Genomic DNA, 111,605 nt, shown 5'->3' with positions numbered 1-111,605 from the left:
CTTGTCCAACCCGCCGATCGGTTCGCCATTGGCGCCGAGCGCTTCGGCGATGCGGCTGGCGCCGGGGGCGACGACCAGCACACCATTGCCCTGCTCGAGCGCCAGCGTCGCCTGCTGCAGCGCGCTTTGCGTATCGGGTCCGAGGCAGAGCACCACGCCGCGCGGCCAGGTATAGAGCGTGTTGGATTCGCCGGTCGGCCCGGGCAACAGCTCCTGCGCCGGCTCGATCCCCACCCGCTCGATGCCGATCTTCACCTGGTCGACCGCTGCGATGGCAAAGCCGATCGAGAGGCCGGAGAGCGGGTTGACCCCGGTGGAGGGTTCGAACGCTTCGGCCGGGCGCCAGAAGCGCTTCAGGTAATTCGGCCCGCCCGCCTTCGGCCCGGTGCCCGAAAGGCTCTCGCCACCGAAGGGCTGCGAGCCGACCACGGCGCCGATCTGGTTGCGGTTGACATAGATATTGCCGGCGCGGATGCGGTCGGAGAGCTCCTCCACCCGCCCGTCGATGCGGGTGTGGAGCCCGAAGGTCAGCCCGTAGCCCGAAGCATTGATGGCGTTGACCACCGCGTCGAGATCTTCGGCCTTGAAGGTCGCGACATGCAGCACCGGCCCGAAGATTTCTTCCTTCATCTCGGCAATGCCGGAGACTTTCAGCACCGTCGGCGCGACGAACGTCCCCTGCTCAGGCGCGGCCAGCTGGTGCAGCACCGCGTCGCGGGCGGCGAACTCGGCGATATAGGCGTCCATCTTCGCCTTGGCCTTGCTGTCGATCACCGGGCCGATATCGACCGACAGATCCCAGGGGTCGCCGAGCTTCAGCTCGTCCATGGCGCCATAGAGCATTTCGAGCGTCCGCTCGGCCGCGTCTTCCTGCACATAGAGGATGCGCAGCGCCGAGCAGCGCTGCCCGGCCGACTGGAAGGCGGAAGCGAGGATGTCGCGCACCGCCTGCTCGGGCAAGGCGGTCGAATCGACGATCATGGCGTTGAGCCCGCCGGTCTCGGCGATCAGCGCCGCGCCGGCGGCGAGATTGTCGGCCATCTTCACGTCGATCGCCTTGGCGGTGGCGAGCGAGCCGGTGAAGCACACCCCGTCGATACGCGGATCGGAGGTGAGCACCGAGCCGACCACCGGGCCGGAGCCCGGCACCAGCTGCACCACGTCCTCCGGGATGCCGGCCTGCACCATCAGCCGCACTGCCAGCGCCGCGATCAGTGGCGTGGTCTCGGCGGGCTTCGCCAGCACAGTATTGCCGGCAACCAAAGCCGCGGCGATCTGGCCGGTGAAAATGGCGAGCGGGAAATTCCACGGCGAAATGCAGGTGAACACCCCGAGCGGCTGGCGCGGCTCGCTCGCCTCCGCCTCGGCGGCGTAATAGCGAAGGAAATCCACGGCTTCGCGCACTTCGCTCACCGCATCGTTGAGGGTCTTGCCCGCCTCGCGGGCGCAAAGCGCGAAGAACTCGGCGGCATTGTCCTCGTAGAGATCAGCGACCTGCCGGAGCAGCAGGGCGCGCTCGGCCACCGGCCGCGCCGCCCAGCCGGGCGCGGCGTCGCGCGCCGTGGCAATGGCCAGCTCCAACGTCTCCGGCCCTGCCCCGATGGCGTCGCCCACCGGCTCGCCGGTGGCGGGGCTGATGATCGAAAACTGCTCGCCTTGACTACCGGCGACCAGCGACGCCGGCACGGCGTGCCAGCGCTTCTCGCTCGGCCGGAAGCGGTCGCGATCGGCGAGCAGATAGTTGACTGCCAACGGGTCGGTCAGGTCGTGCCCCCGCGAATTGCGGCGGCGCGGCGCGAACAGCTCTGCAGGCGCCCGCACCTTGGCGACAGCGCTTTCCACCGCCTCGAACGGATCCTGCACCACCGCCGCGGCCGGCACGTCGCGATCGGCGATCATGTTGACGAACGAGCCATTGGCCCCGTTCTCGAGCAGGCGCCGCACCAGGTAGGCGAGGAGATCGGCATGCCGGCCGACCGGCGCATAGATGCGGGTGCGCGTCTGCTGCTCGTCGTGGATGATCTCGTGCAGCCGCTCGCCCATGCCATGCAGGCGCTGGAACTCGAAGGCGTCGTTGCCGACGCCGAGCCGCTGCGCCAGCTCCAGCACCGCCGCGACGCTGTGGGCATTGTGAGTGGCGAACTGCGGGTAGATGCGGTGCGTCTTCGACAATAGCCGCTTGGCGTTGGCGATGTAGCTGACATCGGTCGCGGGCTTCCTGGTGAACACCGGGAAACCGCCGAGGCCCAACACCTGGGCGCGCTTGATCTCGCTGTCCCAATAGGCGCCCTTCACCAGCCGCACCATGATGCGACGGTCGAGTTGCTCGGCCAGCGCTTCGATCCAGTCGATGACATGGCTGGCGCGCTGGCCATAGGCCTGCACCACGATGCCGAACCCGTCCCAGCCGGCAAGCCGCTCATCGGCCAGCACGGCGGCGATCACGTCGAGGCTGAGGTCGAGCCGGTCGGCCTCCTCGGCATCGATGTTGAAGCCCATATTGGCGCCGCGCGCCATCATGGCGAGGGCGAGCGTGCGCTCGACCAGCTCATCCATCACCCGCTCGCGCTTCATGAACTCGTAGCGCGGATGCAGCGCCGAGAGCTTTACCGAGACGCCCGGGTTGTCGCGCACCGACCCGGCAGTGGAGCGGGTGGCAAGCACCGCGATGGCTTCGGCATAGGCGGCGCGATAGCGCTTGGCGTCGGCCTCGGTGCGGGCCGCCTCGCCCAGCATGTCGTAGGAATAGGTGAAGCCATCCTTCTCGGCCCGGCGGGCGATGCGGGTCGCTTCCTCGATGTCGCGGCCGAGCACGAACTGCGACCCCAGAATCTTCATCGCCTGCATCACGGCAGAGCGGATCACCGGCTCGCCGATGCGCTGCACGAAATTCTTGATGGTGCCGGCAATCCCTGCCCCGCCCTCGCGCAGCACCGAGCCGGTGAGGGTAAGCGCCAGGGTGGAGACATTGACCAGCGCCGAATTGGCGCGGTCGAGATGCTCGGCCCAGCGCGACGGCGCGATCTTGTCCTCGATCAAATCGTCGATGGTGCGGTTGTCGGGCACCCGCAGCAGCGCCTCGGCAAGGCACATCAGCGCGATGCCCTCGTCGGTGGAGAGCGAATATTCGGCGAGGAAGGATTCGAGCATGCCGCTCGATTGCGCGGCGCGCACCTTTTCCACCAGCTGCTGCGCCCGCTGCCCGATGGCGGCGCGGTCGGCCTCGCTCAATGCCGCGTCGGCCGTGAGCCGCGCGATGGTTTCGGCCTCGTCGGCCAGAAGTGCTGCCCGGATGCGGCCGCGGAGTTCGTTGAGATCGCCCATTTATGCCCCCGTGCCGTGAACTGTGGCACGCGTCGCTGATTTGTGTGGGGAAAATGTGATGGCGGCAACAGCAATTTTAGGTGGACTAAAGTCGCACTGATCTTGCCTGCCCAACGGGCCAGCTTGCCGCAGCGTCGGCATGCCATGCACCCTCCGGCCAACGAGGAGATCAAAGCTCATGACCGATTCAACAGCCGTTCCGACGCTCAGCACGTGGGCGGGCGGCGAGGAACGCATCGCCGCGCTGACGGCGCGGTTCTATCAACGGGTGCCGGCCGATCCGGTGATCGGCCCGGTATTCGCCAACATGGACCCTAGGCATGCCGCGCATGTCGCGAGCTTCATCGCCGAGGTGTTTGGCGGCGGCACGCCCTATACCGACCATGGCGGCTCCCATTCGGGCATGATTGCCCACCATCTGGGCCGCGCCCTGACCGAGGCGCAGCGGAAGCGCTGGATCGAGCTGATGCTGGAGACCGCCGACGAGGTCGGCCTGCCCAGCGACCCCGAGTTCCGGGCGGCGTTTGTCGGCTATCTCGAGTGGGGCACGCGCATCGCCGTCATCAACTCGCAGCCCGGCGTGTCGGCGCCAAAAGACAACCCGCCAATGCCGGTATGGGGCTGGGGACCGCCGGGCGGGCCGTATCGGGGCTGATGGCGGCGCGCGGCATTGCTGCCGTAGATCGTCCCACCGCTGCCCGCTTACTCCGTCTGCCAGTCCTGCACCTCGCCGACGATGGCGATGTGCTGGCCCTGGTTGACCCTGGCGCCCCAGGCTTGTGCGGCGAGCCGCCCGGAGACACCGGCCCTGACCGGCCAGGCCGGCAGTTCGAGCCGCTGGAAATCGTGCAGATAGCCGATCGTCGCTCCGGCCGTAACAGCCTCGCCGGGCTTGCGGAGCTGCTCGTAGTGGCCGTCGAACGGGGCGACGACGGTGCAGTTGCGGTTGACGATCGACAGTTTCACCTGGGTGCCGTCGGCATGGTGATCGATCGGCTTGATGGTGCCGCTCAGCTGCTCCCAATGGATGGCGGCGGCCCGGATGCCCTGCCGGCCATAGCGGACGCCATCGGGCTGGATCGAGCGGCCCCAGCCGAGCTCGGCGCCGATGGTGACCTTGCCCTGCCGTTCCGCTTCGCTGGTCAACAGTCCCGGGGTCTCGTTCTGGTACACCAGCACCACTGGCGAGCCGAACCAGCGGGCCGATTGTTCGATCCTGAAACTCTGCTCGCGGTCAGCGATCGGGTGGAAGCTCGGCCCCAGCGCGAACTGCGCCACCTCGCCCCCGGCATGCAGGTCCAGGACCACATGGACATGCGGCCAGATGCTGGTGCGGACGAAGTCGGCGATGCGGTGGGTGATGCGACCCAGGCTCGGCGTATGGCCGGCATCGGCGACGAAGGCACGGTTGAGGTTGACGCCATCGTCGTTGACCGAATCCCGCGTCCCGGCACGGAAGGCTGCGACATTGAGCACCGGCACCAGGATGACGCGGCCGCGCACATCCGCCATGTCGATCTCACCCAGGAGGTGCTTGATCGCTACCGGACCTTCATATTCGTTGCCGTGGGTCGAGCCGAAGGCGACGAGCCCCCTGCCCGGCTTCGCCCGAGGGCCGACAAAGACGGTGAGCGGGATCAGGTGATCGCCCCAGATGCCGTCATGCGGCAGCGCCACCAGGTAGTCGCGGCGACCGGGCGAGTCGAGATCGAGGTCTCGGGCGTTGACGATCTGGCGGTCCATATCCGGCTCCTCAGGCGACGCGGTGGGCCTCGACGAATTGGGTGTCGACATCGATGCCGATGCCGACGCCAGCGGGGATGGCGATGCAGCCCTCGGCATCCAGCATCAGCGAGGTCGGCGCGATGCCTGCCGTCAGCGGGCTCTGACTAACGTTGAACTCGACGAAATGCGCCCGCGGCAAAGTCGCGATGAGCTGCAGGCTGTAACCGGTCAACAGGTGGGTCAGCCAGGAATGCGGCACGAGGTCGATGCCTGCCCGGTTGGCCAGTTGCGCCACCTGTTTCGCCACGGTCAGGCCGCCGCAGCGCGTCAGGTCGGGCTGGATGACGTCGACACACCCGCTCTCGATGAAGCGGGCGAACTCCCACACCGTCGAGACCTGCTCGCCCGCCGCGACCGGCACCGGGCTCGCGGCCCGCACCGCGGCATACTCGTCGAAATTCTCGGGGTGGATGAAATCCTCGACCCAGCGCACGTCATAGTCGCCCAGCCACTGGCAGAGCGTCTCGTTATCGGCGCGACTGCGCGGTTGCATGCGGTTCGGCGTCACCGTCGGATACCAGCCGGGATCGACCATCAGGTAGCGATCGGGCCCGAGCGCCTGCCGGGCGGCCGCGACCAGTTCGCGGTCCCTGCCCGGATCCTGGCCGAACACCCCCCAGCCGAACTTCACGGCGCGGTAGCCCTTGTCGATATAGCCGTTGGCGGCTTCGATCATCCCCTCGGGCGTCGAGCGGAACAGCGTCGAGGCATAGGCCATCACCTTGTCGCGCCGCCGCCCGCCGAGCAGCTCGGCCAGCGGCATGCCAGCGGCCTGGGCCCGGATCGACCACAGGCAGTTGTCGAGGGCCGAGATGCAGTGCATGGCGATGCCGCGCCGGCCGTAATAGGCGCTGCCGACATAGAGCTTGTCCCACAGCCGCTCGACATCGAGCGGGTTCTCGCCGACGAGCAGGCTCCCCAGCGTCTGGAAGCCGACCGTCGCCATGCCCTCGCCGGCAATGATGCTGACCGCCGCGGGTGCCAGCGTTTCCACATCCGACCAGCCGGTGAGGCCTTCGTCGGTGGCGACCCGGATCAGCAATTGCCAGTCGCCATTGTCGGTAGCCTCGGCGCCGCTGGCCCCTGCGCCATAGGCGACACTGCCGCGCAACAGGATCGGTTCGACCTCGGTGATCTTCATCTTTGCCTCGCTGCAGCGCATGCCGAACCGCCGGGCGGTTCGGCATCGGTCGATCGTGAGCCGGCCGCTCAGGCGAGCGGGTTGTCGCCCTTCCACCAGGTCTTGAACGGGTTGGACCACAGGATCGACTGGATGGTCTCTTCGCTGACCCGCGGCAGGCTGGTGCCTTCGACCTGCTTGTTGATGTTGATCAGCCCGTCGGCCGATTCCGCCACGCCCGCGAAGGGGAAGTCGGTGCCGAAGAAGATCTTGTCGGCGGTGCGGTACTCCTCGGCGAGGATCAGCATGTTGTAATACTGCCAGGGCCGGTAGAAGAGCGCCGACTGCTCCAGCCAGACATTGGGTTGCTTGCGCGCCACGACGATCGCCTCGTCGTACCAGGGGTGGCCCATATGGGCGAGGATCATGGTCAGGTCGGGGTACTTCAGCGCCACCGGCTCGACGTGGATGGCGCGGCCCAGTTCCACCGGCGCATTACGGGCATAGGTGGTGCCCATGTGCATGGTCAGCGGGATGTTGTTCTTCTGCAGGTACTCGTAGACCGGTTCGAGCCGCGGATCGGAAAGGTGCACGCCGTTATAGATCGGCCCGAACTTCACGCCCTTCAAACCGAGATCCTCGATGGCGTGGTGCAGCATGTCCATGTAGTCGGGGCGGCGCGGATCGACATAGGCGAAGCCGACGAACTTGTCGGGATACTTCTTCACCGCCGCGGCCGTCAGTTCGTCATTGCCCTCGACCCCGATGGCGTCGGCATAGCGCAGGGTGAAGATGATCGCCTTCTCCACATCGGCCATCGCCTTGTAGAGCGAATCCGCATCGGACTGGTGGCTGAGCTCGCCCTTGCGCACCCGGCCATGCAGCGTCCAGTAGAGCGGCAGGATGTGCTCTTCGTTGTAGATGTTGACGTGGCAGTCGCAATACGCACGTGCAGTCATTCCGAGTATCCTCCAGATAATATGCGGGCGCCGCCGCTCAGCGGCTCACGGAGCGGCATCGGCAAATTCGATGGCCGCGCCCTTCAGAACGAGACTTTTGAAGGCGGCGTGCCGCTGCCGCCGACGAGGAAGTCGAAATCGACGCCCTGGTCGGCCTGCTGCACGTGATCGATGTAGAGCCGGCCATAGCCGCGCTCATAGGCTGGCGGCGGCGGCACGAAGGCCGCCCGGCGCCGCTCCAGTTCTTCGGCGGAGATCTCGAGCTCGAGCTTGCGCGCGGCGCAGTCGAGCACGATGAAATCACCCGTCCGGACCAGCGCCAGCGGCCCGCCCAACGCCGATTCCGGCGCCACGTGCAGCACCACGGTGCCGAACGCCGTGCCGCTCATCCGCGCATCCGAAACGCGCACCATGTCGGTGACGCCCTGCTCGAGCAGCTTCTTGGGCAAGGCCATGGTGCCGGCTTCCGGCATGCCGGGATAGCCGCGCGGCCCGGCATTCTTCAGCACCAGGATGCTGTCGGCATCGACATCGAGATCGGGGTCGTCGATACGGGCCCTGAGGTCCTCGGAGTTCTCGAACACCATGGCCCGGCCGCGATGCTGCATCAGCCGCGGCGAGGCCGCCGACGGCTTGATGATGGCGCCATTGGGGGCAAGGTTGCCCTTCAGCACCATCATGCCGCCCTGCGGCGTCAGCGGCTTGTCGAGCGGCCGGATCACCTCGTCGTTCCAGCTTTGCGCATCCGCGATGCGCTCGCCGATCGTGCCGCCCTCGACGGCGACGGCGTCGAGATTGAGTAAATGCGAGATGCGCTGCATCACCACCGGCAACCCGCCGGCATCGAAAAACTCTTCCATCAGGAAGCGGCCCGAGGGCTTGAGGTCGACGATGGTCGGCACGTCGCGCCCGAGCGCATCCCAATCCTCGAGCTTGAAATCGACTCCCAACCGCCCGGCCAGCGCCAGCAGGTGCACCACCGCATTGGTCGAGCCACCGATGGCGCCATTGACCTTCACGGCGTTCTCGAACGCCGCCCGGGTCAGGATCTTGGAGATGGTGATGTTCTGCCGCACCAGCTCGACAGCGCGCTTGCCCGATTCCTCGGCCAGCACGGCGCGCCGGCTGTCGGGCGCCGGGATCGAGCCGTTCATGGCAAAGCCGATGCCCATCGCCTCGCCGAGCGACGCCATGGTCGAGGCGGTGCCCATGGTCATGCACGAGCCGGCCGAGCGGCTCATCGCCGCCTCGGCCGCATCGAGCTCGGCCTTCGAGATCTTGCCCGTGCGGTACTCCTCATCGAGCTTGAAGATATCGGTGCCCGAACCCAGCACCCGGCCGCGGAAGCGGGCATTGAGCATCGGCCCGCCCGATACCAGCACGGCCGGCACATCGCAGCTCGCCGCCCCCATCAGCACCGCCGGCGTGGTCTTGTCGCAACCGGCCAGCAGCACCACCCCGTCGATCGGGTTGGCGCGGATGGTCTCTTCGACATCCATGGCGACGAGGTTACGGAACATCATGGTGGTCGGCCGCATCAGCGGCTCGCCCAGGCTCGTCACCGGAAACTCCAGTGGGAACCCGCCCGCCATCAGCACGCCCCGCTTCACATGCTCGGCCAACTCGCGCAGGTGCCGGTTGCAGTTGGTCAGTTCCGACCAGGTGTTGCAGATGCCGATCACCGGCCGGCCATCGAGCAGCTCGGGAGAGAACCCCTGGCTCTTCATCCAGCTGCGCGGCACGAAGCCATATTTGCCGGCGCGCGCGAACCACTCGGCGCTGCGATAGGCCCGCGGTTCGCCAGGCTTGGCGGCACTGGCTGGGGTGGTCTCGATGCTCATCTGAACGCGTATCCGTGCGGCTGTTGTTCGGGGTTCTTGCCGATGTGTAATGTAACGTTACATGCTTGAATGCCGTCAAGGGGCTTTCTGCGCTGTACGACGATTGGGGCAAAGCCGACCGCGCTGGCCTCTCGGTGATCCTCCCCCGCGTGGCGGGGGAGGGGGACCGCCCGAAGGGTGGTGGAGGGGGCGGCCAAACCCACAGTCGACTCTTGCTCCCCCCTCCACCAGCTTCGCTGGTCCCCCCGGGGTGAGGCCCCTGGCCTCATCCCCTCCCCCGCCCCGCGGGGGAGGATTACTGCACCGCCGGCGCCCCTCCCGCCCCTAACCCCGCGACACCTTCCGCACCAGATCACCCCGCTCGAACACCTCCGGCCTCAACTCAGTCCCCAGCCCCGGCCCCTCCATCGGATACACGTAGCCCCCTTCGATGCGCGGCGTTGCCGTCACCAGGTCCTTGTACCAGCCGTTGTAGTAAGCCCGGACGCTCTCCTGGATCAGCGTGTTGGGCTGGCTGAACGAGGCGTGCACGCCGGCGGCGAAGGCTACCGGGCCGACGCAGTCATGTGCGGCGAACGGCCGGTGGTAGGTGTCGGCCATGGCAGCGATCTTGCGCGCTTCGGTGAGGCCGCCGCACCAGCCGATATCGACCATCACGACGTGCGTCGCGTCGCGGTCGAGCAAGTCCTTATAGGGAAAGCGCGTCGCCAGCACCTCGCTGGCGCAGACCGAAATCGGCGTCGAGCGGGCGAACTCGGCCAGCGCCTGCGGCGAGTTCATGCGGATCGGATCCTCGAACCAGGTCGGCTGGAACGGCTCCAATGCCCGCGCGATCTGCTTGGCGGCCGGCAGGTTCCACAGGCTATGCAGCTCCACCATGATCTCGATGCGATCGCCCACCGTCCGGCGGATCTTCTCGAACGGCGCGAGCGCCAGCTTCAGCTGTTCGGTGGTGATGTAGCGCCCGTCATTCTCCATGGCCGGCGGATCGAACGGCCAGATCTTCATCGCCGTGATCCCCGACGCCAGCAGGTCCTCGGCCAGCTCGCCGGCGCGGTGCATGAAGCCGTCGAGATCGGCATAGCGGGCATCGCCCTGCCCCGAGGCCCAGTTATCCACCGGGCGGAAGTTGCGCGCCTGGGCGTAGCGGGGGTTGGCGCAGGTATTGTAGATGCGCAGCCGATCGTGGCTCAGGCCGCCCAGCATCTGGTGCACCGGCAGGTTGCAGACCTTGCCGAACAGGTCCCACAGCGCAACGTCGACCGCCGACGCGGCCCGCATTTCGGCGCCCGACGACGAGAACCCGAGCGCCGCATAGACCATCTCGCGGTTGATCGCCTCGATCGCCAGGGGGTCGCGGCCGAGCAGCTTGTGCGCCAGCACCTCGTGCACGTGGGCGGTGACCGACCCCGGCCCGAAGAACGTCTCGCCCAGCCCGATTATCCCGGCGTCGGTGTGCACCCGCACCCAGATGACGTTCGAGAACTCCTCGGTATAGAGCGTCTCGACCTCGGTTATCTTCATTCGCATTCCTCCCTCTGTCGCCGTGAGACCCGCGGGATTGGGGGCCGAGGCCGGCCCATCCCGACGAAAATTCCCGCACCCTCTTGACGATCCCTCGTGAAGCTGACTGAATACATTTAACGATACATGTGGCCACGATACAGGTCAGGATCGGAAACGCAAGTCGTTGGGGCGATAGGCGTTCCGCCCTTCGAGCAAGGGCCGGTCCTCGCGTCGACACACGTCTATTTTCAGGAGGGACTGATAATGGGTAACAGGAAGCATCTTCTCTTCAGCTCGGCACTGACGCTGGGCCTCTTCGCCAGTTTCGGCGCCATGGCTCAGGAGCGGTTCAGCTGCCCGCAGCAGGGCGGCGACCTGGTGGTCGGGCTCGAGGCCGCGGCCGGCACGCTCGACCAGCAGACGGCCACCTCGTCGGCGACGCGCAACATCGCCATGAACATCTTCGAAGCGCTGATCATCCGCGACGAGAACATGCGGCCGGTCCCCGATCTGGCGGATTCGATCGAGGCCGGCGCCGATGGGCTGACCTACACCTTCAAGCTGCGCCAGGGGGTGAAGTTCCACAACGGCAAGCCGATGACCTCGGCCGACGTGCTCGCCTCGTTCGAGCGCTACAAGACCGTCGGCGTCAGCCGCTCGATCCTCGAAGCCGTTGCCGGCTGGACCGCCCCCGATGACGCCACCTTCGTCATCACGCTCAAGGCGCCGCAGCCCAACTTCCTCGAAAACCTCTCGTCCTCGACGGCGCCCGTCGTCATCTTGCCTGCCGAGGAGGCAGGCAAGGCGGCCGGGCAGATCGACGTCATCGGCACCGGGCCGTTCAAGCTGGGCGAGTTCGTGCCCGATAGCCATGTGCGGCTCGACCGCTATGCCGATTACACCCCGGGCACCACGCTTTCCGGTCTCAGCGGCTTTGCCGGCTACAAGCAGGCCTGCGTCGATACCGTCACCTTCCGCATGCTCACCGAAACCGCCGCGCGCATGGCGGCGCTCGAAACCGGCGAAGTCCACATCGTCGAATCGGTGCCGGCCATCTCGATGGAGCGCCTCGCCGCAGTCGATGGCGTCGAGTTGCTGACGCTCGACGCCTACGGGCTCAATATCGGCTACCCGAACTGGTCGGCGCCGCCCACCGACAACCTCAAGGTGCGCCAGGCCATGCTAGCCGCGCTCAACATGGATGAGATCATGGAGGCGTCGACCGATGGCGTCTACAAGCTCAACCCCAGCCTGCAGTTCCCCGGCACCGCCTATTTCTCCGAAGCCGGCAGCGAGCTCTACAACCAGGCCAATGCCGAAAAGGCCAAGGCGCTGCTGGCCGAGGCCGGCTACAACAACGAGCCGATCGTGCTGCTGACCACCCAGCAGATCACCACCATGTACAACACTGCGCTGGTGATGCAGGCGCAGCTGCAGGCGGCCGGCTTCAACGCCGAACTCAAGGTGTTCGACTGGCCGACAGCGCTCGCCACCAGCGAGAAGGAGACCACCGGCTGGAACTTCTTCTTCACCCACTGGACCGGCTCGGCCGCCCAGGGTGGCGCGACGACGCTGCGCAACCTCGCGGCGCCCGCCAATATCTATAAGCCGCAGGACCCCGCCGGTGATCCCGACTACAACGCCGCCTTCCAGCGCGTGCAGGGTGGCGCCACCATCGAGGAGCGGGCGGCTGCCTTCGCCGATGCCCAGAAGGCGGTGTTCGAGCACGTTCTCGCCATCCCGTTCGGCGTGATGTCGAACGTCCAGGGCACGCGCTCGAACGTGAAGGGCTTTACGCCGTTCTACAACACGCGCGTCTCGAACGTCTGGCTCGAGCCCTGATCGGATGGGGGGATGGGCCGGTTGGCTTGTTCCCTGAACCACCGACCTCTCCGTGATCCTCCCCCGCGTCGCGGGGGAGGATCAAGAGAGCCGGTGGCTCACTCCCAGACGCCTCGCTACTCCTAGAGGGCCTGCACGATGTTCGGCTACATCATCTCCCGCCTGCTCCAGGCGATCCCCATCCTCATCCTCGTCAGCCTGATCGCCTTCGGCATCATCTACCTGATCCCGGGCGATGCGGCGGTGGTGATCGGCGGGCCGTCCGCGACGCCGGAAGAGCTGGCGCAGATCCGACAGAATCTCGGGCTCGACCAGCCGCTGCACATCCAAATCCTCACCTTTTATGCCCACCTGTTCCAGGGCGATCTCGGCCGCTCGCTGACCCTGGGCATCCCGGTCGTCGATGCCCTGCTCGCCCGCTCGCCGATCACCATCGGCATCGCCATCTATTCGCTCATCCTCACCATCCTGATCGGGCTCGGCACCGGCATGCTGGCGGCGCTCAACCACAATCGCTGGATCGACCAGGCCGCGACTCTGTTCGCGCTGCTCGGCGTGTCGCTGCCCAATTTCTGGCTGGCACTGGTGATGATCGTGCTGTTCTCGGTGCACCTGGGCTGGCTGCCAACCGGCGGCTACGTGCCCTTCACTACCGATCCCGTAGGCTGGCTGCGTTCGGCCACCCTGCCCGCCGTGGCGCTCGCCCTGATGCAGGCCGGGTTGCTGACCCGCATCACCCGCTCCACCATGCTCGAAGTCCTGAACCAGGACTATATCCGCACCGCCCGCGCCAAGGGACTGCCCGAGTGGGTCGTCGTCGGCCGGCACGCGCTCGCCAATGTCATGATGCCGATCGTCACCATGATCGGCCTGGTGCTCTCGGTGCTGCTTTCGGGCTCGATCGTCATCGAGACCATTTTCGGCGTGCCGGGCATCGGCTCGCTGCTCGGCAGCGCCATCTCCAACCGCGACTATCCCATGATCCAGGGCGGCCTGCTGTTCGTCACCACTGCCCTGCTGCTGCTCAACATCGTGATCGACCTGCTCTACACCAGCCTCGATCCCCGCATCCGGGTCAGGGGGCGCTGAGATGACCGACCTCGTCAACGAGCCGTCGCGGCTGTCGCTTGCCCTGGATTCGACCCGGCTCTGGGTCAAGCGGCTCAGCGCCAACCGGTCGTTCCTGCTCGGCGCCATCCTCTTCGGCGGCATCTGCCTCTTCACCCTCGCGGCGCCGCTGCTCACCAGCGTCGATCCCAATGCGCTGTCGGTCCGCAATCGCTTCAAGCCGCCGTCCGAGCTCTATCTGTTCGGCACCGACAATCTCGGCCGGGAAATGCTGTCACGCGTGCTCAACGGCGCCCGGCTGAGCCTCGGCATCGGCTTTGCCGTAGTGATCCTCAACGCGGTGTTCGGTGTGTTTCTCGGCGCCATCGCCGGCTATTATCGCCGCCTCGATGACCTGTTGATGCGGATCGCCGACGCGCTGATGGCCTTTCCGGCCGTGCTGCTCGCCATCGGCATCGCGGCGGCGCTCGGGCCTTCGGCGGCCACCGCCATCATTGCCCTTGCCGTCGTCTATATCCCGCGCACCGCGCGTGTCGTCCGCGCCTCGATCCTCGTCGCCCGGGAACTCGACTACGTTCAGGCAGCGCGGGCGGCCGGCGCCCGCGACGGGCGCATCCTCTGGCACCACATCATGCCCAACTGCATGGCGCCGCTGATCGTGCAACTGAGCTTCGTCTTCGCTTATGCCGTGCTGTCCGAGGCCGTGCTCAGCTTTCTCGGCCTCAGCGCGCCGCCCACCGTCCCCAGCTGGGGCGTCCTGATCGCCGAAGGTCGCACCTATCTGCGCGAGGCAGCCTGGCTGACCGTCATCCCCGGCATCGCCATCGCCATCACCGTGCTTGGCCTTAACCTCCTGGGTGACGGCCTGCGCGACGTGCTCGACCCGCGGATGAAAGTAGAACAATGACCGGCGCCCCCCTGCTCAGCGTCCGTGACCTCACGGTGTCGTTCAACACCCGCTTCACCGCGGTGCGCGAGGCGAGCTTCGACGTCCATCCCGGCGAGCTGGTCGGCGTGGTCGGGGAGAGCGGCTCGGGCAAGAGCGTCAGCGCGCTCGCGGTGATGGGCCTCCTTCCCCCCACCGCCAGGGTCACCGGCTCGATTCACTTCGAGGGCCGCGATCTGCTGACCCTGTCGCGCCGCGAGCTCAGAAAACTCCGCGGCCGCGACATCGGCATCATCTTCCAGGAGCCGATGACCTCGCTGAACCCGGTCTTCACCATCGGCGACCAGATTGCCGAGGCGATCCAGGTACATGACAGGATGAGCAAGAAGGCGGCGTGGGACCGCGCCACCGAGCTGCTCGAGAAGGTCGGGGTGCCGGCGCCGCGCCGCCGGCTGCAGGATTATCCGCATCAGCTCTCGGGCGGCCTCAGGCAGCGCGTCATGATCGCCATCGCCCTGTCGTCGTCGCCGAAACTGCTCATCGCCGATGAACCGACCACCGCCCTCGATGTGACCATTCAGGCGCAACTGCTCGACCTGCTCAACCAGCTGCGGCAGGATTTCGGCACCGCGATCCTCCTCATCACCCACAATATGGGCGTCATGGCCGAGGTCGCCGACCGTGTCGTGGTGATGTATGCGAGCCGCATCGTCGAACAGGCGAGCATTTTCGATCTCTTCGACCGGCCGCAGCACCCCTATACCAGTGGCCTGCTCGGCAGCACGCCCGAGCTCGATGGCGAGGCGCACCGGCTCCGCACCATCGCCGGCGCGATGCCGAACCCTGCCGAACTGCCGCCCGGTTGCCTGTTTGCGCCGCGCTGCCCCAAGGCGATCCCCGCCTGCCTCGAGGTACAGCCGCCGCTGCTCCCGATCTCACCGGCCCAGAGCGCCGCATGCATCCGCGCGCCCGGCCTCGTTGCGGAGGATGCGCGATGACCACTCCCCTGCTGTCGGTCGATGGCCTTTCCAAGCAGTTTCCGGTGGCCGGCGACAACTGGCTGGCCCCCAGACAGACTTTGCGGGCCGTGCAATCGGTATCGTTCGAACTCGGCAGCCGCCAGACCCTCGGCCTCGTCGGCGAGAGCGGCTGCGGCAAATCCACCACCGGCCGGCTGATCCTGCAACTGATCGAACCAACGGCCGGCACCGTGCGCTTCAACGGCCGCGATCTCGCCAAGATGCCCAGGGAAGAGCTGCGGCAGCTGCGCAGCTCCATGCAGATCATCTTCCAGGACCCGCAGGCTTCGCTCAACCCGCGCCACCGGGTGGAGGAGCTGATCCTCGAGCCGCTCTACGCCCAGGGTGAAAAGCCCAGCGCCAGACTGACCAACTATGCCGGCGAGCTGCTCGACAAGGTCGGCCTGTCGCGCCGGCACCTGACCCGCTTCCCGCACGAGTTTTCCGGCGGGCAGCGCCAGCGCATCGGCATCGCCCGCGCCATCGCCTCGAAGCCGCAACTGATCGTCTGCGACGAGGCGGTGTCGGCGCTCGATGTCTCGGTGCAGGCGCAGGTGATCAACCTCCTGCAGGACCTGCAGGACGAGCTGGGGCTGAGCTACCTGTTCATCGGGCACGACCTCGCCGTGGTGCGCCACATCGCCGACACCATGGCCATCATGTATCTGGGCCGCATCGTTGAAATGGCGCCCAAGCGCGAGTTCTACAGCCGGCCGATGCACCCCTATTCGCAGGCCCTGCTCGGCTCGGTGCCGGTCTCCCACCCGAGCAAGCGCCATACCCGCAAGCGCCTCGAGGGCGAGATCCCGAGCCCGCTGAACCCGCCAGCCGGCTGCCACTTCCACCCGCGCTGCAGGTTCGCCCGCGACATCTGCAAAGTGCAGGTGCCCGAGCTGCGCAGCATCAGTGCGACGCGGCAGGCGGCGTGTCATTTTGCGGAGGAGATCGCGGCTGGCGAAGGCTGAACTGTCGATATCCTCGTCCCATGCAGGCACCTTACGCAGGTGTTGCACTTGGTTTGAGAACTCGGGGCTGCAAGACGTTGCTGTGGCCACCGATTGACGTTCAACGATCGTCAGTGGCTGGCCGGCTTCGCGCAGCGCAACAGCCAGGGCCTCGACATCATCGCATCGACCGAGCCGATGGCGGCCATGGCCAGGTTGACGCTGGGCCCGAGAAAGCCAACCCACAGATCGGGCGTGATGGTACGCGGGTCTTCCGAACCCCAAACCAGGTTGTCGCCCCGTTCCTGCGCCAGGGTCCTCATGATCTCGGCGCCCTGCCGCACACGCAGCGCGGCGAGGTCGGAAGCCGGCCCGGCGCCGTCGACCACGCGCCATGTCTCCACGATGCTGGAAAGCCCGTGACAGTAGGTCATGTCACCCAGCGGAAAGGGCGAGCCGCCGAGGAGTTCGATGGCCCAGGCCCGCGCTTCGGCCAGTCCCGGATGGCCCGGGAAGGACTGTTGCATTGACCATAGATAGCCCGCGACGCCGTGGCACCAGCGGGTCAGCGGGCGGGCCTTGCCGGATGGGGCCGCGCCCTTCGACCGCGCGGCGTTCCCCGTCGCGAACAGCCCCGCGAAGGTGTCGAGCGCCAGCCTGGTGCTGCGGGCTTCGCCGCCGGCGTCTCCCCACGCCGCGAGCCCCAGCGCGATCCCGGCCGCGCCGTGCGCCGCGCCGAAATACGGCGTGCGGCTGGCGTCGTAGGATGAACTGGATGGCCATTGCACGTGGTCGGCCTTGCTCACCACGGCGCTGTTCATCAGGTCCTGGGCATGGCGCCGGGCGCCTTCAAGCGGCCACTCCGCTTCGAGGATGTCGGCTAGCACCGTTGCCGTCCAGACCACGCCGGCGCTTCCGGTGAAGAGGTCGTTCTCCTCGTGGCAGCCCGCGAGGGCCACCTCCATGCGGCGACGCGCCGCGACAATGAACTCTTCGTTGCCATAGCGCCGTCCCGCCGCGGCCAGCGCCAAAGCGACACCGGCATTGCCGGTGAACAGCCCATGCGCATTTGGATCAGGAGAGCGACGCGCCAGCCAGTTGCATGCGCCCAGCACATCTGCCGCGAACGCGTCGGAGCCGGCGGCCGCCTCGATCGACATCAGCCCCAGAACGATTCCTGCGGCTCCGATATTCAGCGGCTCGCAGAGATAGGCGGCATGGAAGTGGTTGTTCCGATAGGCATGGCCACCGGGCACGGAAACCTGGAAGTCTCGCGTCGCCCGACCGCCGCGCAGCGCCGCCTCGAGGGCCCAGTCCCGGTCCAGCTTCGGCCCCGTCTGCCAACTCCTCGCGAACTCCGATTTCAGCGTCGTCAGTTCGGCCCGGGCGACGGCGCCCAGCGCCGAGGCCGGCGGGCGGCGCTGCGGATCGGGCTGGCATGCCGCGCGGACCAGCCGCGCCGCGGCGGCCTGGCCGCTCAGCTCAAGCAGCCGAACTTGCCGCTCGGCATTCGGCGACGCCGGCAGATAGCCGGCACATACGCCGAGGCAGGCATGCGAGATCGCGCCGCCGATGGCGAAGACGTCCTGCGCCGCCGCGACGGGCGCGCTTCCGGCTTCCGGAGCCATGTAGCCGGGCGTGCCCAGCTGCTTGCGGCTGGCATCGGAGCCGAGCGGGGCCGCGCATTCGAAGTCGATGAGCCTGATGCCCGCGTTGGTGGCAACGATGTTGGCAAGCTTGATGTCGCGGTGCGCGTAGCCAAGCTGATGCAGACGCGCCACCACATCGGCGACATCGGGCAGCAGCCCGATCGCGTCTCCCGGCGGCATGACGGACAGCACCTCGCCGCCCAGATCCTGTTCGACGAGGATGGCGCGGGGCGCATCGTAGGACAGCACTTTCGGGCTCAGCCCGGCCGCCGCCACGCCGGCCAGCACGCTATGCTCCTGGGCCAGCCGATCGACGGCATCCTCCCCGAACGCGTCGGCACCTTCACCGGCAGTGGCGGATTTGATGATGACCGTCTCGCCGTCGGGAACCGACAGCCCCAGGGCGGTCAGCGTTCCGGACTTGCGCTGGATTGTCTTCATCCTGAGATAGGAACGTCCGGAAAACTCGAGCATCCGGGCTTCGTCTGCAGGCGGCCTCGTGGCGAGTGCGATGGGGGGCGGCGGCGCCCAGTCGATCTGCTTGCCGTTCGTCGCCTTGCGGTCGGCAACCAGCGTGCCGTCTGGCGCCAGCAGTGCCGGCGACAATCTCCCATGCGCGTCCGAGATGAGCTGACCATCGAAGGCGCCGTAGCGCATCCAAAGTCCCCTCCCCGGATCGACGCTCAGGTCCGAAGGCACAGCCGGGGGATGGGTGAGCGGCAGGTCGGCCGAGAGCGATGCGACGATCGCTGCCAGCACTGCATCCGATGCCGGATAGACGGTGACGATCTTGCCGATCTGCGTCGGCCCCGCCGCGCCCGAGTTCAACCGGATAATCTGGTCGATGGAGGGCGCGAACTTGAACCAGCAATCCATCTGCAGCAGGGTTCGCAACACGCGGTCCATCACCTCGGCCGCCGTCTTCGCCCCGACCGAGATATGGAGTTTCCAGCCTTGCCGCGGCAACTGGGTGCCGCTACGCGCCAGGCAGGTCCAGGGGCCGGCCTGCCCGCGCCACGCCTGCCACGGCGGTGGCGGCGGGTCGGTGAGCTCGCGAACGAGCGACGCATAATCGGTTTCGCTGTGCAGCAGATCCATTTTTCGGACTCGCTCGACAATAGCCGAAGGCCGGAGAACCAATTTCGGTCGGCGGCGTATCCGACCGAAATTGGCTGCCGGGTTTCGTTACAGGAAGATGGTGATCACGCAGCCGGTGACGATGCAGCTGACGTAGCAGGTCGGATCGAGGGCCTCTTCGAGGCCGCCGATCCCCGAGTCCTTGATGATCTCGCGCTGCAGATCCAGCGACACCCCCAGGTCGTTGAGGACCGAGCGCGGATCGGTGGCGAATTTCGCCTTGAGCGCGGGGTTGGCCTTCAGTTTTGCCCCGAGCTGCTTGGTGAATTCGCGCACGGAGTCGAGGTCCGGCACGAACGTCGTATCAACAACCTGCACCAGAAAACTTTTCGTTACTCATTCGATAGCTCCTATGGTCTTGATGGAGGCGGACGAAAGTCAGGACGGGACGTGAGTGTCCGCCGTTGCTCCGGTTATCGATGTCCCGTTTGACTTGGCTCCTGCCCCCAACCCGAACTTCGCTGCGGCCTGCCAGACGGCGGCCTTCCAGCGAGAGGCTTCGGACGGGGAGATCGTTTGGGCCGCGGCCCGGCGATCTATCTTGAGGAGCAAGTTGTCGCGACCCTCGATGAGGTTGGGATTGGCGAGCAATCCCTTCATCCCATCGAGGATCAAAGCCGGTGCGGTGCGCGGTCCCAGCTGCCGCGTGATCTCGCACAGCAGCGCGCACCAGAGCTCGCCGATCTGATAGACCGAGAGCGATGCCAGTATCCCGAAATTCGCCGCTGCGACGGGGAAGTTCCCGTCATAGGCAAAGCGGCGGAGACCGTTGGCGGGGTTGCCCGAAAGCCAGGCTCCGATGGTGGTCTGTCCGGTCAGCGCGCAGGCAAAATAATCGCTCCAGCCCTCGGCCATGCCGCGGCTCTGCGCTTCCACCAGCGGGGCATCGTCGAGACCGCCACCGATCAGCCGGTTGGAAACGCCGTGCGTATATTCGTGCGTCACCACCGTGGCATCGAGGGCCGTGTGGCGACCCGACGAGTGGGGCCCGAGCCGGATCGTTCCCTGCCACCAGTTCGCCGTGCTGAACACCGGCGCCGAACTGACGGCGACCCGCGTCGGTTTGCTGTCGAGGCCGCCGAACTGCGCACCCGCTTCGTAGCTGCCGTCCGCCGGACCAAAGCCGAGGAGCCCCATGAAGTCGTGCATCATAGCCGCGGCATAAAAGGCATTGAGTATCCGCTGATCCTGGCCGACCGGGTCGGCCGGCGCGAATGTCAGTCCGTCCGGCGAGGCGGAACCCTTGAGGGAGAGCTTGGTATCGGCGTCGAACGCCTCGACGCTGTAGCCGATGGTGCTGTCGCCGGCGGCCCAGGCCTTCAGCGGTGCGGCCTCGATCGAGACGGCATCGATCGGGTAGCTCGCCTGCGGCAGCGGAAACACCGTCTCAGCTCGGGCCGAGAGCGGGTTGAGCGCATAGACCTGCCCGCTCTGCACGAGGCCGCTATGCACCGTCGTGGCATAGAGGATTTCACCGTCGCCGGTGGCGATCAGCAGGCGATACGCCTCGCCCCGGCTCTCGAGGGCAATGTCGAGCTGCCATGCGAGGGTCAGTCCCTTGGCGGCCGGGAACCACACCAGGTGCGCGCGGATACGCTCCTCGATTGTGCCGATGACAAACACCGAGGGGTGCTCAGGCAAGGCCTCAAATGTTCCGACCAGCAGGAGCGCTGCGTCTGCTCCCGTCGCCGGGTTGCCGGCCGCCTCATCCACGATGGCGTGAAGCGCGATCCCGATCGCCCGTTCCGCCGTAACCTTGATCTCCGATGATGGCGTGGCGACCACCGGAGCCAGCCGCGCCTGCGTGCCGTCTGCCAGGTCGCCGGGGCCAAAGCCCACCAGCTGGCTGGCGCCGTAGATCGGGATTCCCTGGTGCGATTGACGCAGATAGACGGTACTGCCACCGGTAACGTCGCTGGAGGCCCGGGCATCGACCATCAGGTCGACGGCGCCGCCCTTGGCCGCCCCGTTGGCGGCCAGCAGCATCTTTGCCAGTTGCAGGGCGCGCTCCGCCTGGCTGCCCGCCTGCCGCACTGCGCCCATCGGCAGATCGCCGGCGTCGAGGCGAAAGCGAACGTAGGATCCGTCCCCTCGTGTATCGATCTCGCGCATTTCGTCCCTGCTCGCTCGTTGCTGAGTGAGGGGACGCTACATGGCGGCGGGGTCGGGCAAATCGGGGCGGGCACCCAAGCTGCGGATGCCGGCTACCCAATTTTTGAGGGGGGCGGGGATAGGTAGCTGGGCGCTTACCCCCATGCACACGGCGGACGGCCGTCGCGCTGCGCCCTAATGCGGCTGGATCTGTCCCACCACGATCACCACCACTTCGAGGCCGCCGAAACGCTCGGGCAAGGCCCCGGCCGCGGGTGGTTCCGCCACCAGTACGCTAATCGCGGGTCCATCGGCCGCAGCGTTGGCGCCCAGCCCGATCCCCACCACGTTGGGGTCGGCGGCGAACTGGGCTTCGAACTGCCGCTGGATGGCGGTGGCATCGGGTATGGCGCGTTCCGCCATGCTATAGAAAGCTCAGACCAAGCTGGGCCAGCACTGCCGCAATCGGACAGCCGCCGGTGGTGCCGAGGCCGCCCTCCCCGCCGGTCTCCGAGCCGGCAAACAGCAACGCCACCGGAGAGCCGCCGCTGCCGCAGATCAGCGAGCCGCTGTCGCCGCGGCGCGAAAACGGCGTCGCCGAACCGGCGCGGGCCGTGAACACGATCTGCCCATCGAAGCGCGCTACATTGCCCGGCGTCATCGTCACGGCATAGTTGTTGACGTTGACGGCCAGCACACGGCCCTCGGTGTGCCCGGTGGTCATGCCGGTCTTCAGCACCTCCAGCCCCAGTTCCGGCTCGCCGATGGCGGAAAAATCCACCGTGCCGACGCCGGTCGGCGGCTCGGCCGTGCCATAGATGGTGCTGTGGTCGAACGGCACGCCGTCGTCGAGTTCGGCGCAGGCGGCATCGACCGCGTTGGCGACGGCGCCGAACTGGATCGGAATGTAGTTGCTGAGCGTCCCCACCGCATCGGCCGGGTCGGTGCCACCGTCCTTGCTCGCCTGCTGCAGGATGCGCGTGCCGATCGGGAACTGGTTGACCCCTGCCAGCACGTGATTATTGGAAACTACCACCACCTTGCCCGCCGCATTGCGCGCGAAAAAGCCGGTGGTGCCGCGCTTGTCGTAGGGAGCTGGAGCGATGCTGGCGCCCATCTTCATCGGGCGCTGCCGCGCCTTGGTCCAGAACGGCTCCTGCCGCCCGATGAACACCACATCGCATTCATCGCTGGCGATGCGCCGGATCTGCTCCACCGCCGCGCTGGCCAGCACCTCCCGGCTCTGGACCAGCACCGCCAGCCTCACGTCGCCGCTGCCGCTGCCCGGCGCCATGCCGAGCGCCACATCCTGCTGCAGCCGTGCCGTCTCCGCCGACGGATGCGCCGTCAGCGGGTTGAGCAGCAGCGGATCAACGAAACGCGCCGCCGCCGAGGGCAAGCCGACACCGACATTGGCCGACGCGGCCAGGGCGAGGAACGGCAATTCCTCGAAACCGAGTACCTCTCGGAAGATGGTCGCCTGAACCTCGTCGATCGACTGCACACGCATGCTTCGCCCCCGAGATTGTCCGGTCAGCCAGCTTACGATGCCGCGCCGGCGCGGCCAATATTGCAATTAGCACAAACGTTTTGGCGAAAGTTTCCGGCGTTTGTACGAATCGCAAGCACCGGTGATTTGCTGGAGCCAGTCTTTATGTCACCAGATCGCAATGGTTTGAGCGCGCCGCGCCGCATTGACAACATAGTTCTGGTTCGCAACTTGGCAGTCGAACGGGGGTGCGGCGGCAAATGCAGAAACTGCTCGAACGCAGCGCGCCGTTGGATGTGCTGCACGCGGTTTGGGAACGTGCCTCATCCGGCCGCGGAGGAACGGTGCTGATCGAAGGCGAGGCGGGGATCGGCAAGACCGCTCTGCTGCAGCAATTCGCCATTGCCCACGATACCGACAGCGACATCGCCTGGGGCTGGTGCGAGGCGCTGTTTACGCCCCGCCCGCTCGGCCCGCTGCACGACATGAACCGGGCGCTCGGACCGGGGCTTGCCGTACTGCTCGAGCAGTCGGCGCCGCCCGACCGGCTGTTCCCCGCGCTGCTCAACCGGCTGCAGGACCAGGACGCGCCGCTGGTGCTGATCTTCGAGGATGTGCATTGGGCCGACAATGCCACGCTCGATCTGGTGCGCTATCTCGGCCGGCGCATCTCGCTGCTCAACACCCTGGTGGTGCTCAGCGCGCGCAGCGATGAGATCGGCCCCACCCATCCGCTGGCCTACGTACTGGGCGACCTGCCGGCCGCGGCGGTAACGCGCATAAAGCTGCCGCCGCTGTCGCCCGCTGCCGTGCAGGAGCTGGCCGAGGAAGCCGGCCGCGGCAGCGACGACCTCTACCGGGTCACCGCCGGCAATCCGTTTTTCGTCACCGAGCTGCTGGCCGCCGCCAGTGGCGATGCCGGCTCGGTGCCCGATTCCATCCGCGACGCCGTGTGGTCGCGGCTCGCCCGACTGACCCCCGGCGAGCGCGAGGTGCTCGAAATGATGAGCATCGTGCCTGGCAACATGGAGCTGCGGTTGATCAAGGCGCTGTTCGGGCCCGAAGCCGAGGATCTGGTCGACATGGCGGTGGCCCGCGGCCTCCTGCGGCGCGAAGTCGGCGGCGACATCTCGTTCCGCCACGAACTGGCGCGGCAGGCGACGCTCGACCGGCTTTCGACCAGCCTGCAGCGCTCCATGCACCGCAAGGTCGAGGCGGCGCTCGCCAGCCTGCCCGGCCAGGACGGCATGGCGCAACTGGCGCGCCGGGTGCACCATGCTGCCGGCGCCGAGAACGGCGCCAAGGTGCTCGAACTTGCCCCGAGCGCCGCCCGGCAGGCCTCGCGGCTGGGCGCGCACCAGCAGGCCGCCTCCTACCTTTCCACTGCGCTCGCCTATGTCGGCAACGCCGACCCGGCGGTGGCGGCGCAGCTGCATGAGAGTTGGGCCTATGAAGCCAGCCTCGGCCTGTTCGACTATGACGCGATCATCGCCAGCCACCATCGCGCCATCGCCATCTGGCGCGACCTGGGCAACCGCGCCAAGGTCAGCCTCAACTACCGGCTGCTGTCGCGCCTCCACTGGCGCCGCGGCGAGGGCAAGGAGGCACGGACCTATTCCGAGCTGGCGGTGAACGAAGTCGAGGGCACCGGCGCCACCCCCGAACTTGCCATGGCCTATTCAAGCCGTTCGCAGCTGCACATGCTGCATTACCGCTTCAACGAGGCTATCGAGTGGGGCAACCGCGCCATCAAGCTGGCCGACGAGCTGCACGTGGTGGAAACGCGCGTGCACGCGCTCAACAATGTCGGCACGGCGCTGCTGTTCAGCGCCCGGCCGGGTGGCCGCGAGGTGATGGAGGAAAGCCTGTCGCTGGCGCTGCAGCACGGCTTTCATGACCACGCCGCCCGGGCCTACACGAACTTTTCCGAGTATGCCGTGGTGAGTAAGCAGTTCGAACTGGCCGAGCGGCTGCTCTCCGAAGGCATCGCCTTTGCGGCCCGCTTCGATCTCGATGCGCCCAACCAGTATCTGCTCGGCCGCCTGGCGCACCTGCGGATGGAACAGGGCCGGCTACGCGAGGCCGAGACCATTGCCCGCGGCGTCATCGCCATGGAGCGCCTGCCGGTGGTCATGCATCTGCCGGCGCTGACGGTGCTGGGCCGCGTCAGCAGCCGCATGGGCCATGCCGGGGCTCGCGAAGCGCTCGACCAGGCGCTGGCCGAAGCCCTGCCCACCGGCGAGCCACAGCGCATCGTCCCGGTCCGCCTGGCGCTGGCCGAGGCGGAATGGCTGGCCGGAGACCTCGACGCCGCGCAGCGCCAGCTCAACGCCCTGCTGGACATCGATCTCGGCGGCCTCAGGCCGTGGGATGTGGGCGAGTTCGCCGCATGGTGGCAGCGCTGTCGCATGCCCGGCGATGTCCCGCTCGAGCTTGTCGACATTCCCCGCCCCTGGGCGCTGGAGTTGGCCGGCGACGCGGCAGCCGCGGCGGCAGAATGGTCCCGTATCGGCCTGCCCTATGAGGCGGGCGTGGCCCTGCTGCTGGTCACGGGCGATGGCGCCGGGATCGCCCTGGGCCAGGCGGTGACCGCGCTCGAAGACATCGAGGCGCGGGCCGCCGCAGCGCTCGGGCGCCGCATGGCGCAACGCCTCGGACTTGCCGGCTGGCTGCCCCGCGCCCGCCGTGGTCCCTACGCCGTGGCCCGCCAGCATCCGCTGGGGCTGACGCAGAGCGAGCTGCAGGTGCTGCGGCTGATTGCCGAGGGACGCAGCAACAAGGACATCGCCCGCCAGCTGTCGCGCTCGCCGCGCACCATCGAGCACCAGGTTTCCGCGGTACTCGGCAAGTTCAGCTCGGCCAACCGCATGGAAGTCATGCTTCGCCTGCGCAGCGAACCCTGGCTGCTGGAAACCACCGATAGCGCCGCCGCTTAGCCTCGGCACCCAAAACAAGCCCAGCCACGGTGTCAATCAGGGGTAGAGCCCCCTTCCCGCCGCCAAATCTGGGTAGCGGGCTTTCCAAACACCGGTGGCCGCCTCACGCCGCGCTGGGCGGGCACACCGATTTGTCCGGTCGGCGCCTGGCCTAGCCTCCTCTCGCTCCAATCCCGGAGCATGGAGGAGCAAATGACCACTACCCTCAATGCCGCGCCCGCCCGGCGCGATCCGGCGTCACGCCGCGTGACGGCGGAAATCCTGACCCGCCTCAATGGACCGGGCGGCTACTACAACGTCGGCAACCTCATCGGGCTTTGCAGCGGCCTTGCGCTGCAGTTTGCCGTAACCGCTGCATCGGGCCGATCGGGCGCCGATATTGTCGTCGCCTACTTCGTGGGCAGCCCCGCCACTTTGGCGCTGACCATTGCCACGCTCATCTTCCTCGTGTCAGGCGAAATGTACCACCGGGCGTGGCGCGGTGGCGGACCGCCGGATGCCCGCCTCAACCGGCTTGCCGACCTGCTTTCCGCCGCTGGCGCAGTCGCCCTGGCAATCAGCCTGCTCCTGCTCGGCCAACCCCTGCTGGCGCTGTTCTCCGGGCTGCTGACCGTCTTCGGCAAGCTCGGCAGCGCGGTGCTCGACCCCGCTTCCGTACCGCTCTGGCCAGCGGGTTGGCCCGATCCGTTTCGCACGACGGTGCTGGTCGGACGCTTCCCCGCCGTGGCCGCGGCAGTGCTTGGACTGTGGCGCGGGCTCGAGACCGGCAACTGGATCGGGCCAGCCGTGCTGGTGCTCTGCAACCTGCTCTGGATGCGGGCCGATTACCTGCTGTTCGCGGGCAGCGGAACCAGCTCCGGGTCCAACCGGCCACCGCGCCGTCGCCTGCCCCGCATGGCACGGCTGCGCTGACAGGAGCAACGATCATGCAGTTCGATTGGATCGAAGCCGTCGGCTACGCCGGCACCGCCTTCACCATTCTCACCTATGGCGCAAAACACCTGATCCCGCTGCGCAGCGCAGCCATCTTCAGCAGCCTCGCCTTCCTCGCCTATGGCCTGCTGACCCAGAGCTATCCGCTGGTGCTGATGGAGGCCGTCCTGCTGCCCATCAACCTGTTTCGCCTGCTCGAGCTACTTGCCGACCGGCGCCGCTCCGGCATCGTGGCGCCGCACCGGACCTGAGCCTGACCGGCGGCGCAGCCGCCGGGCTTCTGCTCACCCGAGCCACTGCAAATCAGCGATGACCGCGGCACTGACGCGCATCCGACGAGTGACTGGGGGCCCGGCAACAACCGGGCGCCATGCCCGCTACTTGTTGCAGTTCTGCGAGTTGCCCGGGTTGTGGTCGCTGTTGCCGGCGCAATCGCCACCGCTGCCCTCCGACATGGGCGGCGAACTGCTCGGCGCGGGCGTCGTCGGCGTCGGCGCCACCACCCCGTTCGGGGTAGGCGCGTCGGGGCCACCGGCCACCACCTGCGCCGGCTTGCCCGCCGGCGCCTGCTTGTCGAGGGCCTTGAAGAAGCCCGGGCTGAACGGCAGCGGCGAGAGCAGGCAACTCGCCGCCTGCTTCATGCGGAAGGCGCCGGCCAGCGGCTGCTGCGTGGCGCCATAGACGAACAGGCCGCGCAGCTCCTTGCGGGCGGCACGGTCGAGGGCGTTGGAAAGCCCCAGTGAGCCGGCGCCGTCGCGCGTCATCTCGCCCAGTTCGCAGGTCCCGGAAATCTCCGAGCAGGCGCCTGCCTTGGTGCAGAGCTCGGTGCTGCCCGAATACATCAGCACGCGCGTCGATTTCGGGCCATCGACCACCAGGTCGAACTCGGTGCCGCGGATGCCGATGGTGCCGCTCGGGGTCTTGATGCTGTAGCGATCCTTGGCGGCGTTGCCGGTGGCGAAGCGGAACGTACCGGCCAGCGCCCCGATCACCATCTTGCCGGCCGAACCATCGGCGCGCAGCAGGTAATCCTCGATCTTGAGGGTCGAGCCGGGCCCGACCACCAGCTTGGTGCCGTCTTCGAACAGGATCTGCGCCGAACCGCCCGTGCTGGTGCGGATCAGGTCGCCGAGGAACCCATCCTCGCCCACCACCAGGGTGCGCAGCCCGCCGGTCGAATTGATTTCGGCCGCCGGATCGACCCCCACCGCCGAGCCGGCCGGCGCCGCAAGGGCCGCGGCCGAGCCAGCCAGGACGGGGCCGAAGACAAACAGCATCGTCGCCAGGTGTTTGACCAGCCAGTTCATCGATGTCCCCGGGGTTAGCCCCAGCCGCGACAGCGCGGCAGCAATAGTGCCGAGCTAATCACTTCCCGATCAGGGTGAACACTGCAGAAATCGCGTCATACTCTAGGTAATGCAGGGCGCATTCGACTTACGCCCCTCAGAACTCCTCATGCGTGCGCGGATCGCCGTCGAACAGCCGGCCATCGGGACGGGCCAGCGCGTTGATTGCGGCCATGTCGGCATTGTCGAGCTCAAAACCGCTCAGCTCGAGGTTCTCGCGGCGGCGCGACGGAGTAGCCGATTTGGGGATCGGCAATACGCCGAGCTGCAGGTGCCAGCGCAACACCACCTGCGCCGGGGTGCGGCTGTGCTTGGTGGCAGCCGCGACCACCGCCGGCTCGGCGAGAAGGCCTGTGCCCTTGCCGATCGGCGTCCAGGCCTGGGTGAGGATGCCCCGCGCCTTGTCGGCGGCGCGCTGCTCGGGTTGGTTGAAATAGGGGTGCAGCTCGACCTGGTTGACGCTCGGGGTAACGCCGGTCTTTTGGATCAACTGGTCGAGATGCTCGGGCAGGAAGTTCGACACGCCGATCGAGCGGACCAGTCCGCGTTCGCGCGCTTCGATCATCCCCTCCCAGGCCTCGACGAACAACTGCTGGCTCGGGTTGGGCCAGTGGATCAGGTAGAGATCGAGATAGTCGAGGCCACTGCGCAGCACCGATTCCTCGATCGCCCAGGTGACGTTCGGCTTCTTGTGATGCCGGCCGGGGAGTTTTGAGGTCACGCGGATTTCCTCGCGCGGCACGCCGGACATCCGCACGGCTTTGCCGACGGCGCCCTCGTTCTCATAGTTCACGGCGGAATCGAGCAGCCGATAACCCTCGCGCAGTGCTTCCGCCATGCCCTCGGCCCCGGGAATGCCGCGCAGCGCATAGGTGCCGAGGCCGACCGCCGGAAGCGTGGTGCCGTCGTTGAGTTTGTGGTCGGGCAGCTGGGACATCGCGAATCTCCTCGAGTTTTTCGAGGCATAGGAACGGAGCGGGCGCGGTAACGCCATCCCCAAATAGACGTGTTGTGCTTGCGCGGCGCCCGTCACGCCGCAACAGTCCGCCGATGACCCCGCGTGATTCACTCCCCCTTGCCGCACTCGCCCTTGGCTGGCTGCTCGGCGCTCCGCTCGCTCACGCCGTCCCGGCCGAAGCGCGTTGCGCGCCCACCGAGTTCGAGGGCGCCCGCTACACCGTGTGCCGCGCCGCTCCCGCCGAGATCGAGCTCCACTGGCGCGATGCCGATAACCTCCCCTATCGGCGCTTCGATGCGCTGGCCACGGCGCTCGCGGCCGACGGCCGCACGCTGCAATTCGCCGTCAATGCCGGCATGTACGACACCGATTTCCGCCCCATCGGCCTCTATGTCGAGGGTGGCGAGAAGCTGGTGAAGCTGAACACCAGCGAGCCGGCGCCGGGGACGAAGCCGATCCCCAACTTCTACAAGAAGCCCAATGGCGTGTTCTTCATCACCGGCGAGACGGCGGCGATCGTCCCCACCGAAGACTACCTCGCCGCCGCGCCCGAGCCGCGGCTGGCGACACAGTCAGGGCCAATGCTGGTGATTGGAGGCGAACTCCACCCTGCCCTGATCCCCGGCTCCACCGACCGCACCCGGCGCAGCGGCGTCGGCGTCTGCAGCGGGGGCGAGGTGGTCGTCGCCGTCAGCGATGGCGGCGTGAACTTCCACGACTTCGCTCGCCTGTTCCGCGACAGCCTCGGCTGCGCCAACGCGCTGTTCCTCGATGGCGGACGCGGCGTAGGGTTGTACGACCCGGAGCTCGGCCGGAACGATATGTCCTGGCACGGCGGTTATGGGCCGATGCTGGTGGTGGTGGAGTAAGGTTCGGCACCCCCGCTATCACGCCTATGGCCCACCCCCTCCCGGCCTCCCCCATCAAGGGGGAGGTGTCAGGCCGGTGGAATTGGCTGGATCGTGCCCCAAGCGCTGAACGGCACCTCCCCCTTGATGGGGGAGGCTGGGAGGGGGTGGGGCCCCCAAACACCGCCCGATGTCAGGTCGCCTTCCCCACCCCGGCCGCGGCATTATCCTCCGCATTCTCCGGCAGGTCGTCGAAGCTCGAATAGTTCATGGTGTAGAGCCGCGAATAGAGCCCCTGCTTTTCCATCAGTTGCTCGTGGTTGCCGCTCTCCAGCAGCTCGCCGTTCTGCAGCACAATGATACGGTCGGCGCCGCGGATGGTGGCGAGGCGGTGGGCGATGACGAGGCCGGTGCGGCCTTCGAGCAGCCGCTTCAGCGCCTTCTGGATCAGCATTTCGGTATAGCTGTCGATATTGGCCGTCGCCTCGTCGAGCACGAGGATCTTGGCATCCGCCACCAGCGCCCGGGCAAAGCTGATCAGCTGCCGTTGCCCCAGCGACAGGTTGCCGCCGCGCTGCTCGAGCCGCGTGTCGTAGCCATCGGCCAGCGACATGATGAAATCATGCGCACCCACGGCCTTGGCCGCATCGATCACCTGCTCGCGGGTGGCGGTTTCCTTGTTGTAGCGGATGTTCTCGATTACCGAGCCGGTGAACAGGAACGGCTCCTGCAGCACCATCGCCACCTGCTCGCCGAGGGAATCCTGGGTGACGTCGCGCACGTCGTGCCCGCCCACCGTCACCGAGCCCTCCCACACATCGTAGAAGCGGTGCACCAGCGACATGCAGCTCGATTTGCCCGAGCCGGTGGGGCCGACAATGGCGACCGTCTCGCCCGGGTTGACCCGGAAGCTGACATGCTTCAGCACCGGCTGGCCCTTGCGGTAGCCGAAGGTGACATCCTTGAACTCGACCGAGCCATCCATCCCTGCGGTCAGCGGGAAGGCATCCGGCTTGTCCTCGATGCTGACCGGCACATCGAGCACTTCGACGATGCGGGTGCCCGACGACATGGCGCGCTGGAACACCGAATACTGCATGGTGAGCGAGCGGATCGGATCGAAGAAGCGCTGGATGTAGAACAGGAACGCCACCATGACGCCGATATCGAGCTCGCGGCCCAAGACCATCTGGCCGCCGACCACGATCACCGTGGCCATCGAAATGCCGGTGAGCGTATCGACGATCGGCACCATCACCTGGGCGAACTTGGCGGCGCGCAGGTGCGCCCGGAGGTTGGCGCGGGCCTTTTCCTCGTAGAGGTCGAAATTGACCTGCTGCCGATCGAGGCTCTGCACCGTGCGCACGCCGTTGATGCCCTCGGCGAGCGCGCCATTGGCGGCCGAGTTGGTGTGGTGCGCCGCCATGAAGCTGACCTTGGCCGGCGGCAGCCAGAACAGGCGCACGATGAACAGGATCGGCATGGTCGCCATGGTGATCAGCCCGAGCATCGGATCGAGCCACAGCAGCACGCCCACAATGCCGAACAACAGCACGATATCGCCGACCGAAAGCACTGACGTTTCAAGGAACTCCTGCATGGAGTTCACGTCGCCCATCAGGCGCGACATCAGCCGGCCGACTTCGGTCTTGTCCATCCAGCTGAGCGACACGCGCTGCAGATGCGCGAACATGGCGCGGCGCATGTCGAACAGCACGTTCTCGGCCGCCTTGCCGACCACCGTCTCCTGGATCCAGGACGAGGCGAAGTTGATGAGGATCAGCCCGGCAAAGGCGACGATGCACCAGAGCAGGATCGAGCGGCCGCCCCCGCCCTGCGCCATGCCGTTGTCGATGGCAAAGCGGATCACCAACGGGAAGGCCAGCTGGGTCAGGGTGAACACCAGCACGGCGGCGACCGACAGGTAGATCTGCCTGCGGTAGGGTTTGACGAAGGCCCAGATGCGGCGGACGATCTTCGGATCATAGGCCTTGCCGAACACCTCTTCCTCGCGGTCGAGGCTCGAGCCGACCACGGCGCGGGGCGGACGGCGGTTGCGGTCTTCGCTGTCGTCTTCGGTGTTGAGCGTTGCCTCGGTCATTCGGCAGCCTCCAGCTGGTCGTCGCCAGGCTTCACCTGGAGGTCGTAAAGGGCGCGGTAGCGGCCGCCGAGCGCCAAAAGCTCCTCATGCGTGCCGCGCTCGACGATCCGGCCCTCGTCGATGAACAGTATCTGGTCGGCATGCATCAGCGAACTGAGCCGGTGCGAGATGATCAGCGTCACCCGGTCCTTGGCGAAGCGCTTCATTGCCGTGCGGATGCGCTGTTCGGTGCCGGCATCGACTGCAGCGGTGCTGTCGTCGAACACCATCACGGCCGGCCTGAGCATCAGCGAGCGCGCGATGTTCAGCCGCTGGCGCTGGCCGCCCGACAGCGACACGCCGCGCTCGCCCACGATGGTCTCGTAGCCGGTCGGGAGCCCGATGATGTAGTTGTGGAGCTGCGCGTATTCCGAGGCGCTGGCGATGCGCGGTCCCTTCGCCCACGGATCGCCATAGGCGATGTTGTTCTCGATATTGGTGGTGAACAGGAACGAGTCCTGCTGCACCACGGCCACCGCCTGGCGGAGGCTTGCCAGGGTCAGCGCCCGGACATCCTGCCCATCGATGGTCACCCGCCCGCCGGTCACATCGTAAAAGCGCGGGATCAGGTGGGCGATGGTCGATTTGCCCGAGCCGGGCTTGCCGACGATGCCGATGGTCTCGCCCTTTTTGCCCTCGAACGAGATGCCCTGGAGCACCGGACGGAACGGCGCCGAGGGATAGGCGAAATCGACATTCTCGAACTTCAGCGTCCCTTCGGAAAGCTTCAGCGGCTTGGCGCCCGGCTCGTCCTTGATCTCGATTTCGAGGTCGAGGAAGGCGAACAGCCGGTTGCCGCAGGTCGAGGCGCGGGCCACCGAGTTGACGAGCAGGCCAAGCTGGCGCACCGGCATCTGCAGGATGGTCATGAAGGTGAGGAAGGCCGCCAGCGTGCCGACGGTCATTTCGCCGGAAATGACACGCTCGCCGCCATACCACAGCACCAGCGCCATCGAGACGAAGAAGCTGATGTTCATGATCGAGGTCGAATTGACGCGGATATCGACGCGCTTGTGCGTCAGCGTCAGCGCCCGGTCGGAGGCCTCGTTGTATTTCTTCATCTCGTGCCGCGCGCCGGCAAAGGCGCGGACCACGCGGATACCGCCGAGGTTCTCTTCCATGACGCGGGAAAGATCCTGCAGCCGCTCCTGCAGCGTCAGCCAGGTGGCGCGAAGCTTCAGCTGGGTGAGCGAGGAGTTGACCCCGACAAACGGCGCAAAGCTCAGCGCCAGGAGGCCAAGGATCCAATCGGTCGAGATCAGCATGTAGGCGCCGACGCCGATCAGCGTGCCGAGCAGCACGATGCGCAAGAGGCCCGTGGCAAAGAACATGCGCACGCCCTCGAGATCGAGCATGCCCACGGTAATCAGGTCACCGGTATGCACCCGGTCGTGGTAGGAAAAGCTCAGCCGCTGGATCTTCTCGTACACCGCGAGGCGCAGCTCATAGGCCGTGTGATGGCCCACCGCTTCGCCAAAATAGTTCATCGACATCGTGAACAGACCGCGCAGGATCGAGACCACCAGCAGGATCAGCGCGATGCTCCACAGCGCATCGGCAGCGCCCACCCCGCCATCCAGCACACCCTCGGCGCGATCGACCGCCTGTCCCAGCAGCACCGGCGTCCACAGCTGCAGCGCCGACGAGATGAAGCAGGAGAGGATGGTAATGATCACCATCCAGGGGTGGCGCCAGGTCAACACCATGATGCGCCACAGGGTGGTGAGCCCCTTACCCTGCTGTGCGGCGACGACGTGTGACATTGCATCGCCAGGCGAATAGGCGCTGCGCGGAGCATTCGAGCTCAATTTATGGGTCCAGACATAAAGCTTTTTGGGCCTGCCCTCGCCAGAGTATTGGCGGACAGACTCGGCCCGGTAGAACCAGAGGAAGGGCTCATCTGTTGCGCCGATTTGCGTTCTGTTCAAGGCAGATATGCCGGCGCGGCAGGGTACTTTCGTATCAACGCCGTAACGCTGCGCCATGATGTTGCACGAATGCAACCTCCCCCGCGGCGCGACGTTGAGGGCGAAATGAATCGTGAGCCCAAAATGACCGACGGCCGAGGCCTGCCGCCGTACGAAGACGACGCCTTCCGCGAGGCGGTACGCAAGACCGCCTACTTCCTGTGGGAGCAGGCTGGCCGCCCCGACGGCCGGCACGAGGAATACTACCTGCGCGCCCTCGACCAGCACCGCCGCGAACGCGAATACGACCAGTGGCTGGAGGACGGCCCGGACGAAGACTGACGCGCCGCCCGGGTGGCACCAAGCGAGCAAGCGTGCGCCCGGCAGGTCACAGCGCTGAACGCGGCAGCGGACCCCGCCGTGGGGCGGGGCCGCGACCTAGTCGATCAGAACTGGCGGTTTCGTGTGGCTGCCGGGGTCGGCATGGCGGCGGCGTCGATTTCCTCGTCGAGCGTGTTCATCGCCGCCTGGATGTCGTCGATCGTCACACTGATGCCGCGCACGCAACGAAGCGCCGGCGCGCCCGCGACCGCGTGGATATCCGAGCCCCAGTAGGCCAGCAGCCTCTTCTTGCGGCTCGGGGCCAGCGTCGGATCCTTCAGAATATCCCGGGGATGGTTGTAGCCGATGAGTTCCACATCGGTGACTTCGTCCTCGTCATCGTCAATTGCGGGCGCCGGCCGGGTGGCGACGAACACGGTGTTGGTGGCCACTCCGTCGACGTCCCAGCCGTGGGCCAGGAGTCCGGCACGCTGCGCGGCGTCGACCAGCGCGTTGCGGGCGGTTTCCGCCTCGACGAATCCGTCTACTGCCGACTGGCAGAGCGCTCGCGCCTGACGGTAGTGCGCCGTACGGGCTTGTGCCCAATGCAGGTCCAGATACTCGAGCGCCTCCCACGCGCTTCGCGCCTGGAAGTTGCCGGTACGGTGCAGCTTCAAGAATACAGGTTTGGAAAAGGGCCGGTGTCCCATCACTTCCTCCGATCGTCTGAAACAAGCAATGCGGTTTGACCGCAAACGCGAGGTAGGAAGCGGTTCTAGCCGGGTCAAGAGTCACTCGATTTTCTGCTTTTGCAGCCCTTGACACCTCGAGGTAGCTCCCTAAATCGATGCTGCCGGCCGCCGAAATGGGGCTGGCGCAGTGGGGTAGCCCGCTGTGGCGGGCATGTCCCTCGTACCTATGTTGCTCTGAGGAGAATGTGGTTATGAGAACCTTCGACTTCACACCGCTCTATCGTTCCACCGTCGGCTTCGACCGCCTGTTCGACATGCTCGACAGCGGCATCCGTTCCGACTGGCCTCCCTACGACATCGAGAAGCTCGGCGACGACGAATACCGCATCAGCATGGCGGTTGCCGGCTTTGCCGCCGACGAGATCGAGCTGACGCAGCAAGGCAACAGCCTGCTGGTGTCCGGCGCGAAAAAGCAGGACGAGGACCGGGCAGACGCCTTCCTGCACCGCGGCATCGCTAACCGGAGCTTCAAGCAGTCGTTCAGCCTGGCCGACCACGTGAAGGTGACCGGCGCATCGCTGGAGAATGGGCTGCTGTCGATCAACCTGATCCGCGAGGTTCCCGAGCAATTGAAGCCCCGGCGCATCGCTATCGGTGCGGCTGAGGCCAAGCCAGCCGGTGAGCCCAAGCAGATCGGTCAGGATCTCAAGTCCGCGGCTTGAGCCACAGCGCTCTGTTGAGCCTCCCGGTCGATGCCGGGAGGCGCTTTAGGGGAGGACCACGATGAGCAGCGCATTTTACCCATCAGACGAATACGACAGTTCCGAACTCGAACTCGAACTCGAACGCGAGCGGGCGCAGCGTCGCCGACCCTGGCTGCAGGCACCGGGGCGAGACGACGACGATGACCCGCCTGCAGCAGCACGGGCGCTGCGGCCCAAGGCCCCCGCGCTGGACCTCGCCAAGGCAGCTTGAGGAGGGGCAGATGCAGATCGATGTACGACCTCCTGCCGCACAGGCCTCGACCCAACTCTTCGATTGGCAGCTCGATGTCGAGCGGCTGGAGCGCGAGGCCAGGGCCGCCCGCCTGGCCGGCGCTCCCGACCCGTGGACCAAAGTCGAGGCGGAGTGCTCGCTGGATCTGATCGAGGCGGAACTCACCGCCCTGCGAGGCCGTGAGCGGGATGAAGCGGCCGACAGCGTCGTGCAGTTGCGCAGCTGGAAGGCGCGGATCGAGCGGGTCATCCGCATGCTTGGAACCGCCGATGAACTCTGAGGCGGAGCCATTGCCCGCGCGAGGAATGCGACGCCGGAGGCGTGGCGACTGCAGTATCGGCACGATGACAAGCCGGCGGCGAAGGGGGAGCGCTTCGGGGCTCCCCCTTCGCGGCCTCTTACCTTCCGCCCCCGCCGCGCTGGCGTTGCAGCGCCAGCGCCATGAGCGCCGCAACCACGTCGATGACGCGTTCCGGCGCCTCTGGGCGCTCGCCCGGCTCGAACGCCAGCCCGATGACGGCCTGCTGGCCGCCCCCCTGCCCGATCGGCCAGAAGTCGAAGCGTGACGCCAGTTCCGGATAGACGCCGGCGCGCGAGCCGGTTCCCCCGGTAGCCAGCGCGCGAACCGCCTCGAGGTCGGCGGCCTGGAGATCGACGGCGCCGACCTTGCTGGTCGAAACCACCTTGCCCCCGGCCAGCAGCAGAACGGCGGCGGGAGCTTCAAACAGCGCCGCCAGCGCCTTCGCTGTAGTCGAGGCGATGGCCTCGGAGCCGTCGGCCGCCATCACCTCGCGGCTATAGTCCCTGAGCACGCTCGCCTGGCTTCGCAGCAGCGTTGCGTTGGCGCCCCGGCGCTGCGACGTGAACGCCACCGCGCTGACGATGCCCCCGACCAACAGCAGCAGCCCGATGGCCCAGATGTTGGCGGGATCATCGACGGCGAGCGAGAAGCGTGGCTCGGTGAGAAAGAAATTGAAGGCGAGTGCGCCGAGCACCGCCGCGGCGAGCGAGGGGCCGAAGCCGAAACTCACGCCCGCAAGGACGACCGGCAGAACGAACACCAGCGACAGGTTGGGGATTGGCCCCACCTGCTCTACGCCAACCGCGAGGGCCGTCGCGACGGCGGTCATGGCGAGCGCGGCGAGGTAGCCGAGAATCGCCCTGCCGTAGGGGGAGGCCAAGGCCGGCCCGACGCTGGTGATGGAAGCGGCGTCCTCTGACGCCTTCGATGCAATGTGAGCCATCTTCGACTCCTCAGTTGAGTTCCAACCTGGTGCGCCTCACGCGGCGAGCAGAGGCAAAATCCCGCAGACCACGACGGCGAAGGCGGCCAGCGGCAGCAGCACTATGGCGAGCATGAGCAACAGCCCCTTGTCGCGCGGTGGCAGGCCGGCAAACCAGGCCTTCGACCTCGACAGACCGGTCATGGGCTGTCTCCGCGGGCTGCCGACAACGCACGCTGCGGCGACCAGGCAGCGCTCCCCTGCCCGGTCGAAATGGCCAGGTTGCCGGCCTGCCAGCGCCCACCCATGGCCAGCAGCAACGCGGCGACCGACGGTTCGGCGTCGGAGGCACTGATCCACTCGGCGCCGCGCGCCCGGGCGGCGTCGGCATAGCAATCGAGGAGCAGCCGGCCGATGCCGCGGCGACGGGCCGAGGGCGAGACCCCGATCCACAACAGCCGGGCTGTCGCCCGCGAGGGCTCGACGGCAGCCGCGATCACGCCGGTCAGAATGCTGCCCTCGAACGCGAGGATCACCTCGACGTGCGGGTCGCTGAGAGCGGCGGCCCAATCGAACTTGAACGCGGGTTGCCCGAGGCCGGCGGCAAAGCTCCGGATCTCAGGTAGTTCCGCACGGGAGGCGTGGTGGATCCGGGCAAAGGTCGAGTAATGCGCGTGGCAGACTGCGGATATCATGGCGCGCCTAAGCTTCCTGCCGGCGCCCAGCGTGCTTCACATCGCCGAGGCTGAACCCAGTTCCATACATCGTCCGAACTCCAATTCGTCGCTGACGCCGGTGGCTTCCGGCGTGCACGTGGCAAAATTGGCCCTGCTGGTATGAGGATTTCAATGTGGAGGGAGCGGCCTTGGCATAGGGAAGTCATATAGATCGGGAGGGAGAGCCGGCCGCCAGCCCACCCGAGAGGCCTCGGGATGCGCCCGGCCCGCGCCGGTGTGATGCCGTGGTGGGGGCGAGCTGTAACAGCCCCCGCTGGCGAGAAACCGGCGGTTGTGCTCCACATCGAGGGCGGCGGCACCGACCGCCGGAACATCAACAGCTGGAACACACCGGTCATGCCTCGTCCTTCTTACTCGCCCGCGAAGGTTTCTGACGAGCGGGCGATTGTCGTTGGCATCGATGGTGGTGGCAGCAAGACCCTTATCGCCAGCGCCGACCGCGGCGGACAGGTGATCAAGCTGGAACGGGGCCGCGGCACGAGCCCCCTCGAAAGCCCGAGATGGCGCGAGGCGCTGGCCGAGCTGGCCCGGCCGTTTGCCGGCGCTCCGGGTTTGGCCGGCGTCGCGGCGGCTTTGCCGGCCTATGGTGAAGTCGAGGCGGCTTCGGCGGCCCAGCAGCGGGCGATCGGCGAGCTGTTCGGCGCGATGCCACAGCGCCTGCTCAACGATGTCGATGCCGCCAATATCGGCGCTTTCGCCGGTGGGCCGGGCATCCTGATCCTCGCCGGCACCGGCTCGATGGCCTGGGCGCGTGACCGGGCGGGCCAGTCGCACCGCACCGGTGGCTGGGGCGATGTGATCGGCGACGAGGGCAGCGGCTACTGGATCGGCAGGCAGGTGCTGGGCGCGGTCAGCAAGGCCATAGACGAGCGCGCCGAGCCCACCGGGTTGGTTGCCGAGGTGTTTGACCTGCTCGGCTTCAGGCACGGCGACAAGCTGGATCACCTGGTGGGCTGGGCCGCGGGACTCGCCGAGCCGAGGATGCAGATTGCAGCGCTGGCGCCGCTCGCCCTCGCTCTCGCCGAGCACGGCGATCCGGCCGCCGGCGCCATCGTCGATGCCGCGGCCACGGAGCTTGCCCTGCACGTCCACACCCTCGAGCGACGGCTCGTTGCGCCGACGATGGCCTGGAGCTTTGCCGGCGGACTGTTCGCGAGCCCGGCGCTCCAGCGGGCCGTCACCGAACAGGTCGGTCGACCGCCATCGCTGCCGCGCCTTCCGCCGGTCGGCGGTGCGCTGCTCGCGGCGGCCGAGCACCTGGGCTGGCCGATCGACGAGGGTTGGATCGACACGCTTGCGAACTCGCTCGGGAGGCTGTTGGGGCGCTGAAGGCGCAGTCGGCCTCCCTCCCCCTTTCGGGCCCGCAGGCGGGAGAGGGCCGCCGACTGATAGACTTGTGCTCCCGCTACGCGATCCTCCGGCGGAATGCCGCCATGGCGAAGAAATACGCGACGACCAGGATGCCGACGCACCAGGCGAGCGCGATCCAGATCTCGGCGCCGACCGGCTGCTGGGTGAGCAAGTCGCGGATGGCATTGACGATCGAGGTGACCGGCTGGTGTTCGGCGAAGGCGCCCACCGGGCCGGGCATGGTCTCGGTAGGAACGAATGCCGAGCTGACGAAGGGCAGGAACAGCAGCGGATAGGAGAAGGCGCTGGCGCCGTCAGGGGTTTTGGCGGTGAGGCCGGGGATCACTGCGATCCAGGTCAAGGCCAGGGTGAACAGCATCAGGATGCCGCCCACCGCCAGCCAGTCCAGCACCCCTGCCCCCGAGCGAAACCCCATCAACAGGGCGACCAGCACCACCACGACGAGCGAAATCATGTTGGCGACCAGCGAGGTCAGGACATGCGCCCAGAGCACCGACGAGCGGGCGATCGGCATCGACTGGAAGCGCTCGAAAATGCCGCTCTTTATATCGAGGAACAGCCGGAACGCCGTGTAGGCGATGCCCGAGGCCACGGTGATCAGGAGGATGCCGGGCAAGAGGTAGCTCACATAGGAATCGGTACCGGTGTCGATGGCGCCGCCGAACACATAGACGAACAGCAGCATGAACATGATCGGCATGATCGTGGTGGTCATGATGGTGTCGAGGCTGCGGGTGATGTGGCGCAGCGAGCGGCCCAAGAGGATGACGGTATCGCCGACAAGGTGGGTGGTCATTGCAGTTGTCCTTCGCGGTTGGTGCCGGGGTGCTGGTGAGCGCCCGTTCCGACCAGGGCGAGGAAGACATCCTCGAGCGTGGGTTGCTTTTCCACGTACTCGATGGTGGCGGTCGGAAGCAGTTTCTTCAGCTGGGCCAGCGTGCCGTTCACGAGGATCCGGCCCTCGTGCAGGATGGCGATGCGGTCGGCGAGCTGCTCGGCCTCATCGAGATACTGGGTGGTGAGCAGCACCGTGGTGCCGTTGCGGGCGAGTTCCTTGATCGCCTGCCACACCTCGAGGCGCGCCTCGGGGTCGAGCCCGGTGGTCGGCTCGTCGAGGAAGATCACCGGCGGATTGCCGATCAGGCTCATGGCGATGTCGAGCCGCCGGCGCATACCGCCCGAATAGGTCGAGACCTTCCGGCCCGCCGCCTCGGCCAGCGAGAAGCGGCGGAGCAGGTTGTCGGCAACGCCGCCGGGATCCCTGAGGTGCCGCAGCCGGGCCACCAGCATGAGGTTCTCGCGGCCGCTGAGGATTTCGTCGACCGCCGCGAACTGCCCGGTGAGGCTGATGCAATCGCGCACCCGCGCCGCCCGCGTTGCCACATCGAAGCCGTTGACCGCGGCAGTGCCTCCGTCGGCCTTGAGCAGCGTCGAGAGTATCTTCACCAGCGTGGTCTTGCCGGCGCCGTTCGAGCCGAGCAGCGCAAAGATGCTGCCCCGCTCCACCTCGAGATCCACCCCACGCAGCACCTCGAGTTTTTGGTAAGACTTCGTCAGGCCCCGCACATGGATTGCGGGGCTCAGAACCTGATTGGTTCGCATTTTTGTCTTCCGTTCTGGCTGGTTACGACTTGTCGCCGGCGGCGCTGTCGATGGCGCTGATCAGCCGCTGCCGTTCCCGGGCGCGCCAGTCGCCTGCCGCATAGTTGCGGATGAAGGCTTCGATGAACTCGATCGGGTCTTGCCCGACGATGTCGCGGATCGGCGTCTGGTTGGCGGCGCTCTGTTCGAACAGGTCGGCGAGGTTTTCGAACAGCGAGGCTGCCGCGTCGGCCTCTACCACCCCGCCCGCCACCATCAGGTAGCGCTCGAACGCATCGACCGCACCGCGATACGGCTCGGGCAGTTTCTTGACGCGCGCCTTGTACTCGCGCCAACGCTTCTTTTCGCCGATCACTTTGGCGGCGAGCTTGGCAATGGACATCATTTGTCTCCTTGGTTGAGCTGGCTGAGACGATCCGAGAGGAAGCTCCAGGTCCTCCAGAACTCTTCGAGATATTCGCGGCCCTCGGCGTTCAGCGAGTACACCTTGCGCGGCGGCCCCTTCTCGGAAGGCACCTTCTCGACATCGACGAAGCCGCGCTGCTCGATGCGGACCAGCAACGCGTAAACGGTGCCTTCGGCGATGTCGGCAAAACCCTGATCCCGCAACCAGGCGGTGATCTCGTAGCCATAGGCGGCCCGCATCGAGAGGATGGCGAGGACGATCCCCTCCAGCGTTCCCTTCAGCATCTCCGTCATCTGTTTGCCCACGGGGCGACCTCATGCTAGTCTGCGTTACTGACTACTGGTAGATAGTATCACTAAGTAGCCGTGTCAAGCGTCGCCGATCGGCGTGGCTGAGGACATTCTGTGAGGTCGCCAGCAGCCGCGCCTCACAACGCGACTGGCTCTCCGGCGCAGGCGCATTAGCGCCAGGTTGGGGGATTCCTACTGATCCTGTGCAGCGCCCATCGGCGAACTTGCCACCCGGCAGCGCCCCAAACTCGGTGTCATCCCTGCGAAAGCAGGGACCCAACCCACAGCCCGCGCAGGTGGATGGATGGCGGACGAGGGCAAAAGCCCTCGCCGCGAGGTCCCTGCTTTCGCAGGGATGACAGCCGGTGGGTGGGCACGGTCGTAACCTGGCGCCTATGGACGAAGGCCGGGATGAAGTGGCGCGAACAGGGGCGCCGCGGCGATGACACCCGTCGGCGCTCCATGGCGCTTGCTACAGCCCCGCCCAGATCATGCTGACGACCATCCCTGCTGTCGCTCCGGTGACAAGCGCAAGGAACACGGTGGCGTAAAGCCACCACCGATCGCTCGGTTCTCGATCCATTTCCGCTGCGAGGCCCCCAAGCCCATTGCGGCCGGCGTCGATTGCCGACGACACCTGCCGGTCCCGTCCGCGACGCCAACGCGGCAGACGGGTTCGCATTCTAGCGGCCGGCGCCTTTAGTTTTGCTGACAGGTCGGGCGCTCACGCGCCTCTCTGCTGACGGTCACAATGGTGGAGGCATGGAGACGAGCAGCCCAAGCGTGACGCCGATGCTGGCCGCCATCACCATGAGGACAAAAAAGGCCGCAAGGACCGCCCACCATGAAAGCTTCGGTTCCATCCCTGCGCGATACCACAGCGCGGCTGACAACCGCCTGATCGGCGAACGGCCTGCCTGCGCCGGGTGACACGGGGCTGGGGGGGGGACCTGTGACAGCGCCCCCTCAGTTCGCGCTCGACAGCCCCGCCTGGGCCCGCAGGAGATATCTCTACGTCCCCGCACATCATAGTGAGGGCTGCCCTCACCGGAAATTGCATCGCAACCCATTGACGCGAATCCCGAACAGGCACACTACATCTAGTGTGTCGTGGTCGCCCGGTTCGCAAGGACGGGTGATAATAGGGAAGCCGGTGCGGGCAATTGCTCCAGTCCGGCGCTGCCCCCGCAACTGTGATAGCCGGTGCTGCCGGCCAGCCAGATACCTGCCACGACAGGTTAGTTCGTCCACGGGCGGGGTGCACCGGTTGGCCGCGAAAACGCCTGGGCGGAATGCGCCTGTGCGTCGTTTCGCGTCCTCGGAAAACCCCTGCTGCCACTCACGGGGTATTTGAGGCATATGTCCACTTCACAGATCGTCCATTCCGACACCGGCCGTCCGGTGGTCGTCACGTCACCCGAGCCGCACGCGGCCTACGCGCCGGGCTTCTCGCTCATCAAGCGCAACGGTGGCACGGTGCCGTTCGATCAGTCGAAGATCGCCGTGGCGTTGACCAAGGCGTTCCTCGCAGTGGAGGGCAACAAGGCCGCCGCCTCGCGCCGCGTGCATGAAATCGTCGAGCAACTGACCGGCGAAGTGGTGGCGGCGCTGGTCCGCCGCGCCAAGGACGGCCGGGTGTTCCATATCGAGGATGTGCAGGATCAGGTCGAGCTGGCGCTGATGCGCGGCGAGCACCAGAAGGTCGCCCGCGCCTATGTGCTGTACCGCGAGGAGCACGCCAAGGCCCGCGCCGACAAGGCGGATGCGCCTGTCGCGAGCGCCGCGATCCGCATGGCGGATGGCATGCCGCTCGACGAAGCCCGCCTCGCCACCGTCATCGCCGAGGCCTCTGCCGGTCTTGATGGCGTGGTGGCCGAGACCATTCTCACCGAGACCCGCCGCAACCTCTATGACGGCATCTCGACCGAGGAACTGGCGCTGGCGCCGATCCTCGCGACCCGTACCCTGGTCGAAACCGAACCCAATTACGCCTATGTCTCGGCGCGCCTGCTCAACGACAAGCTGCGCCGCGAAGCGCTGAGCTTTCTCGCCGGCCGCCCCGACCAGGCGACGCAAGCCGAGATGGCGAACCGCTACGCCGAGTATTTCCCCGCCTATCTCGAGCGCGGCATCGGGCTTGAGCTGATCGACCCGGAACTCGGCCGCTTCGATATCGCCCGCATCGCCGCGGCGCTCCGGCCCGAGCGCGACCGACAGTTCCAGTATCTGGGGCTGCAGACGCTCTATGACCGCTACTTCCTCCACTCCGCCGGCACGGTGTTCGAACTGCCGCAGGCCTTCTTCATGCGCGTCGCCATGGGCCTGGCGGTGCGCGAGATCGACCGCGAAGCCCGCGCCATCGAGTTCTACAATCTGCTGTCGAGCTTCGACTTCATGGCCTCGACCCCGACCCTGTTCAACTCGGGGACGCTGAGACCGCAGCTTTCGAGTTGCTTCCTCACTACCGTCGCCGACGACCTCGACGGCATCTTCAAGGCGATCAAGGACAACGCGCTGCTCGCCAAATATTCGGGCGGTCTCGGCAATGACTGGACCCCGGTGCGCGGGCTCGGCGCCCATATCAAGGGCACCAACGGCGAGAGCCAGGGCGTCGTGCCGTTCCTCAAGGTGGCCAACGACACCGCCATCGCGGTGAACCAGGGCGGCAAGCGCAAGGGCGCGGTCTGCGCCTATCTCGAGACCTGGCACGTCGACATCGAGGAGTTCCTCGATTTGCGCAAGAACACCGGCGACGACCGCCGCCGCACCCACGACATGAACACCGCCAACTGGGTGCCCGACCTGTTCATGGAGCGCGTCGAAGCCGGCGCCGACTGGACACTGTTCTCGCCCGACGAAACGCCGGACCTGCACGATCTCTATGGCCCCGCTTTCAAGGCCGCCTACGAAGCCTATGAAGCCAAGGCCGCCGCCGGCGGCATGACGGTGTTCAAGACCGTCCGGGCGCTCGATCTGTGGCGCAGGATGCTGACCATGCTGTTCGAGACCGGCCACCCCTGGGTGACCTTCAAGGACCCCTGCAACATCCGCTCGCCGCAGCAGCATGTCGGGGTGGTGCACTCCTCCAACCTCTGCACCGAGATCACGTTGAATACGTCGAAGGACGAGGTGGCGGTCTGCAATCTCGGCTCGATTAACCTCTTGGCCCACCTCACCGACAAAGGCCTCGACCTCGAGCGGCTCAAGCGCACCGTCGACACCGCCATGCGCATGCTCGACAATGTCGTCGACATCAACTTCTACACCATCCCGGAAGCCCGCCGCTCCAACCTCCGCCACCGCCCGGTCGGGCTCGGCATCATGGGCTTCGCCGATGCGCTGCAGGCGCAGGGCATCGCCTATGGCTCGGATGCGGCGGTTGAATTCGCCGACCGCTCGATGGAGGCGATCAGCTACTATGCCATCACCGCCTCGACCGATCTTGCCGAGGAGCGTGGCGCCTACGCCTCGTTTGCCGGCTCGCTCTGGTCAAAAGGCGTGCTGCCGATCGACAGCCTCGAAATGCTCGCCGCGACCCGCAGCGAGATCCATATCGACCGCACCCAGCGGCTCGACTGGGAGACGCTCCGCCAGCGCGTCAAATCAGTGGGGATGCGCAACTCCAACACCATGGCGATTGCGCCGACGGCCACCATCTCGAACATCTGCGGGGTGAGCCAGTCGATCGAGCCGGGCTACCAGAACCTCTACGTCAAATCCAACATGTCGGGGGATTTCACGGTGGTGAACGCCCTCCTCGTGCGCGACCTCAAGGCCCGTGGGCTGTGGGACGAGGTGATGATCTCGGATCTCAAATATTTCGACGGCTCGGTCGGCCAGATCGATCGGGTGCCCGATGACCTCAAGGCCATCTACGCCACCGCCTTCGAGCTCGACGCCAGCTGGCTGATCGCCGCCGCCTCGCGCCGGCAGAAATGGATCGACCAGGCGCAATCGCTCAACCTCTACCTCGCCAACCCCTCGGGCAAGGCGCTGGATACGCTCTATCGCAGCGCCTGGAAGGCGGGGCTGAAGACCACCTATTACCTGCGCTCTCGCTCGGCGACGCATGTCGAGAAGTCGACGCTGAAGGGCACGGACGGCAAGCTCAACGCCGTGGCGGTAACGCCGGCGCTGGTTGCTGCGCCGGTGGTCGAGACGCCGCCCGCGCCGAAGAAGCTGGCGCTCGAAATGGCGGTGCTCGATGGGCCGGCGTGCCTGATCGACGACCCCGACTGCGAAGCCTGCCAGTAACGAGACAAGACCCCTCATCCGGCGCTACGCGCCACCTTCTCCCCGACGGGGAGAAGAATCTGGAGAGCGCAGCGGCCACCACTTTTCCTCCCCGTGGATCGCGCGAAGCGCGAGACAGGTGAGGGGTAAACTACCAGCCTATAGGAAACCTACCATGTCCCTCGATTGGTCCTCAGACCTCAACACTCTCGCCCCTGCCCCGCTCGCCCCCAGCATCGACCGCGCCGGCGGCCGCGTTTCGGTCGACGACAAGGCGATGATCAACTGCCGCGCCGACGTGAACCAGCTGCTGCCGCTCAAGTACAACTGGGCCTGGGAGAAATACCTGAGCGGCTGCAACAACCACTGGATGCCGACCGAGGTGTCGATGCAGGCCGATATCGCATTGTGGAAGAGCAAGGACGGGCTCACCGACGACGAGCGCCATACGCTGAAGCGCAACCTCGGCTTCTTCGCCGCCTCGGAAAGCCTCGTCGCCAACAACATCGTCTTGGCGATCTACCGGCACCTGACCAACCCGGAATGCCGGCAGTATCTGCTGCGGCAGGCCTTCGAGGAGGCGGTGCACACCCACACCTTCCAGTACATCGTCGAGAGCCTCGGCCTCGATGAGGGCGAGCTGTTCAACATGTATCGCGAGGTGCCCTCGATCACCGACAAGGCGGCCTGGGCGCTGAACTTCACCCAGCACCTCGACGATCCCAGTTTCACCACCGGCACGCCCGAGACCGACCGGGCGTTCGTGCGCGACCTGATCGCCTTCTACGTGATCTTCGAGGGCATGTGGTTCTATACCGGCTTCGCGCAGATCCTGTCGCTGGGCCGTCGCAACAAGATGGTCGGCATCGCCGAGCAGTACCAGTACATCCTGCGCGATGAGAGCATCCACCTGAACTTCGGTATCGACGTCATCAACCAGATCAAGGCGGAAAACCCGCATGTCTGGACGCCGGAGTTCCAGAGCGAGGTGCGCGGCATGATCAAAAGGGCCGCCGAGCTCGAGGCCGCCTATGGCCGCGACACCATGCCAAGGGGCTTTCTCGGCCTCAACTCCGCGCTCTGCGAGCAGTATATGCATTTCATCGCCAACCGCCGCTGCGCCCAGCTCGGCCTTCACGAGGTGTTCGGCGAAACCGAGAACCCCTTCCCCTGGATGAGCGAGGCGATGGATCTGAAAAAGGAGAAGAACTTCTTCGAGACCCGCGTCATCGAATACCAGAACGGTGGCGCCCTGAGCTGGGATTGACAGAAGCGACGGACGCCCGGGCATCGGCTCGAGCGTCCGTTCCTGGCCCGGCGCGGGCGGCTGACGCTACTGACCTGCCGCTGCGTCCAGCAGGAAGACGCGCTCGAGGACGCGTCGGTACGGCCGCTCCCCTTCCAGTTCCATGATGTCCTTCATGTGCTCGCGCCAGCGGGTAATCGCCGGGGCCTCGGGCTGGGTGGCATCATGCGGCGCCGAGCGGATCGTGTGCGCAAACAACAGCCCCGAATCCGCGTGGAAGTAGATCTCGTAGTAGACGATCCCCTGTGCGAGCAGCGCCTCGCGCATCTCGGGCCAGAGCGCGTCGTGACGGCGACGGTATTCGTCGGCCATCCCCGGCTTCACGCGCAGCACGAAGGCACCGGTAGCGGTTGCGTCGATCGGCATTGTCTTCCCCTTTGGTCTGAGGCCCGCGTCGGCCCCTTGCCAAGCGCCGCCCCTCATGATTTGATCAAACATCAATAATCAATGATACGCATCTCAACAAGCGTTACCGGAGGGGAACCCATGACCAACAGATTGTCGCGCCGCGAGGCGCTGAAGCTCGGCGCATCCGCCATCGCCGTATCCGCCGTCGGGCTGCCGACCGCGGCCCTGGCGCAGCAGATCGTGCTCCGCATCGGCCACGTGCTGGCGCCCACGCACCAGTTCCAGCTCGGGCTCGAACTCGCGGGCAAATCGGTGGAGGCCGCGACGGCCGGCCGGGTGAAGATCGAGGTCTTCCCCTCGTCGCAACTGGGCACTGAGCGCGACATGAACGTCGCCATCCGCACCGGGGGCATCGAGGGCACGCTCGCCTCCCCCGGCGGGGCGTCGGTGCACCTCAAGGAACTGGCGATCCTCGATGCGCCCTACCTGTTCCGTGACAACGCCCATTGGCAGGCGGTGGTCGACGGACCGATCGGCGAGGCATGGAAGAACAAGATCGTCGAGCAGTCGGGCGTGCACATCATCGGCTGGTTCCACCGCGGCACGCGCCACGTGCTGAGCCGGGCTGCCGCCTACAACACCATCGCCGATATCCAGGGGCAGAAGGTGCGCGTGGCGGACCTGCCGCCCTACCCGCAGGTGTTCCAGGCATTCGGCGCCATCCCCACCCCCATCGCCTTTGCCGAGATGTACCAGGCGCTGGAGTCCGGCATCGTCGATGGCGCCGACGCGCCGCTCGACACAATGCTCAGCCAGAAGCTGTTCGAGGTGTCCAGGTTCGTGAACCTCATCGCCTGGAGCTTTGCCGCGCCCGGGCCGATCCTCCTGGCGGATTCCGCGTGGAGTTCGCTCAGTGCTGAGGACCAGGCGGCGCTCGTAGCGGCAATCCAGCAAGGTTCGCAGTTCGTCACCGATGCCTTCACCAACGGCGAGGAGGACGTGAAAGCCAAGCTCATCGAGGCCGGCATGATGCTCTCGACCCCGACGGACCTGCCCGCGTGGGAGGCAGCAGCAGCCAAGGCCATTCCTGGGCTGGCCGAAAGCTGGGGCGGAGACCTGGCGCTCTACGACAAGATCCGCAGCGTCCAGGGCTGAGGCAGGCTCGTGGCTCTTCGTTTCCTCAAGGCCGTCCAGGCCACGCTCGGGCGGGCCGAAGAGCTGCTCGCCATGGCGCTGGTGGCGGCATTGCTGGTGGTGGTGAACCTCCAGATCTTTGCGCGTTACCTGTTCCACGCGCCGTTCATCTGGCCCGAGGAGGTGTCCCGCCTCCTCCTCGTTTGGATGACCTTCATCGGCGGCGCCGCGCTGACGCGACGCGGCGCCGACCTCGCGGTCGATACCTTCATCGAGATGCTGCCGCGGCTACCCAAGCGCCTCGCGCTGATGCTGCGCGATGCCGTCATGGTGGTGGTGTTCTCCGTTGTCTGCCTGCAGGGCTTCGAGCTGGCGAAGGCGGTCAACGGCATGCCGCTGGTCGCCACCGGGCTGCCGACGGCCTTGCTGGCCTGGCCGGTGATCATCGGCGCCGCTCTGACGACGTTCCACTGTGCGCTGCGGCTGATCGTCGAGACTGCCGATCCGCGCGCCGATATCCCGCACACGCCCAAGGTGCTGACGTGAGCCTGCTCTATATCGTGGTCCTGCTCATCCTGCTGTTCGCCGGCATTCCGGTGGCGACAAGCCTGCTCATCGTCGGCATCGGCGGCATCGTCATTGCCGGCGTGCCGCTTTCCATCCTCGGCCAGCGCATCGCCTTCGGCATCGACAGCTTCACCCTCATCGCCATCCCGATGTTCCTCCTGATGGGCAACCTAATGAATGCGAGCGGCGTGACGCAGCGCATCTTCGATTTCTCCGTCGCCATGGTCGGGCACTGGCGAGCCGGGCTCGCCCAGGTCAACATCATCGGATCGCTGATCTTCTCGGGTATGTCCGGTTCGGCGCTGGCCGATGCCGCCGGGCTCGGCACGGTCGAGACCCGGGCCATGACGCTGAAGGGCTATTCGCCCGCCTTTGCCGCGGCGATCACCGCGGCATCGGCGACCATCGGGCCGGTGATCCCGCCATCGACCGTCGCGGTGCTCTACGCCTTCATCGCCGATGTATCGATCGGGCGGATGTTCCTCGCCGGGGTCATTCCCGGGCTGATGATGACCTTCGTGCTGATGGCCATCGTCCACTATCGCGGCAAGAAGCTGGACCTGCCGACATTCCCCAAAGCCAGCTGGCCGGAGCGGCGGATCGCGACATGGAAGGCGCTCCCCGCCCTGGTCGTCCCAGTCGGGCTGATCGGCGGCATGCGGACCGGCATCTTCACTGCCACCGAGGTGGCTGCCGTGGGGGCGCTCTATGCCTTGCTGCTCGCAGCGGTCTACTGGAAGACCACCGACCGCAAGGAGATGCTCAGCGCCTTCCGCGAAACCGCGCTGTCGACCGGCGGCATCATGGTGATCGTCGCCAGCGCCAACGTCTTTGCGTGGATCCTCGCCCGCGAACGCATACCGCAGGATGTGGCGCAGAGCGTCATCGCCATGGGCTTGTCGCCGATCGCGCTGCTGTTGCTGCTCAACGTCGTCATCCTGCTGCTCGGCATGATCCTCGACGCCTCGGCGATATTGATCCTCGTCACCCCCGTGATCGTTCCGGCGCTTGCCGCGGTCGGTATCGATCCGGTGCATTTCGGCATGGTGATGATCGTCAACATGATGATCGGCATGATCCACCCACCGGTGGGCATGGCGCTGTTCATCGTCTCCAACATCGCCAAGGCGCCGGTGATGCAGGTGGCGCTGGAGACCGTGCCCTACATTGTCGGCTTCCTCATCATCCTGCTGCTCATCACCCTCGTCCCACAGCTCGTGCTGTGGCTTCCCGACCTCGTCTACGGACCGGCTATCCAATGAGTACCGAAACTACCGAAACCATGCATGGCGGCGCCGAGCGGTTGGCGATCAATTGGGTCAATGCCGATCCGCCGCCGACCCGCATCGCGCGCTACCGCGTCATGCCCGGGAACTCGGTGTCGATGCACGTCCATACCGGCAAGGCCGAGCATTGGGTGATCGTCGCCGGCGAGGGCGTGGTGCGGGTGGGCGAGCAATCGTTCCCGGTCAGCGTCGGCGATGTGGTGCATACCCCGCCGACCGTGCCGCATGGGCTCACGGCCACGGGGGCGGAACCGCTGGTGTTCCTCAACATCGTGCAGCCGACGGGCGAGCCGATCACCTCGACCGAGATTGGAGGCTGAGCATGGCGCGCCTGCTTGTTACCGGCGGCGGCGGCATGGTGGCCCAGCATGTCGCCGAGGCCGCGCTCAACGATGGGCACGAGGTGGTGCTCGCCGATGTCAGCTGGCCCGAGGATCGCGTCTGGGCCGGGGCGACCGAGCAACTGGCATTCGATATCCGAGATGCCGAAGCCTGCCGCCGGCATGCGGCCGGGGCGGCGGCCATCATCCATTGTGCCGCAGTGGTCGGTCCGGTCCGGGCGAAAGTCGATCCGCAGCTGACGCTGGCGGTGAACGTCAACGGCACGGCCAACCTGCTCGAGGCGGCGCATGCCGGCGGCGCCCGGCTGATCAACGTCTCGACCGCGACGCTTTATGGCAACCGGCCGGATCTCCAGCCGCTGGCCGAAACCGATCCGACCGATCCGCTGACCATCTACGACGGCAGCAAGCTGATGAGCGAGAGCTGGTGCGCCGCGCACCGGCGGACCTTCGGCTCGGGCAGCGCCTCGTTCCGCACCGGCTTCGTCTACGGCCGGGGCAACCAGATCGGCGAGTATTTCCTGCCGCGGGTGCTGGCAGGCGAACGGGTGGAGGAAAAGGCCGGAGGCGACCACCCCTGCGACTTCACCTATGTCGTCGATCTCGCCGAAGCGCTGCTCGCCGCCGCCTTGGCCCCGAGCCTCGCGAACGCCGTCTATAACGTCACCGGCGGGGTGCTGCGCACGCGCGGCGAGTTTGCCGGCGCGGTGCGGGCGCTGCTGCCGGAGGCGAAGATCGTCCAGGCGCCGGGTATCGACCCTGCCCGGCACCTGCGCGGCGCCTGCCGGCTCGACCGGGCAAAGGCGGATTTCGGCTGGCAACCGCGCTTTTCGGTAGAAGCCGGGCTTGCCGACTGGCTCGGACGTCTGCGCTCGCTATGATGCGCGCTGCCAACCACACCTGGACCCAGCGATGAGCGAGCCGGCGACTTCCCCGATCCTGCACCGCAAGAAGGCGGATCTCGTCTACGAGTACCTGCGCGAGCAGATCATCAACGGCACCTATGCGCCCGGCCGGCGGATGACGCTGGCGGACCTCTCGGGTGAGCTGGGCCTGTCACACATGCCGGTGCGCGAGGCGCTGCTGAAGCTCGAGCGTGAGGGCCTGCTGGTCAGCGAGCCGCACAAGGGCATGCGCGTGGTCGAGCTGTCGCTGAAAGATGCGCAGGAGATCTTCGAGATCCGCTCCGAGCTCGAGGGGCTCTCGGCCTGGCGGGCGGCGCAGGCCGGCGATGCCGAGCTCGCCGACGACCTCATCGCCATCAATGCCGATTTCGCCGATGCCTACCAGCGCCAGGATTTCACCGCCATGGGCTCGGCCAACTGGATGCTGCATCGCCGCATCCTGCAGGCGGCCGACAGCGCCCAACTGACCCGGGTGCTGGAGGACCACTGGACCGCCTCGCAGCGCTACCGCTCGGGCTACCAGCTGATTCCCGGCCGGGCGCACCAGACCATCGCCGAGCACCAGGCGATCATCGATGCCATCCGCCGCGCCGATCCCGAGGCGGCTCGCGCCGCGGCGCGGGCCCATATCCAGAAGGCGGGCGCCGAGCTCGCACGCATCGTTTCGAAGCCGGCGGAGGATTGATGCCTGGAGCTACGCTTCAATTGCCGTCGCGTGTGCTGGTCAGCGGCGCGGCCGGCGGGATCGGCGACGCCGTCGCGACCAAGCTCGTCGCGGCAGGCTGCGCCGTATTCGGTACCGATCGCGGCGCGGCGCCAACCGGCTGGGCCGGCGGCTGGGCCGCCGCGGACCTGGCCGATGCTTCGGGCCACGCGGCGATCGCCGGCGGCGCAGGCGAGCTCGACGGGGTGGTGCTGGCGGCGGGTATTCTCGATCCGGCCGAGTGGGATGCGATCACCCCGGAGGCGGCGCTGCGGGTGCTGAACATCAACCTCGTAGCCCCCTACTTCCTCACCCGCGCGCTGCTGCCGCAGCTGCAGCCTGGCGCTTCGGTGCTCGTGCTGGGCTCGATCGCCGGCCTGCGCGGCTCACCGGCAACACCGTTCTACGCCGCGAGCAAGGCGGGGCTCAGGAACCTCGCAGCCTCGCTGGCGCTGCTGCTCGAGCCGCGCGGCATCAGGGTCAACGTCGTGGCGCCGGGGCTGATCGATACGCCGCTGACCGACGCCCTCAACGTGACGCTGGCGCAGCAGCGCGGGCTGAGCGTCGAGGCGATCGCCGCCGACCGGGCCACACCCATTCCCATGCGGCGAGCCGGCACCGCCGACGAAGTGGCCGACACCTGCCTCTACCTGCTCAGCCGGCAATCGTCCTATATAACCGGCTCGACGGTGTTCTCGGCCGGCGGGGTGCTCGCCGGCATCGTCTGAGCGAGCCCTGTCAGCGGCGCCGCTGCCGCCGGCAAAGCTCGCTCCAACTGCGACACCGAACTGACGAGCCGGGGCGTCGGGACCCGTCGGGGTTTCGAGCAGGGATGCGGAGGCGGCGCTTGCTGTGGATGCTGACCGTGCCAAGCACAGCGTACTCGACAAAGACGCGACCTCACGGAGTCGATGCGACGACGATACCCTCTCGGTAAGGCCTCGCCCCCCCGACCGGCCTCTCTGGACGCCTGTCAGACGTTGCGACGACCGAAGACGCGGGAAGCTCTGAGGTGGTCAGGTGCTTTCGGGGCATGGAGCTGCTGCGGTGACATCATCTCTTTCAGGGCAGTGTTGAGATCGAACCGGTCAGACGGATCGACGGTCGGATGCGGCGCAGCAAAAGGGTTGGGGTGGAGTTTGCCGAGCATGCCATCCTTGACAAAGAGATGCAGACGGAAAACTGCCATCTTGAGCTGTTCGCCCACCTGAGCTCGTGCCATTTCGCGAAGCTTCTGCAGCACGAATTCGCTCCGCCCCTGCCTGTTCCAGCCATGGACGACAAGACCGATCCCGCTCTGTCGCATCATTTCCTGGAGCCTTTCGTCGGCCGCATAGAGAGCGGCGACCGTGCGGGCATCGGTGAACAGCAATATCTTGTTGCCCTTCGACTCCGGCTGGATGCCGAGTTGCTGGAGGATGGATGCTATGCTTGGGTCCTCAAAGACCGCGGGTGGGAAGATGAGCTCAACTTGCGATTGGTAACTCAACGGCATGCAATAATCCTCATTCTGCAACGGCGCCATTTGCCCACGATCAGTAGAACAAAGAGTAAAATTGAGTTGCCGCTTTGCTGGGAAGTGAACGGAAGTGCTTCCAGAGCAACGTCGTCGCGGCTCACGTGGCACGTACACACCACTTGGTGCCAAGCCCAGGGAGTCAGTGCCTGCTCCCGCGCAAATTGCTGGGCTCGGTCCGCCGCTGACCGCACGCCCCCGGCCTCCTGCAGCGAGCCTAGAGCCCGCCGAGGATCAGGGTGTCTTCGGCTACCACTTCGACACCATCCCCGCGCACCACGGTGACCTGATAGGTTTCGCCGGGCTCGGGGATGTCGGGCACGGTGAAGCTGATTTCGGTATCGGTGAAGCCGACAGCATCTCCGCCACCGGCCAGTTTGGGTATCGCAAGGCGTTCTGAGGCTGGGGCGGTATGCCGGCGGCCCGGATCAGACCGTAGGACTGCGCGCCCTTCTCCCATCGATGCAGCTCAACCCCGCCGCATGCGCGCACAGCCAGCCCTCAACAGAGACTCTCAGATTATTGTTGGCGCGGCTCGGGCGAACTGTCCGCCGCAAGCCCGAACACCGGCTCGTAAGCCGTGACTTCGCCGCGCCAGTAGATTGAGAGCCCTTCGGGTAACACCCAGCCGACCTCGCCATAGCTCGGGATGCGGTAGCGGCCGAACCGCTTGTAGGCGCCATAGGTGCCCCGCCATGGCGTCGGCACCGTCGTGTTTCCGACCGTCATCGGTCGGTCGTCGGCCTCCATCGCGACGATGTCGCCGGCGGCATCGAAGATGAAGCGAACGCTGGCCGGGCGGCTGCCGGTGGGAGCGCTGACCTCGACGCTGGTCTCGCTCAGCTGTCGCCAGGCGAGCTCGGTATTGTTGAGGATGGCGTCGGGATGCACCGGCAGCTCGGAGAGATAGCGCTGCACTTCGCCGCGGTCGAATTCCGGGCCGCTGCCGCCGGCCATCTGCACGGCGCCCAGGAGGCGTGCATCCAGCCGCCCTGCCCCGTCGACGAAGCTGTCGAGCACCGAGACGGGCAAGCCGAACATGCTGCCGCCGGCCAGCCAGACGAAATTCGATTGCCCGGTCGCCAGCCATTGGTCGGCCTCGATCGGCATTGGCGGGCGCCCCGCGGCGGTCGCTAGCTGTGCGCGATGCCGAAGGTGGATCGCCGCCGGGCCACCGGGCGTGCCGCCGGCCCGCAGCGCATAGGCCCGCACGATGTCGGGCAACTGCGCGCCGCCGCTTCCGGCCGGCGTCGCGATGGTCTCGTGGCGCAGCGCATCGGTCGATGCCTCGAACCTCTGGTGCTGAAACCACAGGTAGCCGCCACCAGCGACGAGGGCCGTGAGCAGGATGGCGAACATTGGACGCCCCCAATGCATGTGCGTTGCCGCTTGCGGTCAGTCGACCATGGCGCTGAGCGCGGCGACATCCAGCAGTTCCACCTCGCTGATCGAGCGCAGCCGGATCAGGCCCTGATCCTTGAGCGTGCGCAGCACCCGCGACACCGTCTCGAAGGTCATGCCGAGATAGTCAGCGATGTCGTAGCGCTGCATCGGCAGGTAGACCGACTTGTCGTCGCCCTGGCGCTCGGCCAGATCGATGAGGAACGCCGCCATGCGCTCGTTGGCGCTGCAGCGGCCGAGCAGCATCAGGTGGTTCTGCGTCCGCGCCAGGCTCTTCAGCGCCAGCTTGAGGATGCGCCCGCTGGGTTGTTCGCCGCAGCTGGGGCGCAGCACGCGAATACCCGCGCCGTCGACGCTTTCCGCGAAGGAATCGTGCTGGCCGCCGGCCTCGAAGCCGAACACTTCGCCCGCCGAGTGGAAGGCACTGACCAGCCGCCGGCCATCGGCGCTCATCCGGCAGATCCGCACCATGCCGAACTCGACCAGGTAGAGCGGCCCGGCATCGTCGCCCTGGGCGTAGATGGTGGCGTCGGTCGGATAGAAGGTCACCACGGCAGGTTGCATCGCCGTCAGGAGGTCAGAAACGCCCGATGTCGCGTCGTTGTTGCGCGTTACCCTGAAGCTCGGCTGGATCTGCATTTTTCGCTGCCCCGTTGTTGGTGCGACGAACCTAGCTCTTGTGCAGGAAACCGAAATTCCGGTCGGAGTCTCAGGGGCGGCACCTAGTAGAATCCCGGAGGGGAGCAGGACCACGGCATATGGCGACAACGCCGCGCCGAACGCCCCCATCTGCGATTGCCCTGCCCGGGCGCGGGGTGCGGAGCGCTGCGCGTCCGGCGCTGCTCCCTACACCGCCGCCGAGTGCCGGCCGGCGCCCGAGCCGAGATAGGTGTCGAAGGCCGCCGCGACCGAGCGCACATAGGGGCGGCCGGTCTCGGTGATGGCGAAGGTCTGCCCGTCGAAATCGACGATCCCGTCGGCATCGCATTGCGCCGCATAGGCCATCTCGTTGAGCACCGCACCGGCGGCGCTGCCGAAGCGGCGGCGCAGCTCGGCGATCGAGATCTGGAGGTCGCACATCAGCCGCTCGATCACCCAGCCGCGCAGGCGGTCTTCGCTGTTGAGCGCGATGCCCCTGGCAATGGCGAGCCCGCGCGCCTTGATGGCGCGGATATATTCGCCGGTCGCCGCGATGTTCTGCACATAGCCCTGCGGCAGGCTGCCGATCGAGGAGGCGCCCAAGCCGATGAGCGCCGGGGCGGCGTCGGTGGTGTAGCCCTGGAAGTTGCGGCGCAACTGGCCCGACCCGGCCGCGATGGCAAGCCGATCCGCCGGCTTGGCGAAATGGTCGAGACCGATGGCGACATAGCCGGCGGCCGCTATGCGCGCTGCCGCCGCCGTCGATTGCCTGAGCCGCTCTTCGGCATCGGGAAGCCGGGTCTCATCGATCATCCGTTGATGCGTCTTCATCCACGGCACATGCGCGTAGCCGAACAGCGCCAGCCGATCCGGATTGAGCGCCAGGGCCTGGTCGATGGTGGCCTCGACCGAACCGACGGTCTGGTGCGGCAGCCCGTAGAGCACATCGAGGTTCACCGAGCCGACGCCGCGTTGGCGCATCCCCTCGACCACCGCGCGGGTCTGCTCGAAGCTCTGCAGCCGGTTGATCGCCTGCTGCACTTGTGGATCGAAATCCTGCACTCCCACGCTGATGCGGGTGACGCCGGCGGCCGCGAAGGCGTCGTAGCGAGCCTCGGTCATATCGTTGGGGTCGATCTCGATGCTGAACTCGAAATCGGTTCGCGGGTTGAACAGCTGGCGGGCCCGCTGCGCCAGCGCCTGGAGATCGTCGGGCCGCAGCATCGAAGGCGAGCCGCCGCCCAGGTGCAGGGCCGTCGCGCGGCCGCGCCCGTCGAGCAGCCGGGCCACCTGCTCCATCTCGAGATGCACTGCCGGCAGGTAGGCGGCAATCGGGTCGTAGCGCAGCACCTGCTTGGTGTGGCAGCCGCAGAACCAGCACAGCCGATCGCAGAACGGCACATGCACATACAGCGACAGGTCGGTTTCGACCGGCAGCGCGCCAAGCCAGCCGGCATAATCGGCATCGGTGATGCCGTCGTGGAAATGCGGCGCGGTCGGGTAGCTGGTGTAGCGGGGGACGGGCCGCGCGGCGCGCTTGAGCAGGGTATCGGACATCGGAACCTCCGCCAGCGTTCTGTCACCAGGCGGGCCCCGGGTTCTTGATCTCGATCAATCGGCCTGCCGCAGGGGCGTGCGAGTAAGTGGCGGAGCTTGCGGGATGCCCAGATGACCACAGATGCTGACGCCGACCAGGCGACCCCGACGCACTGCCGTACCTGCCAGGTCCGGCAGGGTGGGCTTTGCGAGGTGCTGGACCCGGCCGAGCTCATGCGTCTTGCGCACCAATCGCGCCGCACCCGGCACGGCCCGGGCGAGACGCTGGCGATCGAGAGCGGCGAGGTCGGCTATGCCAACGTCACCCGCGGCACCGTCAAGCTGTCGCGCGTCCTGCGCGACGGCCGCCAGCAGGTCGTCGGGCTGCAGTTCGCCCCCGATCTGATGGGGCGCCTGTTCTCGACCGAGAGCCCGCTATCGGCCGAAGCCGCCACCGATGTCGAGCTCTGCCGGATTCCGCGCAGCGTGCTGGAAAGCCTGGTGGCCGACAGCGACCGGATCAAGCTGCGCCTGCTCGCACAATCGCTGCGCGACCTCGACGAGGCGCGCGACTGGATGGTGACGCTGGGGCGGAAGACTGCTGCCGAGCGGGTGGCGAGCCTGTTGCTGCTGGTTGCCACGCGCACCGGTATCGCCGACGGCGCCGGCCGCCTGACGCTCGAGCTGCCGATCAGCCGGGCCGACATGGCGGATTTCCTCGGCCTCACGCTCGAGACGGTGTCGCGCCAGATCAGCCGGCTGCGGCATGACGGGGTAATCGAGGTGCGTGGACACCGCTCAGTGGTGATCCTCGGCCTTGTGGCGCTCGAAGCGCGCGCCGGCTGACGCTCGATCCTCCAGGTCCTCCTCGAAGATGCGCTCGCTGGCGCCTTCGAGGTCTTCATATTGCCCCGAGCGCAGCGCCCACAGGAACGCCGCGAGCGCCGCAAGCCCCATCAGCACTGCGATCGGGATGAGGACGGCGAGCCCGCTCATGCCGCGCGCTCCTCGGCCACGAGCCGGCCGGCGGCCTCCGGCCGCGCCCCACGCCGCTCGAAGCGCAGCCGCAGGGCGTTGGCAACCACGACCACCGACGACGACGACATCGCCACCGCCGCAACCAGCGGCGTCACCAGGCCGCAGATGGCGAGCGGCACCGCGATGGCGTTGTAGCCGATGGCAAGCGCGAGGTTCTGCGACACCAGCTTTGCGGCGCGCCGCGCCGTGCCGACCACGAAGGGCACGGCGCCCAGGTCGTCGCCGACAAAGACGAAATCGGCGGCGCTGCGCCCGATATCGGCCGCCGTGGTCGGCGCCATCGAGACATAGGCGGCGCGCAAAGCCGGAGCGTCATTGATGCCGTCGCCCACCATCATGGTGCGCCCCTCCGCCACCGCTTCGACCTTCTGTTCCGGCGTCAGGCCACCTTGCGCGACGGCGATGCCGACCGCGGCCGCGACCGCGTCGACTGGCCCCTGCCGGTCGCCGGAGACGAGGCGCGACGGCAGCCCCAGTTGCATCAGCTCGGCAACGCTGGCCCGGGCGCTGGGCCGCGGCAGGTCGCTGAAGCGGTAGCTGGCGCGCAGTTCGCCATCGGCGACCAGGCAGACCTCGGTGAGGCGCCCTTCCCCCGCCGCGGGCAAGCCGCACCAGTCGCGGCTGCCGAGCCGCCAGGTCACCCCGTCCACCACCCCTTCGACGCCGCGGCCGGCGCTTTCGCTGACCGTGCCGGCAAACGGCCGGCCGTGGCCGATATGGGCAGCAAGGGCGCGCGACAGCGGGTGGGTGCTGGCCGAAGCGAGGGCATATGCCACCTCGTCCGTCCCGGCGCTTTCAGCGTGGCTCTCGACCACCTGGGGTTGCCCCTCGGTCAGCGTGCCGGTCTTGTCGAAAGCCACCGAAGTGATCTCGGCGGCGCGCTCGAGCGCCGCGCCGTTCTTCATCAATACCCCGCGCTCGAACAGCCTTCCGGCCGCCACCACGTGGACGATCGGCACGGCAAGCGCGAGGGCGCAGGGGCAGGTGATGATCAGCACCGCCACGGCGTTGAGCAGCGCGGCGTGCCAGTCGCCGCTGACGAGCCACCAGCCGAGGAACGTCGTGATGGCGACGGTGTGCACGACCGGCGCATAGATGGCGGCGGCCCGGTCGGCAATGCGGCGCGGCCGGGTGCGGGCGCCTTCGGCGGCATCCATCATCGCCGCCATGCGGGCAAGGAACGAGTCGGTCGAGGCGCGCACGGCGCGCAGCTCCACCGGGCCACCCAGGTTGTTGGCGCCGGCCACCACCTCGTCGCCGCGCGCCACCACCTGCGGCACGGTCTCGCCGGTGATGATCGAATAGTCGAACGTGCCGCCGGCCGAGATGAGGGTCGCATCGACCGGCACGCGCTCGCCGGCCTTGAGCTCCAGCCGCATGCCCGGCCCGATCTCATCGAGCCGCACATACTCGCGCCGTCCGTCGTCGTGGATGCGGGTGGCGCCGCGCGGCTGCAGGCGGGCGAGCCCGGTAATGGCGCTGCGCGCCCGCTCGCGCATCAGGTGGTCGAGCGTGCGGCCGATGAGGAGGAAGAACAGCAGGCTCGTCGAGGCGTCGAAATAGGCGTGCTGGCCCGATTGCAGCGTTTCGAACAGGCTGAGCGCGGTAGCGAGGATGACGCCGATCGAGATCGGCACATCCATGTTGGTCTTGCCGACCCTGAGCGCGCGCCAGGCCGAGCGGAAGAAGATGCGGCCGGCATAGGCGATGGCCGGCAGCGCGATGATCGCCGAGATCCAGTGGAACAGGTCGCGGGTCGCATCATTGGCCCCCGACCAGACCGAGACGGAGAACAGCATGATGTTGCCGGCGGCAAAGCCGGCGACGCCCAGCGCCCGGATCAGCTCGCCCAGCACCGGGTCGCCGCCGGTCTCCTCGGCGGGGTCGAGCACATAGGTGTGGTAGCCGCTCTGGCGGATCGCCGGCGCCAGCTCGGCCGGGCTGCCCTTCATCGGATCGAACGCCACGCGGACGCGGCGCGCGGTGAGGTTGACGCGAGCGGCCGAGACCTGCGGCAGCGCGGCGAGCGCCGTCTCGATCGAGCGGATGCAGGCGGCGCAATGCGCGTCGGGCACAGCGAACTCGAGCTGGCGCCGGCCGTCGCCGAGCGGTCGGCTGAGCGCCAGCAGCGCCGGACCATCCGCCTCGATGGCGCTGGGGTCGTCGACAATGCTGTGGGCGCCGGGAACGCAGCAGGTCATGGTGCAACTCCCCCGATGCTGAAGCGCTCGTGCAGCTCGAACGGGCCGAGCGGCGTATCGGCCACGTTCACCCGCGCCTCCCAGACGCCGGGCCCGAGGGTTACCGGACCGGTATAGACGCCGTCGGGCCGGCGGCTGAACGCCACCTGCTGATCGTCATGGCCGCCCACCGGGCGATTGATCTGCAGCACCGGACTGCCCAGATCGATCGCCTTTCCGTCGGCGTCGACCACCGACAACAGCGCCGTGCCGTCGGCGTAGCTGAGGCTGGCGCGCCAGCCCGCCTGCTGCTGCGCCGTGTGGGCCAGGCGCTTCTCCTCGAACTCCTGGCTCGCGACATAGGAGTTCTGCACCACGAGGCCGGTCCAGCTGACCGAGGAGACGATGGCCATGCCGACATTGACCGAAATGATCACGCCGAAGAAGCCGATGATCGCCAGCAGCATGTGCCGGCCGGTGAATTCGCCGCGCGCGGCCTTGGGAGTGCTGGTCATTGGCGTTTCTCCGGTACGTCGAACGTCGTCTCGACGCGGCGGGTGAGGCCGGCCGCCTCGTCGACGACGACGATGTCGAAGGCGGCCTTGCCGGCAGGGAGCGCCTCGGGCGCGACCCGCACATAGAGCCGCACCGGCAGCACCTTGTCGGGCTCGAGCGTGAAGCTGAGGCTCTCGGCGGCTTCCGCCCCGCCTTCGGCCAGCGCCAGCGTGCTGCCCGGCAATCCCTCGAGCCTGAGCACCACTTCGCGCGGCTCGGGCGTCATGTTCAGCACCTTGACGTCGAAGCCGTTGCGCACCGAGCCGTCGCGCAGTTCCACATAGAGCGGGTTGCGGTCGTGCAGCACGTTGACCGACAGCGGCGAGCGCAGCGCCAGCGCCGTCACCATGGCAAGGCCGATGGCCGCCCAGCCGATGAAGTAGACGATGGTGCGCGGCCGCACGATCGAGCGCCAGTCGGTGCGCTTGATCGCCTCGACCAGCTTGCCGGTGCTGGCATCGCGGACGCGCGAGGGCTGCACCACCTGGCCGCTGCCGGTGGCGAGCGCCATGTTGCGGTTGTAGTCGCTGAGCGTTGCGTAGGAGATCAGCCCGCGTTCCTTGCCCAGCCGGGTCATCACGTCGTCGCAGGCATCGATGCACAGCGCACAGGTGATGCACTCGAGCTGCTGGCCATCGCGGATATCGATGCCCATCGGGCACACCACGACGCAGGCATTGCAATCGACGCAATCGCCGACCGGCTTGCCTTCGGCGATCGCCTTCTTGGCATGCCGGGTGCGCGGCTCGCCGCGCCAGTCATTATAGGTGACGGTCAGCGAATGCTCGTCGAGCATCGCCCCCTGGATGCGCGGCCAGGGGCACATATAGGTGCAGACCTGCTCGCGCAGCAGGCCGCCGAACGTGTAGGTGGTCGCCGTGAGGAGCGCGATGGTGGCATAGGCGACAAGCGGCGCCTGCAGGCTCACCACGTCGCCGAGCAGGGTGGGTGCATCGGCGAAGTAGAAGATCCAGGCGCCGCCCGTCAGCACGCCGATGATGAGCCAGATGGCGTGCTTGAAGGTGCGCTTGATGAGCTTGTTCGCCGACCACGGTGCGGCGTCGAGCTTGATGCGGGCGTTGCGATCGCCTTCGATCGCCCGCTCCACGGCAAGGAACAGATCGACCCACACCGTTTGCGGGCAGGCATAGCCGCACCAGGCGCGCCCCACTGTCGAGGTGACGAGGAAAAGCCCGATGCCGGCCATCACCAGCATGCCGGCCACGTAGTAGAATTCCTGCGGCCAGATCTCGATGAAGAAGAAGTAGAAGCGCTTGTTGGCGAGATCGACCAGCACCGCCTGGTCAGGGGCGAACGGTCCGCGATCCCAGCGCAGCCAGGGCGTCACATAGTAGATGCCGAGCGTGATCAGCATCACCAGCCACTTGAACTTGCGGAACTGCCCGCTGGCGCGCTTGGGGAAGATCTTCTTGCGCGCCGCATAGAGCGGCTGTCGGCGTCCGGCGGCGTTTACCGCTTCGACGTCGTAGGTCTGGGCTTCGGGAGTATCCGTTTGCATTCCGGTATCCGGGGTAGTGTCGGCTGGTTGTCGCACGGGGTCGGTCAGGCTGTTTGATTTGGGTCAAGCTGCCGCGGTGAGGGCCTTTGGCCCTCGTGCGCACTGGCCCACCTGCCGCCCCTACCCAACGGGAAAAAGGGGGGCGCTTGCGGCCGCCCCCCTTCCCCTCGGTGGCGGAGCAATGCCCCTATTGACCGCCACCCAGACCGTGCACGTAAACCGCAAGCTGCTTCACCGCGGTGTCGCCCAATCGTACGCCCCAGGCCGGCATGACGCCGTGGCGGGGCTGGCTGATCTGCGCCCGGATCGCTTCGATCGTGCCGCCATAGAGCCAGATCTGGTCGTTCAGCGACGGTCCTCCGACATCGACCAGGCCGGCACCATCGTCGCCGTGGCAGCTGGCGCAGTTGTCGGTAAACAGCTGCTTGCCTTCCGGGCTCGCCTCACCACCCTCGATGCCCGAGAGCGAGGCGACCTGTTTGGCCACCCGGTCGATATCCTCGGCGCCCAGAATGCCGTCGGCGCCGAAGTTCGGCATGATGTTGTAGTGGGTGTCGGCATCGGTCGGTGAGCGCGCGCCGTGCGTGATGGTGGCGTAGATCTGCTCGATCGTGCCGCCCCACACCCACTCGTCGTCGTTGAGGTTGGGGTAGCCGGCGCTGCCGGTGGCGCCGGTGCCATGGCACTGCGAGCAATAGACCTTGTAGAGCGATTGGCCGCCGGCCCGGGCAAAGCGCGCGAGGCCGTCGTCCTTGAGGATGTCGGCCACCGGGGTGGTCGTCACCGCCTCGAGCATGTCGCCCTGCGCGGCCTTGGCGGCCGCGAGATCGGCGTCGAGATCGGCGCGGCTCGAATAGCCGAGCAGCCCGGTGGTCGCCGAGGAGAGCATCGGCCAGGCCGGAAAGACGACGGTGTAGCCCAGCGCGAACACGATGCAGCCGTAGAAGGTCCACAGCCACCAGCGCGGCAGCGGATTGTTGAGCTCCTTGATGCCGTCCCACTCGTGCCCGGTGGTCTCGATGCCGCTGAGCTTGTCGATATCCTTGCCGCTCATCGCCCGGCCTCCCGGTCGTGCGGCAGGGTATCGTCGAGCGGGATGCGCGCCGCCGCCCTGGCGCTGGCCCTGGCGCCGGGGCGCACGAGGAAAAACACCACGGCGAGAAAGATCGCCATCATGTAGAGGAGGCCCCAGCTGTCGGCGAAGTGCCGGAGCATGTCGTAATGTTCGGTTGGCATGGGTTCGCTCGCTTAGCGGTAATTGGCCTCGGCGTCGTAGGTCGAAAAATCGACCAGCGTGCCGAGCATCTGGAGATAGGCGACCAGCGCATCCATCTCGGTGATCCGTTTCGGGTTGCCGTCGAAATCCTCGGCGCGCACGTTGCTGTAGCGCTCCAAAAGCCCCGAGGTGTCGGCATCCGGCGTCGCCTGGGCCACGAGGTCGCGTTCCGCGTTGGCGATGGCGTCCTCGCTGTAGGGCACCCCCACCGCCGCGTTGGCCTTGAGACTGGCGGCAGTGTTGCGGGTATCGAGCGGGGTGTCGGCGAGGAACCCGTATTTGGGCATGATCGACTCGGGCACCAGCGCCTGCGGGTTGCTCAGGTGCTCGACATGCCATTCATCCGAGTAGCGGCCGCCGACCCGGGCGAGATCGGGCCCGGTGCGTTTGCTGCCCCACTGGAACGGATGGTCGTACATCGACTCCGCCGCCAGCGAGTAATGGCCATAGCGCTCGGTCTCGTCGCGGAACGGCCGGATCATCTGGCTGTGGCAGGTGTAGCAGCCCTCGCGGATGTAGACGTCGCGCCCCGCCAGCTCGAGCGGGGTGTAGGGGCGCATCCCCTCCACCTTCTCGATGGTGTTCTGGAAGTAGAACAGGGGCGCCACTTCGACGATGCCGCCGATGCAGACGACGACTAGCGACAAGGTGAGAAGCAGCGTGGCGTTGCGTTCGATGACGCCGTGTTTGCCAAGAATATCCATGGTTCGCGCGCTCCTATTCGGCCGGCTGCAGCTGGGTGGTGGGGATCGGACGCTCGTTGCGGACGCGGCCGCGGATGGTCATCCAGATGTTGAAGGCCATCACCAGTCCGCCGGCGAGATAGAGCATGCCGCCGAAGGCCCGGGCGATGTAGTACGGGTGGAGCGCGGCGACGGTCTCGGCGAACGAGTAGACGAGGAAACCCTCCGCATCGTACTCGCGCCACATCAGGCCCTGCATGATGCCCGAGACCCACATCACCGCGGCGTAGATGACGATGCCGGTGGTCGCGAGCCAGAAGTGCCAGTTGACCATGCGCTGCGAGTAGAGTTGCTTCCGTCCCCATAGCCGCGGCACCATGAAATAGACCGCCGCGAACGAGATCATGCCGACCCAGCCGAGCGCCCCCGAGTGCACGTGGCCGATGGTCCAGTCGGTATAGTGGCTGAGCCCGTTCACCGATTTGATCGACATCACCGGACCTTCGAAGGTCGACATGCCGTAGAAGGCGATGGCGATCACCATCATGCGGATGATCGGGTCGGTGCGGACCTTGTCCCAGGCGCCGCGCAGCGTCATCAGCCCGTTGATCATGCCGCCCCAGCTGGGCATCCACAGCATGATCGAAAACACCATGCCGAGCGTCTGCGCCCAGTCGGGCAGCGCCGTGTAGTGCAGGTGATGCGGACCGGCCCAGATGTAGAGAAAGATCAGCGCCCAGAAGTGGATGATCGACAGCCGATAGCTGTAGACCGGGCGTCCGGCCTGCTTGGGCATGTAGTAGTACATCATGCCGAGGAACCCGGCGGTGAGGAAGAAGCCGACGGCATTGTGGCCGTACCACCACTGGGTCAGCGCATCCTGCACGCCCGAAAACAGCGAATAGCTTTTCGAACCGAGCAGGCTCACCGGTACGGCGAGATTGTTGACCACGTGCAGCATGGCAATGGTCACGATGAACGCCAGGTAGAACCAGTTGGCCACATAGATATGCGGCTCTTTGCGCTTGATGAGGGTGCCCAGGAACAGCACCAGGTATCCGACCCAGACGATGGTCAGCCACACGTCCACATACCATTCGGGCTCGGCATATTCGCGGCTCTGCGTGATGCCGAGCAGGTACCCGGTCGCCGCCATGACGATGAACAGCTGGTAGCCCCAGAACACGAACCAGGCGAGGTTGTCGCTGATCAGCCGGGCGCGCGAGGTGCGCTGCACCACGTAGAAGCTGGTGGTTATCAAGGCCGTGCCGCCGAACGCGAACACCACTGCCGAAGTGTGCAGCGGCCGCATGCGCCCGAAGTTGAACCACGGCCCGAAATTCAGCTCCGGCCAGGCCAGCTGCAGCGCGATGGCGACGCCGACCAGAAAGCCGACGCAGCCCCAGAACACGGTGAGGATCGAGCCGATCTTGATCGGCGCATCGAAATAGACCGGCGCATCGGGATCGGCCGCATTGGCCGTCACCGCGCCCCCCGCAGGCGCCGGCTGCGCCGGCCGGCGCATCAGGATGATGGTGCCAAGACCGAGCACCGCGGCGATGATGCCCCAATGCGCCGAGAAGGCCGCATCCTGTCCGAGCCCGGACAGGACGAGCGACAGGAATGTGCCCCCTCCCAGGATGATGATCCAAGGCAGATTCTGCAAAGCGGCCCCCGTGATGCTGCACAATGAGATGGCTGCACCCTACGAGCCCTGCCCCGGGAAATTTTGATCCAGATCAACACCCGCGACGCCGCCTGGGCATTTGCTTGCCGAAGCGACGCAGACGAGGAAGGGTCAGGCAAGATGCAGGTGCGGTTGAAACAGAGCCAACGGCTCGAGACAGACTTGCGCGACTCCTTCGCCCAGCAGCTGGCGCTGTGCGACGTGCTGGAGGAGATCGCCGACTCCCTGCCCTATGGCCTCAACCACCAGCGCTGCCTCAGGGCGGCGCAGTTGATCGGGCCGGTGCTCCGGAGCGCCCATGCCGCCGAGGAGGCGGTGCTGTTCCCGCGCATCCTCGCGACCCATGCCAGCGGCGCGACGGTGGTCGAGCAGTTGCGGCTCGAACACCTCGAGGACGAGTGCTTCGCCGAGGAAGTGCAGTACGAGCTGCAACTGCTCGGCTGCCGCCGGCCGGTGCTGGCTCCCGAGGCGACGGGCTATATGCTGCGCGGCTTCTTCGAATGCCTGCGCCGCCACGTCCGCCACGAGCACGAGCTGATGGCCAACCTGCCGGGGACGGTGAGCTGAGGGGACTGCCAGTCGGCGCAGCCTCTCCAGCTTGCGGGGGAAAATCCCGACGGCGAGTATGCAAGCCCCTACCCTGCCGTCACTATCGCCCGGTCGAGCGCACTGGTGACGGCGTTGCCGATCACCGGCATTTCGACGATGTCGGACACCCACTCCACCAGCCAGGAATGCGGGCGGATCGCCAGCAGCACCACCGGATGCGCCTTCACGCAGAAGGCGATGCTCTCGTACTCGGTGCCGGTCAGCGCGCTCTGGTCGAGCACCGTCGCGTCAAAAGCCTTCTCGGCGACCCAGCCGTGGTAGGGCAGCTCGCTGCGCGCCGTCACCTCATAGCCTTCGGCTTCGAGCGCGAAGGCGAGGGAACGACGGAGTTCATCGTTGGGTGCAACGACGAGGATGCGGCCTGCGGCCATGGCTGGTTCCTGTGGATCGGGCTGAAGGGAGACCCGTCCATCATGCCCGACGGGCCCAGCCGTCCTTTGAGCCAGATCAAACGCTCAGCCGTCGATCTCGACGTCCATCACCATGCGCACCAGTTCAGGCAGGCTCCGCGCTTGCATCTTGCCCATCAGGCCGGCCCGGTAGACCTCGACGGTGCGCGGGCTGATCCCGAGCTCGAGCGCGATGGTCTTGTTGGGCTGGCCGGCCACCACGCCCTTCAGCACCTGCCGCTCTCGCTCGCTGAGCGAGGCGACGCGCTGGCGCACCTGGGTCAGCGCCGCATCGGACTGCACGCGCTCCGCCGCCCGCCCGGCGGCCCGGGTGATCGATTCGATCAGCACATCGTCGCTGAACGGCTTCTCGATGAAATCGATGGCGCCGTTCTTCATCGCCTCCACCGCCATCTGCACATCGCCATGGCCGGTGATGACGATGGCCGGCAGCATCGCGTCAGCGGCCCGTAACCGCCGCAGCAGCTCCACCCCGTCCATGTCGGGCATGCGCAGGTCGGTGATGAGGCAGCCATTGCCGATCTCGCCGGCAATGACCAGGAACGCCGTCGCACTCTCGTGCACGCGCACCGCAAAGCCGGCGCTCGACAACAGGAAGGCCAGCGAGTTGCGCACCGCCTCCTCGTCGTCGACGATGTGAACGACAGTGTCAGTCGTGCTCAACCGGAGCCTCCGCGACGATGTGAACAACAGTGTCAGTGGTGCTCAACCGGAGCCCCCGCGACGATGTGAACAACGGTGTCAGTCTTGCTCAACCGGAGCCTCCGTGTAGGCGGGCAAGGTAAAAGCAAAGGTCGCGCCCCCTGCCCCGTTTCGACTGACGGTCAGCTCGCCGCCATGCGACTCGATGATGCGCCTCGAGATCGACAGGCCGATCCCCATGCCATTGGCCTTGGTGGTGACGAAGGGCTGGAACAGGCGCGGTGCGACTTCATCGGAGATCCCGGGGCCGGTATCGGCGACCTCGACCCGCAGCCAGTCCGGCGACACCTGCAGGGTGCGCACCACCAGTTCCTTGGTCTCGCTGTCGCGCATCGCCTCCATGGCGTTGCGCATCAGGTTGATCAGCACCTGCTGGATCTGCACCCGATCGGCGACCACGATGCTGCTCCGGGCGCCGAAATCGAACACCGACTTGATGCCGCGCTCGCGCGAGCCGACCAGCGCCAGCGCCCCGGCCTCCTCGAGCAGGTGGTTGATATCCTCCGGCCCCTTGTCGGTTTCGCCATGCGTCACGAACTCGCGCAGGTGCCGGATGATGTCGCCGGCGCGCAGGGCCTGCCGCGCGGTCTCGTCGAGCGCGCCGCGCATCCGTCCGGCCAGCTCGTCATCGAGCTTTTCCAGCATGCGCCGGCACCCCTGGACGTAGTTGGCGATCGCCGACAACGGCTGGTTGAGTTCATGCGCGAGGGTCGAGGCCATTTCGCCCAGCTCATTGAGGCGGGCGAGCCGCGCGATCTCGCCGCGCGCCTGGTCGAGCATGGCCTGCGATTCCTCGCGCTCGGTGAGGTCGCGGATGAAGCCGGTGAAATACACCCGGTCGCGCTGCCGCATTTGGCCCACCGCCAGCTTCATCGGGAAGGTCGAGCCGTCCTTGCGGCGCCCCACCACCACCCGGTCGACGCCGATGATGCGCTTCTCGCCGGTGGTAAGGTAGCGCGCGATGTAGCCGTCATGCTGCTCGCGATAGGGTCCGGGCATCAGCATGCTGACATTGCGGCCGATGACCTCGTCGGGCGCATAGCCGAACTGCCGCACCGCCGAAGCATTGAACGACAGCATGATGCCGGTGGCATCGATGACCACCGTGGCGTCGAGCACGGTATCGAGGATCGATTTGAGATGCGCCTCGCGCTCCTCGAGCGTCTCGGTGGCCTTGCCCACCGCGCTCCGCTCCGCCAGCAGCGCCCGCAGCAGCCACAGGATGCCGCCCAGCCCGATCAGGGCGAGGACAATCGAAAGGGTCGAGCGGACCGAGCTCGCAATCACCGGCTCGGGCGCCAACGCCAGGCCCGAGGCAAGAACCAGGCACAGCGCCGTGACGGCGGCGGCAAGCAGATCCTTGCGATCCGAATTACTGAAGCGCGGCTGGTGCATGGATGCTGTGTAGCCGCCACCCGGCCGCGACACAATAAGCGTAGACGGCAGGCTAGCGCCGGGAGGCGCTCAGCAGCATCGGCGCGTGTTCGGCGACGAACAGCCCGAAGGCGGCAAGCCACATCAGCCCGCTCAGCAGCAGCACCAGGTGGTACGCCTCGGGGACCGCCTCGGCGAGCGGGCGCAAGATGGCCGCCAGCAGCAGGCAGGCATAGGCCGCGGTGGTGGCAGCCGAGGCGGCGAGCGGCCGGCCGGTATGCCCGCGGCTCGCCCGCGCCATCACGGCGAAGGTGGTGAGCCCGATCACCCCGACGGTCAGCACATGCAGCGCCGAGGCCGGCGACACCAGCCCCAGGCTCGCCAGCGCCAGCATGGCGAAGCCGGCCGGCAGGAAGGCGTAGGACAGATGCAGCATCAGCAGCAGCGGCTCCCGCCACGTGGCGAGACCCTGCCAGCGGGCGAGGCGGACGACGTGGACCAACGCGGCCGCGGCGCAAAGCGCGGCGGTCGCAGCGGCATCCGGCCAGAGCGCCCAGGCGGCGCCGGCGAGCAGCGCCAACCCCACCGCCAGCTGGTCGAAACGGCCGACCGACGCGGGCAGCCGCTTCGCGCTGCGCTTGCTGAGATAGTTGCGGGTAAAGCTGGGGATGATGCGGCCGCCGATCAGCCCGACCAGCATCACGTAAAGCGCCACCGTCAGGCGCAGCACTGCCGATGGATCGGCGTCCCAGGCCAGCGTCAGGTGATAGCCGAGGTTCAGCAGCGCCAGCCCGGTGATGGCGGCCGCCACCCGCAGGTTCTTCCAGTTGCGGCCGCTCACCACTTCGCGGACGACGACGAAGGCCAGCGCCGGCAGGAACAGGCAATCGAGCCCGGCGCTCGGCAGCTCGCCGAGCAGTTGCGGGGCCAGGCCGGCAAGGCGCCCCACCAGCCACAGTCCGGCAAGCCCGGCCAGCGGCGCGCCCGAGACCGGCAGCCGGCCAGTCCAGTTGGGGACTGCGGTCAGCACGAAGCCGGCGAGCGCCGCCGTGCCGTAGCCGAACAGCATTTCGTGGGCATGCCAGGCAATCGGCCCCTCGCTGCCCCCGATGCTCCAGGCGCCGCCGAGAGCCCCGATCCAGAGCCCCATCGCGACGAGGGCGTGGAGGCCGGCGAGCAGAAAGAACGGCCGGAAGCCATAGGACAACAGCGCCGGCCCCGAGCGGGCGATGCCGCGCGGCATCGGTTTGTGCGGGGACGTGCGGGGCGCAATGATCAGCATCGGCAGGGACCTTCCGGGCGGCGATTGACGTCTGTGTGCCCGATCGGACGCTTTTCGTCTTTGCGCTGGCACAAGGTAACGGGCGCTGCCGCGGCCTAGCCTCTCCCCGGCGCAGCGGAGGTCAGCGGCGATGCAGAACGAGCTCGACGGCCTGTCGGTCCGGCAGGTCATGACACGGTGGCCGGAGACCACCAGGGTGTTCATCGCCTGGCGAATGCACTGCATCGGCTGCCCGATCGCCGACCTGCATCGGCTGGAGGATGCCGCCGCCGAACACGGCTACGCAGCCGAGGCGCTCGAGGCCGCCCTGCGCGCCGTCATCGCCGGCCGCGTCAGCCCAGCAGCCCCGGCTCGATCCCGTCGGCGATCAGCAGCAGGCGATGCGGATCCTTGACCATCAGCTTCTGCCGGCCGGTGTCGACAAGGCCGGCATGCTCCCAGGCGGTGAGTATGCGCGATACGGTGTGGAGCGTGGTACCGGCCATCTCGGCCAGATCCTGCTTGGAAATCGGGAAATCGATGCGGATGCCGTTGGCCTCGCGCACGCCTGACTGCTGCGCCAGCCGCAGGACGGTGTGGCCGACCCGCCGCTCGACCGCTTCGGTCGCCATCTCGCGGACGCGCGACTGCGCCTCGAGCAGCCGCTCCCCGATGACCCGAATGGCGCTCGCCGCAAAGCTCGGGTAGCGCTCGACCAGCGGCTCCCACTGTTCCATCGGCCAGTTGAGCGCGATGCTCTCGACCACCGCGGTGGCGGTGCCCGGATAGCTGCGGAGCCTGAGGGCGCGGGCGATGCCGAAGATATCGCCCGGGTTGACCATGCGCACCACCACCTGCTCGCCGGAGGCCGTCAACTGCGTGACGCGCAGGCGGCCGTGCAGCAGCACGCTGAAATGCGATGCGACACCGCCCTGCTCGAACACCACAGCGCCGACGCCGTAGCGGCGGCTCGCGGCGCTCTCCAGCACCTCGGCGATGTCGGCCTCGCTCAACCGCGCGAAGGGCGGCAGTTGCTTGAGGACGCTGTGATGAGGAACCAGCATGAGGCGGACCCGCTGAACAGTGTTACGCGCGCGGCCGGGGCCGCAATGACAGCATTGCTAGTGCCCCAATCACTGCACCTGCCGTTTGCGCCAGATCAAAGTGACGTGCGCGGTTCGCTCCTAAGAAGACCTCGTCATCGGCAAGCGGTGACCAAAACAGGCTTCGACAGGAGAAACGAAAATGAAACTTGCGGGTTTGGCAGTCGGCATCGCCCTCGTCTTGGCAGCCGTTCCTGCCCTTGCGGCCGATGTCGCGGTCGAGATGCTGAACAAGGGCGACAAGGGCGCCATGGTGTTCCAGCCCGACCTGGTGCGGATCGCCGTCGGCGATACCATCACCTTCACCTCGGTGGACAAGGGCCACAACGTCGCGGCGATCCCGGCGATGCTGCCGGCAGGCGCCGAGCCGTTCAAGAGCAAGCTCAGCGCGACCTTCACCCAGACCTTCACGGTGCCCGGCATCTACGCCGTCCGCTGCGACCCGCACTATGCCATGGGCATGGTGGCGCTGGTGGTGGTGGGCGACGACCTCTCGAACCTCGATGCCATCAAGGCCGCCAAGAACCCCAAGAAGCCGCAGGAGCACTTCGAGGCGCTCCTTGCCGAGCTCGGCGAGTAGGCCAATCCCGGGCTGGGGCGAGGCCTTCGGCCCCGGCCTGAGGCCTCCCCGTCCGGACACCCAGGAAAGCGGGCCGGCCGGAGGGCATGCAACCTCCAGCCGAGCCTGACGAACACTCCGACTGAACATCCACTCAACAAAGGCAGGACGACAATGACAAAGCGCAATGACACCACTGCTCACGACGAGGACCGGGTCGATCTTTCGCGCCGGCACCTGTTGGCCGGAACCGCCGGGCTGACGCTGGGCGCCATGGCGGCTCCCGCCCTGGTTGCGGCCGAGGACCACGCCGCGATGCCGGCGACCGGCGCAGTTCCCACCAATACGCTCAGCGGACGCCTCTACGACATCAACGTCCACAACGGCGTCGCCGACATCGCGCATGATCCGACCAACATCCCGCCGCCCATCACCCGGCGCACTCCCGAAACGGTGGTGGTCGAACTGGAGACCGTCGAGGTCGAGGCCCGGCTCGATGAGCGCACCACCTACCAGTTCTGGACCTTCAACGGCCGCGTGCCGGGCCCGTTCGTGCGCGTTCGGGTGGGCGACACCGTCGAGGTGCACCTCAAGAACCACGAGAACAGCATGATGATGCACAACGTGGACTTCCATGCGGTGAACGGCCCGGGCGGCGGCGCCGGGGCCACCATGTCGAACCCGGGTGAGGCCACCCACTTCACCTTCAAGGCGCTCAACCCCGGCCTTTACGTCTATCACTGCGCGGTAGCCCCGGTGGCCATGCACATCTCGAGCGGCATGTACGGGCTGATCCTTGTCGAGCCTGAGGAAGGGCTGCCGCCGGTCGATCGCGAGTTCTACGTGATGCAGGGCGAGATCTACACCGAAGAAAGCTTCGGCACCGCCGGCCTGCTGACCCAGAGCTACGACAAGCTGATCAACGAGAGGCCGGAATATTTCGTGTTCAACGGCCATGTCGGCGCCCTCACCGACCACTATCCGCTCAAGGCCAAGGTCGGCGAGACCGTGCGCCTGTTCTTCGGGGTCGGCGGGCCGAATTTCACCTCGTCGTTCCACGTCATCGGCGAGATCTTCGACAAGGCCTACCAGCTCGGCTCGGTCACCAGCCCGCCGATCGAGAACGTGCAGAGTATCTCGGTACCGCCCGGCTCGGCCAATATCGTCGAGTTCAAGCTCGAGGTCCCCGGCCGCTATGTGCTGGTCGACCACGCGCTGTCGCGCGCCGAGCGCGGGCTCGCCGGCTACCTGATCGTCGAAGGCGAGCCCAACCCCGAGGTGTTCGACGCGCCTCCGAACCCCAATGCGTCGGGCCACTAAGCCCGCAAGGAGATCGCGATGACATTGCCCAGGCCACTCCGCCTCGCCTATCTCGCCTGCGCCACCGCGGCGCTGGCGCTCGCCGCCGGCCCCGCCTTCGCCCATGCCAAGCTGTTGTCCGAGGTGCCTGCTGCGGCCGACGCCGCCGCCGTCACGGCGGCGGCTGCCGCCCCCGTCACCGAGCTGCGGCTCACCTTCTCGGAGGCGCTCAACGCCGCGTTCAGCAAGGTCGCTGTCGTCGACGCCGCGGGCACCGTGCACGAGGCGAGCATCGGCCTCGATGCCGCCGATGCCAAGGTGCTGGTGGTGAGCTTTGCCGTGCCGCTCGCCGCCGGCGAATACACCGTCAACTGGACGGCCGTTTCGGACGATGGACACAAGGTTGCCGGCAGCTACAAGCTGAACGTCACCTGAGGCTCTGGAGGGGCAATGGAGACAGCACTTTCGATTGCCCGCTTTCTCCATTACTCGGCGGCGATCCAGCTGTTCGGCACGGCAGTGTTCGAAACCTGGATCGCCCCCAAGCCGCTCAGCGACAGCCTGCTCTCCACCTCGCGGCGGATCGCCCTGTTCAATGCCTGGCTACTGCTCGCGAGCGCCATCGCCTGGCTGGGCCTCGCGGCAGGCAGCATGGGCGATGGCTGGGCCGATACCCTCAACCCCTCGGTGATCGCGCTGGTGCTGACCGGCACCAGCTTCGGCCACGCCTGGATCGTCAACTTGCTGTTGTCCGCGCTGGCGGTCGGCATCGCCCATGCACTTGGTCCGCGCCGCGGCGGCGCCCTCGCCCTCGGCGCCACCCTCAAGCTCGCAGCTTTGGCCTTTGTCGGGCATGCCATGACGGCATCGGGGATGCTGGGCCTGCTCAGCCAGGCGAGCCAGGTGGTGCACCTGCTCTCCTCCGGTTTCTGGTTCGGCTCGCTCCTGTCGGTCGTGCTGCTGCTGCGCCAGATCGGCGACCCGCGCTACACCGCGCACGCCGATCTGGCGCTACGGCGCTTTTCCGGCCTCGGCCACGCTGCCGTGGCGCTGGCGCTCGGCAGCGGCATCGCCAATAGCTGGTTCGTGCTGCACGATGTGGAGCTGAGCTTCGGCTCGACCTATCAGCTGCTTCTTGCCCTCAAGGTGGGGCTGGTCGGCAGCATGTGCCTCATCGCCATCGTCAATCGCTACGTCTTCATGCCCCGGATCCCCAAAGGCATCGAGGGGGCAAGGCAACTACGGGACGGCACGGCAGCCGAACTCGTCATCGGCACCATCATCATCGCCATCGTCAGCGCACTGGGCATCCTGCCGCCGGACTGAGAACCCCGGGCAAGCGGCACGTCGCGCTACGATGACCCGAGGGCCTGGTTGCCACCTGGCTGGGTCTCAGGCGCCTGCTGCTCGCCGATCGGCAGCCACAGGCGGAATGTCGATCCGCTCGCGTCGCTGGCCTCCAGCGAAAGATCGCCGCCGTGCTGCCGGGCGATCTCTCTCGAGACGTATAGCCCAAGGCCTGAGCCGCTCGCCCGCTGCCCGGCTGCACGGTAGTACTTCATGAAGATGAATTCGCGGTCGCCGGGAGCAATGCCCGGCCCCTCGTCCGTCACCGTCACCAACGCCTTGCCCTGCTCCCCCGACAGCCGGACCGTCACCAAGCCGGGCGCGGTCGAGTATTTCAGGCCGTTCTGAATCAGGTTCAGCACCACGATCTCGAGCAGGTTGCGGTCGCCCTTTACCGACGCCGGTTCGCCATAGGCGAAGCGCAGGCGAGCGGCGGCTTCGCCATCAAGGCCGGCCTCGACGGTCGCGAGCACTTCGTTGAGATCGAACGTCTCGACCGTGGTGAGCGGTGCATACCCGGCATCGAGGCGCTCGCCGGTCAGGACGTTTTCGATCAGCATCGACATTCGTTTGACCGTCTGGCGGATCTTGGCGGCGCGTTGTCCGACGTGATCGCCTCGTTCCGTCGCGGCCAGCGACAGATTGTCGGCAGCTGCGGCGATCACCGCGAGCGGCGCGCGGAACTCGTGCGAGACCAGGGCGACGAAGTTCCGCTGCTGCGCCAATGCATCGTTGACGGCGTCGAGCGATTGCTGGAGCTTCACTTCCAGCAACTGACGCCGCTCCACCTCCTCCTGCAGCGAGGCATTGCTTGCGGCAAGCGCCGCGGTCCTCTCGCTGACCTTGAGCGTCAGCTCCTGCTCGGCGGATCGAGACAGCGCGATCGTGCGGTCCTTCTCCTCACTCAGACTGCGTTCGGCAAGCTGCGTGCGCTTGGCAACGGCGGCGCTGAGCAGGATCAGGTGGATGACCGTTCCCCCGGCGAGGAACCGGGACAGCGAACCATCCAGCAGCAGCGGATTGGCTCCGGTATACATCGTCTGCATCACCAGCAGCACAGCGATCACGGAAAGAAAGGCGACGAACGACAGGATGTATCGATCCTTCCGGCGCACGATGAGCAGGTAGAGCACGAAGAGCGCTATGAAGATCAGCGAAAACTGCTGCAACCGCGACACGTAAGACGCGACGTCGCCGTAGCGCCCTGCAATCGAAAACCCCAACGCGACGACGTTCAGCGCAATCACGAGCTGGGAGAATCTGGCTGCCCAGATCCAGTTGCTGCGAAACTCGAACAACCGATCGAGGAACAGCATCATGGTGATGCTGTAGAGACAGACGATAATGCCCCAACTGAGATGTATGGTCTTAGCATCCCAGAACTGCAGGATCTCCGACGCGTACCCCATGTGAAACACGCTGATCAGGCAGGATGTCACCAACAGGGGAACGTAAATGGCGTACAGGGAGTCCTTCAGCCAGACTGCGTAGAGCAGGTTGGTGAGGATCATCACGAAGATGGATCCGACCACCATGGCCATGATCCAGTCGTCCAGTCTTCGATGCTCCGCGTACCCTTCGGCCTGCCAGATGTTCAGCGAGGTTGTCATCGAGGTCGAAGACTGTAGACGGACATAGTAGTCGGCCGCCGCGGGCGGCACCTCGATGGGAAAGATGGTCGGGTAGGCGTCTGCCCCCTTCCTCTCGCTCGGATGGATGCGGCCGGGAGCCGAACTCACGAAATGTCCCGCTCCATCGGGGACGTAGAGCGTGACACTCTCAAGCAGGGGGCGTTCGATCTGCAGCAGCCACTGCCCCTGGCCAGGGGGAGCCGACAGCGAGAACCGCACCCACAGGGCGCCCTTCCGGTAACCTTCCGTGAGCATCGCCGGGATCGGTTTGAACTGAAGATCCGGGCGCCCGCCGGCGACATCGTCAACGGTCAGGGTGCCGGTCGGATCGGCAAGAATGGCGAGAGAGCCGCCGAGCGAGCGTGGCGCCGCCAGACCATCGGTTGCCTGCAACGAAAGTGCATAGGCCGGCTGCTGCACTACGCATGCAAACAGAATGGACAACGCAACGAATAGGTGGAATCGAATATCAGGACGCTCGGCATGGGACTTTTTTAATGACAGGGCAAGAACTTAAGCAAGCTGCCTCGGCGGCCGGTCCCCTCGTCTATCTGGTCGATGACGATGGCGACCTGCGTGAGGAAATGGTGCTGGGTCTGTCGAGGCTCGGTCTCGAGGTGCAAGGATTTCACAACGCGGGCGCGCTCTACAGGGCATATGCTGCCAGGGCCCCCGACATCGTCATCCTCGACATTGGGCTCGATGGCGAAGACGGCCTGTCGGTCGCCACGCACCTGCGCGCCTCGCGCTCGGTCGGCATCATCATGGCGACAGCCCGCGGTTCCATCGACGATCGCGTCAATGGCCTCAGGACCGGCGCCGACGCCTACCTGGTCAAACCCGTCGATGTGCGTGAGCTCGCCGCGACGGTACTGTCGCTCAGTCAACGACTGGCCAAGCTTCCCGCGGCCGCCGTCCCGGCGGTCGCGAACTGGGCCCTCGAAGAGGGAGGCTGGGTTCTGTCCGACGGCATGGGGCATCGCCTTCGCCTGACCATCTCGGAGCAGCGCTTCCTGGGACGGCTGTTCAGCGAGCGCGGCAGGACGGTCGAACGACGCGCCATCGTCGAGGCGATGGGCGCCGATGTGTATGACTTCAACTATGCCCACCTCGACACCATCGCGAGCCGGCTGCGCAGGAGGGCCGAAAGGTCCGGCATGCAGCTTCCGCTGCATGCCATTCGCGGCCAGGGCTTCGCGTTTACCGAGTAGCATCCGCCGGCGCCGCGCTCCTGTGTGCACGGCAACCCCGGCATGGGCGCGATAACCTGCCTCACGAGCCGAGGCTACCCCAACATGTCCTGTCTGCATTTCGTGCCGAGCCCCTCTCGTCGAGCGTGGCCGTCGGCACTCGCGCCGTGGGCAATTTTGCAACACAATTACGACATCCTTTCTCCTTCAGTAAAGGCCCGCGCGCCATAGTACTGATAAGGTGACATGACGTGTCAGGAACTGACAGGAAACGACAGTTGCCGACATTGCTGTGAATCTACTGAGTTCATACTGATTGTGTTCAGATGGGGCTCGAAACGAAACCGATCACACAACGCACCATTACCGCCGCGGCGGGCAATGAGCATGATTCGGAACGTTATTAACTAAGGATACAAGTCAATGAGGCCAAAGACGCTCGTATTGGGTCTGAATGCAGCGCTGCTGCTTTCGACTGCTGTCATCGCGGCGGATCCTGCCGCACCTGCTCCCCTCGTGATCGAAGAAGAGCAGCCGCTGTTCACGCTGTCGATCCACGGCGGCGTCACCGCATTCGGCATCCCCGACACCGCCCCTGTGGGTGTGACCAACGATGGCGACGCGGGTACGCTCGGCGATGTCGATCTCTTCGAAGGCCTCGACAACCCGCTCTATGGCGGCACGATCGGCATCGACATGAGTGCGCCCATCAACGGTGACGGCACCTCGATCAACTTCTCGGGCTTTGGTTCGTTCGTGACGCGCGACGGCGGCCAGTCCCGCACGCTCAACGAGGAGCAGTATCTGGTGGTTCATGGTCCGAACATGCCCACCGGGCAGATCGACCTCGACACCATCGATCTCGACGTGGACAATGTCGGCACGACCACCAGCGATTGGGGCGATGCCACGGCAGGAGTCAACGCCGGCGGCGGCCTGGCAACCGGTACTGGCACACTTCTTGGGCCGGCCTACAACGTCGCCAGCAACGCCGATGGTTTCGTCCTCTCCGGTGCGCAGGGCGACTACGGCACTTACGCGTTTGGCGTCATTGCCACGACGGAGGGCGTCGTCTTCCTCGGCTCCGGTGAGCTGCAGGGGACCAAGATCGACACCGACGTCACCCAGGACCTGGCCTATGCCGGCGGCGACATCACCGTGTCGCAACGCACCACCCCCGACGATAGTGGCGTGGCCTTTACGGTCTATGGCGGCCCGAGCTTCCGCTACATGGGGACGGAAACGACCACCGACACGACCATCCAGGTCAACCAGGACTACTTGAATACCGACGTCTTCCAGTACCCGACGTTCAACATGAACACCGTCGAGAATATCGACACCTACTACGCAGGTGCGGTGTTTGGCGGCAACGTCGATCTCGACGTGTGGACCGGCGCAAAGCTGTCGCTCGGCCTCGGCGCTGGTGTGTACTACGCCTCCTCGTCGTATGACTCCACCACCGAAGCCTCGATCTTCGGCGGCCTCGGCGGCGTTGGCGGCACCGTCGACGAAAGCGTGACGAGCAACTTCGGCCTCGATCCGGAAGAAGGCTTTGCCTACACCCTGAAGGGCAGCAGCACGTTCTCGGCTGATATCAGCGACAACATGCAGATCAACTTCGGGCTCGGCGCGGAATATATGTCCCGCGTTGCCACTACCCGCTTCGTGGGCGAGGACGGAGCCGTTCTCACCGCCGACGGCAACGGTGTCGACGACGCCGATGGAGACTACAACGACGCCAACGCCACCGGCGGCACCGTGCTCGCCTTCGGCGATGCCTGGTCGTTCAAGGCGACTGCCGGCCTGACCGGTCAGTTCTGATCTACCCGTGTGGGGGTCGCGCCAGGCGACCCCCACACTTCCTCAGCAATAACGGAGGCGCATTTAACCGCACCATAGTTGACGTCACACGATGGGGGGCCATCCAGTGAGGAAAGAAACCATGCCTAAGCGCAGTCTACCTCTGTCTCTCTCGACCACCACGATTGTCATCCTGTTGGCCGGCGCCACCAGTCCGGCAATGGCGGCGTCAGTGGTGAAGTCACCGATCTTCGATCAGTACGTCCGTGAATGCATCCTGATCAAGGATGGGTCGGTCCGCGCCTATATTCCCAAGCTCGTCCGCTCCGGCAAGACCGGGCCGCTTGCCACACCGTGCGATCCGGCGACCGAGATCGAAATTGTCTTCCGTGACTACAACCTTCTGCACAGCAGTGGCGGCGGCGGCGGCGGTTCGCGGGGACCAGCTGGTCCCGCAGGCCCGCCGGGCAACGACGGTCCAGCTGGACCGCCGGGTAACAATGGTCCTGAAGGGCCAATCGGTCCGCCGGGCAACGCGGGGCCTCCGGGTCCTCCGGGTCCTCCGGGCGCGGATGGCTGATGGGGAGGACAATCATGCGAACGCTCCCCCTCTCCGCGACGACGATCGCCGTGCTTCTGACCGGCATCACGCCGGCTGCCATGGCCGCGGGTGTGCACCAGCACCAGGTGTTCGACGAGTACGTGCGCAAGTGCGTGCTGGTGGCGGACGGCTCGGTTCGAGCCTACCTCCCCATGCTGATCAAGCGAGGCGCCAAGGGGCCACTGGCCACGCCCTGCCGTCCGAAGCTCGAAGTCGAAGTCGTCGTCGGCAACGACAAGCGACCGCCGACGTCCGGCAGCGGCGGCAGCGGGAGCGGATCAGTCGGCCCAACCGGCCCGAAGGGTCTGGATGGCGCCCCAGGCCCGCAGGGCCCCGACGGCGCCTCCGGCCCCGAGGGGCCCTCCGGAGAGAATGGGCCCGCGGGACCGGAGGGCCCTCCAGGGCCGCCGGGCAACTCGCCATAAGCCAGGCCTGGGGCGGGAGACTGCCCAGGGTCATTTCGTTTCCACCTGGCCTGCCTGGACCGACATGACCACGAGACTGACCTGCTACCGCATTCATGACACCGCTCCCGAAATGGTGCCGGGCAGCCCCAACCGCTGGTGGATGGAGTTCACCGACCAGCGCTTTGCTTATCGCTGCACTCCGTTGACCGTCGCGAACACATCGGGCTGGGAACTTCTCAGCCCGCGCAGTTTCATGGCCACCTGGAACGGCGGCTTCCGCCGCGAGGATATTTCGCTGTCGCCGCTCGATGGCGGCGGCAGTCTCCAGAATTTCGTCTCGTCGCACTTCCAGCACGGCATCCTCACCTTTCACACCGGCTACCTGTTCCGGACCGATCCCGGCTGGGGCATCTTCTGTCGCGGCGCCCCCAACACGCCCAAGGACGGCATCGCACCGCTCGACGGGCTGATCGAGACCGACTGGCTGCCCTTTACCTTCACCATGAACTGGCAGTTCACCCGCCCGGGCAGCGTCACCTTCATGAAGGATGAGCCGTTCTGCTTCATCACGCCGATGCCGCACCTGGCGCTCGACGAGATCAAGCCGATAATCAAGCCGCTTGCTGCGAACCCCGAGCTCGCGGCCGAGTACAAGGCCTGGAACGAATCCCGCACGGCGTTCAACTCGCGCCTGGCCGCTTCTGACCCAGAGACCGTGAAGGAGGCGTGGCAGCGCTTTTACCTCCACGGCAGCATGAATGGTGGGCCCGCCCCCGCCACTCACAAGCACAAGCGCCGCCTCGCTAATCCCGTGAAGGAAGGTTGATGGACTCGACCGAACCAGGGATCCAGCCGCGATCGGAAGGTTTCCATCCCTTCAGTCGCCGATTGAAGCCCCTAAGTCGCAGGCCTCAAGGCAGATGACGTGAACAACCTGCCCGAAGGTAAAGGCTGGCTGTGGATTGTGGTCATTCTTGCTCTGATAACCGGACTCTCAATCGGTTTCCTGATCAATCCGGTGGGCCGGTAGCAAGGCGTGATGTGTTGATCGAGATCGTGCAGAAGTTGCTCTTTTGGATCCTTGTCGCGGGTGCGTTCGCGGCCGCTTTCAGCCTGGTCACGGGGATGCGTTAGGCGATCTGCAATCTGCGCCATAGCGTCAGGGCCGGCATCTTGATTGATGTCACCAGGCTCACCTTCCGCGAGCAGCAGGTGTTGCAACTTGTGGTCGCGGGAAGTTCGAACAAGCGAACCGCGGCCGAGTTCGAACTGTCGCCCCGCACCGTAGAGGCGCACCGGCGCCACATCCGGCGCGCAGTTCGGCGCCTGTAACACCGTCGAACTGGTCCGACGCGCGCTCGAGCCATAGCCGCTGCACCGGTGCCAACGCGCCGTCGCTACCGCAATGGTGACGAAGCGAGCCGTGTGGCCTTCATGGAGGCGGCGCGACGGGCCAACTGTCAGCCCGTTGTCAGCTGCACAATGGCACGCTCCCCCGGTGCTGGTGCGGAGCAGCCGGACCCCACCAGGGCCGGCGGTGGAATTGGGGGCATAGTTGACTATCAACGCTCGCGGGCAGCTCGAGCCGGCGCCCTCCCTGATCTATGTTGTCGATGACGATGCCGATTTGCGGGAGGAAATGATCCTTGGCCTGTCGCGCCTAGGACTGGATGCTCACGGCTTTCACAGCGCCGCGGCGCTCTACCGCGCGTTTGCCGCCAAAGCCCCCGATATTGTCGTGCTCGACATCGGTCTGGACGATGAGGATGGACTGTCGGTAGCAAGCCATCTGCGCGCCCTGTCGTCGCTCGGAATCATCATGGCCACCGGCCGGGGTTCGATAGAGGACAGAGTTCAGGGGCTGCAGGCAGGCGCGGATGCCTATCTGGTCAAGCCCGTCGACCTCAGGGAACTCGCCGCAATCGCGGTTGCACTCAACCAGCGCCTGAGCGATCGCCGAACATCGCCGTCACCCAAGCATCCACGTTGGACGCTCGAGCAAGGCGGCTGGGTGCTGAGCGACGGCATGGGACATCGCCTCCGGCTGACCACGTCTGAGCAGCGCCTGCTCGGATGCCTGTTCAGCGCACGCGGCGAGATCGTTGAGCGACGCGCCATCATCGAGGCAATGGGAGGGGACGTCTATGACTTCAACTACGCCCACCTCGACACCATAGCCAGCCGGTTGCGCCAACGCGCGAAAAAGCATGGCATGACACTACCCCTGCACGCAGTTCGCGGCCTGGGCTTCGCCTTCACCGACTAACTCGCAAGCAAGCGCCCCAGGTGGATCGATGGCATCGCCTTCAGCGTAAGGGACACCCATCCGGACGCATCGTCGCTGCCATCCGCCTGGACCTTACTGTCCGATCGACGGCATCGGGCAGGATACAGGCTCGTCTTCCCAACAGCAGGACGTCGTCTCGCAGCCCGGATCGATGTCATCAGGTGATAGCAGGTGAATGGATGTGCAGTTGTTGCAGTCGGAGCACCGGCGTATCTTCCAGTCTCGAGTCTGTAGCAGGGACAAAGGCACCGGATGGCAGCTGTTCTACTTACCTCTACTTTGGTCGTCGCCAACACGTCTGGCGCGGGCGCCGGAACGCTGGACGTCATCTCCCGCGTCGCCGTCGCAGGGATGGCGGGCATCCGGGTAGACGATGCCGGCAATGGTTCCGGTATCGAGGCGGCTGACGTAGCGGGGGAAGATTATGGGCTGCCTGTAGAGACGGCCGGCTCAGGGATTCTCGATATCGGTGTGATCGGCGCGACGACGCCGAGCCCAGGCGACGCGGTTTACCTCGCCGCGCGGAGCTGCCCGGCGAAAGCCATGCCAGTCACCAGCCTCGAGCATCCCGGCGAAGGCCATAGCCTGGGCGGTCGGGCCAGCCTGCGCATCACGTGGTAGATCGCCTCCGCGAAGCGGCGCGCTCGGATCACATTACTTCCACCGAGGGTATGGGAGGCCCGATAGATTTGCAGTTACGCAAAAGCCAGGCGATGTTTTTTGTAGTCGCACTCATTTCGATTGGATTGTTTGCCTTCGGCCTGATCGTCTTGGCCAACCTTCACTTGCCATCCAGGTACTATTGAGATGGATGGGCGCGATCTACTGTCTGACGCGCACGCCGCGACAAGACTTGTCGGCCTCAGTGTCGCAACAGTCGAGCGGCTGTTGATCATGGCAACGCTCGACGCCGTCGGCGGCAACCGGACACACGCGACCAGGATGCTCGGCGTCAGCGTTCGCACCCTGAGAAACAAGCTGGCCCTCTACGCTCGGGACCAGACGGAAGAGCATCGCGAGCTGGCCTCGCAATCGCACGACTGACCGAACTCGCGGTTACCACCCACCCACAGGTAGCCGCGCCGCCAGCGAGAGGTAGCGTCCACAACCGCCTCTCGCTGGCACTTGGCATGCAGCCCCCCCTGGGGCCATTCCGATGCACGATCGGCGTCAGCGGCGCGGGTCCGAAGCACGCTCGAGGTTCTGGCGGCACGCCGCCGCCCGGTGTCAAATTGCAGGGTCGACTATCGCGGAACGTCGGCGTATCAGGCGATATGACTTCGCCGCAGCCCGGCCCCGGGGCCCAGTCCTTGTCCGCAATCGCCATCAGTGTCGATGGACTGAGCGCCGCTTATGCGGGCAAGACCGTCCTCGACAACCTGACTTTGGAGATCCGGCGCGGCTCGAGCTTCGCCTTGCTGGGCCCCAATGGCGCCGGCAAGACCACGCTGCTCAACATCCTCTCGACGCTGCGCCGCCCCGATGGCGGCAGTGCGCGCGTCGCCGGGGCGGACGTGGTGCGCCAGCAGACCGAGGCGCGGCGTTCGCTAGGCGTCGTGTTCCAGGATTCGAGCCTCGACGATCGCCTGACCGCCTGGGAGAACCTCGAATTCCACGGCCTGGTCTACGGCATGGCGCCGAAGCGCCGGCGCGAGCGCAGCGCCGCGGTGCTGGCGCTGGTCGAACTCGAGGACTGGCGCGACGAGATCGTCCGCAGCTTTTCGGGCGGCATGCGGCGCCGGCTGGAGATCGCCCGCGCGCTGTTGCACGAGCCGCAGATCCTGTTTCTCGACGAGCCGACGGCGGGGCTCGACGCCCAGACCCGGGTGCGGATCTGGCGCTATCTCGATGAGCTTCGCCGGGCCCGCGACCTGACCGTGCTGACCACCACGCACTATATCGAGGAGGTCGAGGGCGCCGACACCATCTGCATCATCGACCATGGCAAGATCATCGCCGAGGGCTCTCCCGAAGCGCTGAAGGCCCGATACGGCAGCCGCTGGCTGCACCTCACCCCGCGCGACCAGGCGGCGCTCGAGGCGATCCAGGCGGCGCGCCCCGATGCCCAGCCGCTCGGCGCGCATGGCCTCGCGCTGCCCGCCGATGATGGCGCCATGACCGATGCTTTCCTCGCCGCCTTCCGCGACCGGCTGGTTGAGGTGCGGTTCCAGGATCCGACGCTCGAAAGCGTCTTCCTGTCGCTCACCGGCCGCCAGTTGCGCGACCGCGCCGACGACCAGCACAATGCCGACAAGGCCGCCGGCCGTCGCGGAGGGCGGCGATGAACCCGATCGTCATGGCGCTGCGGGGACTCTACGGCGTCTGGCTGCGCGAAATCACCCGCGCGACGCGCGACCGGGCGCAGCTCATCGGCGGCATCAGCCGGCCGTTGATCTGGCTGCTGATCCTCGGCGTCGGGCTCAACCCCTATTTCCGCGGCGAGGTCTATGGCGAGGTCCGCTTCGTCATTCCCTACACCTATCTGCAGTTCCTGTTCCCGGCGGTCATCGTCCTCAACATCATGTACACCTCGATCCAGTTCGCGGTGTCGGTGATCTGGGATCGCGAATTCGGGTTCCTGCGCGAAGTGCTGGTGTCGCCCATGCCGCGCTGGCTTATCCTGCTCGGCAAGGTGCTCGGCGGCGCCACGGTGGCAACGCTGCATGGCGCGCTGGTGCTGATCCTCGCCCGCTTCGCCGACGTCACGCTGAGCCTCGAGCAGACAGCGCTGGCGCTGGTGCTGATGTTCGTGCTCGCCTTCGGGCTCACCAGCTTCGGGGTGATCCTCGCCGCCCGGGTCCGCAGTTTCGAGGGGTTCGGCGTGTTCTCCAACACGGTGATCCTGCCGCTCTACTTCACCTCTTCGTCGATCTTTCCGCTCGATCCGGCGCTGACCCGCGCCCAGCAGGCCGTGACTTATCCCGAATGGCTGGTGTTCCTGGTGCAGATCAACCCGATCACCTATGCGGTCGATGCGCTGCGCGGCGTGCTGATCAATTTCAACCAGTTCGCTCCCTCCTGGGGTGTCGGGGTCATCGTCGGCATGGCGGTGGTCTTCTTTGTCGTCGCCACCATCGATTTCGCGAGGCAATGAGGCGCATCCGAAATCGCTGGATCCAGCCCGCGATCAACCTGTTGATCGTGGTGGTGCTGCTGACGGCGCTCAGCTACCTGCCGCCCGATACCTCGCTGGCCGATCGGCAGAGAACCGGCGTGCTGAAGCTCTGCGTGCCGCCGAGCTATCCGCCCCTCGTCACCGGCGATCCGCAGCAACCCGGCTTCGACATCGAGCTCGGGGCCAAGGTGGCAGAGCAGCTGGGGCTTCGGCTGGCGGTCAATACGCTGAGTTCGATCGGCACGGATTTCAATCCGCGCAACTGGTCGCTGACACGCGGGCAGTGCGACCTCATCGCCGGAGGGGTGGCCGACACGGTGCAGACCCGCAGCTTCCTCCAGACCATCCCCACGCCGATCGAGACCGGCTGGGTGGGGGTATCGACAAGCGGTCGCCTCCCCGCGGCCGGTGGTGCGGTCGTGGTGCTGCCCGGCACCAGCGGGCTCGACCGCCTGCAGCTGTCGGGCTGGCTCAGGCAGCAATCGCTGCAGGTGATTCTCGCCCGATCGCCGCAGCAGTTCGTCGACGCGCTGGCGAACGGGCGCGCCGAGGCCGGCATCACCGAGCGCTTCCTCACCGCTGCGATGGCTTTGCCGGCGGGCCAGCGGGCGTTCTGGCTGGGCGATACTCAGTTCCCGCGCTTCCGCATGGCGTTCGGCCTGTGGAAGGGCGATCAGACGCTCAAGCGGGCCGTCGCCGCGGCGTTGCAGGCGGTCGAGGCCTCCGGCGCCCTGGCGGCGCTGCAGGCCCGCTATCATATTGAAACCATTGAAGAAGCGCTGTGAACGCACGGCGCTGGTTCTGGTTCCATCACGAAGTTTTGCTTCACTATGACGAAAGTCGCATGGGCAGCCGAACCGATTATGCATTTTGTGAGGTTGAGAGATGGCCGCTGAAATGTCAGTTCCAATAGACGGCGTGCTGAATGGAACCCTCGTCCCGTTCAGTGCACCAGCCCATTCTCGGGAGTCGAAAATGCCCCTAAAAATCAAACACCTCGCGGCCGTCACGCTGGCTGCCGCGCTATCCGGTGGCGGTGCCCATGCCGCCGGTTTTACCGCCGAGCAGGCCACTGCCGGCGAAACTGCCTACAACTCCAACTGTGCCCAGTGTCACGGCAAGCAGCTCGAGGGCCCGGACGCTCCCGGTCTCGCCGGCTCGGACGTGATGCAGAACTGGGCCACGGCCGGCGGGTTGTACGATTTCATCCACGTTGCCATGCCGCCCTCGGCGCCGGGCCAGCTTGGCGATGAGACCTATCTCAACATCATTGCCTACATCATGAAGTTCAACGGCGCCCAGCCGGGGGACGAGCCGCTGACGGCCGATGCCGACAAGCTCGCCGCCATTTCGCTGCCGGCCGAAACCCAGGCGGGCGCCGCCGCGGCCGCGCCCGCAGCAGCGGCCACGCCCGACACCACCACTGCTGCCGCCGCGACTGCCGTTCCGCAGGCCTTCACCTGGGGCAAGCAGCTGCCCGGTGGCCCTGCCCCAACCGATGCCGCGGCGCCCGCCGCTGCAACTACTCCCGCAGTTCCGCAGGCCTTCACCTGGGGCAAAACGCTCCCGACGGTCGCCGCGCCCGCTGCCAACTGAGTTATCTGGCGCACTTGTGATGTGTGCCGCTTTTAGGAGGTCTCGATGAAAATCGAACTTTTGAAGTCCATGTTGGTCGCCACGACCGCGCTGGCGCTTTTTGCCGGCCCTGCCCTCGCACAGAACGCGGCGGCGCCCGCTGCGGCTGCACCCGCGCCGGCAGCCGATGCGGCGGCGGCAACGCCCGCTCCCGAGGCGACCAAGAACTACGTTCCGGTCACCGCCGACATGCTGGCCAACCCGCCCAAGGAAGAGTGGTTGATGTTCCGCGGGAACTACAGCAACCAGGGCTATAGCCAGCTCGACCTGATCAACAAGGATACCGTGGGCAAGCTGCAGCTCGCCTGGGCCTGGCCGATGGCCGAAGCCGGCATCCAGGAAACCGCGCCGCTCGTGCATGACGGCATCATGTTCCTGCAGACCAACAACAACATCGTCGAGGCGCTCAACGCCAAGACCGGTGACCTGGTCTGGCAGTATCGCCCGACCCTGGCCGAGCTGCCTGCGTCCTGGAGCTACCAGATCAACCAGGCGCGCCGGCAGAAGAACTCGATCGCGCTCTATGAGGACAAGGTCATCCTCACCACCGTCGACGCACGCATCGTCGTGCTCAATGCCAAGGACGGCAAGCCGGTGTGGGAGAAGCAGGTCCTCGATACCCAGAAGGGCTACAGCTACACCGTTGGCCCGCTGATCGCCGATGGCAAGATCGTCTCCGCCATTTCCGGCTGCTCGATCGCCGGCACTGCCGGTGGTTGCTACATCATGGCGCACGACATCAACACCGGTGAAGAACTCTGGCGCTTCAACACCATCGACGACCCGGAAAACCCCAAGCAGGGTGAGAGCTGGGGCGACGTGCCGCCGGAAAACCGCTGGGGCGGCACGCCCTGGACGACCGGCGCCTACGATCCGGCAACCAAGACCACGTTCTGGGGCATCGGTATGCCCGGCCCCTATTCCGAGCTGATCCGCGGCTCGGGTGAAGGCAGCGTGCTCTACACCAACTCGACGCTCGCCCTCGACGTCGAGACCGGCAAGCTCAAGTGGTACTACCAGCACCTGCCGCGCGATAACTGGGACCTCGACAGCCCGTTCGAGCGCATCCTGGTCGACCAGGAAGTCGACGGCAAGACGCAGCACCTCTTGATCACCGCCGCCGGCAAGAACGGCATCGTCTTCGCCCTCGATCGCGATACCGGCAAGTACCTGTGGCACAAGGATACCGTGAAGCAGAACGTCGTGACCGGCGTCGATGCTGACGGCACCGTGCAGATCAACACCGACCTCATCTCCAAGGCGGTCGGCGAAGAGCACCTGATCTGCGCCTCGGTTTCGGGTGGCAAGCTCTGGATGACCGGCTCCTACAGCCCGCTCACCCAGGCCTACTATGTGCCGCTGACCGAAGCCTGCAACACCGTGGCCCCGACCCAGGTCGAGTTCACCGCCGGCAACGCCGTCGGCGCCGTCAAGTTCGGGCCGCGCGTGCTGCCCGAAGGCATCACCGATGCGGGCCTGCTCGATGCGGTCGGCATCAACCCGACGCAGGGCGACCACAAGTGGCAGTATCGCAGCCGTCCGTCGATGACCTCGTCGGTGCTGGCCACGGCCGGCGGCCTGGTGTTCGGCGGCGACGCCGCCCGCAACATCAACGCCTGGGATCAGGAGACCGGTGAAGTCGTCTGGTCGCAGCGCCTGAACGCCCCGGTCGGCGGCTACCCGTCGACCTACGAGATCGACGGCGAGCAGTATCTCGTGGTGCCGACCGGCTACTCGAACGCCGCCAGCTCGATCTCCTCGGCCTTCCCGGAGATCCCGCTGCCGACCGGCTCGGGCAACTCGATCTTCGTCTTCAAGCTGCCCAAGTCGGCCAGCTGAGACGTCTGCCAGCAGAGTGCTTGCAACGAATGCGAAAGGGGCCGCCGGCCCCTTTCTTTATTGAGTTCGACTTGGCTTCCCCACCGGCGTCATCCCGCGCAGATCCCGTGGGATATCTCAGCCTCAGCGGGGGCCGAAGCATCCCACCAGGTTCCCGCCTGCGCGGGAATGACATCGGTGGGCGCTGAGACGCCATGCTTCGCCCTTATTGGTGAATGCGTTAGGAGACTATCATGCTGCTGAAACTGCTCGCTCCGGCGCTGCTGCTGCTCTCGACCGGCGCCGCCCTCGCCCAGACCTCGGGTGTGCCGCCGGAGGAGTTCGACAATACCCGCCGCCAGGCCGGTGACTCGATCCAGGTCTGTTTCGACCGGACCAGCATCGGCCGCCCGTTCGACGAGGCAGTGGCCAAGGCGCTGGGTGAGGCGCTGTTTCTCGAGGTCAAGGTGATGGAAGGCTTCGGTGGCTTTCCCGTCACCGGCGATGGCTTCATGGATGAGCTCAACCTCGCCATGAACAATGACTGCGACATGTTCATGGGCGTTTCGGTGTCACCCAATACGCCGCTCTCCGACAGCTTCTCGATCACCCGCCCCTACGTCACCATCCCCTTCGTGCTCGCCGTAAAGAACCCCGACTGGAAGAGCCTCGGCGACATCCCCAAGACCCTGCGGCTGGGCACGGCAATGGCCAGCGTGGGCGAAATGAACTACATCACCTGGGCGCAGCAGCGCAGCAAGCCGGAACGCTGGGTGCGGCTGCCCTACGCCGACCCCAACCTGATGGCGACGCGCGTCCTCGACGGCACCATCGCCGGGATGATCCTGTGGCAGCCGGTGCTGGCGCGCCTCCAGCAGGAACGGCCCGAGGCCGCCGCCCTGCACGTGATCGCCAACGCCCCGATCCCTGAATCCGAGACCCGGGTCGGCGCGCTGGTGTCGAGCCGCAACGGCTTTTTGAGGAGCCAGATCGACCAGGCCATCGACGCCCTTGTCGCCGACGGTACCATCGATGGGCTGCTCGAGCAGTTCGGCTACGCCGGCCGCGCTGGGGAGTAGGGCGGGGACGAAGCACTGCACTTGGGGATGGTCGCGAGTTCGGGGGTGACCCACCGCAATCGCCCTTTACTCGGTGTCATCCCAGCGAAAGCTGGGACCCATTTCGCCTCCCGTGCCAGCTGTGAGTTGGATCCCAGCTTTCGCTGGGATGACACCCGGTGGGTGGGTCAAAACCGGGCCCATCGAGGGGTCGATGCCGTCTTATCCTACGCCCTGCCCGTCAAACTCAGATACGGCAACACCGCCGCCCCCAGGCTCGGGATCAGCCCCGCCACCACCGCGGCCGTGACTACGGCCAACCCGAGCGACTGGTAGCGCGGCAGCCGGCGGCCCTGCTCCGGACGCACCGCCTGCCAGATGGCCCCGGCGGCAAGCCCCGGGATCGGCAAGAGGTTGAGCAGCACCGATCCGGCCGTCACGAGCTGGAACTGGCCAATCACATAGAGCACGACATAGGCGCCGCTCTGCGGCAGCAGCAGCGCCAGCGGCCGCAGCAGGTCGGCCGCCGGTACCAAGAGGGCCATGCCGATAAGTCCGCCCAGCACCACCACCGCGACGCCCCAGCCGCCAAGCCGGTTGCTTGCCGGCTCATAGCGCAGCGGGCGCACCCAGCTCATCGCGAACAGCACGCCGATGGCGAGGCCCCAGAGCGACAGCTGCGCGAACGGGTTGGCTGACAACCGGCCGTCGTACTGCGGCCGCCGGTCGCCAAGCAGGCGCGCCAGGCCCGCCAGCAGCAGGCCCTGCAGCCAGGCGTAGACCAGCACCGCGCCGATCCGCGATACGATGTCACTCATGCTCAGGTCGCGCAGCAGCGTCATGGCTTCTCTCTATCGCACTGTTCCGCCCGACGATGGCGCATTCGCCACCAACCGAACCGCTCCCCTCCCGCATGCCTTCTAGCAGAGCGGACTGTTGCGCCGATACGGTTCGCGTCCGGGCGATCGCTACCGGCGCGATGCTGGCGTGGGCAACAGGCAACACTCCCGTTCACCGCGCACCTAGGCGGACCTTCAACCGGTCGGCACCTCTGCTGGCGCCGGCTGGAGCCTTGAGGTAGATTTGAGAAACCACAGGATTGGCTTCAGATCTGATCAGCATGACAGATCATCCGCTCAACAATCACCTCTGGAACGCGTTGAACGGGCCGCTCGCGTCGCAGAGTCGAGCTGTTGGCCGCGTCAGGTTGCTCTCGCCCGATATCGGCAATGTGGCAGCCATGGAGGTGGTTTCGTCGGACAATACGCACGACCTTGCCTCCGCAATTCCATTGGGCTCCGAGATCCTGGTAATCGCGCCGATCCCGCTCGAAGTATCCGACGAACTCGACGTGCTGTCCGTCAAGCCGGTGTTACAGATGGTTGCAGAGCGGCCCACGCGGCTCGATGCAGCGGTACGAACCACCAGGCTTGGGGCTGCCGACTTTCCGCGGATGCTTGCGCTAGTAGACCTTGCACGCCCCGGGCCGCTCGGTCCGCGTGCAATGGAGCTCGGCGATTTTCGAGGGATCTATGACCAGGGCGAACTCGTCGCACTGGCAGGTGAACGCCTTCGATTGGAGGGGTACACGGAGGTTGCTACCGTCTGTACCCACCCCGATTACCGCGGAAGAGGCTACGCGAAGGCCGTGGTTTCAGCCACAATGCAGGGGATAGTCGAAGCTGGCTCGGTGCCATTTCTGGGCGTCGACGATGCCAACATCCCGGCTATCCGGCTCTACGAGCAGCTCGGATTTATCTATCGATCCACATTTTACCTGAGCCTGGTACGGCGTTCCTTGTGAGTTGGCACCGGCCGAGCGGACTTCGGTCGCGCCTCGTTTCAGTGCCCCTCGCTTCGACAATCCCGGCTAGTGCTTTAGGGTGGCGAGAGGCCATTGATGGGCACCGCGATGGATGAGTCAATTCGACGCTTCGACATCGGGCACTTCAAGTGCACTGCTATTGCCGACACCGATCAGGGTGCCCGCAACGTTCTCCTGCTGGAAGGCGCGCAGCGCATTTTGATCGACACCGGCGTAGGGTCAAACGATCCAGGCAATCCTGGCCGCCTATTCGCTCGTCTGGAACAAGCGGGCGTCGAGTCGGAATCCATAGACACCGTCATTCTTACGCACGCTGACTTCGACCATATCGGAGGAGCTACGGACGGGCGCCACCTTGCGTTTCCTCGTGCAGAGCACAGCATCATGCGCGTGGAGGTGGATTTCTGGAAGCAGCGACCTGAACGTCTGGCGCCCAGCCCCCTCTACGACGAGGCGTTTCGTCTACGGGTCAATGCCGTTCCACCCACCGCCCTCGAGGCGCTCGAGCACAAGCTAAGTCTGGTGGACGGTTTGCTCGCCGACGTTGCGAGCGGCGTCACGATGATTGCGGCTCCGGGCCACACTCCGGGGAACTCGGTTGTTCGAATCGAGAGTCAGGGCAACACCCTGCTGGTCGTCGCCGACCTTTTCTACCGACCCGAGGACCTCGCCACCAGGGATTGGGTATCCCAATATGACTATGACCCGAACCTGGTGCTAGAGACACGCAGGAGCTTGCTCGACGAAGCGGTCGCGAACCGCACCTTGTTGATGGCCTATCATATGCCCTTCCCCGGCCTCGGACGAGTTAAGCGCAGCGGGCACGCCTGGGAGTGGGTGGCAGCATAACGCAGCGGGGCTGGCTGCAATCGCAGCAGTTGGCCCGACACGGGACCAGGTGCGGTCAGCGACAACATCTCAAGACCCCGGCCCAATCGAGTCTGCTGCTTGCCCGGCTGGAGCGTTCCCGAACCGTGCGACAAGATCAGCTGCCAACTGCTGCAGTTTCGCCAGATCCTCGTCGCCGAACGGATGCTCCTCATAGTCCAGGATGACCAGCGAGCCCACTGTCAGCCCATTGTCCAGCGTGAGCGGCACCCCTGCGTAGAAGTCGACACCGTTGCCCTGCAGGTATGGATTGTCGGCAAGTTCCTCGCCCTCGATGCCGGGAGGGATCACCAGTGGTCTTCCACGTTCCGCGATCATCTCCGTCAGCTTGTAAGCTCCCTCTTCATCCCGGTGTCTTTCGTCAGCCAGGAGGTTGATGGTTGCCAATGGAACCCCCATTGCGTCGGCCACAGCCTCAAGGGCTCGGCCCAGATCGTCATCGCCGCGGCCAGCACCACGGAAGGGTTGGTGGCCCGCCAGTTTGGCCGTTGCGGTGACCACATCGAGATGGCTCTCGATCTCGGTCAAAGTGTCCTGCAGCCCATGCGTCACCGCATCCACACGCAGCGCTTCAGGCGACGCCGTCGATCCATCGCCGTCGAGATGGCATACGACAACCTTCAAGCCCGGTCGGATGAACTTGAGGCGCCGCGTGACGTAGCGGGTCTGAGCCTTGATGTCGGCGCCGAAGTAGAACAGGCAGACGACTTCGGCTCCTTCGATGTCGATGCGGCCGATGCTCTCCTGCCGGACCGCCATCGGTGGCAGGACCCGCGACGCCACCTGTTGCGCCGCCAACCGCTGCGCCACCACCCTCGCCGCACTCTCGTCGATTTCCGTCCGCCCCCCGATAAGAACGACGGCGTTTCCAGGCAGCGGTTCCACATGCCCCAGTTCATCGATAACCGCATCGATGCTGGTGGCAAGCACCCGTCGCTGCGCCAACGCTTCCGGCGTGTCGGCCAGTTCGATGCTGGCCAGCTTCAGCGCGGGGAGCAGCGTGTTCTCCTGGAAGGACTCGAGCCCAGCTTCCTCTACGTACTCTTCAGCAATCTCGATTGCCTCCTCGACGCTACCTTTCAACATGCGCTGGTAAAGACGCTCGGGAGGTTCGAGGACCGGCTCGCTGCCCAGCAGCGTTTCGAGCACCTGAAACTGCGGGATGTAGCGACCGATAACCACAAGGCAGACCGTCATCGGGGTTGCCAGGATGAGCCCGACCGGTCCCCATAGCGTGGCCCAGAACATCGCGGAGAGCAGGATGGCGATTGGCGAGACGCCGGTGCTCGAGCCGTAGATGCGCGGCTCCACCACGTTGGCGGTGGTAAGATCAATCACCACGAACAGCCCGACTGTCGCCAGCAGCATGCTCCAGCCTGAATCCACCGCGAAGGCGAGGAGGATGGGGATGCAGGCGACCAGCAGACCGCCCACAAAGGGGATGTAGCGGAAGAGCATGATCATCAGGCCCCACAGAATCGCGCCCGGCACCCCGATAACAAGCAGTCCGAGACCAAAAAGCACTCCGTAGCCAACGTTGATGAAGAACTGCAGCTGCAGATAGCGACCAACACGCCGGCTGGCGTCCCCCATCGCCAGGTTGGTCGTGCTGTAGCCGCCGCGGCTGACCAGGCGGATGAAGCGTTCCTGCAGCTCGCCTCGGCCCAGGAGCAGAAAGATCAGGAAGATCACGACGATCGCTGCCGTCGCCAGAGGGCCGGCCAGCGTACCCATCAAAGTGCTTACAACACCGAGCGGGTTGCCGACTTCGTTGGCGATGGTAACGGGGATAGGGGTTCCCGGCCTTTCCTGAAGGCCACCTTCGTTCGAGGAGAGTTGCTCGGTGAGTGACCCCACGGCGCCGGTCAACCCGTCGAGAAAGCCGCCACCCTCAAGCTGTTGCTGCAACTCGTGCAGCTTGCGGGCGATTGTGGTCTGATAGGCTGGTAGTTCAGCGCCGATTTGAATGAGCTGCGTTCCGGCCAAGTATGCGAACAAGGCCAGAAACAGCAACGCGGTCACGACGCTGACGATCACAGCCACCGCATCGGGCAGATGCAACCTGCGGCTCAACAGGTCGACCATCGGGCTGAGCGCAAAAGCGAGCAGGATCGCCAGCACCAGCGGTACCAGAATGCCGGCGCCCAGGTAGAGCATGGCCACGACCAAGGCGAAGGATGCCACCGTCTCGAAGATGCCGCGGCGCGTGAGAGGCGATCGCTCGGAGAAACGCACTGACGGCATAGTTTACCCCTCGGGCCTCGTGTCATAATGGTCAGGCAGCACAGAGGTTGCGCTGTCCTCGAAGGCTGAGGCACGCGGACTTATTTTTGAGCGCGTCCATCACGCGCGATTAACCCTGGCTGTGTCACCTTGCTGGTATGCGCGAGGCGGTCGACAGGGGAGAAGTCGCCGGCACGTTCCTGTTCGGCAGGAACGGCGCGATGCTGCGCAAGATCATCGATGGCGCCGCCATTGGCATGGCAGTGGCCGCAATGGATGGAAGCATCGTCTACGGCAATCGCGCCTTCCAGCGAGATTTCTCCACCAAGCAGGGGAGCGATGCTTCCCGTCTGCAGAACATCCTGGCGCCGGACGACAGCGAAGGGCAGCAGGCGCTGGCCGACGTGCTGGCGGGGCGCAAAAGCACCCATGAAGGCGAGCATCGTTGCCGCGATGCGGCAGGCCGGAACATCTGGGCCATGGTTGCGCTGTCGGTACTGGAGTCCGACGTCACCGGCCAACCGGTCTACATCATCGCCCAGTTGAACAGCATCGACCGACGCAAGGCCGCCGAGGCAGCTTTGGTTGAAAGCGAGAGCCGCTGGCATTTCGCCCTCGAGGCCGCCCGCCAGGGCGTGTGGGACCATGACAGCCGGACGGGCCGCATGTTCTACTCACCGATGTGGCGGACGATGCGTGGCATCCCCCAGGACGAGGCGATCGATGATCGCCAGGAATCCTGGATCGAGCGCATCCATCCCGAGGATCGCGATCGAATCCGCTCGACGGTCTCGCGGCAGAACCTGGGGGACGATGGCTACGACATCCTGGAGTATCGAGAACGCCACCGCGATGGCCGCTACATCTGGATCCTCAGCCGCGGCAAGCCGGTGGCCTGGGATCAGGAAGGCCGTGTGCTGCGCACCATCGGCACCGACACGGATATTACTCACCTCAAGGAAATCGAGGCGCGCCTGGCACATGCGGCTACGCATGACCCCCTGACCGGGCTCGCCAACCGCGCCTCCCTGGGCGGTGCCGTGGTTGCGGCAACGGCGTCCTTGCCGAGCTGCCTGTTGTTTATCGACCTCGACCAGTTCAAGCCGATCAACGATGCGCTGGGACACGCTGCCGGGGACAGAGTGCTCATCGAGGTGGGCCACCGGATTACGTCCGTGATCCGGAGCACGGACTATGTCGCGAGGATGGGCGGCGACGAGTTTGTGGTGGTGCTGCGCAACTGCGATCTGCACAGTGCCCATCGCCTTGCAGAAGCGGTCGCCGCCGCTGTGGCTTCCATCCCGCTGACGCTGAGGGGAGAGCCACATCAGCTGGGAACGAGTATCGGTCTGGTGCAACTTGAGGCCGGACTCACCGCAGACGCCGTACTCGCCCGAGCCGACGCCGCCTGCTACGCAGCCAAGAAGGCGGGCCGCGGGCGGATTGTTGTGGCCACGTGAGTGGGCTGAGCTGCAGGGATCGGGCCGGCGAGCCATTCAACCGCCACTCCATCACCCATTGGGTGATGGCCGCCGCTGCCTCGTAGACCAAATCACGTCCGGCCGAATGGCGCCTCCGCTCAAATGCTCCGAAGGCCGCTCAGAAGCACAGCGAGCTCGACCTGGCGGCTCGTGCCGGTCTTCATCATCAACGATTTGAGCTGGGAGCGGATGGTCTCGCGAGAGATGCCGTGCGAAGCCGCGAGTTGCTCGACCGATCGGCCGACCGAGATGCCGCGGGCGACTTTCGCTTCGGCGGGCGTCAGATCGAAGAGCCCGGTCAGCACCTCGGTGAGGGGCGCCGACGGGGCCGTCACCGGGGTGAGCAGCACCAGAACCTCGGCGCGAGCAAAGATGTCGCCGGCGGCTCGTCGGATAGGGACGACATGAGCGACGATCGCCGGCGCGTTTTCGGTCGCCGCCAGGGGGATCGATCGCACACTGTTGAAGCCGCGGCTGGACAGTGCCGCGGCAAGCAAGTCATCGGCCGCCTTGGCCTGCAAGTAGATCCGGTCGAAAGCGCCGATCTTCACGCGCGGTGCAAGCGCCTGCAATGACGCGTTAGCTGCGAGGACCGCACGGTTTCGCCCGACCACCGCCGCCGGCAGCCCCAGGATGTCGAGTGCTTCGGTCGCCGCCCTGGCCTGCTGCATCCGCAATCGATGCGCCAGCAGCGCAGCCCTTGCCAGGTGCGGGCGGAACGGATCGAGCCGCTCCATCGCTGCACGGGTGAAGGGACCTTTGCTGGTGGATTTGGCCACGTCGTAGACAATCAGGTCGCCGCTCGGCACGGGGACGACGGTGCCGGCAGTCCAGCCGAATCCGTACGGCCTGGCGAACCGGATGTAGATGGGGTCAGCATCCAGTTCGGCCTGCGAGCAGACCTCGAGATCATGGGCAAATGCCATGGGCATGCGCTCGAGGCCTCGTTGCGGTCGGATATTGGGCAGGCTCGCGCCGTTGGCGGCGTAGTCCGAGAACGCTGCCTCATAGCTCTTCGTGGTAACGTAGCGCAGGCCCGCATCGTGGCCGAAGGCAATCAGCGATGCAGCGTCCCCGTCAGCGAGACTACCGATCTGCTCCAGGATGCGCGGCCAGTATTCCGGAACGACCGCCGCCTCGTATATTCCGTCGACCAGCGCTTCCACGTCCATGGTACTGCGATCACGACCGTTTCGTGAGGGCTAGACTTGCACCAATTACTCTCGCGTTGCCATAGTGGAACGCGGGGGGGTGCAGCAGGGTGTTCACGCCGCCGGGGAGCGCCATCCGCAGCCAATCGCCTTTTTGCTCAAGCACGTCATTCGGGCAGAATCGGTGAATGCAGCAGCCATCCGGATTGGGTAGGCTGGCGCCCAACGAATAGGTTCGCATTTTTCGCGAGGGGTTCTGCGGGTGGGTATCTACGAAGACCTGGGCATCAAGCCCATCATCAACGCGTCAGCAACACTCACCAAACTTGGTGGATCGCGCATGCCCGGGGTAGTCCTCGAGGCAATGAATGCGGCCGCTGGCTCGTTTATCGATCTGCCACTCTTCCAAACGCGGGTCGGCGACCGTATCGCCGAGCTCACCCGGAATGAGGCCGCATTCGTTTCCTCAGGCGCAGCAGGTGGGATCGTTCTCGCGGTCGCGACTCTCATGGCAGCGCCGAACGAACCTGATCCCATGTCGTATCCAATGCTCAAGGGCATCACCAAGAACGAAGCCATCGTTTTCACCTCGCAGCGTAACGGCTACGACTTCGCGATTCTCCAGACCGGCGCCTCCATCGTTGAGTGCGACGACACCCTCGAATCGTTCGAGTCGGCCATAACCGGGCGTACAGCGTGCCTGGTCTGGTTTGCTGGTGCGCTGGCAGTGAAATCTCCGCCGATCGAGGATGTCATCGCGATCGCCAGGAAGCACCGTGTCCCGGTTCTGGTTGACGCCGCTGCCCAGATTCCACCAGTTTCGAGTCTCTGGCACTACACAAAGGCCCTCGGCTGCGAGGGTGTCGTCTTCAGTGGCGGCAAAGGCATCCGTGGGCCGCAATCTGCCGGTCTGGTCCTTGGGACCAGGGAATTGATCGCAGGTTGCCGCCGACTTTCACCGCCCACGCAGGGCATCGGTCGACCTCTGAAAGTCGGAAAGGAAGAACTCGCCGGAATGCTCGCCGCCGTCCAATACACGCTGGATCAGGACGAGGACGCGATACTCGAAGGTTACGAGGCGATCGTCCAGAACTGGATCGGAGACCTCGCCGGGATTGTGGGAGTGACGACGGAACGCGGCTTCCCAAGTGAGGCTGGTCAACCTCACGCCCGCGCGATGGTTCGCCTCGATGGCGGATTCAGGAAGACGCGCGACCAGGTAGTTGACGAGCTCAAGAACGGCGATGTGTGGATTGAGGTATCTGCACCAGTCGATGAACCGAACACCATAGCTTTGAATCCGCAGACGCTGACGAGCGAAGAGGCCGATGTCGTTGCTGCTCGACTGCGACAGGTTCTGACAAGCTGATCAAGTCTCCAGGAAATTATCGATGGCATTCAATGTCCGGAAGCGCGGCAAACTCACCTATTACTATGAAGGCGATCGACCTGTTCTCTCGGCGCTGGTCACCGAGGAACAGACGGATGGCGACCTCAAGATCCATTTCGCCGGCCTGACAGGTGGCTACTCAGCGAAGGGCATATTGGGACTCAACGAAGTCGTGTCGATGGATCCCCATCAGGAAGTCGCACTGGTCTTCCGATGCTGGGAGAAGTGGGTGGTCGAGGCGGGAATCTGCTCGTCTTTGCAGGATCTCGATTTCATTGAGATGCACGCGTTCGGTGCCCAACCGAAGACCCCGAACATTCTCGCCGACCCCGCCGGATATGCCGCTGAGCAGGATCGCCTTCGGAAAGCCTATGCCGAGGCGTACTCATCTTTCTTCGCCGATAACCTTCCCGAAAATGGAGTTCCCTGCCGCTTCACAGTCCATCTGATCGATTTCCCGGACAAGGCGGCCTCGTACGAGTTCTATTCAACCGCGCTCCTCCAACGCGCATTGCAGAAGGGTTAGTCATGCTCGCAATGAGGTTCGAGTGAGCATCGACTGATCCTGAGCAAAGGAGAAATCGCCGGGCCCCTCCGCTCCTTGCATGATGTCCGCTTGTGGCCCAATTAGCGGACTGTGGCTTGCGGTTGCCCACTGAGAGCCGGAGCGGAGCCCCCGATACTGTTGTTTACGAAGCCCAGCGCAGCGGCGTCGTAAGCCGCTGCGCCTCGCTCTTGAGCTAGCTCCGTACGATCAGGTGGTCCGACTTCAGCCAGAGCGGCGGCAGGCAGAGCTGAACGTTGGAAAGCGGCAGCAGGTGTTCACCCAGCGTGACGCCGATGCTGTCGCGGAGGAAGGCGCGGCGCGCCTCGATGCGGGCCCAGGTCGCGGGGTGCTTGGCTGCGAGGTCAGCGCGGAGCGCCGCATCGGCGATGGCGACCGCGTCCTCGCAGTTCAGCGCCTTGCCGGGCTGCATCGGCACCGGGATCACGTCGACCTGGAACATCATGCCAGAGCGTAGCGTCTCGGTCGAACCCGGGCGGACGGGCGAGTGGCTCCACTCGTCGTAGCTGACGAGGTGACCGGGGTTGAGGGCGGATTTCAGGTTGGCCTCGGCGAGCTTGCCGACGACAGCTTCGCGCAGGGCGCCGCCGGTCGTGCCGATGCGGGCGGTTTCATACCAGGTGACCAACGCATCGAAATACGAAACCGCAGTGGCGACGAACGCATCGTCTGCGTCATCGAGCAGGCCGGCGCGCGAGCTGAGCCCGCCCCAGTAGCCGACGGCGGTGGTGACACCGTCGCCCCGCTTCAGCACGCGGGCCCCGGCACTGTTGAGGCCGTGGATGGCGTGGCCGGCGTCGCCCGAGGCGAACATGGTGTGGGCGCTCAGCGGTTCGCCGGCATAGCCAAGATGGGCGGCCGCTTCGATCTCGCGCATGCCCGGGCGGGCGTGGCGGACGACGTTCCACACCGAGGCCGAGGCCCGGCTCGAGGCCCACTCGAAGGCGGCGATCTGGTCGGCATCGACGATGCTGCGCGAGCCGTCCTGCGGATGCGAAAGCACCGCGGTGGCATCGCTCAGGGCTTCATAGCCGCCGCAGATCCTGGCGAGCAGCACGATCATATAGTGCGGCACGAGGAAGCCGGGGCCCGCATCGTCCCACTCCTCGGGTTCGAGATACTTCCAGCCGACGACGCCGATAGTGTCGCCCGCCTTGAGACCGGCTTCGCGCAGCACGGTTTCGAGCCTCGGCGCCTTGGTCCGGTCCTGTGCCATCAGGCTCATCGACTGGCTGAGCATGACCTCGAGGCCGGGCAGCGGCGAAATCGCGGTGAAGCTCTCCGATTCGTTGCCGGTGACGATGATGCGGCGACCGTTCGGGCCGAGCAGCATGGCGGCCTCCTCGAAGCGGGGATCAAAGCCGCTGAGGTGCAGGATGTTGCCGTTGTGCTCGCGATCGGCATAGACGAACACCCAGGTCGTCCCGGCCCGGCGGTAGACATCGTCACAGCGGGCCACGAGCGTTGCTGCCGGGATCTGCGGGCGCACCAGCGGAACGCCGAACTCGGGCACGGCAACGGTTTGTAGATGGCTCATTTGTTGTCCTTGATTGGTCGTCGAGTGGGGTCAGCCCAGCACGGCATCGGTGGCGGGGTCGAGCAGGTGGACGCGGTCCATGTCAACCGAAAGGGACAGCGCGGCACCGCTGCGCAGTGACGATTGCGGCAGCAGCCGCGCGACTGCCGGCTCGCTGGCAAGCGTGAAATGCACCAGCGTTTCCATGCCGAGCGGTTCGACCAGGCCGGCCGTGATGCTGAGCGGCACACCACCCTCGGCGAGGCTCAGGTGCTCGGGACGGATCCCCAGCACGGCCGGCTTGCCGGCCAGCTGCGCGAACAGGGCGGATCGCGACGGCGGCACGGCGAGGCTTTGCCCATCCGGCAGGCGCACCGACAACGCGTTGCCGCCGCCGGCTACCGAGACGGTGAAGAAGTTCATGCCGGGCGAGCCGATGAAGCCGGCAACGAAACGGGTGGCGGGCCTGCGATAGAGCTCTTCGGGCGCGGCGATCTGCTCGATGCGCCCCTTGTTCATCACCACTACCCGGTCGGCCAGCGTCATCGCTTCCACCTGGTCGTGCGTCACATAGATCGTCGTGGTCGGCACCCGTGCGTGCAGCGCTTTGATCTCGGTGCGCATCTGCACGCGGAGCTTGGCATCGAGGTTGGACAGCGGCTCGTCGAACAGGAACACCGAGGGGTTGCGGATCAGCGCGCGGCCCATGGCGACACGCTGGCGCTGCCCGCCGGAAAGTTGCCGCGGCTTGCGCTCGAGCAGCTGCTCCAACCCAAGGATTTCCGCCGTGCGCTGCAGCCGCTCGGCGATCTCGGCCTTGGCGACCTTGCGCAGTTTCAAGCCGAAGACGATGTTCTCGGCGACGCTCAGGTGCGGGTAGAGTGCGTAGTTCTGGAACACCATGGCGATGTCGCGGTCGCCCGGCTGCAGCTCGTTGACGCGCTTGCCGCCGATCTGCACCTCACCATCGGTGATCGTTTCCAACCCCGCCACCATGCGCAGCGTCGTGGATTTGCCGCAGCCGGAGGGCCCCACCAGCACGATGAACTCGCCATCGGCGATATCGAGGCTGATGCCGTGCACCGTCTGCAACTGGTCGTAGGCTTTGACGACCTTTTCGAGCTTTACAACTGCCATGCTGTTCTCCTGCTGCCCCGGGCGCCGTCAGGCAGCGTCGCCGTAGACATGGCCGGCCGGGGTCCAATCGAAGTCGCGGTCCAGCGGCCAGGTCGGCCGGGCGATGCGCGTCCACTCGAGCCGCGTCATGTCGAGTTGCGAGACACCGTCGCTCAGCAGCAGGATGTGCCGGGCGGCAATATCCTCGATGCGGGGGTGCAGGTAACCGAGCTTGACCACGTAGAGCTTGTGGGCCAACGGATCGATGCCCATGGCGTGGAAGTGTTCCGGGGTTGTGATGCCGATCGGCTGCGCGTGGAACGTGGCTATGACGTTGCCGATCCGCACCTTGGCCCAGGCCGCCTCTCGTGAACGGTAAGGCTGGAAACCACCGAGGTCGAGGAATTCGCCGCAGGCCTCGACATGCACGAGTACCTTTCGCGCCGTCTTGGGTCGCGACACGTGCTCGCTGCCGAGCAGCAGCTCGACACCGGCGCCAACACCGGCGGCGTTGAGGGCTGCCACAGCCTCTGGTGCGGTGATCCCGGCGATGATGACATCCTCGTTGGCGCCCAGGTCCAGCGCCGCCTGCAGCACGGTGGTCAGCTCGCCGGCGGCGCCGGCAGTGGTATTGTCGCCCGAGTCCGATACATAAACCGGCCGCTGCGGGCTCTGCAGCGCCAGTTCCAGGCCTTCTGCGACTTCGGCGGTCTGCATGCGGAGGATGAACTGCTCATGCCGGTCCCAGATCGACTGGGCGAGCCTGGTTGCCTGTTCGAGCGCCAGATCGGCGCTGTCCTCGCTGACCGCGAACGCCGTGCACCTGGTCCAAGGCCGATCGTTCCAGGCGAAGCCGACGAGGATATTGGCTTCCATCATACCGGGCACCGCGTCGTAGTCGGGCAGGCTGCCATAGAGTTCGCGGGCCGGGCTTTCCGAAGTCACGGCGGTTTCGCCCGGAATGAGGATCGGCAGAGTGATCGCCACCTTCTTGGGCTTCAGCCCGTTGCGGATCACCCGGATGAGCTGGTCGGCGGCGCGGTAGCCGGTCGATTTGTCGTCGCGGTGCGGGGCGGTGCGTAGCACTGAAAACACGGTACCGGCCTCGAGCAAAGCAGGAGTCATGTCGCCATGCAGATCCAGCGACACGCCGATCGGCAGGTCGGGCCCGACCAACTCGCGGATGGCGCCGACGAAGTCGGAATCGGCGTCAGCATCGAGCCCTTCGACTTCGAGCGCACCGTGGTTGACCACCAGCACGCCGTCGAGGTCCGGGGTCCCCGCCAATAGCTTCAGGGTCTTCTGCTTGACCATGTCATAGGCCTCGGCGGTCATGATGCCGCCGGGCAAGGCCGTGGCCCAGTAGAGCGGCACCGGCTCGATATCGGCGTCCTCGGCGATGCGGGCGAGCATGCCGCGCACCATCCACAGGTCGCCTTCGCGCATCTGGGTGGCATCGAACTGCTGCAGGACCGAAATCCCGGTCACGGCCGGCGAGGCGAGCATGATTTCGATGGAGAGGCCGACTATGGCGAGACGCATGATGAACTTTCTATGGGCTTAGGGAAGGACGTCGGTGCCGACGATGTCGGTGACCCCGTCGAGGGCGAGGGCGACAGCGCCCAGCGGTGGTGTGCCGACAACGGATTCAGCGAACCTGATGGAGGTGCGGGCATACATGGCCGGGTGCGCCAGCCGCTGCAGCGCCCGGTCGAGCGCCGCCGAGAGGAACGGCGCGGCAGGGCCGATATGACCGCCCAGCACCACAACCGGCGGGTTGAAGATGTTGATGAGGCTCGACACCGCCGAGCCCAGCACATCGCCGGCGTGCTCGAGCACGTTGAGCACGATCGGATCGCCCTGCTGCGCCAGCTCGATGATGTCCTCGTAGGAGCGCGGACGGGCTGGTCCGAGGCGGGAGATTTCCTCGATCAGCGCCGGCGCCGACAGGTAAGCCGAAAGGCAGCCCGCCGCACCACAGGTGCAGAAGCGTCCCTGCGGCACGATCTTGATGTGCCCCAGTTCGCCCGCGAGTCCGTCCGAGCCGGTATGCGGCGAGCCGTCGAGGAACAGGCCGCCGCCCACGCCGCCGTCTGAGAACAGCACGTAGATGAAGTTCTCGATGTTCACGCAGCTGCCGAACATGTGCTCTGCCATGGCGGCGGCCTTGCCGTCATTGCCCACGAAGATCGGCCACTCCAGCACGCTGCGCAGCCGGCTGAGGATGTCGACGTCGCGCCAGCCGAGCACCGGCACGTGAACGATGACGCCGGTCTTCTTGATCAGGCCCGGCAGGGAGACGCCCATGGCGATGACCCTGGCATCGACGCCGGCGGCCTGGACGACCTGGCGGCCGCCTTCGGCGATCAGGTGCTCCACGCCATCCGGTCCGCCATCATAAGCAATGGCCGTCTGTGCATGCACCGAGCCATCGAGGCCGCAGGCGACGAAGCGAATCTTGGCCGACTCCACTTCCACCCCGACGATGATGCCGGCGGTGGGCGAGATGTAGAGCTCGTCGGATGGACGCCCGCGGCCACTTTCGCTGACCTTGCCGCGCCTTTCCACCAGGCCCTGCGCCACGAACTGGTTGACGATCGACGACACGGTCGACTTGTCGAAGCCGGTTTTCTCGATGATGCCACGCTGCGAAACGCCGGGTTCCACGCGGATGCGATGAAACATGTTGCTGGCGTGAAAGCGCCTGAGGAACGAACGGTCCACGTTCAAAAGTCCTTATTCTCGTGAGAAGAAAAATAAGCTGCTACGAAGGGGGTGGTCAAGCGCCTGCAGTCGTCGGCGACGATGGGCCACCGCGCATGCGAAAATAAACCTATTGAAATACAATATGTTAGCGCTGCTTGAAAAATTTGCACCGGTGCGCAAGTGCCTATCCAGTTGACAATGCCGCCCTCCTGTTTCAGTTTTTTCTTGTGAGAAGAAATTCTCTGCATCATGAAAAGGGCCTCAGTGGCTCAGGGGTAAGGGAACATGAAGATCAAGCACTGCCTGGCCGCAATCGGCCTTGGAATTCTGTCCAACGGCGCCGCGCAGGCCCAGCAGGCCGCGGAGGTCTGGAACTACTACGCCGCCGGCTCCGAGCTTGCCGGCATGAACGCGTTGGTCGACGTGGCAAACGCCAAGTCGCCGGACTTCAAGTACTCGAGCGTCATCATCCCGGGTAACGCTGTCGAGATGCGCCGGCAGTTGCAGACCGCGTTCCTGGGTGGCACCCCGCCGGCGCTCTACCAGAGCTCGATGGCTTCGGAACTGAAGACTTTTGCCGATGGCGGCCAGCTGCATCCGTTGAGCGATGTCTGGGCCCGCATCGGGGGCGACGAGATCTTCCCCGAAGGGGTGCAGCGCGTGGTCAAGGTCGATGGCGTCCCCTATGGCGTGCCGTTCGACCTGTCGCTGATCAACAACGTTTTCTACAACAAGGCCGCCTTCGAAAAGGCCGGGGTCGCCGTCCCGACCGACTGGAAGAGCTTCACCGCCGCATGCGACGCGCTGCGTGTTGCCGGCTATGAGCCGCTCGGCAATGCCGGCGGCACCTTCTGGAGCCTCTACAACTTCTACGCCGCGTTGGTTTCGGTCGTCGGCGTCGACGGCTACTACAAGATCGCCAGCGGCGAGCTGAGCTTCGACAGCCCGGAGTTCAGCCAAGCGCTCGATACCTACCGCGACAGCATGGTATCCTGCTACGCCAAGAACTGGAGCGGCAAGACCTGGACGCAGACCGCCGACGACCTGATCAACGGCAACACCGCGATGTTCATGATGGGCATCTGGGCAGCCGGCTACATGGAGACCGCGGGCTTCAAGGCAGGCCAAGGCTTCGACATGTTCCAGGCGCCGGGCACGGTGGGCAAGTCGATCTTCCAGATGGATGTGATGGCCGTGCCAGAAGGTCCGGGCGTTGCCGCCGCCGAGAACTTCATCGAGGCTGCCACCACGCCTGAGGGACAGGCGAGTTTTGCCACACTCAAGGGCTCGTTGGCCCCCAATATCAATGTCAGTCCGTCGGTCTACGGCTATGCCGGTGCTGCATTCACCAAGCAGTTCGCCGAGGCTTCGGCCAACAATGCGGTGCTGCCAAACCTGTTCTTCCTGCTGCCGACCGATCTGGGGACCGAACTCGGCAACCAGATCGAGCGCTTCGCGATCGAGCCGTCGGACAATGTGAAGGCCGAAATGATCAGCACGCTTGAAGGCCTGCGCAAGGAAGCGCAGGCCGAGAGCGCCTTCGTCAAGTGGTGATCTGAGCTCCACGCAATCCCTGCGAGGCGGCGCCAGGTTGCCGCCTCGTTCCGCATGACGCATCCATGAGCAGGTCGATGGCCGCCCGAAAATACACGATGAACTCCGCCGAACGGACGCACATGGCGTTCCTGGTGCTGCCGACCCTGCTGTTTGTGATCTTCTACGTGTATCCGGTCATCTCCAGCGTCTGGCTGTCGCTGCACGACTGGGATGGCTTTGCGCCCCGCATGAAGTTCCTCGGGCTGACCAACTATGCCGTGCTGCTGGGCCAGCCGAGATTCCTCCACGCCGTCTTGAACAACGTGCTGTGGGTGGGGTTCATGCTCCTCGTGCCGACCGGAATCGGCCTGCTGCTGGCAGCCATCCTCGATCGCGGCATCCGAGGTGAGCAGGCCTTCCGCATCATCTTCTTCCTGCCCTTCACCATTCCCGCAGTCGCCGTGGCCGCCATCTGGCGCTGGATGTACGAGCCTGACAACGGCCTCGTGACCTCGGCGATGAAGCTGGTGGGGCTTGGCGGGTTGGCGCAGAACTGGCTGGGTGACCCATCGGTCGTGAACCTGTCGCTGATGGGGGCGGTCGCCTGGTGGACGACAGGATTTGCCTTCCTCGTGTTCTTCGCCGGCCTGCGCAACATCCCCGCCGAGTGCATCGAGGCGGCTCGTATCGAAGGCGCCAGCCCCTGGCAGGTGTTCTGGAAGGTCAGCTTCCCGCTGCTCTGGCCCTCGACGATCATCGTGCTCGGAATGGCGGCAATTGATGCGATGCGGCTGTTCGACGTGGTCTGGTCGATGACCAAGGGTGGCCCGGCCTATGCGTCCGAAGTGCTGGCAACGCAGATGTACGACCTTGCCTTCGGCCGCTTCGACATGGGCCGGGCCTCAGCCGTGGCGGTCTGCCTGTTCGTCATCGCCGCCATCATCATCATGCCCTACATCGTCTACATGTCCCGGCGCGTCCAGGACAGCGAGGCCGAATAATGAGCACGCCGTCCTCCCTCGCACAGCGCCAGACGGTGCTCACGCGCACCGTGCTGATTGGCATGGCGATCATCTTCCTCGCGCCGCTCATCGTCGCAGTTCTGACCTCGTTCAAGAGCCCGTCGGAGGTGACGCGCGTCCTGTCCATTCCCAGCCAGCTCTATTGGCAGAACTACGCCATAGCCTTTGAGCGTGCAGGCCGTACCTTCCTCAACTCGCTGTTGATCACCGCGCCGGCGGTTGGCCTGTCGCTGCTGGTCGGCGCCATTGCCGGATATCCGCTCGCCTACATGCGGGGAGCGAGCGGCAAGGTAGTATACTTCATCCTCCTCACCGGCATGCTGGTACCGTTCCAAATCGTACAGATTCCGTTGTTCTTCCTCATCCAGAAGATCGGGCTTTACGATACGATTCCCGGCATGTGGCTGGTTCACGCTGCCTACGCTGTGCCATTCTGCACCTTCTTCATGCGCAACTTCTTTGCCTCGGTGCCGCGCTCGATGTACGAGGCGGCACTGATCGATGGCTGCCGTCCTGCCACCTATTTTTGGAGGCTGCTCTTGCCGGCTTCTAGTTCTGGCCTTGCGGCGCTCGCCATCATCCAGAGCCGCGCCATCTGGAACGACCTGCTGTTCGCCATCACCCTCACCACCAGCGACCGGGCGCGGCCAGCCACTGTCGCGATCTCGGCCTTTGCCAGCAGCCTGCAGGTCGAGTACGGACCGCTGATGGCCTCGACCGTGGTGTCGATCCTGCCGGTGATGGCGGCTTACCTGCTGTTCCAGAAATCGTTCGTCCGCGGCCTGTTGGGCGGGGCGGGGAAGTAGGCCACAAACTGCCCGCAGGAATGTCCGCATTTGGCGCGTAGCGGACCTAACTCGGGCCACTTATGGCCCACAGCGGTCACTGCGCAGGCGCTCGGCAAGACCTGTCCGACGATCAGACTATCAGGCGACCATCCACGGTGCCGGCTGACAGCACCGCGGGCCTAAACTATGATGCCCGCGGGAGGCAAAGGGCCGACACGAGAAAGTCCGAGCAGCTAGTCGATCGCAGCCGGTTTGACATTTTCGGAGGATCTACGTGACCGAGATTCTTGACGTGGTCGTGATCGGCGCCGGCTGGGCTGGCCTCAGCGTGAGTCATGGCCTCCGAGCCGCGGGCGTTCCCCATGTGGTGATCGAACGTGGCCGCATCGGTGAAACCTGGCGCACCCAGCGCTGGGATTCCTTTCACTTCAACCTTCCGAATGTGCTCTCGATGTTGCCCGGCGATCGTTATGAGGGAAATGAGCCGGAAGGGGCGATGACCCGCGATGAATTCGTCGCGCTGCTGGAGGACTACGTCGCCCGGCACGGCCTGCCGATCCAATTGGGCGAGTCGGTTGTCGAAGTGACGCCTGACACTGCAAACGGCTTTGTCGTTAGGACGGACGCGCGACAATTGATGGCGCGGAATGTGGTCGCCGCCAGCGGCAGCCTCAATCGGGCAAGACGTCCGGCCCTGTCACGGCAGATCCCGGAGGATGTCGACCAGATTGACGCCTCGAGCTATCGCTCTGCCGCTGCGCTGGAACCTGGGGCTGTGCTGGTGGTGGGCAGCGGGCAGTCAGGTGGCCAGATTGCCAAGGATCTTGCTGACGCGGGTCGCGAGGTTTTTCTCGCCACAAGCAAAACCGGCCGGCTAGCGCGAAACTATCGCGGGAGACTTCTGGCTTTCTGGCTGGTCGAAGCAGGCGCGTTGGAGCAGCGACGCGAGGAGTTCGTTCTCCCGTCGGGTGCCGTCCCAGCTCGTAGCCTGCAAGGCGCCCTCGAAACGCTCAGCCTGCAAGGCCTCAGCGCACAAGGCGTCACGCTCCTCGGGAGGCTCGAAGGCGTCGACGGCATGGTGCTAACGTTCGGGGAAGACGCGGCGACCAACGTCAACTTTGCGGATGAAGCGGCTGCAGCTCTGCGTGGCCGTGTCGACGACTATATCGCGCGCGAAGGCATCGCGGCACCGCCCGCTACGGATGATCCGGCGGAGGTGGCGGCCGCACAGCTTCCGTCCCCGCCGATCACTTCGCTGAACCTGGCCGCTTATGGCATCCGCACAGTTATCTGGTGCACGGGGTTTGACGGCGATTTCAGCTGGATCAAGGTGCCCGGCGCCTTGACAGCGGACCAACAGCCAAACCACGTGAACGGCATCGGTGCCGGCGGACTCTACTATCCCGGCCTCGACTTTGCAGTGACCCGCAAGTCCGGGACGATCCTCGCGGCCGCAGAGGAAGCTAGAGCCATGGTGGCGCACATTTGCGAACGCCTCGGTCGAACCTAGGGTCCATCGACCATACTACGATCTAGAAAGCGAGATTGTGGACGGCGCGGTGCTCGGCATAAATATGCTCGAACCGCCCCCCGATCCCGATCCTTGCAATATCTGCCAGCAACGCATCATGCTCAGGCGTTGCCAGATGGCGCTGGTGCACCTCTTCGCTGTCGTAGCATTCAGAGAACACTACGACATCCGGGTCGCTGTCGCTTGGGTTCACCTCGAAGAAGCCGACGCCGTCCTCCTTTTGCGACTGCGCTACGAATGGTCGTATGCGAACGAGAAGCTCCTCCCGTTTACCCGGCTTCATTCGTAACCATCCGATCACATACTTCATGGTTCAAGCCCTCTACGTATCCCGACTGCAGGAACCATATCGGGGTCCCGGGTCGAGGCAAGGGTGCGGGCAGTCGATAACCGCCGTTTGCGCGAAACCGACCTTTGTCTCGCGCCAACGACCAAAGCTCGATCGGCTCCGCGAGCCGAAGCGCATCATCTACTTCCACGCCCAAGGCGCTTTCGCTGGGGCACCTAGCTACCATCTTGACCAGAGTGCAAACCCGTCACTACAAGCACGAGCATGGCAACAATCATCTGATCGGCCGCAGCAAGCGGCATTGAGCAAGCGGCGTCACGACATGTGTCGGGACGCCTCCTACTGCTACGCCCTGATCAGAGATTTCACATGCCCGTACTTTACCTGACTTGCGGCCTTCCTGGCTCCGGCAAAACTTCATTAGCCAAGATTATTGAGCGGGAAGCACCCGCCCTGCGTCTCACTGGAGACGACTGGATGCACAAACTCTACCCTGGCATCTCTACTCCAAAGGCAGAAACCGGTCCCTGCCGTGGGCGCGTCGAGATGGTCCAATGGGAGGTTGCCCGGAGAACGGTAAGGTTGGGTTGCAACGTCGTCGTTGACTGGGGTGTGTGGTCACGAACGGAACGTGACACCTTGAGGCAGGAGGTTCGCCCCCTTGGCGCGCAGATCGTACTTTGCTTCCTTGATGCCAGCTTCGAGAAGTTGTGGCATCGGATTTCTCGACGAAATGACGCGCTTCCCGCTGGGACATTCGACATATCTCGCTCCGATCTGCTCAGGTGGTCGAAACTTTTCGAGCCGCCCACCAAAGACGAGATGGCGCTTTTCGATCCACCTGACCGTTGGCTTGCAGCTCACTTGCGCAACCATTGATGCCGAACGCTTGACTAACGGCCCCTTGGGAATGGGCCGCGCCCGAGATGGTTGGAACGCGTCCTAAACAGTCAGTCCTGCAGGAGTTGGGTCTCTAATTGGCGCGAGGCGGTCACTTGTAGAGGACCGCTTCTGGCCAAAACGGACGTCCGCCGCTGCGCAACCAGAGAACACTCCCAGCCAAGTAACGTCGCCATAGGTCAGCCCGGAATGCGCCCCGGGAAGGCCAGCTCGATCCGCTCGGCAACCATTTCCTGCATCCGCCACAACC

Annotated in this window: 108 protein-coding genes and 1 riboswitch (2 of these 109 cut by a window edge); of the genes, 56 read left to right on the top strand and 52 right to left on the bottom strand. The window is 65.9% G+C overall.

Annotation, left to right across the window (positions count from 1 at the left end; all coding sequences use genetic code 11):
* Positions 1-3,324, bottom strand: the 5' portion of a protein-coding gene (gene putA, locus AC1ROK_RS16790; RefSeq protein ID WP_492848934.1) for a bifunctional proline dehydrogenase/L-glutamate gamma-semialdehyde dehydrogenase PutA. It extends 228 nt beyond the left edge of the window; only the first 3,324 of its 3,552 coding nucleotides appear in the window; its start codon is at positions 3,322-3,324; its stop codon lies beyond the left edge, outside the window.
* A gap of 178 nt (positions 3,325-3,502) precedes the next feature.
* Here putA and AC1ROK_RS16785 point away from each other — a divergent pair, with 178 nt between their 5' ends.
* Positions 3,503-3,979 (top strand): group II truncated hemoglobin, encoded by a 477-nt coding sequence (locus tag AC1ROK_RS16785; RefSeq protein ID WP_492848932.1) that lies wholly within the window; start codon positions 3,503-3,505, stop codon positions 3,977-3,979.
* A 47-nt stretch (positions 3,980-4,026) separates the two neighbouring features.
* Here the strand turns inward: AC1ROK_RS16785 and AC1ROK_RS16780 are convergent, their stop codons facing one another.
* The 5 genes from AC1ROK_RS16780 to AC1ROK_RS16760 all read right to left on the bottom strand — a co-directional run bounded on the left by AC1ROK_RS16780 (position 4,027) and on the right by AC1ROK_RS16760 (position 10,553).
* Positions 4,027-5,067 carry a M14 family metallopeptidase gene (locus tag AC1ROK_RS16780; protein ID WP_492848930.1) on the bottom strand — a complete coding sequence of 347 codons (1,041 nt, stop codon included), beginning with the start codon at positions 5,065-5,067 and terminating at the stop codon, positions 4,027-4,029.
* Positions 5,068-5,077: 10 nt separating this feature from the next.
* Entirely contained in the window at positions 5,078-6,250 is a 1,173-nt protein-coding gene (locus tag AC1ROK_RS16775; protein WP_492848928.1) for a mandelate racemase/muconate lactonizing enzyme family protein, read from the bottom strand.
* A gap of 68 nt (positions 6,251-6,318) precedes the next feature.
* Positions 6,319-7,188: an amidohydrolase family protein gene (locus tag AC1ROK_RS16770; protein WP_492848926.1), complete on the bottom strand. Its 870-nt coding sequence runs from the start codon at positions 7,186-7,188 to the stop codon at positions 6,319-6,321.
* Positions 7,189-7,271: 83 nt separating this feature from the next.
* Positions 7,272-9,029, bottom strand: coding sequence for an IlvD/Edd family dehydratase (locus AC1ROK_RS16765; RefSeq protein WP_492848924.1), 1,758 nt, complete (start codon positions 9,027-9,029; stop codon positions 7,272-7,274).
* A 324-nt stretch (positions 9,030-9,353) separates the two neighbouring features.
* On the bottom strand, positions 9,354-10,553 hold the full coding sequence (locus tag AC1ROK_RS16760) for a mandelate racemase/muconate lactonizing enzyme family protein (protein ID WP_492848922.1): 1,200 nt from the start codon (positions 10,551-10,553) through the stop codon (positions 9,354-9,356).
* Between the two features lie 246 nt (positions 10,554-10,799).
* Between AC1ROK_RS16760 and AC1ROK_RS16755 the strand changes: the two genes are divergently transcribed.
* The 5 genes from AC1ROK_RS16755 to AC1ROK_RS16735 all read left to right on the top strand — a co-directional run bounded on the left by AC1ROK_RS16755 (position 10,800) and on the right by AC1ROK_RS16735 (position 16,315).
* Positions 10,800-12,377, top strand: coding sequence for an ABC transporter substrate-binding protein (locus tag AC1ROK_RS16755; protein WP_492848920.1), 1,578 nt, complete (start codon positions 10,800-10,802; stop codon positions 12,375-12,377).
* A 138-nt stretch (positions 12,378-12,515) separates the two neighbouring features.
* Positions 12,516-13,466: an ABC transporter permease gene (locus AC1ROK_RS16750; protein ID WP_492848918.1), complete on the top strand. Its 951-nt coding sequence runs from the start codon at positions 12,516-12,518 to the stop codon at positions 13,464-13,466.
* 1 nt (position 13,467) lies between these two features.
* Positions 13,468-14,352, top strand: coding sequence for an ABC transporter permease (locus AC1ROK_RS16745; protein WP_492848916.1), 885 nt, complete (start codon positions 13,468-13,470; stop codon positions 14,350-14,352).
* Positions 14,349-15,329 (top strand): ABC transporter ATP-binding protein, encoded by a 981-nt coding sequence (locus AC1ROK_RS16740; RefSeq protein WP_492848914.1) that lies wholly within the window; start codon positions 14,349-14,351, stop codon positions 15,327-15,329. The genes AC1ROK_RS16745 and AC1ROK_RS16740 overlap by 4 nt, the downstream gene beginning before the upstream one ends.
* Positions 15,326-16,315: an ABC transporter ATP-binding protein gene (locus AC1ROK_RS16735; RefSeq protein WP_492848912.1), complete on the top strand. Its 990-nt coding sequence runs from the start codon at positions 15,326-15,328 to the stop codon at positions 16,313-16,315. The genes AC1ROK_RS16740 and AC1ROK_RS16735 overlap by 4 nt, the downstream gene beginning before the upstream one ends.
* A 110-nt stretch (positions 16,316-16,425) precedes the next feature.
* Here AC1ROK_RS16735 and AC1ROK_RS16730 read toward each other — a convergent pair whose 3' ends face one another.
* From AC1ROK_RS16730 to AC1ROK_RS16710, 5 genes are all read right to left on the bottom strand, one after another.
* Positions 16,426-19,041: a class III lanthionine synthetase LanKC N-terminal domain-containing protein gene (locus AC1ROK_RS16730; protein WP_492848910.1), complete on the bottom strand. Its 2,616-nt coding sequence runs from the start codon at positions 19,039-19,041 to the stop codon at positions 16,426-16,428.
* Positions 19,042-19,128: 87 nt separating this feature from the next.
* Entirely contained in the window at positions 19,129-19,398 is a 270-nt protein-coding gene (locus AC1ROK_RS16725) for a hypothetical protein (protein ID WP_492848908.1), read from the bottom strand.
* A gap of 60 nt (positions 19,399-19,458) precedes the next feature.
* On the bottom strand, positions 19,459-21,192 hold the full coding sequence (locus tag AC1ROK_RS16720) for a M36 family metallopeptidase (RefSeq protein ID WP_492848906.1): 1,734 nt from the start codon (positions 21,190-21,192) through the stop codon (positions 19,459-19,461).
* A 174-nt stretch (positions 21,193-21,366) separates the two neighbouring features.
* Positions 21,367-21,594 (bottom strand): hypothetical protein, encoded by a 228-nt coding sequence (locus AC1ROK_RS16715; protein WP_492848904.1) that lies wholly within the window; start codon positions 21,592-21,594, stop codon positions 21,367-21,369.
* 1 nt (position 21,595) lies between these two features.
* The gene (locus AC1ROK_RS16710) at positions 21,596-22,681 is read right to left on the bottom strand and encodes a hypothetical protein (protein ID WP_492848902.1); all 1,086 of its coding nucleotides are present in this window, start codon (positions 22,679-22,681) and stop codon (positions 21,596-21,598) included.
* Positions 22,682-22,920: 239 nt separating this feature from the next.
* Between AC1ROK_RS16710 and AC1ROK_RS16705 the strand changes: the two genes are divergently transcribed.
* From AC1ROK_RS16705 to AC1ROK_RS16695, 3 genes are all read left to right on the top strand, one after another.
* Entirely contained in the window at positions 22,921-25,596 is a 2,676-nt protein-coding gene (locus AC1ROK_RS16705) for an ATP-binding protein (RefSeq protein ID WP_492848900.1), read from the top strand.
* A gap of 192 nt (positions 25,597-25,788) precedes the next feature.
* Positions 25,789-26,508, top strand: coding sequence for a hypothetical protein (locus AC1ROK_RS16700; RefSeq protein ID WP_492848898.1), 720 nt, complete (start codon positions 25,789-25,791; stop codon positions 26,506-26,508).
* A gap of 14 nt (positions 26,509-26,522) precedes the next feature.
* Positions 26,523-26,780 carry a YgjV family protein gene (locus tag AC1ROK_RS16695; RefSeq protein WP_492848895.1) on the top strand — a complete coding sequence of 86 codons (258 nt, stop codon included), beginning with the start codon at positions 26,523-26,525 and terminating at the stop codon, positions 26,778-26,780.
* Positions 26,781-26,906: 126 nt separating this feature from the next.
* Here AC1ROK_RS16695 and AC1ROK_RS16690 read toward each other — a convergent pair whose 3' ends face one another.
* Together AC1ROK_RS16690 and AC1ROK_RS16685 are read right to left on the bottom strand one after the other, a co-directional pair.
* Positions 26,907-27,836: a FecR family protein gene (locus AC1ROK_RS16690; RefSeq protein WP_492848893.1), complete on the bottom strand. Its 930-nt coding sequence runs from the start codon at positions 27,834-27,836 to the stop codon at positions 26,907-26,909.
* A 136-nt stretch (positions 27,837-27,972) separates the two neighbouring features.
* Positions 27,973-28,812 carry an aldo/keto reductase gene (locus AC1ROK_RS16685; protein WP_492848891.1) on the bottom strand — a complete coding sequence of 280 codons (840 nt, stop codon included), beginning with the start codon at positions 28,810-28,812 and terminating at the stop codon, positions 27,973-27,975.
* A gap of 113 nt (positions 28,813-28,925) precedes the next feature.
* On the opposite strand from AC1ROK_RS16685, the gene AC1ROK_RS16680 reads away from it, so the two are divergent.
* Positions 28,926-29,702 (top strand): phosphodiester glycosidase family protein, encoded by a 777-nt coding sequence (locus tag AC1ROK_RS16680; protein WP_492848889.1) that lies wholly within the window; start codon positions 28,926-28,928, stop codon positions 29,700-29,702.
* Positions 29,703-29,874: 172 nt separating this feature from the next.
* Here AC1ROK_RS16680 and AC1ROK_RS16675 read toward each other — a convergent pair whose 3' ends face one another.
* Both AC1ROK_RS16675 and AC1ROK_RS16670 read right to left on the bottom strand, forming a co-directional pair.
* On the bottom strand, positions 29,875-31,782 hold the full coding sequence (locus tag AC1ROK_RS16675; protein ID WP_492848887.1) for an ABC transporter ATP-binding protein: 1,908 nt from the start codon (positions 31,780-31,782) through the stop codon (positions 29,875-29,877).
* Positions 31,779-33,584: an ABC transporter ATP-binding protein gene (locus AC1ROK_RS16670; RefSeq protein WP_492848885.1), complete on the bottom strand. Its 1,806-nt coding sequence runs from the start codon at positions 33,582-33,584 to the stop codon at positions 31,779-31,781. The genes AC1ROK_RS16675 and AC1ROK_RS16670 overlap by 4 nt, the downstream gene beginning before the upstream one ends.
* A gap of 288 nt (positions 33,585-33,872) precedes the next feature.
* Between AC1ROK_RS16670 and AC1ROK_RS16665 the strand changes: the two genes are divergently transcribed.
* Complete coding sequence (locus AC1ROK_RS16665; protein ID WP_492848883.1) at positions 33,873-34,070, top strand: DUF2934 domain-containing protein; 198 nt, start codon at positions 33,873-33,875, stop codon at positions 34,068-34,070.
* 104 nt (positions 34,071-34,174) lie between these two features.
* Here the strand turns inward: AC1ROK_RS16665 and AC1ROK_RS16660 are convergent, their stop codons facing one another.
* Positions 34,175-34,759 carry a DUF982 domain-containing protein gene (locus AC1ROK_RS16660; RefSeq protein WP_492848882.1) on the bottom strand — a complete coding sequence of 195 codons (585 nt, stop codon included), beginning with the start codon at positions 34,757-34,759 and terminating at the stop codon, positions 34,175-34,177.
* Between the two features lie 233 nt (positions 34,760-34,992).
* On the opposite strand from AC1ROK_RS16660, the gene AC1ROK_RS16655 reads away from it, so the two are divergent.
* The 3 genes from AC1ROK_RS16655 to AC1ROK_RS16645 all read left to right on the top strand — a co-directional run bounded on the left by AC1ROK_RS16655 (position 34,993) and on the right by AC1ROK_RS16645 (position 36,017).
* Positions 34,993-35,463 (top strand): Hsp20 family protein, encoded by a 471-nt coding sequence (locus AC1ROK_RS16655; protein ID WP_492848880.1) that lies wholly within the window; start codon positions 34,993-34,995, stop codon positions 35,461-35,463.
* A gap of 61 nt (positions 35,464-35,524) precedes the next feature.
* Positions 35,525-35,716 carry a hypothetical protein gene (locus AC1ROK_RS16650; RefSeq protein WP_492848878.1) on the top strand — a complete coding sequence of 64 codons (192 nt, stop codon included), beginning with the start codon at positions 35,525-35,527 and terminating at the stop codon, positions 35,714-35,716.
* 10 nt (positions 35,717-35,726) lie between these two features.
* The gene (locus tag AC1ROK_RS16645; protein ID WP_492848875.1) at positions 35,727-36,017 is read left to right on the top strand and encodes a hypothetical protein; all 291 of its coding nucleotides are present in this window, start codon (positions 35,727-35,729) and stop codon (positions 36,015-36,017) included.
* Between the two features lie 118 nt (positions 36,018-36,135).
* Here AC1ROK_RS16645 and AC1ROK_RS16640 read toward each other — a convergent pair whose 3' ends face one another.
* From AC1ROK_RS16640 to AC1ROK_RS16630, 3 genes are read right to left on the bottom strand one after another with little or no spacing between them, the layout of a single operon-like run.
* A complete protein-coding gene (locus AC1ROK_RS16640) occupies positions 36,136-36,981 on the bottom strand; it encodes a DUF4118 domain-containing protein (RefSeq protein ID WP_492848873.1) in 846 nt (281 codons plus the stop codon).
* Positions 36,982-37,017: 36 nt separating this feature from the next.
* Positions 37,018-37,164, bottom strand: coding sequence for a hypothetical protein (locus tag AC1ROK_RS16635; protein ID WP_492848871.1), 147 nt, complete (start codon positions 37,162-37,164; stop codon positions 37,018-37,020).
* Positions 37,161-37,655 carry a GNAT family N-acetyltransferase gene (locus tag AC1ROK_RS16630; protein ID WP_492848869.1) on the bottom strand — a complete coding sequence of 165 codons (495 nt, stop codon included), beginning with the start codon at positions 37,653-37,655 and terminating at the stop codon, positions 37,161-37,163. The genes AC1ROK_RS16635 and AC1ROK_RS16630 overlap by 4 nt, the downstream gene beginning before the upstream one ends.
* A gap of 378 nt (positions 37,656-38,033) precedes the next feature.
* Here AC1ROK_RS16630 and AC1ROK_RS16625 point away from each other — a divergent pair, with 378 nt between their 5' ends.
* Positions 38,034-39,026 carry an N-acetylglucosamine kinase gene (locus tag AC1ROK_RS16625; RefSeq protein ID WP_492848867.1) on the top strand — a complete coding sequence of 331 codons (993 nt, stop codon included), beginning with the start codon at positions 38,034-38,036 and terminating at the stop codon, positions 39,024-39,026.
* Positions 39,027-39,102: 76 nt separating this feature from the next.
* On the opposite strand, the gene AC1ROK_RS16620 is transcribed toward AC1ROK_RS16625, so the two are convergent.
* From AC1ROK_RS16620 to AC1ROK_RS16605, 4 genes are read right to left on the bottom strand one after another with little or no spacing between them, the layout of a single operon-like run.
* Positions 39,103-39,864 (bottom strand): ABC transporter permease, encoded by a 762-nt coding sequence (locus AC1ROK_RS16620; RefSeq protein ID WP_492848865.1) that lies wholly within the window; start codon positions 39,862-39,864, stop codon positions 39,103-39,105.
* The gene (locus tag AC1ROK_RS16615) at positions 39,861-40,670 is read right to left on the bottom strand and encodes an ABC transporter ATP-binding protein (protein ID WP_492848862.1); all 810 of its coding nucleotides are present in this window, start codon (positions 40,668-40,670) and stop codon (positions 39,861-39,863) included. Before AC1ROK_RS16615 ends, AC1ROK_RS16620 begins: the two co-directional genes overlap by 4 nt.
* A 22-nt stretch (positions 40,671-40,692) precedes the next feature.
* A complete protein-coding gene (locus tag AC1ROK_RS16610) occupies positions 40,693-41,052 on the bottom strand; it encodes a DUF1048 domain-containing protein (RefSeq protein ID WP_492848861.1) in 360 nt (119 codons plus the stop codon).
* A complete protein-coding gene (locus tag AC1ROK_RS16605) occupies positions 41,052-41,381 on the bottom strand; it encodes a PadR family transcriptional regulator (protein ID WP_056001597.1) in 330 nt (109 codons plus the stop codon). Before AC1ROK_RS16605 ends, AC1ROK_RS16610 begins: the two co-directional genes overlap by 1 nt.
* A 1,079-nt stretch (positions 41,382-42,460) precedes the next feature.
* A riboswitch (cobalamin riboswitch) is annotated at positions 42,461-42,613 on the top strand.
* A 112-nt stretch (positions 42,614-42,725) separates the two neighbouring features.
* Between AC1ROK_RS16605 and AC1ROK_RS16600 the strand changes: the two genes are divergently transcribed.
* The gene (locus AC1ROK_RS16600; RefSeq protein WP_492848857.1) at positions 42,726-45,620 is read left to right on the top strand and encodes a ribonucleoside-diphosphate reductase subunit alpha; all 2,895 of its coding nucleotides are present in this window, start codon (positions 42,726-42,728) and stop codon (positions 45,618-45,620) included.
* A gap of 154 nt (positions 45,621-45,774) precedes the next feature.
* Positions 45,775-46,866: a ribonucleotide-diphosphate reductase subunit beta gene (locus tag AC1ROK_RS16595; protein WP_492848855.1), complete on the top strand. Its 1,092-nt coding sequence runs from the start codon at positions 45,775-45,777 to the stop codon at positions 46,864-46,866.
* 66 nt (positions 46,867-46,932) lie between these two features.
* Here the strand turns inward: AC1ROK_RS16595 and AC1ROK_RS16590 are convergent, their stop codons facing one another.
* Positions 46,933-47,271 (bottom strand): L-rhamnose mutarotase, encoded by a 339-nt coding sequence (locus AC1ROK_RS16590; protein WP_492848853.1) that lies wholly within the window; start codon positions 47,269-47,271, stop codon positions 46,933-46,935.
* Positions 47,272-47,391: 120 nt separating this feature from the next.
* Here AC1ROK_RS16590 and AC1ROK_RS16585 point away from each other — a divergent pair, with 120 nt between their 5' ends.
* The 7 genes from AC1ROK_RS16585 to AC1ROK_RS16555 are packed head-to-tail and all read left to right on the top strand — an operon-like array spanning position 47,392 to position 52,917.
* Positions 47,392-48,408 (top strand): TRAP transporter substrate-binding protein, encoded by a 1,017-nt coding sequence (locus tag AC1ROK_RS16585; RefSeq protein ID WP_492848851.1) that lies wholly within the window; start codon positions 47,392-47,394, stop codon positions 48,406-48,408.
* A gap of 9 nt (positions 48,409-48,417) precedes the next feature.
* Positions 48,418-48,933, top strand: coding sequence for a TRAP transporter small permease (locus AC1ROK_RS16580; protein WP_492848849.1), 516 nt, complete (start codon positions 48,418-48,420; stop codon positions 48,931-48,933).
* On the top strand, positions 48,930-50,216 hold the full coding sequence (locus AC1ROK_RS16575; RefSeq protein ID WP_492848847.1) for a TRAP transporter large permease: 1,287 nt from the start codon (positions 48,930-48,932) through the stop codon (positions 50,214-50,216). Before AC1ROK_RS16580 ends, AC1ROK_RS16575 begins: the two co-directional genes overlap by 4 nt.
* The gene (locus AC1ROK_RS16570) at positions 50,213-50,560 is read left to right on the top strand and encodes a cupin domain-containing protein (RefSeq protein ID WP_492848845.1); all 348 of its coding nucleotides are present in this window, start codon (positions 50,213-50,215) and stop codon (positions 50,558-50,560) included. Before AC1ROK_RS16575 ends, AC1ROK_RS16570 begins: the two co-directional genes overlap by 4 nt.
* Positions 50,561-50,562: 2 nt before the next feature.
* Entirely contained in the window at positions 50,563-51,462 is a 900-nt protein-coding gene (locus tag AC1ROK_RS16565; protein WP_492848843.1) for an NAD-dependent epimerase/dehydratase family protein, read from the top strand.
* A 31-nt stretch (positions 51,463-51,493) separates the two neighbouring features.
* Positions 51,494-52,171 carry a GntR family transcriptional regulator gene (locus tag AC1ROK_RS16560; protein WP_492848841.1) on the top strand — a complete coding sequence of 226 codons (678 nt, stop codon included), beginning with the start codon at positions 51,494-51,496 and terminating at the stop codon, positions 52,169-52,171.
* A 20-nt stretch (positions 52,172-52,191) separates the two neighbouring features.
* Entirely contained in the window at positions 52,192-52,917 is a 726-nt protein-coding gene (locus AC1ROK_RS16555) for an SDR family NAD(P)-dependent oxidoreductase (protein WP_492848839.1), read from the top strand.
* Positions 52,918-53,162: 245 nt separating this feature from the next.
* On the opposite strand, the gene AC1ROK_RS16550 is transcribed toward AC1ROK_RS16555, so the two are convergent.
* The 5 genes from AC1ROK_RS16550 to hemN form a co-directional block, all read right to left on the bottom strand.
* Entirely contained in the window at positions 53,163-53,684 is a 522-nt protein-coding gene (locus AC1ROK_RS16550) for a hypothetical protein (RefSeq protein ID WP_492848838.1), read from the bottom strand.
* 238 nt (positions 53,685-53,922) lie between these two features.
* Complete coding sequence (locus AC1ROK_RS16545) at positions 53,923-54,165, bottom strand: hypothetical protein (RefSeq protein WP_492848836.1); 243 nt, start codon at positions 54,163-54,165, stop codon at positions 53,923-53,925.
* Between the two features lie 59 nt (positions 54,166-54,224).
* The gene (locus tag AC1ROK_RS16540; protein WP_492848834.1) at positions 54,225-55,064 is read right to left on the bottom strand and encodes a DUF6544 family protein; all 840 of its coding nucleotides are present in this window, start codon (positions 55,062-55,064) and stop codon (positions 54,225-54,227) included.
* A gap of 36 nt (positions 55,065-55,100) precedes the next feature.
* The gene (locus tag AC1ROK_RS16535) at positions 55,101-55,745 is read right to left on the bottom strand and encodes a helix-turn-helix domain-containing protein (protein WP_492848832.1); all 645 of its coding nucleotides are present in this window, start codon (positions 55,743-55,745) and stop codon (positions 55,101-55,103) included.
* Between the two features lie 207 nt (positions 55,746-55,952).
* Positions 55,953-57,302 carry an oxygen-independent coproporphyrinogen III oxidase gene (hemN, locus tag AC1ROK_RS16530; protein WP_492848830.1) on the bottom strand — a complete coding sequence of 450 codons (1,350 nt, stop codon included), beginning with the start codon at positions 57,300-57,302 and terminating at the stop codon, positions 55,953-55,955.
* Between the two features lie 111 nt (positions 57,303-57,413).
* On the opposite strand from hemN, the gene AC1ROK_RS16525 reads away from it, so the two are divergent.
* Complete coding sequence (locus tag AC1ROK_RS16525) at positions 57,414-58,127, top strand: Crp/Fnr family transcriptional regulator (protein WP_492848828.1); 714 nt, start codon at positions 57,414-57,416, stop codon at positions 58,125-58,127.
* Here AC1ROK_RS16525 and ccoS read toward each other — a convergent pair.
* From ccoS to ccoN, 8 genes are all read right to left on the bottom strand, one after another.
* Positions 58,080-58,277 (bottom strand): cbb3-type cytochrome oxidase assembly protein CcoS, encoded by a 198-nt coding sequence (gene ccoS / locus AC1ROK_RS16520; RefSeq protein ID WP_492848826.1) that lies wholly within the window; start codon positions 58,275-58,277, stop codon positions 58,080-58,082. The genes AC1ROK_RS16525 and ccoS overlap by 48 nt on opposite strands.
* Complete coding sequence (locus AC1ROK_RS16515) at positions 58,274-60,520, bottom strand: heavy metal translocating P-type ATPase (protein WP_492848824.1); 2,247 nt, start codon at positions 60,518-60,520, stop codon at positions 58,274-58,276. The genes ccoS and AC1ROK_RS16515 overlap by 4 nt, the downstream gene beginning before the upstream one ends.
* A complete protein-coding gene (locus AC1ROK_RS16510; RefSeq protein WP_492848822.1) occupies positions 60,517-61,014 on the bottom strand; it encodes a FixH family protein in 498 nt (165 codons plus the stop codon). The genes AC1ROK_RS16515 and AC1ROK_RS16510 overlap by 4 nt, the downstream gene beginning before the upstream one ends.
* Positions 61,011-62,573 carry a cytochrome c oxidase accessory protein CcoG gene (gene ccoG, locus AC1ROK_RS16505; protein ID WP_492848820.1) on the bottom strand — a complete coding sequence of 521 codons (1,563 nt, stop codon included), beginning with the start codon at positions 62,571-62,573 and terminating at the stop codon, positions 61,011-61,013. The genes AC1ROK_RS16510 and ccoG overlap by 4 nt, the downstream gene beginning before the upstream one ends.
* A gap of 187 nt (positions 62,574-62,760) precedes the next feature.
* Positions 62,761-63,627: a cytochrome-c oxidase, cbb3-type subunit III gene (gene ccoP / locus AC1ROK_RS16500; RefSeq protein ID WP_492848818.1), complete on the bottom strand. Its 867-nt coding sequence runs from the start codon at positions 63,625-63,627 to the stop codon at positions 62,761-62,763.
* Positions 63,624-63,809 carry a cbb3-type cytochrome c oxidase subunit 3 gene (locus AC1ROK_RS16495; protein WP_492848816.1) on the bottom strand — a complete coding sequence of 62 codons (186 nt, stop codon included), beginning with the start codon at positions 63,807-63,809 and terminating at the stop codon, positions 63,624-63,626. Before AC1ROK_RS16495 ends, ccoP begins: the two co-directional genes overlap by 4 nt.
* Before the next feature lie 12 nt (positions 63,810-63,821).
* A complete protein-coding gene (ccoO, locus tag AC1ROK_RS16490) occupies positions 63,822-64,553 on the bottom strand; it encodes a cytochrome-c oxidase, cbb3-type subunit II (RefSeq protein ID WP_492848814.1) in 732 nt (243 codons plus the stop codon).
* Between the two features lie 13 nt (positions 64,554-64,566).
* Positions 64,567-66,198, bottom strand: a complete 1,632-nt coding sequence (gene ccoN, locus AC1ROK_RS16485; protein ID WP_492848812.1) for a cytochrome-c oxidase, cbb3-type subunit I — start codon at positions 66,196-66,198, stop codon at positions 64,567-64,569.
* 183 nt (positions 66,199-66,381) lie between these two features.
* Here ccoN and AC1ROK_RS16480 point away from each other — a divergent pair, with 183 nt between their 5' ends.
* On the top strand, positions 66,382-66,786 hold the full coding sequence (locus tag AC1ROK_RS16480) for a hemerythrin domain-containing protein (RefSeq protein ID WP_492848810.1): 405 nt from the start codon (positions 66,382-66,384) through the stop codon (positions 66,784-66,786).
* A gap of 68 nt (positions 66,787-66,854) precedes the next feature.
* Here AC1ROK_RS16480 and AC1ROK_RS16475 read toward each other — a convergent pair whose 3' ends face one another.
* From AC1ROK_RS16475 to AC1ROK_RS16460, 4 genes are all read right to left on the bottom strand, one after another.
* Positions 66,855-67,199 carry an ANTAR domain-containing protein gene (locus AC1ROK_RS16475; RefSeq protein ID WP_492848808.1) on the bottom strand — a complete coding sequence of 115 codons (345 nt, stop codon included), beginning with the start codon at positions 67,197-67,199 and terminating at the stop codon, positions 66,855-66,857.
* Between the two features lie 84 nt (positions 67,200-67,283).
* Positions 67,284-67,901, bottom strand: a complete 618-nt coding sequence (fixJ, locus tag AC1ROK_RS16470) for a response regulator FixJ (protein ID WP_492848806.1) — start codon at positions 67,899-67,901, stop codon at positions 67,284-67,286.
* A 78-nt stretch (positions 67,902-67,979) separates the two neighbouring features.
* Positions 67,980-69,335 carry a sensor histidine kinase gene (locus AC1ROK_RS16465; protein ID WP_492848804.1) on the bottom strand — a complete coding sequence of 452 codons (1,356 nt, stop codon included), beginning with the start codon at positions 69,333-69,335 and terminating at the stop codon, positions 67,980-67,982.
* Between the two features lie 52 nt (positions 69,336-69,387).
* Positions 69,388-70,596, bottom strand: coding sequence for an NnrS family protein (locus tag AC1ROK_RS16460; RefSeq protein WP_492848802.1), 1,209 nt, complete (start codon positions 70,594-70,596; stop codon positions 69,388-69,390).
* A 130-nt stretch (positions 70,597-70,726) separates the two neighbouring features.
* Between AC1ROK_RS16460 and AC1ROK_RS16455 the strand changes: the two genes are divergently transcribed.
* A complete protein-coding gene (locus tag AC1ROK_RS16455) occupies positions 70,727-70,990 on the top strand; it encodes a DUF1858 domain-containing protein (RefSeq protein WP_492848800.1) in 264 nt (87 codons plus the stop codon).
* Here AC1ROK_RS16455 and AC1ROK_RS16450 read toward each other — a convergent pair.
* Complete coding sequence (locus AC1ROK_RS16450) at positions 70,929-71,639, bottom strand: Crp/Fnr family transcriptional regulator (protein WP_492848798.1); 711 nt, start codon at positions 71,637-71,639, stop codon at positions 70,929-70,931. The genes AC1ROK_RS16455 and AC1ROK_RS16450 overlap by 62 nt on opposite strands.
* A gap of 181 nt (positions 71,640-71,820) precedes the next feature.
* On the opposite strand from AC1ROK_RS16450, the gene AC1ROK_RS16445 reads away from it, so the two are divergent.
* From AC1ROK_RS16445 to copD, 4 genes are all read left to right on the top strand, one after another.
* Positions 71,821-72,258, top strand: coding sequence for a pseudoazurin (locus AC1ROK_RS16445; protein WP_492848796.1), 438 nt, complete (start codon positions 71,821-71,823; stop codon positions 72,256-72,258).
* 153 nt (positions 72,259-72,411) lie between these two features.
* Positions 72,412-73,557, top strand: a complete 1,146-nt coding sequence (gene nirK / locus AC1ROK_RS16440; protein ID WP_492848794.1) for a copper-containing nitrite reductase — start codon at positions 72,412-72,414, stop codon at positions 73,555-73,557.
* A gap of 18 nt (positions 73,558-73,575) precedes the next feature.
* A complete protein-coding gene (locus tag AC1ROK_RS16435; RefSeq protein WP_492848792.1) occupies positions 73,576-73,971 on the top strand; it encodes a copper resistance protein CopC in 396 nt (131 codons plus the stop codon).
* Between the two features lie 15 nt (positions 73,972-73,986).
* Positions 73,987-74,862, top strand: coding sequence for a copper homeostasis membrane protein CopD (gene copD, locus AC1ROK_RS16430; protein WP_492848790.1), 876 nt, complete (start codon positions 73,987-73,989; stop codon positions 74,860-74,862).
* A gap of 26 nt (positions 74,863-74,888) precedes the next feature.
* On the opposite strand, the gene AC1ROK_RS16425 is transcribed toward copD, so the two are convergent.
* Positions 74,889-76,934 (bottom strand): sensor histidine kinase, encoded by a 2,046-nt coding sequence (locus AC1ROK_RS16425; RefSeq protein WP_492848788.1) that lies wholly within the window; start codon positions 76,932-76,934, stop codon positions 74,889-74,891.
* A gap of 77 nt (positions 76,935-77,011) precedes the next feature.
* Here AC1ROK_RS16425 and AC1ROK_RS16420 point away from each other — a divergent pair, with 77 nt between their 5' ends.
* The 15 genes from AC1ROK_RS16420 to AC1ROK_RS16350 all read left to right on the top strand — a co-directional run bounded on the left by AC1ROK_RS16420 (position 77,012) and on the right by AC1ROK_RS16350 (position 90,449).
* Entirely contained in the window at positions 77,012-77,725 is a 714-nt protein-coding gene (locus AC1ROK_RS16420; protein ID WP_492848786.1) for a response regulator transcription factor, read from the top strand.
* A gap of 402 nt (positions 77,726-78,127) precedes the next feature.
* Positions 78,128-79,528, top strand: coding sequence for a hypothetical protein (locus tag AC1ROK_RS16415; protein WP_492848784.1), 1,401 nt, complete (start codon positions 78,128-78,130; stop codon positions 79,526-79,528).
* A 121-nt stretch (positions 79,529-79,649) separates the two neighbouring features.
* On the top strand, positions 79,650-80,087 hold the full coding sequence (locus AC1ROK_RS16410; protein WP_492848782.1) for a hypothetical protein: 438 nt from the start codon (positions 79,650-79,652) through the stop codon (positions 80,085-80,087).
* Positions 80,088-80,101: 14 nt separating this feature from the next.
* A complete protein-coding gene (locus AC1ROK_RS16405) occupies positions 80,102-80,533 on the top strand; it encodes a hypothetical protein (protein ID WP_492848780.1) in 432 nt (143 codons plus the stop codon).
* A 64-nt stretch (positions 80,534-80,597) separates the two neighbouring features.
* Positions 80,598-81,341 (top strand): DUF6065 family protein, encoded by a 744-nt coding sequence (locus AC1ROK_RS16400; protein WP_492848778.1) that lies wholly within the window; start codon positions 80,598-80,600, stop codon positions 81,339-81,341.
* A gap of 386 nt (positions 81,342-81,727) precedes the next feature.
* Positions 81,728-81,847, top strand: a complete 120-nt coding sequence (locus AC1ROK_RS16395) for a LuxR C-terminal-related transcriptional regulator (RefSeq protein WP_492849249.1) — start codon at positions 81,728-81,730, stop codon at positions 81,845-81,847.
* Between the two features lie 223 nt (positions 81,848-82,070).
* The gene (locus AC1ROK_RS16390; protein WP_492848776.1) at positions 82,071-82,781 is read left to right on the top strand and encodes a response regulator transcription factor; all 711 of its coding nucleotides are present in this window, start codon (positions 82,071-82,073) and stop codon (positions 82,779-82,781) included.
* Between the two features lie 273 nt (positions 82,782-83,054).
* Positions 83,055-83,423 (top strand): hypothetical protein, encoded by a 369-nt coding sequence (locus tag AC1ROK_RS16385; protein WP_492848774.1) that lies wholly within the window; start codon positions 83,055-83,057, stop codon positions 83,421-83,423.
* 186 nt (positions 83,424-83,609) lie between these two features.
* Positions 83,610-83,846 (top strand): helix-turn-helix domain-containing protein, encoded by a 237-nt coding sequence (locus AC1ROK_RS16380; RefSeq protein WP_492848772.1) that lies wholly within the window; start codon positions 83,610-83,612, stop codon positions 83,844-83,846.
* Between the two features lie 266 nt (positions 83,847-84,112).
* Positions 84,113-85,087 (top strand): ATP-binding cassette domain-containing protein, encoded by a 975-nt coding sequence (locus AC1ROK_RS16375; protein WP_492848770.1) that lies wholly within the window; start codon positions 84,113-84,115, stop codon positions 85,085-85,087.
* Entirely contained in the window at positions 85,084-85,896 is an 813-nt protein-coding gene (locus tag AC1ROK_RS16370) for an ABC transporter permease (protein ID WP_492848768.1), read from the top strand. Before AC1ROK_RS16375 ends, AC1ROK_RS16370 begins: the two co-directional genes overlap by 4 nt.
* Positions 85,893-86,702 carry a substrate-binding periplasmic protein gene (locus AC1ROK_RS16365; RefSeq protein ID WP_492848766.1) on the top strand — a complete coding sequence of 270 codons (810 nt, stop codon included), beginning with the start codon at positions 85,893-85,895 and terminating at the stop codon, positions 86,700-86,702. Before AC1ROK_RS16370 ends, AC1ROK_RS16365 begins: the two co-directional genes overlap by 4 nt.
* Positions 86,703-86,892: 190 nt before the next feature.
* A complete protein-coding gene (locus AC1ROK_RS16360; RefSeq protein ID WP_492848764.1) occupies positions 86,893-87,513 on the top strand; it encodes a c-type cytochrome in 621 nt (206 codons plus the stop codon).
* A 45-nt stretch (positions 87,514-87,558) separates the two neighbouring features.
* Positions 87,559-89,391: a pyrroloquinoline quinone-dependent dehydrogenase gene (locus tag AC1ROK_RS16355; RefSeq protein ID WP_492848762.1), complete on the top strand. Its 1,833-nt coding sequence runs from the start codon at positions 87,559-87,561 to the stop codon at positions 89,389-89,391.
* A gap of 233 nt (positions 89,392-89,624) precedes the next feature.
* Positions 89,625-90,449, top strand: coding sequence for a substrate-binding periplasmic protein (locus tag AC1ROK_RS16350; RefSeq protein ID WP_492848760.1), 825 nt, complete (start codon positions 89,625-89,627; stop codon positions 90,447-90,449).
* Between the two features lie 206 nt (positions 90,450-90,655).
* On the opposite strand, the gene AC1ROK_RS16345 is transcribed toward AC1ROK_RS16350, so the two are convergent.
* Positions 90,656-91,246 carry a zinc metalloprotease gene (locus AC1ROK_RS16345; RefSeq protein WP_492848758.1) on the bottom strand — a complete coding sequence of 197 codons (591 nt, stop codon included), beginning with the start codon at positions 91,244-91,246 and terminating at the stop codon, positions 90,656-90,658.
* A gap of 281 nt (positions 91,247-91,527) precedes the next feature.
* On the opposite strand from AC1ROK_RS16345, the gene AC1ROK_RS16340 reads away from it, so the two are divergent.
* Positions 91,528-92,232 (top strand): GNAT family N-acetyltransferase, encoded by a 705-nt coding sequence (locus tag AC1ROK_RS16340; protein ID WP_492848756.1) that lies wholly within the window; start codon positions 91,528-91,530, stop codon positions 92,230-92,232.
* A gap of 96 nt (positions 92,233-92,328) precedes the next feature.
* Positions 92,329-93,102, top strand: coding sequence for an MBL fold metallo-hydrolase (locus AC1ROK_RS16335; protein WP_492848754.1), 774 nt, complete (start codon positions 92,329-92,331; stop codon positions 93,100-93,102).
* Positions 93,103-93,171: 69 nt separating this feature from the next.
* On the opposite strand, the gene AC1ROK_RS16330 is transcribed toward AC1ROK_RS16335, so the two are convergent.
* Entirely contained in the window at positions 93,172-95,385 is a 2,214-nt protein-coding gene (locus tag AC1ROK_RS16330; RefSeq protein WP_492848752.1) for an AI-2E family transporter, read from the bottom strand.
* Between the two features lie 200 nt (positions 95,386-95,585).
* On the opposite strand from AC1ROK_RS16330, the gene AC1ROK_RS16325 reads away from it, so the two are divergent.
* Entirely contained in the window at positions 95,586-96,824 is a 1,239-nt protein-coding gene (locus AC1ROK_RS16325) for a sensor domain-containing diguanylate cyclase (protein WP_492848750.1), read from the top strand.
* Between the two features lie 119 nt (positions 96,825-96,943).
* On the opposite strand, the gene AC1ROK_RS16320 is transcribed toward AC1ROK_RS16325, so the two are convergent.
* The gene (locus AC1ROK_RS16320) at positions 96,944-98,017 is read right to left on the bottom strand and encodes a helix-turn-helix transcriptional regulator (RefSeq protein ID WP_492848748.1); all 1,074 of its coding nucleotides are present in this window, start codon (positions 98,015-98,017) and stop codon (positions 96,944-96,946) included.
* 241 nt (positions 98,018-98,258) lie between these two features.
* Here AC1ROK_RS16320 and AC1ROK_RS16315 point away from each other — a divergent pair, with 241 nt between their 5' ends.
* Both AC1ROK_RS16315 and AC1ROK_RS16310 read left to right on the top strand, forming a co-directional pair.
* Entirely contained in the window at positions 98,259-99,365 is a 1,107-nt protein-coding gene (locus tag AC1ROK_RS16315; RefSeq protein ID WP_492848746.1) for an aminotransferase class V-fold PLP-dependent enzyme, read from the top strand.
* Between the two features lie 22 nt (positions 99,366-99,387).
* Complete coding sequence (locus tag AC1ROK_RS16310) at positions 99,388-99,912, top strand: hypothetical protein (RefSeq protein ID WP_492848744.1); 525 nt, start codon at positions 99,388-99,390, stop codon at positions 99,910-99,912.
* A gap of 214 nt (positions 99,913-100,126) precedes the next feature.
* Here the strand turns inward: AC1ROK_RS16310 and AC1ROK_RS16305 are convergent, their stop codons facing one another.
* From AC1ROK_RS16305 to AC1ROK_RS16290, 4 genes are read right to left on the bottom strand one after another with little or no spacing between them, the layout of a single operon-like run.
* Positions 100,127-101,488 carry a M24 family metallopeptidase gene (locus AC1ROK_RS16305; RefSeq protein WP_492848742.1) on the bottom strand — a complete coding sequence of 454 codons (1,362 nt, stop codon included), beginning with the start codon at positions 101,486-101,488 and terminating at the stop codon, positions 100,127-100,129.
* A gap of 30 nt (positions 101,489-101,518) precedes the next feature.
* Positions 101,519-102,604, bottom strand: a complete 1,086-nt coding sequence (locus tag AC1ROK_RS16300) for an ABC transporter ATP-binding protein (protein WP_492848740.1) — start codon at positions 102,602-102,604, stop codon at positions 101,519-101,521.
* A 27-nt stretch (positions 102,605-102,631) separates the two neighbouring features.
* Positions 102,632-104,125, bottom strand: a complete 1,494-nt coding sequence (locus AC1ROK_RS16295) for a M81 family metallopeptidase (protein WP_492848738.1) — start codon at positions 104,123-104,125, stop codon at positions 102,632-102,634.
* A gap of 18 nt (positions 104,126-104,143) precedes the next feature.
* Complete coding sequence (locus AC1ROK_RS16290) at positions 104,144-105,307, bottom strand: ROK family transcriptional regulator (RefSeq protein ID WP_492848736.1); 1,164 nt, start codon at positions 105,305-105,307, stop codon at positions 104,144-104,146.
* 267 nt (positions 105,308-105,574) lie between these two features.
* On the opposite strand from AC1ROK_RS16290, the gene AC1ROK_RS16285 reads away from it, so the two are divergent.
* From AC1ROK_RS16285 to AC1ROK_RS16270, 4 genes are all read left to right on the top strand, one after another.
* On the top strand, positions 105,575-106,843 hold the full coding sequence (locus AC1ROK_RS16285; RefSeq protein WP_492848734.1) for an ABC transporter substrate-binding protein: 1,269 nt from the start codon (positions 105,575-105,577) through the stop codon (positions 106,841-106,843).
* A gap of 77 nt (positions 106,844-106,920) precedes the next feature.
* Entirely contained in the window at positions 106,921-107,826 is a 906-nt protein-coding gene (locus AC1ROK_RS16280; protein WP_492848732.1) for a carbohydrate ABC transporter permease, read from the top strand.
* Complete coding sequence (locus tag AC1ROK_RS16275) at positions 107,826-108,653, top strand: carbohydrate ABC transporter permease (RefSeq protein ID WP_492848730.1); 828 nt, start codon at positions 107,826-107,828, stop codon at positions 108,651-108,653. The genes AC1ROK_RS16280 and AC1ROK_RS16275 overlap by 1 nt, the downstream gene beginning before the upstream one ends.
* 256 nt (positions 108,654-108,909) lie before the next feature.
* Complete coding sequence (locus AC1ROK_RS16270; RefSeq protein WP_492848728.1) at positions 108,910-110,145, top strand: flavin-containing monooxygenase; 1,236 nt, start codon at positions 108,910-108,912, stop codon at positions 110,143-110,145.
* Between the two features lie 22 nt (positions 110,146-110,167).
* Here AC1ROK_RS16270 and AC1ROK_RS16265 read toward each other — a convergent pair whose 3' ends face one another.
* Complete coding sequence (locus AC1ROK_RS16265) at positions 110,168-110,476, bottom strand: putative quinol monooxygenase (protein ID WP_492848726.1); 309 nt, start codon at positions 110,474-110,476, stop codon at positions 110,168-110,170.
* Positions 110,477-110,824: 348 nt separating this feature from the next.
* On the opposite strand from AC1ROK_RS16265, the gene AC1ROK_RS16260 reads away from it, so the two are divergent.
* Positions 110,825-111,334: a P-loop nucleotide/nucleoside kinase family protein gene (locus tag AC1ROK_RS16260; protein WP_492848724.1), complete on the top strand. Its 510-nt coding sequence runs from the start codon at positions 110,825-110,827 to the stop codon at positions 111,332-111,334.
* A gap of 200 nt (positions 111,335-111,534) precedes the next feature.
* On the opposite strand, the gene AC1ROK_RS16255 is transcribed toward AC1ROK_RS16260, so the two are convergent.
* Positions 111,535-111,605, bottom strand: the 3' portion of a protein-coding gene (locus tag AC1ROK_RS16255) for a gamma-glutamylcyclotransferase (RefSeq protein WP_492848722.1). The gene runs 553 nt beyond the window's last position; only the last 71 of its 624 coding nucleotides appear in the window; its start codon lies off the right edge, out of view; its stop codon occupies positions 111,535-111,537.

Source organism: Devosia sp. GW821-FHT12F11, assembly GCF_058806655.1.
Note: the sequence above shows the minus strand (reverse complement) of the source record. Positions and strands in the feature narration are given on the sequence as shown.

Excerpts from the sequence above, each read along its gene's own strand:
- AC1ROK_RS16785 (WP_492848932.1), top strand. The coding sequence starts at position 3,503 with ATGACCGATTCAACAGCCGTTCCGACGCTCAGCACGTGGGCGGGCGGC.
- AC1ROK_RS16780 (WP_492848930.1), bottom strand. The coding sequence starts at position 5,067 with ATGGACCGCCAGATCGTCAACGCCCGAGACCTCGATCTCGACTCGCCC.
- AC1ROK_RS16775 (WP_492848928.1), bottom strand. The coding sequence starts at position 6,250 with ATGAAGATCACCGAGGTCGAACCGATCCTGTTGCGCGGCAGTGTCGCC.
- AC1ROK_RS16770 (WP_492848926.1), bottom strand. The coding sequence starts at position 7,188 with ATGACTGCACGTGCGTATTGCGACTGCCACGTCAACATCTACAACGAA.
- AC1ROK_RS16765 (WP_492848924.1), bottom strand. The coding sequence starts at position 9,029 with ATGAGCATCGAGACCACCCCAGCCAGTGCCGCCAAGCCTGGCGAACCG.
- AC1ROK_RS16760 (WP_492848922.1), bottom strand. The coding sequence starts at position 10,553 with ATGAAGATAACCGAGGTCGAGACGCTCTATACCGAGGAGTTCTCGAAC.
- AC1ROK_RS16755 (WP_492848920.1), top strand. The coding sequence starts at position 10,800 with ATGGGTAACAGGAAGCATCTTCTCTTCAGCTCGGCACTGACGCTGGGC.
- AC1ROK_RS16750 (WP_492848918.1), top strand. The coding sequence starts at position 12,516 with ATGTTCGGCTACATCATCTCCCGCCTGCTCCAGGCGATCCCCATCCTC.
- AC1ROK_RS16745 (WP_492848916.1), top strand. The coding sequence starts at position 13,468 with ATGACCGACCTCGTCAACGAGCCGTCGCGGCTGTCGCTTGCCCTGGAT.
- AC1ROK_RS16740 (WP_492848914.1), top strand. The coding sequence starts at position 14,349 with ATGACCGGCGCCCCCCTGCTCAGCGTCCGTGACCTCACGGTGTCGTTC.
- AC1ROK_RS16735 (WP_492848912.1), top strand. The coding sequence starts at position 15,326 with ATGACCACTCCCCTGCTGTCGGTCGATGGCCTTTCCAAGCAGTTTCCG.
- AC1ROK_RS16730 (WP_492848910.1), bottom strand. The coding sequence starts at position 19,041 with ATGGATCTGCTGCACAGCGAAACCGATTATGCGTCGCTCGTTCGCGAG.
- AC1ROK_RS16720 (WP_492848906.1), bottom strand. The coding sequence starts at position 21,192 with ATGCGCGAGATCGATACACGAGGGGACGGATCCTACGTTCGCTTTCGC.
- AC1ROK_RS16715 (WP_492848904.1), bottom strand. The coding sequence starts at position 21,594 with ATGGCGGAACGCGCCATACCCGATGCCACCGCCATCCAGCGGCAGTTC.
- AC1ROK_RS16710 (WP_492848902.1), bottom strand. The coding sequence starts at position 22,681 with ATGCGTGTGCAGTCGATCGACGAGGTTCAGGCGACCATCTTCCGAGAG.
- AC1ROK_RS16705 (WP_492848900.1), top strand. The coding sequence starts at position 22,921 with ATGCAGAAACTGCTCGAACGCAGCGCGCCGTTGGATGTGCTGCACGCG.
- AC1ROK_RS16700 (WP_492848898.1), top strand. The coding sequence starts at position 25,789 with ATGACCACTACCCTCAATGCCGCGCCCGCCCGGCGCGATCCGGCGTCA.
- AC1ROK_RS16695 (WP_492848895.1), top strand. The coding sequence starts at position 26,523 with ATGCAGTTCGATTGGATCGAAGCCGTCGGCTACGCCGGCACCGCCTTC.
- AC1ROK_RS16690 (WP_492848893.1), bottom strand. The coding sequence starts at position 27,836 with ATGAACTGGCTGGTCAAACACCTGGCGACGATGCTGTTTGTCTTCGGC.
- AC1ROK_RS16685 (WP_492848891.1), bottom strand. The coding sequence starts at position 28,812 with ATGTCCCAGCTGCCCGACCACAAACTCAACGACGGCACCACGCTTCCG.
- AC1ROK_RS16680 (WP_492848889.1), top strand. The coding sequence starts at position 28,926 with ATGACCCCGCGTGATTCACTCCCCCTTGCCGCACTCGCCCTTGGCTGG.
- AC1ROK_RS16675 (WP_492848887.1), bottom strand. The coding sequence starts at position 31,782 with ATGACCGAGGCAACGCTCAACACCGAAGACGACAGCGAAGACCGCAAC.
- AC1ROK_RS16670 (WP_492848885.1), bottom strand. The coding sequence starts at position 33,584 with ATGTCACACGTCGTCGCCGCACAGCAGGGTAAGGGGCTCACCACCCTG.
- AC1ROK_RS16665 (WP_492848883.1), top strand. The coding sequence starts at position 33,873 with ATGACCGACGGCCGAGGCCTGCCGCCGTACGAAGACGACGCCTTCCGC.
- AC1ROK_RS16660 (WP_492848882.1), bottom strand. The coding sequence starts at position 34,759 with ATGGGACACCGGCCCTTTTCCAAACCTGTATTCTTGAAGCTGCACCGT.
- AC1ROK_RS16655 (WP_492848880.1), top strand. The coding sequence starts at position 34,993 with ATGAGAACCTTCGACTTCACACCGCTCTATCGTTCCACCGTCGGCTTC.
- AC1ROK_RS16650 (WP_492848878.1), top strand. The coding sequence starts at position 35,525 with ATGAGCAGCGCATTTTACCCATCAGACGAATACGACAGTTCCGAACTC.
- AC1ROK_RS16645 (WP_492848875.1), top strand. The coding sequence starts at position 35,727 with ATGCAGATCGATGTACGACCTCCTGCCGCACAGGCCTCGACCCAACTC.
- AC1ROK_RS16640 (WP_492848873.1), bottom strand. The coding sequence starts at position 36,981 with ATGGCTCACATTGCATCGAAGGCGTCAGAGGACGCCGCTTCCATCACC.
- AC1ROK_RS16635 (WP_492848871.1), bottom strand. The coding sequence starts at position 37,164 with ATGACCGGTCTGTCGAGGTCGAAGGCCTGGTTTGCCGGCCTGCCACCG.
- AC1ROK_RS16630 (WP_492848869.1), bottom strand. The coding sequence starts at position 37,655 with ATGATATCCGCAGTCTGCCACGCGCATTACTCGACCTTTGCCCGGATC.
- AC1ROK_RS16625 (WP_492848867.1), top strand. The coding sequence starts at position 38,034 with ATGCCTCGTCCTTCTTACTCGCCCGCGAAGGTTTCTGACGAGCGGGCG.
- AC1ROK_RS16620 (WP_492848865.1), bottom strand. The coding sequence starts at position 39,864 with ATGACCACCCACCTTGTCGGCGATACCGTCATCCTCTTGGGCCGCTCG.
- AC1ROK_RS16615 (WP_492848862.1), bottom strand. The coding sequence starts at position 40,670 with ATGCGAACCAATCAGGTTCTGAGCCCCGCAATCCATGTGCGGGGCCTG.
- AC1ROK_RS16610 (WP_492848861.1), bottom strand. The coding sequence starts at position 41,052 with ATGTCCATTGCCAAGCTCGCCGCCAAAGTGATCGGCGAAAAGAAGCGT.
- AC1ROK_RS16600 (WP_492848857.1), top strand. The coding sequence starts at position 42,726 with ATGTCCACTTCACAGATCGTCCATTCCGACACCGGCCGTCCGGTGGTC.
- AC1ROK_RS16595 (WP_492848855.1), top strand. The coding sequence starts at position 45,775 with ATGTCCCTCGATTGGTCCTCAGACCTCAACACTCTCGCCCCTGCCCCG.
- AC1ROK_RS16590 (WP_492848853.1), bottom strand. The coding sequence starts at position 47,271 with ATGCCGATCGACGCAACCGCTACCGGTGCCTTCGTGCTGCGCGTGAAG.
- AC1ROK_RS16585 (WP_492848851.1), top strand. The coding sequence starts at position 47,392 with ATGACCAACAGATTGTCGCGCCGCGAGGCGCTGAAGCTCGGCGCATCC.
- AC1ROK_RS16570 (WP_492848845.1), top strand. The coding sequence starts at position 50,213 with ATGAGTACCGAAACTACCGAAACCATGCATGGCGGCGCCGAGCGGTTG.
- AC1ROK_RS16565 (WP_492848843.1), top strand. The coding sequence starts at position 50,563 with ATGGCGCGCCTGCTTGTTACCGGCGGCGGCGGCATGGTGGCCCAGCAT.
- AC1ROK_RS16560 (WP_492848841.1), top strand. The coding sequence starts at position 51,494 with ATGAGCGAGCCGGCGACTTCCCCGATCCTGCACCGCAAGAAGGCGGAT.
- AC1ROK_RS16550 (WP_492848838.1), bottom strand. The coding sequence starts at position 53,684 with ATGCCGTTGAGTTACCAATCGCAAGTTGAGCTCATCTTCCCACCCGCG.
- AC1ROK_RS16545 (WP_492848836.1), bottom strand. The coding sequence starts at position 54,165 with ATGGGAGAAGGGCGCGCAGTCCTACGGTCTGATCCGGGCCGCCGGCAT.
- AC1ROK_RS16540 (WP_492848834.1), bottom strand. The coding sequence starts at position 55,064 with ATGTTCGCCATCCTGCTCACGGCCCTCGTCGCTGGTGGCGGCTACCTG.
- AC1ROK_RS16535 (WP_492848832.1), bottom strand. The coding sequence starts at position 55,745 with ATGCAGATCCAGCCGAGCTTCAGGGTAACGCGCAACAACGACGCGACA.
- hemN (WP_492848830.1), bottom strand. The coding sequence starts at position 57,302 with ATGTCCGATACCCTGCTCAAGCGCGCCGCGCGGCCCGTCCCCCGCTAC.
- AC1ROK_RS16525 (WP_492848828.1), top strand. The coding sequence starts at position 57,414 with ATGACCACAGATGCTGACGCCGACCAGGCGACCCCGACGCACTGCCGT.
- ccoS (WP_492848826.1), bottom strand. The coding sequence starts at position 58,277 with ATGAGCGGGCTCGCCGTCCTCATCCCGATCGCAGTGCTGATGGGGCTT.
- AC1ROK_RS16515 (WP_492848824.1), bottom strand. The coding sequence starts at position 60,520 with ATGACCTGCTGCGTTCCCGGCGCCCACAGCATTGTCGACGACCCCAGC.
- AC1ROK_RS16510 (WP_492848822.1), bottom strand. The coding sequence starts at position 61,014 with ATGACCAGCACTCCCAAGGCCGCGCGCGGCGAATTCACCGGCCGGCAC.
- ccoG (WP_492848820.1), bottom strand. The coding sequence starts at position 62,573 with ATGCAAACGGATACTCCCGAAGCCCAGACCTACGACGTCGAAGCGGTA.
- ccoP (WP_492848818.1), bottom strand. The coding sequence starts at position 63,627 with ATGAGCGGCAAGGATATCGACAAGCTCAGCGGCATCGAGACCACCGGG.
- AC1ROK_RS16495 (WP_492848816.1), bottom strand. The coding sequence starts at position 63,809 with ATGCCAACCGAACATTACGACATGCTCCGGCACTTCGCCGACAGCTGG.
- ccoO (WP_492848814.1), bottom strand. The coding sequence starts at position 64,553 with ATGGATATTCTTGGCAAACACGGCGTCATCGAACGCAACGCCACGCTG.
- AC1ROK_RS16475 (WP_492848808.1), bottom strand. The coding sequence starts at position 67,199 with ATGGCCGCAGGCCGCATCCTCGTCGTTGCACCCAACGATGAACTCCGT.
- AC1ROK_RS16465 (WP_492848804.1), bottom strand. The coding sequence starts at position 69,335 with ATGCACCAGCCGCGCTTCAGTAATTCGGATCGCAAGGATCTGCTTGCC.
- AC1ROK_RS16460 (WP_492848802.1), bottom strand. The coding sequence starts at position 70,596 with ATGCTGATCATTGCGCCCCGCACGTCCCCGCACAAACCGATGCCGCGC.
- AC1ROK_RS16455 (WP_492848800.1), top strand. The coding sequence starts at position 70,727 with ATGCAGAACGAGCTCGACGGCCTGTCGGTCCGGCAGGTCATGACACGG.
- AC1ROK_RS16450 (WP_492848798.1), bottom strand. The coding sequence starts at position 71,639 with ATGCTGGTTCCTCATCACAGCGTCCTCAAGCAACTGCCGCCCTTCGCG.
- AC1ROK_RS16445 (WP_492848796.1), top strand. The coding sequence starts at position 71,821 with ATGAAACTTGCGGGTTTGGCAGTCGGCATCGCCCTCGTCTTGGCAGCC.
- nirK (WP_492848794.1), top strand. The coding sequence starts at position 72,412 with ATGACAAAGCGCAATGACACCACTGCTCACGACGAGGACCGGGTCGAT.
- AC1ROK_RS16435 (WP_492848792.1), top strand. The coding sequence starts at position 73,576 with ATGACATTGCCCAGGCCACTCCGCCTCGCCTATCTCGCCTGCGCCACC.
- copD (WP_492848790.1), top strand. The coding sequence starts at position 73,987 with ATGGAGACAGCACTTTCGATTGCCCGCTTTCTCCATTACTCGGCGGCG.
- AC1ROK_RS16420 (WP_492848786.1), top strand. The coding sequence starts at position 77,012 with ATGACAGGGCAAGAACTTAAGCAAGCTGCCTCGGCGGCCGGTCCCCTC.
- AC1ROK_RS16415 (WP_492848784.1), top strand. The coding sequence starts at position 78,128 with ATGAGGCCAAAGACGCTCGTATTGGGTCTGAATGCAGCGCTGCTGCTT.
- AC1ROK_RS16410 (WP_492848782.1), top strand. The coding sequence starts at position 79,650 with ATGCCTAAGCGCAGTCTACCTCTGTCTCTCTCGACCACCACGATTGTC.
- AC1ROK_RS16405 (WP_492848780.1), top strand. The coding sequence starts at position 80,102 with ATGCGAACGCTCCCCCTCTCCGCGACGACGATCGCCGTGCTTCTGACC.
- AC1ROK_RS16400 (WP_492848778.1), top strand. The coding sequence starts at position 80,598 with ATGACCACGAGACTGACCTGCTACCGCATTCATGACACCGCTCCCGAA.
- AC1ROK_RS16385 (WP_492848774.1), top strand. The coding sequence starts at position 83,055 with ATGGCAGCTGTTCTACTTACCTCTACTTTGGTCGTCGCCAACACGTCT.
- AC1ROK_RS16380 (WP_492848772.1), top strand. The coding sequence starts at position 83,610 with ATGGATGGGCGCGATCTACTGTCTGACGCGCACGCCGCGACAAGACTT.
- AC1ROK_RS16370 (WP_492848768.1), top strand. The coding sequence starts at position 85,084 with ATGAACCCGATCGTCATGGCGCTGCGGGGACTCTACGGCGTCTGGCTG.
- AC1ROK_RS16365 (WP_492848766.1), top strand. The coding sequence starts at position 85,893 with ATGAGGCGCATCCGAAATCGCTGGATCCAGCCCGCGATCAACCTGTTG.
- AC1ROK_RS16360 (WP_492848764.1), top strand. The coding sequence starts at position 86,893 with ATGCCCCTAAAAATCAAACACCTCGCGGCCGTCACGCTGGCTGCCGCG.
- AC1ROK_RS16355 (WP_492848762.1), top strand. The coding sequence starts at position 87,559 with ATGAAAATCGAACTTTTGAAGTCCATGTTGGTCGCCACGACCGCGCTG.
- AC1ROK_RS16350 (WP_492848760.1), top strand. The coding sequence starts at position 89,625 with ATGCTGCTGAAACTGCTCGCTCCGGCGCTGCTGCTGCTCTCGACCGGC.
- AC1ROK_RS16345 (WP_492848758.1), bottom strand. The coding sequence starts at position 91,246 with ATGAGTGACATCGTATCGCGGATCGGCGCGGTGCTGGTCTACGCCTGG.
- AC1ROK_RS16335 (WP_492848754.1), top strand. The coding sequence starts at position 92,329 with ATGGGCACCGCGATGGATGAGTCAATTCGACGCTTCGACATCGGGCAC.
- AC1ROK_RS16330 (WP_492848752.1), bottom strand. The coding sequence starts at position 95,385 with ATGCCGTCAGTGCGTTTCTCCGAGCGATCGCCTCTCACGCGCCGCGGC.
- AC1ROK_RS16325 (WP_492848750.1), top strand. The coding sequence starts at position 95,586 with ATGCTGCGCAAGATCATCGATGGCGCCGCCATTGGCATGGCAGTGGCC.
- AC1ROK_RS16320 (WP_492848748.1), bottom strand. The coding sequence starts at position 98,017 with ATGGACGTGGAAGCGCTGGTCGACGGAATATACGAGGCGGCGGTCGTT.
- AC1ROK_RS16310 (WP_492848744.1), top strand. The coding sequence starts at position 99,388 with ATGGCATTCAATGTCCGGAAGCGCGGCAAACTCACCTATTACTATGAA.
- AC1ROK_RS16305 (WP_492848742.1), bottom strand. The coding sequence starts at position 101,488 with ATGAGCCATCTACAAACCGTTGCCGTGCCCGAGTTCGGCGTTCCGCTG.
- AC1ROK_RS16300 (WP_492848740.1), bottom strand. The coding sequence starts at position 102,604 with ATGGCAGTTGTAAAGCTCGAAAAGGTCGTCAAAGCCTACGACCAGTTG.
- AC1ROK_RS16295 (WP_492848738.1), bottom strand. The coding sequence starts at position 104,125 with ATGCGTCTCGCCATAGTCGGCCTCTCCATCGAAATCATGCTCGCCTCG.
- AC1ROK_RS16285 (WP_492848734.1), top strand. The coding sequence starts at position 105,575 with ATGAAGATCAAGCACTGCCTGGCCGCAATCGGCCTTGGAATTCTGTCC.
- AC1ROK_RS16280 (WP_492848732.1), top strand. The coding sequence starts at position 106,921 with ATGGCCGCCCGAAAATACACGATGAACTCCGCCGAACGGACGCACATG.
- AC1ROK_RS16275 (WP_492848730.1), top strand. The coding sequence starts at position 107,826 with ATGAGCACGCCGTCCTCCCTCGCACAGCGCCAGACGGTGCTCACGCGC.
- AC1ROK_RS16265 (WP_492848726.1), bottom strand. The coding sequence starts at position 110,476 with ATGAAGTATGTGATCGGATGGTTACGAATGAAGCCGGGTAAACGGGAG.
- AC1ROK_RS16260 (WP_492848724.1), top strand. The coding sequence starts at position 110,825 with ATGCCCGTACTTTACCTGACTTGCGGCCTTCCTGGCTCCGGCAAAACT.